General features: G+C 65.3%; 91 protein-coding genes and 2 pseudogenes. 57 read left to right on the top strand and 36 right to left on the bottom strand.

Annotated features, from left to right (window positions below; genetic code table 11):
* The 6 genes from EKH81_RS12835 to EKH81_RS12815 all read left to right on the top strand — a co-directional run.
* Positions 1-1055 (top strand): HAD-IC family P-type ATPase (locus EKH81_RS12835; RefSeq protein WP_162224624.1); only part of this gene is annotated, 1055 nt, incomplete at its 5' end.
* Between the two features lie 163 nt (positions 1056-1218).
* Entirely contained in the window at positions 1219-2304 is a 1086-nt protein-coding gene (locus tag EKH81_RS19600; RefSeq protein ID WP_238392182.1) for an HTTM domain-containing protein, read from the top strand.
* Positions 2289-2771, top strand: coding sequence for a hypothetical protein (locus tag EKH81_RS19595; RefSeq protein ID WP_132058625.1), 483 nt, complete (start codon positions 2289-2291; stop codon positions 2769-2771). The genes EKH81_RS19600 and EKH81_RS19595 overlap by 16 nt, the downstream gene beginning before the upstream one ends.
* 173 nt (positions 2772-2944) lie before the next feature.
* Positions 2945-5095, top strand: coding sequence for a DUF7827 domain-containing protein (locus tag EKH81_RS12825; protein WP_132058626.1), 2151 nt, complete (start codon positions 2945-2947; stop codon positions 5093-5095).
* Positions 5096-5241: 146 nt separating this feature from the next.
* Positions 5242-6624, top strand: coding sequence for an MmgE/PrpD family protein (locus tag EKH81_RS12820; protein ID WP_132058627.1), 1383 nt, complete (start codon positions 5242-5244; stop codon positions 6622-6624).
* 78 nt (positions 6625-6702) lie between these two features.
* Positions 6703-7029, top strand: coding sequence for a CGCGG family putative rSAM-modified RiPP protein (locus EKH81_RS12815; protein ID WP_132058628.1), 327 nt, complete (start codon positions 6703-6705; stop codon positions 7027-7029).
* Positions 7030-7042: 13 nt separating this feature from the next.
* Here the strand turns inward: EKH81_RS12815 and EKH81_RS19390 are convergent, their stop codons facing one another.
* Positions 7043-7186 carry a hypothetical protein gene (locus EKH81_RS19390; protein WP_202935135.1) on the bottom strand — a complete coding sequence of 48 codons (144 nt, stop codon included), beginning with the start codon at positions 7184-7186 and terminating at the stop codon, positions 7043-7045.
* A 486-nt stretch (positions 7187-7672) separates the two neighbouring features.
* On the opposite strand from EKH81_RS19390, the gene EKH81_RS12810 reads away from it, so the two are divergent.
* From EKH81_RS12810 to EKH81_RS12765, 10 genes are all read left to right on the top strand, one after another.
* Entirely contained in the window at positions 7673-8497 is an 825-nt protein-coding gene (locus EKH81_RS12810; protein WP_132058629.1) for a phosphosulfolactate synthase, read from the top strand.
* Between the two features lie 127 nt (positions 8498-8624).
* Complete coding sequence (locus tag EKH81_RS12805) at positions 8625-10361, top strand: MBL fold metallo-hydrolase (RefSeq protein ID WP_132058630.1); 1737 nt, start codon at positions 8625-8627, stop codon at positions 10359-10361.
* A 101-nt stretch (positions 10362-10462) separates the two neighbouring features.
* Positions 10463-10756, top strand: a complete 294-nt coding sequence (locus EKH81_RS12800; protein WP_132058631.1) for a helix-turn-helix transcriptional regulator — start codon at positions 10463-10465, stop codon at positions 10754-10756.
* Between the two features lie 378 nt (positions 10757-11134).
* Positions 11135-12295 (top strand): DUF354 domain-containing protein, encoded by a 1161-nt coding sequence (locus tag EKH81_RS12795; protein ID WP_132058632.1) that lies wholly within the window; start codon positions 11135-11137, stop codon positions 12293-12295.
* Complete coding sequence (locus EKH81_RS12790) at positions 12292-13218, top strand: glycosyltransferase family 4 protein (RefSeq protein WP_132058633.1); 927 nt, start codon at positions 12292-12294, stop codon at positions 13216-13218. The genes EKH81_RS12795 and EKH81_RS12790 overlap by 4 nt, the downstream gene beginning before the upstream one ends.
* A gap of 174 nt (positions 13219-13392) precedes the next feature.
* Positions 13393-14013, top strand: coding sequence for a hypothetical protein (locus EKH81_RS12785; protein ID WP_132058634.1), 621 nt, complete (start codon positions 13393-13395; stop codon positions 14011-14013).
* Entirely contained in the window at positions 14006-15556 is a 1551-nt protein-coding gene (locus EKH81_RS12780) for a response regulator (protein WP_132058635.1), read from the top strand. The genes EKH81_RS12785 and EKH81_RS12780 overlap by 8 nt, the downstream gene beginning before the upstream one ends.
* 222 nt (positions 15557-15778) lie before the next feature.
* On the top strand, positions 15779-16543 hold the full coding sequence (locus EKH81_RS12775) for a glycosyltransferase family 2 protein (RefSeq protein ID WP_132058636.1): 765 nt from the start codon (positions 15779-15781) through the stop codon (positions 16541-16543).
* A 1-nt stretch (position 16544) separates the two neighbouring features.
* Positions 16545-16772 carry a hypothetical protein gene (locus EKH81_RS12770; RefSeq protein ID WP_132058637.1) on the top strand — a complete coding sequence of 76 codons (228 nt, stop codon included), beginning with the start codon at positions 16545-16547 and terminating at the stop codon, positions 16770-16772.
* Positions 16769-18406 (top strand): alkaline phosphatase family protein, encoded by a 1638-nt coding sequence (locus tag EKH81_RS12765; protein WP_132058638.1) that lies wholly within the window; start codon positions 16769-16771, stop codon positions 18404-18406. The genes EKH81_RS12770 and EKH81_RS12765 overlap by 4 nt, the downstream gene beginning before the upstream one ends.
* Positions 18407-18621: 215 nt before the next feature.
* Here the strand turns inward: EKH81_RS12765 and EKH81_RS12760 are convergent, their stop codons facing one another.
* The 6 genes from EKH81_RS12760 to EKH81_RS12740 all read right to left on the bottom strand — a co-directional run bounded on the left by EKH81_RS12760 (position 18622) and on the right by EKH81_RS12740 (position 25226).
* Entirely contained in the window at positions 18622-18975 is a 354-nt protein-coding gene (locus EKH81_RS12760) for a hypothetical protein (RefSeq protein WP_132058639.1), read from the bottom strand.
* 119 nt (positions 18976-19094) lie between these two features.
* Positions 19095-19226 (bottom strand): hypothetical protein, encoded by a 132-nt coding sequence (locus EKH81_RS19770; RefSeq protein WP_274380507.1) that lies wholly within the window; start codon positions 19224-19226, stop codon positions 19095-19097.
* 50 nt (positions 19227-19276) lie between these two features.
* Positions 19277-20284, bottom strand: a complete 1008-nt coding sequence (locus tag EKH81_RS12755) for a Gfo/Idh/MocA family protein (RefSeq protein WP_132058640.1) — start codon at positions 20282-20284, stop codon at positions 19277-19279.
* A gap of 159 nt (positions 20285-20443) precedes the next feature.
* Positions 20444-21814 carry an arylsulfotransferase family protein gene (locus EKH81_RS12750; protein ID WP_132058641.1) on the bottom strand — a complete coding sequence of 457 codons (1371 nt, stop codon included), beginning with the start codon at positions 21812-21814 and terminating at the stop codon, positions 20444-20446.
* A gap of 78 nt (positions 21815-21892) precedes the next feature.
* Positions 21893-23896 (bottom strand): outer membrane protein assembly factor BamB family protein, encoded by a 2004-nt coding sequence (locus EKH81_RS12745; RefSeq protein WP_132058642.1) that lies wholly within the window; start codon positions 23894-23896, stop codon positions 21893-21895.
* 97 nt (positions 23897-23993) lie between these two features.
* Positions 23994-25226 (bottom strand): outer membrane protein assembly factor BamB family protein, encoded by a 1233-nt coding sequence (locus EKH81_RS12740; RefSeq protein WP_132058643.1) that lies wholly within the window; start codon positions 25224-25226, stop codon positions 23994-23996.
* Positions 25227-25610: 384 nt separating this feature from the next.
* Between EKH81_RS12740 and EKH81_RS12735 the strand changes: the two genes are divergently transcribed.
* The 4 genes from EKH81_RS12735 (at position 25611) to EKH81_RS12720 (ending at position 29127) form a co-directional block, all read left to right on the top strand.
* Complete coding sequence (locus EKH81_RS12735; RefSeq protein ID WP_132058644.1) at positions 25611-26156, top strand: Ntn hydrolase family protein; 546 nt, start codon at positions 25611-25613, stop codon at positions 26154-26156.
* A 298-nt stretch (positions 26157-26454) separates the two neighbouring features.
* A complete protein-coding gene (locus tag EKH81_RS12730) occupies positions 26455-26691 on the top strand; it encodes an Rdx family protein (RefSeq protein ID WP_132058645.1) in 237 nt (78 codons plus the stop codon).
* 131 nt (positions 26692-26822) lie between these two features.
* Complete coding sequence (locus EKH81_RS12725) at positions 26823-27728, top strand: pentapeptide repeat-containing protein (protein WP_162224616.1); 906 nt, start codon at positions 26823-26825, stop codon at positions 27726-27728.
* A 238-nt stretch (positions 27729-27966) separates the two neighbouring features.
* Positions 27967-29127: a tubulin/FtsZ family protein gene (locus EKH81_RS12720; protein ID WP_132058874.1), complete on the top strand. Its 1161-nt coding sequence runs from the start codon at positions 27967-27969 to the stop codon at positions 29125-29127.
* 15 nt (positions 29128-29142) lie between these two features.
* On the opposite strand, the gene EKH81_RS12715 is transcribed toward EKH81_RS12720, so the two are convergent.
* Positions 29143-30771 (bottom strand): glycosyltransferase family 39 protein, encoded by a 1629-nt coding sequence (locus EKH81_RS12715; RefSeq protein ID WP_132058647.1) that lies wholly within the window; start codon positions 30769-30771, stop codon positions 29143-29145.
* A 283-nt stretch (positions 30772-31054) separates the two neighbouring features.
* Positions 31055-32317: an ABC transporter permease gene (locus EKH81_RS12710; RefSeq protein ID WP_132058648.1), complete on the bottom strand. Its 1263-nt coding sequence runs from the start codon at positions 32315-32317 to the stop codon at positions 31055-31057.
* 291 nt (positions 32318-32608) lie between these two features.
* Between EKH81_RS12710 and EKH81_RS12705 the strand changes: the two genes are divergently transcribed.
* The 5 genes and pseudogenes from EKH81_RS12705 (at position 32609) to EKH81_RS12685 (ending at position 38157) form a co-directional block, all read left to right on the top strand.
* Positions 32609-34012 (top strand): NAD-dependent succinate-semialdehyde dehydrogenase, encoded by a 1404-nt coding sequence (locus tag EKH81_RS12705; RefSeq protein ID WP_132058649.1) that lies wholly within the window; start codon positions 32609-32611, stop codon positions 34010-34012.
* Positions 34012-34512, top strand: a pseudogene (locus EKH81_RS12700) (pyridoxamine 5'-phosphate oxidase family protein). Before EKH81_RS12705 ends, EKH81_RS12700 begins: the two are co-directional and overlap by 1 nt.
* A 74-nt stretch (positions 34513-34586) precedes the next feature.
* Entirely contained in the window at positions 34587-35159 is a 573-nt protein-coding gene (locus EKH81_RS12695) for a hypothetical protein (protein ID WP_132058651.1), read from the top strand.
* Positions 35160-35275: 116 nt separating this feature from the next.
* Positions 35276-36391: a gluconate 2-dehydrogenase subunit 3 family protein gene (locus tag EKH81_RS12690; protein WP_202935134.1), complete on the top strand. Its 1116-nt coding sequence runs from the start codon at positions 35276-35278 to the stop codon at positions 36389-36391.
* Complete coding sequence (locus tag EKH81_RS12685) at positions 36391-38157, top strand: GMC family oxidoreductase (protein WP_132058652.1); 1767 nt, start codon at positions 36391-36393, stop codon at positions 38155-38157. Before EKH81_RS12690 ends, EKH81_RS12685 begins: the two co-directional genes overlap by 1 nt.
* 140 nt (positions 38158-38297) lie before the next feature.
* Here EKH81_RS12685 and EKH81_RS12680 read toward each other — a convergent pair whose 3' ends face one another.
* From EKH81_RS12680 to EKH81_RS12670, 3 genes are all read right to left on the bottom strand, one after another.
* Complete coding sequence (locus EKH81_RS12680) at positions 38298-39839, bottom strand: ATP-binding response regulator (protein WP_132058653.1); 1542 nt, start codon at positions 39837-39839, stop codon at positions 38298-38300.
* 389 nt (positions 39840-40228) lie between these two features.
* On the bottom strand, positions 40229-41815 hold the full coding sequence (locus EKH81_RS12675; protein WP_132058654.1) for an acetolactate synthase large subunit: 1587 nt from the start codon (positions 41813-41815) through the stop codon (positions 40229-40231).
* 172 nt (positions 41816-41987) lie between these two features.
* Positions 41988-45680 (bottom strand): GAF domain-containing protein, encoded by a 3693-nt coding sequence (locus EKH81_RS12670; protein WP_132058655.1) that lies wholly within the window; start codon positions 45678-45680, stop codon positions 41988-41990.
* Positions 45681-45782: 102 nt separating this feature from the next.
* Between EKH81_RS12670 and EKH81_RS12665 the strand changes: the two genes are divergently transcribed.
* Positions 45783-47528, top strand: coding sequence for a MutS-related protein (locus tag EKH81_RS12665; RefSeq protein WP_132058656.1), 1746 nt, complete (start codon positions 45783-45785; stop codon positions 47526-47528).
* Between the two features lie 11 nt (positions 47529-47539).
* Complete coding sequence (locus tag EKH81_RS12660) at positions 47540-48892, top strand: glycosyltransferase family 87 protein (RefSeq protein WP_132058657.1); 1353 nt, start codon at positions 47540-47542, stop codon at positions 48890-48892.
* On the opposite strand, the gene EKH81_RS12655 is transcribed toward EKH81_RS12660, so the two are convergent.
* Entirely contained in the window at positions 48855-49067 is a 213-nt protein-coding gene (locus EKH81_RS12655; RefSeq protein ID WP_132058658.1) for a hypothetical protein, read from the bottom strand. The two genes, EKH81_RS12660 and EKH81_RS12655, sit on opposite strands and share 38 nt — an antisense overlap.
* Before the next feature lie 151 nt (positions 49068-49218).
* On the opposite strand from EKH81_RS12655, the gene EKH81_RS12650 reads away from it, so the two are divergent.
* Positions 49219-50904: an alpha-amylase family protein gene (locus tag EKH81_RS12650; protein WP_132058659.1), complete on the top strand. Its 1686-nt coding sequence runs from the start codon at positions 49219-49221 to the stop codon at positions 50902-50904.
* Here the strand turns inward: EKH81_RS12650 and EKH81_RS12645 are convergent.
* Positions 50897-51289 (bottom strand): DUF4112 domain-containing protein, encoded by a 393-nt coding sequence (locus EKH81_RS12645; protein ID WP_238392181.1) that lies wholly within the window; start codon positions 51287-51289, stop codon positions 50897-50899. The two genes, EKH81_RS12650 and EKH81_RS12645, sit on opposite strands and share 8 nt — an antisense overlap.
* Positions 51290-51518: 229 nt before the next feature.
* Here EKH81_RS12645 and EKH81_RS12640 point away from each other — a divergent pair, with 229 nt between their 5' ends.
* The 3 genes from EKH81_RS12640 to EKH81_RS19865 all read left to right on the top strand — a co-directional run bounded on the left by EKH81_RS12640 (position 51519) and on the right by EKH81_RS19865 (position 53517).
* Positions 51519-52493 (top strand): aldo/keto reductase, encoded by a 975-nt coding sequence (locus EKH81_RS12640; protein ID WP_132058660.1) that lies wholly within the window; start codon positions 51519-51521, stop codon positions 52491-52493.
* 71 nt (positions 52494-52564) lie between these two features.
* On the top strand, positions 52565-53083 hold the full coding sequence (locus EKH81_RS12635) for a DUF7342 family protein (RefSeq protein ID WP_132058661.1): 519 nt from the start codon (positions 52565-52567) through the stop codon (positions 53081-53083).
* An 89-nt stretch (positions 53084-53172) separates the two neighbouring features.
* Positions 53173-53517, top strand: a complete 345-nt coding sequence (locus EKH81_RS19865; RefSeq protein WP_368407714.1) for a toxin-antitoxin system TumE family protein — start codon at positions 53173-53175, stop codon at positions 53515-53517.
* A 116-nt stretch (positions 53518-53633) separates the two neighbouring features.
* On the opposite strand, the gene EKH81_RS12625 is transcribed toward EKH81_RS19865, so the two are convergent.
* Entirely contained in the window at positions 53634-54224 is a 591-nt protein-coding gene (locus EKH81_RS12625) for a DUF7282 domain-containing protein (RefSeq protein WP_162224615.1), read from the bottom strand.
* Between the two features lie 192 nt (positions 54225-54416).
* Between EKH81_RS12625 and radA the strand changes: the two genes are divergently transcribed.
* The 7 genes from radA to EKH81_RS12590 all read left to right on the top strand — a co-directional run bounded on the left by radA (position 54417) and on the right by EKH81_RS12590 (position 60418).
* Positions 54417-55430, top strand: a complete 1014-nt coding sequence (radA, locus tag EKH81_RS12620) for a DNA repair and recombination protein RadA (RefSeq protein ID WP_132058664.1) — start codon at positions 54417-54419, stop codon at positions 55428-55430.
* 247 nt (positions 55431-55677) lie between these two features.
* The gene (locus EKH81_RS12615; protein WP_132058665.1) at positions 55678-56538 is read left to right on the top strand and encodes a formyltransferase family protein; all 861 of its coding nucleotides are present in this window, start codon (positions 55678-55680) and stop codon (positions 56536-56538) included.
* A gap of 102 nt (positions 56539-56640) precedes the next feature.
* Positions 56641-57450: a helix-turn-helix transcriptional regulator gene (locus EKH81_RS12610; RefSeq protein WP_202935133.1), complete on the top strand. Its 810-nt coding sequence runs from the start codon at positions 56641-56643 to the stop codon at positions 57448-57450.
* Positions 57451-57717: 267 nt separating this feature from the next.
* Complete coding sequence (locus EKH81_RS12605; protein WP_132058666.1) at positions 57718-58323, top strand: OsmC family protein; 606 nt, start codon at positions 57718-57720, stop codon at positions 58321-58323.
* A 222-nt stretch (positions 58324-58545) separates the two neighbouring features.
* Positions 58546-59316, top strand: coding sequence for a pirin family protein (locus tag EKH81_RS12600; RefSeq protein WP_132058667.1), 771 nt, complete (start codon positions 58546-58548; stop codon positions 59314-59316).
* A 74-nt stretch (positions 59317-59390) separates the two neighbouring features.
* On the top strand, positions 59391-59744 hold the full coding sequence (locus EKH81_RS12595) for a DsrE family protein (protein WP_132058668.1): 354 nt from the start codon (positions 59391-59393) through the stop codon (positions 59742-59744).
* Positions 59745-60043: 299 nt separating this feature from the next.
* Positions 60044-60418: a winged helix-turn-helix transcriptional regulator gene (locus EKH81_RS12590; RefSeq protein WP_132058669.1), complete on the top strand. Its 375-nt coding sequence runs from the start codon at positions 60044-60046 to the stop codon at positions 60416-60418.
* Between the two features lie 5 nt (positions 60419-60423).
* Here the strand turns inward: EKH81_RS12590 and EKH81_RS12585 are convergent, their stop codons facing one another.
* Positions 60424-61131 (bottom strand): DUF7546 family protein, encoded by a 708-nt coding sequence (locus EKH81_RS12585; RefSeq protein WP_132058670.1) that lies wholly within the window; start codon positions 61129-61131, stop codon positions 60424-60426.
* Positions 61132-61406: 275 nt separating this feature from the next.
* Here EKH81_RS12585 and EKH81_RS12580 point away from each other — a divergent pair, with 275 nt between their 5' ends.
* The 3 genes from EKH81_RS12580 to EKH81_RS12570 all read left to right on the top strand — a co-directional run bounded on the left by EKH81_RS12580 (position 61407) and on the right by EKH81_RS12570 (position 64293).
* Entirely contained in the window at positions 61407-62525 is a 1119-nt protein-coding gene (locus EKH81_RS12580; protein WP_132058671.1) for a redoxin domain-containing protein, read from the top strand.
* A gap of 65 nt (positions 62526-62590) precedes the next feature.
* Positions 62591-63553, top strand: a complete 963-nt coding sequence (locus EKH81_RS12575; RefSeq protein ID WP_132058672.1) for a DUF3179 domain-containing protein — start codon at positions 62591-62593, stop codon at positions 63551-63553.
* A gap of 11 nt (positions 63554-63564) precedes the next feature.
* A complete protein-coding gene (locus tag EKH81_RS12570; RefSeq protein WP_238392180.1) occupies positions 63565-64293 on the top strand; it encodes an NAD(P)H-hydrate epimerase in 729 nt (242 codons plus the stop codon).
* Between the two features lie 86 nt (positions 64294-64379).
* Here the strand turns inward: EKH81_RS12570 and EKH81_RS12565 are convergent, their stop codons facing one another.
* On the bottom strand, positions 64380-65636 hold the full coding sequence (locus EKH81_RS12565) for a M20 family metallo-hydrolase (RefSeq protein ID WP_132058673.1): 1257 nt from the start codon (positions 65634-65636) through the stop codon (positions 64380-64382).
* Positions 65637-65760: 124 nt separating this feature from the next.
* On the opposite strand from EKH81_RS12565, the gene EKH81_RS12560 reads away from it, so the two are divergent.
* Positions 65761-67011: an arginine deiminase family protein gene (locus EKH81_RS12560; protein ID WP_132058674.1), complete on the top strand. Its 1251-nt coding sequence runs from the start codon at positions 65761-65763 to the stop codon at positions 67009-67011.
* A gap of 46 nt (positions 67012-67057) precedes the next feature.
* Here the strand turns inward: EKH81_RS12560 and EKH81_RS12555 are convergent, their stop codons facing one another.
* A complete protein-coding gene (locus EKH81_RS12555; RefSeq protein WP_132058675.1) occupies positions 67058-67504 on the bottom strand; it encodes a DUF7344 domain-containing protein in 447 nt (148 codons plus the stop codon).
* 311 nt (positions 67505-67815) lie between these two features.
* Here EKH81_RS12555 and EKH81_RS12550 point away from each other — a divergent pair, with 311 nt between their 5' ends.
* The 3 genes from EKH81_RS12550 to EKH81_RS12540 all read left to right on the top strand — a co-directional run bounded on the left by EKH81_RS12550 (position 67816) and on the right by EKH81_RS12540 (position 70792).
* Positions 67816-69168: a tryptophanase gene (locus tag EKH81_RS12550; protein ID WP_132058676.1), complete on the top strand. Its 1353-nt coding sequence runs from the start codon at positions 67816-67818 to the stop codon at positions 69166-69168.
* A gap of 409 nt (positions 69169-69577) precedes the next feature.
* Complete coding sequence (locus EKH81_RS12545; protein ID WP_132058677.1) at positions 69578-70171, top strand: DUF6663 family protein; 594 nt, start codon at positions 69578-69580, stop codon at positions 70169-70171.
* 45 nt (positions 70172-70216) lie between these two features.
* Positions 70217-70792 (top strand): GNAT family N-acetyltransferase, encoded by a 576-nt coding sequence (locus EKH81_RS12540; protein ID WP_132058678.1) that lies wholly within the window; start codon positions 70217-70219, stop codon positions 70790-70792.
* An 18-nt stretch (positions 70793-70810) separates the two neighbouring features.
* On the opposite strand, the gene EKH81_RS12535 is transcribed toward EKH81_RS12540, so the two are convergent.
* The gene (locus EKH81_RS12535; protein ID WP_132058679.1) at positions 70811-71092 is read right to left on the bottom strand and encodes a DUF7553 family protein; all 282 of its coding nucleotides are present in this window, start codon (positions 71090-71092) and stop codon (positions 70811-70813) included.
* 85 nt (positions 71093-71177) lie between these two features.
* Here EKH81_RS12535 and EKH81_RS12530 point away from each other — a divergent pair, with 85 nt between their 5' ends.
* Complete coding sequence (locus EKH81_RS12530) at positions 71178-71840, top strand: O-methyltransferase (RefSeq protein ID WP_132058680.1); 663 nt, start codon at positions 71178-71180, stop codon at positions 71838-71840.
* A gap of 1 nt (position 71841) precedes the next feature.
* Here the strand turns inward: EKH81_RS12530 and EKH81_RS12525 are convergent, their stop codons facing one another.
* The 5 genes from EKH81_RS12525 to EKH81_RS12505 form a co-directional block, all read right to left on the bottom strand.
* Positions 71842-73170 (bottom strand): cytochrome P450, encoded by a 1329-nt coding sequence (locus tag EKH81_RS12525; RefSeq protein ID WP_132058681.1) that lies wholly within the window; start codon positions 73168-73170, stop codon positions 71842-71844.
* 114 nt (positions 73171-73284) lie between these two features.
* Positions 73285-73548 (bottom strand): hypothetical protein, encoded by a 264-nt coding sequence (locus EKH81_RS19385; protein WP_202935132.1) that lies wholly within the window; start codon positions 73546-73548, stop codon positions 73285-73287.
* 71 nt (positions 73549-73619) lie between these two features.
* Positions 73620-73919 carry a DUF7967 family protein gene (locus tag EKH81_RS12515; protein ID WP_132058682.1) on the bottom strand — a complete coding sequence of 100 codons (300 nt, stop codon included), beginning with the start codon at positions 73917-73919 and terminating at the stop codon, positions 73620-73622.
* A gap of 55 nt (positions 73920-73974) precedes the next feature.
* Positions 73975-74769 (bottom strand): creatininase family protein, encoded by a 795-nt coding sequence (locus EKH81_RS12510; protein ID WP_132058683.1) that lies wholly within the window; start codon positions 74767-74769, stop codon positions 73975-73977.
* 367 nt (positions 74770-75136) lie between these two features.
* Positions 75137-77029: a CocE/NonD family hydrolase gene (locus EKH81_RS12505; RefSeq protein ID WP_132058684.1), complete on the bottom strand. Its 1893-nt coding sequence runs from the start codon at positions 77027-77029 to the stop codon at positions 75137-75139.
* Between the two features lie 193 nt (positions 77030-77222).
* Between EKH81_RS12505 and EKH81_RS12500 the strand changes: the two genes are divergently transcribed.
* From EKH81_RS12500 to EKH81_RS12485, 4 genes are all read left to right on the top strand, one after another.
* Positions 77223-78815 carry a uracil-xanthine permease family protein gene (locus EKH81_RS12500; protein WP_132058685.1) on the top strand — a complete coding sequence of 531 codons (1593 nt, stop codon included), beginning with the start codon at positions 77223-77225 and terminating at the stop codon, positions 78813-78815.
* 103 nt (positions 78816-78918) lie between these two features.
* Positions 78919-79329, top strand: coding sequence for a hypothetical protein (locus EKH81_RS12495; RefSeq protein ID WP_132058686.1), 411 nt, complete (start codon positions 78919-78921; stop codon positions 79327-79329).
* Between the two features lie 122 nt (positions 79330-79451).
* Positions 79452-80765, top strand: a complete 1314-nt coding sequence (locus tag EKH81_RS12490; protein ID WP_132058687.1) for a cation:proton antiporter — start codon at positions 79452-79454, stop codon at positions 80763-80765.
* Positions 80766-80805: 40 nt separating this feature from the next.
* Positions 80806-81018 carry a DUF7576 family protein gene (locus tag EKH81_RS12485; protein WP_132058688.1) on the top strand — a complete coding sequence of 71 codons (213 nt, stop codon included), beginning with the start codon at positions 80806-80808 and terminating at the stop codon, positions 81016-81018.
* An 18-nt stretch (positions 81019-81036) separates the two neighbouring features.
* On the opposite strand, the gene EKH81_RS12480 is transcribed toward EKH81_RS12485, so the two are convergent.
* Positions 81037-82455 carry an arylsulfotransferase family protein gene (locus EKH81_RS12480; protein ID WP_132058689.1) on the bottom strand — a complete coding sequence of 473 codons (1419 nt, stop codon included), beginning with the start codon at positions 82453-82455 and terminating at the stop codon, positions 81037-81039.
* A 125-nt stretch (positions 82456-82580) separates the two neighbouring features.
* Here EKH81_RS12480 and EKH81_RS12475 point away from each other — a divergent pair.
* Together EKH81_RS12475 and EKH81_RS12470 are read left to right on the top strand one after the other, a co-directional pair.
* A pseudogene (locus EKH81_RS12475) lies at positions 82581-82706 on the top strand (phosphoribosyltransferase); the annotation flags it as partial.
* A 322-nt stretch (positions 82707-83028) separates the two neighbouring features.
* On the top strand, positions 83029-84033 hold the full coding sequence (locus EKH81_RS12470; protein ID WP_132058690.1) for a transcription initiation factor IIB: 1005 nt from the start codon (positions 83029-83031) through the stop codon (positions 84031-84033).
* A 10-nt stretch (positions 84034-84043) separates the two neighbouring features.
* Here the strand turns inward: EKH81_RS12470 and EKH81_RS19765 are convergent, their stop codons facing one another.
* Entirely contained in the window at positions 84044-84169 is a 126-nt protein-coding gene (locus tag EKH81_RS19765; RefSeq protein ID WP_274380502.1) for a hypothetical protein, read from the bottom strand.
* 191 nt (positions 84170-84360) lie between these two features.
* Between EKH81_RS19765 and EKH81_RS12465 the strand changes: the two genes are divergently transcribed.
* Together EKH81_RS12465 and EKH81_RS12460 are read left to right on the top strand one after the other, a co-directional pair.
* Positions 84361-85848: a zinc metalloprotease gene (locus EKH81_RS12465; protein WP_449405107.1), complete on the top strand. Its 1488-nt coding sequence runs from the start codon at positions 84361-84363 to the stop codon at positions 85846-85848.
* 153 nt (positions 85849-86001) lie between these two features.
* The gene (locus EKH81_RS12460; protein WP_132058692.1) at positions 86002-86604 is read left to right on the top strand and encodes a DJ-1/PfpI family protein; all 603 of its coding nucleotides are present in this window, start codon (positions 86002-86004) and stop codon (positions 86602-86604) included.
* 39 nt (positions 86605-86643) lie between these two features.
* Here EKH81_RS12460 and EKH81_RS12455 read toward each other — a convergent pair whose 3' ends face one another.
* The 3 genes from EKH81_RS12455 to EKH81_RS19585 all read right to left on the bottom strand — a co-directional run bounded on the left by EKH81_RS12455 (position 86644) and on the right by EKH81_RS19585 (position 88127).
* The gene (locus EKH81_RS12455) at positions 86644-87084 is read right to left on the bottom strand and encodes a universal stress protein (RefSeq protein WP_132058693.1); all 441 of its coding nucleotides are present in this window, start codon (positions 87082-87084) and stop codon (positions 86644-86646) included.
* 89 nt (positions 87085-87173) lie between these two features.
* Entirely contained in the window at positions 87174-87617 is a 444-nt protein-coding gene (locus EKH81_RS19590) for a universal stress protein (protein ID WP_132058694.1), read from the bottom strand.
* Positions 87618-87689: 72 nt separating this feature from the next.
* Positions 87690-88127: a universal stress protein gene (locus tag EKH81_RS19585; RefSeq protein WP_132058695.1), complete on the bottom strand. Its 438-nt coding sequence runs from the start codon at positions 88125-88127 to the stop codon at positions 87690-87692.
* A gap of 147 nt (positions 88128-88274) precedes the next feature.
* On the opposite strand from EKH81_RS19585, the gene EKH81_RS12440 reads away from it, so the two are divergent.
* Positions 88275-88670 (top strand): DUF2267 domain-containing protein, encoded by a 396-nt coding sequence (locus EKH81_RS12440; protein ID WP_132058696.1) that lies wholly within the window; start codon positions 88275-88277, stop codon positions 88668-88670.
* Between the two features lie 48 nt (positions 88671-88718).
* Positions 88719-89150 (top strand): universal stress protein, encoded by a 432-nt coding sequence (locus tag EKH81_RS12435; RefSeq protein WP_132058697.1) that lies wholly within the window; start codon positions 88719-88721, stop codon positions 89148-89150.
* A 97-nt stretch (positions 89151-89247) separates the two neighbouring features.
* On the opposite strand, the gene EKH81_RS12430 is transcribed toward EKH81_RS12435, so the two are convergent.
* From EKH81_RS12430 to EKH81_RS12410, 5 genes are all read right to left on the bottom strand, one after another.
* Positions 89248-89694, bottom strand: a complete 447-nt coding sequence (locus EKH81_RS12430; protein ID WP_132058698.1) for a universal stress protein — start codon at positions 89692-89694, stop codon at positions 89248-89250.
* A gap of 70 nt (positions 89695-89764) precedes the next feature.
* The gene (locus EKH81_RS12425) at positions 89765-91096 is read right to left on the bottom strand and encodes an MFS transporter (RefSeq protein WP_132058699.1); all 1332 of its coding nucleotides are present in this window, start codon (positions 91094-91096) and stop codon (positions 89765-89767) included.
* A gap of 650 nt (positions 91097-91746) precedes the next feature.
* On the bottom strand, positions 91747-92826 hold the full coding sequence (locus EKH81_RS12420; protein WP_132058700.1) for an iron transporter: 1080 nt from the start codon (positions 92824-92826) through the stop codon (positions 91747-91749).
* An 85-nt stretch (positions 92827-92911) separates the two neighbouring features.
* Positions 92912-93973, bottom strand: coding sequence for an iron transporter (locus tag EKH81_RS12415; protein WP_132058701.1), 1062 nt, complete (start codon positions 93971-93973; stop codon positions 92912-92914).
* 77 nt (positions 93974-94050) lie between these two features.
* Positions 94051-95355 (bottom strand): DUF7405 family protein, encoded by a 1305-nt coding sequence (locus EKH81_RS12410; RefSeq protein WP_132058702.1) that lies wholly within the window; start codon positions 95353-95355, stop codon positions 94051-94053.
* Positions 95356-95762: 407 nt separating this feature from the next.
* Here EKH81_RS12410 and EKH81_RS12405 point away from each other — a divergent pair, with 407 nt between their 5' ends.
* Positions 95763-96356 (top strand): HdeD family acid-resistance protein, encoded by a 594-nt coding sequence (locus EKH81_RS12405; RefSeq protein WP_132058703.1) that lies wholly within the window; start codon positions 95763-95765, stop codon positions 96354-96356.
* Between the two features lie 17 nt (positions 96357-96373).
* Here the strand turns inward: EKH81_RS12405 and EKH81_RS12400 are convergent, their stop codons facing one another.
* Positions 96374-96886, bottom strand: a complete 513-nt coding sequence (locus EKH81_RS12400; protein ID WP_132058704.1) for a winged helix-turn-helix transcriptional regulator — start codon at positions 96884-96886, stop codon at positions 96374-96376.
* Positions 96883-97251 (bottom strand): DUF7471 family protein, encoded by a 369-nt coding sequence (locus EKH81_RS12395; protein WP_238392179.1) that lies wholly within the window; start codon positions 97249-97251, stop codon positions 96883-96885. The genes EKH81_RS12400 and EKH81_RS12395 overlap by 4 nt, the downstream gene beginning before the upstream one ends.
* Positions 97252-97377: the final 126 nt, after the last annotated feature.

Genomic DNA, 97377 nt, shown 5'->3' with positions numbered 1-97377 from the left:
CCGCCCCCTGCCCTGCCGGCTTGCGGCGCCGCCCGGCGGGGGGGGGGCCGGGCCCCGCGGGGGGGGGCCCCCCCCCCGCGACTGACGGGGGAAGCGAAACTCCGACTGACGGTGGGGACCCCGCCACGGACGGCGGCGCGGTCGAAGCTCCCACCGCCGAAATCGACGAAGAGTTGGTCCTCGCGGCGGCCGCGAGCGCCGAGAAAGGGAGCGAACACCCCCTCGCGGAAGCCATCGTGGAGGGCGCGCGAGAGCGCGGCATCGAAGTCGAAGACGCCGAGAGCTTCGAAAATGTCCCCGGTCACGGCGTCCGGGCGACCACCTCCCGCGGCGAGGTTCTCGTCGGCAACCGAAAACTGCTCGAAGACGAGGGCATCGACCCCTCGCCCGCCGAGGAGACCATGGAGCGCCTCGAACGCGAGGGGAAGACCGCGATGCTGGTCGCCGTGGACGGAGCGCTAGCGGGGGTCGTCGCCGACGCCGACACCGTCAAAGAGAGCGCGAAGAACGCCGTCTCGGACCTCCGCGAACGCGGCAAGGAAGTCATGCTCATCACGGGCGACAACGACCGGACGGCCCGCGCGGTCGCCGAACAGGTCGGCATCGACCCCGAAAACGTCCGGGCCGAGGTCCTGCCCGAGGACAAGGCCGACGCTGTCGAATCGATTCAGGACGAGGGCCGAAAGGCGATGATGGTCGGCGACGGCGTGAACGACGCGCCCGCGCTCGCGGCGGCCTACGTCGGCGCGGCAATCGGCTCCGGAACCGACGTGGCAATCGAAGCGGCCGACGTGACGCTGATGCGCGACGACCCGGCAGACGTGCTGAAAGCTATCCGGGTCTCGGAGGGGACCTTGGCGAAAATCAAACAGAACCTCTTCTGGGCGCTCGGCTACAACACCGCGATGATTCCGCTGGCATCGCTCGGCCTGCTCCAGCCGGTGCTGGCGGCCGCCGCGATGGCGTTCTCCAGCGTGAGCGTGTTGGCGAACAGTCTGCTGTTCCGGAAGTACACGCCCGACCACGACTATCGGCTGTTTGGCTTCCTGCGGTGAGCGTCGCCGTACAGCGCGTCGAAAAGACGCCGGAAATCCGCGAACGCGAACGAATGCCCCGTCCCGCTACCGAGTAACGTCGCTCTCCGCTCGCACTCTGCCGACCGAAACACAGCCTTTTTATCATTCCTGAACTGATATTTCTCACTCTCACTATCTACCTATGGACACACGCGAAATCGCACGAAGGCTCCACGAACGGAGCCGAAGCGCGGTCGCTCGTCGCCTCGGAATCGACGCGCGAGCGCTGGCCGCGTTTCGCGTGACGCTCGGCCTGCTCCTCTTCGTGGACCTCCTCCTCCGGTCTCGGGACCTCGTGGCGTTCTACACCGATGTCGGCGTCCTGCCGCGGACGGCGCTCCGAGAGGGCTTTCCGATTCTCGCGACGCTCTCGATTCACACGATTTCCGGGGCGGCGTGGGTACAGGTCGTGCTCTTTCTGCTCGCTGGCGTGTCCGCGCTCGCACTCGTCGTCGGCCACCGGACGACGCTCGCGGCGACGGTGTCGTGGCTCCTGCTGGTGTCGCTTCATGCCAGAAACCCCCTCGTCCTGAGCGCCGGGGACTCGCTCCTCCGGCGACTCCTGTTCTGGGGCCTGTTCCTTCCGCTCGGCGCGCGGTGGTCGGTGGATTCGCTCCGCGCCGAAGCCGCGTCTCGAAATCGCGTGGTGAGCGCCGCTACCGCCGCGCTCCTGCTTCAGGTGGTCGTCGTCTACGCCGTCAACGCTGCGTTCAAACTCCGGGGCGACCGCTGGATACAGGGTGACGCGGTACGCTACGTGTTCAGCCTTGACCAGTTCACCGTGCTATTCGGCGACTTCGTGGCACAGTTTCCCGCGCTGCTCGTCGCGTTCGACTGGGTCTGGCTCGCGATGCTCGCGTGTTCGCCCCTGCTGGTCGTCCTGACGGGACGCCGTCGAATCGCGTTCGCGTCGCTGTTCGCTGCGATGCACCTCGGGATGGCGCTGACGATGAATCTGGGGCTGTTTCCGTTCATCGCGCTCGTCGGCTTGATTCCGTTCCTCCCAGCCCGGGTCTGGGACGCTGTGGGGCCATTTTGGAACGTCACGGTCCGATTTCGGAATTCGTCGGAGCGATTTCGAAACGCGACGAGCCGATTTCGGAATGCGACGGACCGACTTTGGAACGCGACAATGTCGTTCCGCATCGCCGCGCGCTCCCGAGCATCCCGGCCGCAGTCCTGCGATGGAAACGCCGCGTCGCTCCCCCCGTCGTGGTCGGTCTGCTGACGCTCGCGCTCGTCTGGAACGCCGCGGCGCTCGGCTACGTCGCCGTCCCCGACTCGGGACCCGCGGCCGACGCATCTCCCGCCGACAACAGTTGGGACATGTTCGCGCCGGAACCGCTCGAAACCGACGGTTGGTACGTCGTGCCGGGCGAACTCGAATCCGGGGAGCGAATCGACGCCTTCCGCGGGTCGGCGGTCGAGTGGGACCGCCCGGAGAACGTGTCCCGAATCTACCCCGACTCACGGTGGCGCAAGTACCTCGTGGACCTCTGGCGCGCGGAGGACGCCGACCTGACCCGCGGCTTCGCGGAGTACCTCTGCTGGCGGTGGAACGCCGACAACGACGACGAACTGACTCGCGTCGAGGTCCACTACGTCGAACAGCCGACCCGACTCGACGGTCCCGAACCCACTCGGAGGGTCGAACTCGGGCGCTATTCGTGTTCGGTGGTCGATTCGGGTCGGTAGCGCGCGCCGACTCAAAATTCGCTGTCCCGTCGCTGGCTCGGTGTTACGGCCGGGCTAACCCGATTACTTCGGGCACAATCGTTCACTACCGTCAAAAGATACTTACGGAAATTCGGCGAACGTTTTCAGGAGACGCCGCGCGCGGTGCGTGGCGGGGGAAATTGGGGGAAATCATGACACGGACACGCACGAGTGTACTGCTGACGACACTTCTCGTCGTCGCATCGTTGACGGCGGGAGTGTCGGGCGTAGGAACCGCGTATCAGGCGCAGGACGACGGAGTCGAGGACGAGACCGTCGAATCCGGCGAAGTGTACTGGGAAGGCCAGTTTCTCGCGTTCTCCGCTGGCGCGGAGAACGCGAGCGAGGTCTGGGAGGTTCGGGAGGTGAGCGACGGCGACGTCGGCGGACTCGTCACGGAAGTCCTCCTCGACGGCTCAGGGTCGGCGACCGTCGGTACGTCCGGTCTCGACGGCGAGTACGTCATCTTGAACGAAGCGGGCGACCCCGTCGCGTTCGAGAACGGCACCGCCACGGGTCAGGTGGGCGTGAACCAAGCCGCGTGGGAGGTCGCCTCGCAGACGCTCGAAGCGTCGTTCTCCGACGTGGCGGTCAGCAACGACGACTCGGCCGACGCACAGACCCAACTCGAACTCGAATCCAACCGCGCGGGCTACGATTTCCAACTCTTCTCCGATAATCTGACGTCCGAACAGCTCGCGGACGTCTTCTCGGACGTCGAACTCCAGGACGGAGAGGCGGTCTCGACCCGGAACACGAGCGACTCGGCCGCGTTGGAGGCCAACTTCTCCGGCGTCGAACCCGGAACGTACACCGTCGCAGTCGCCTCGTCCGACGGGGCCGCCCGCGATTCGGCCACGATAACCGTCTCCGAACCGGTCGACGGGACGGTCTCGCTCGCCAACGCCACCGTCTCCGAACAGCGTGGCGACGTGGCCCGGTTCAATCTCACGTTCGAGGGAACCGACCGGACCACCGTCACGCTCGGTTCGGAGAACGTCGGCTACCTCGCGCGCTTCGACGTGGTGGACGAGGACGAGGACGGCGAAGCGACCGTCGAGGTCAACACGTATCAGGCCGGACTCTCGGCCGACGACTCCGGCATCTCCGCGGTCGGCGAGGACCGAGTCGAGGGCTACCAGCTTCAGACCGACCCGGTTCCGGACCGACTCGACGCCGCGACGTACCCGATTCGGACGTTCGCTGGCGGCGAGCAGACCACGACGGGGTCGCTGATTCTGAACGAACCCTCGATAGACGGCGTACAGGTGTGGACCGCACCCGGTGCCGAGAGTCCCGAAACCGCGTCCGAACTGGCCGACGTCGTCACGCAGGACGACGACATCGCGGCCGACGACTGGGCCGTCATCCAGATTCAGGCGTCAGGCGTGTACGGCTACGTCGAGAATATCTCCGACCTCAACGACAACGAGACGGGCCTCTCGATGACGCTCATGCGGGGTATGGAAATGAACATTGCCGAGACAGAGGTGCCGATTGACAACGCGACGATGCTCGCCGACGAGGAGAACGACCAGCTGTTCCTCGTCTTCGACGCCGCCGACTTCGACCGGGACACCTCCTACGGGGCGAACTTCACGGTGACGGAGGCGAACCCGTACGTCTCGGCCGACAACGCCTCGTCGTACACCGCGAACTTCTCCGTCGTGGAGCGCACCGCCTCCATCGACGAACCGCTCGAAGTGGCCGCGTCGAGTGACGCGACGGTCTCGGGCACGAGTTCGGTCGCGCCGGGTACCGACCTCGAAGTTCAGGTCGAGAGCACGGGCGCGAATCCGTTCTTCGAGCGCCAGACCGTCACCGTCGAAGAGGGCGGCACGTGGGAGGCTAGCTTCGACCTCTCGGGCGTGCCGAACGGCACCGAGTTCACCGCTTCGGTCGCCGACCCCGCCGCGAACGCGACCGGCGTCGTCGTGACCGACGACGGCGCTGAAGACGCGGAGGAGACGGAGACGACCGAAGCCGAGGAGACCGACGAGGAAGAGACGACCACCGAAGAAACGACGACTGAAGACGACGCAGACGACGAAGAAGAGACGACCGCCGAAGATGAAGCCGATGCAGAAGACGAAACGCAGGTCGAAGACGACGCGGAAGCGGAGACGACGACCGACGAGGACGCTGAAGACGAGGACGCCGCCGACGAAGGTGACGAAGCCGACGAGACCACGACCGAAGACGAAGTCGCGGTAGTCAGCGCACCCGGCTTCGGACCGGTCGCGCTCCTGCTTGCGGGCGTCCTCGCGCTCGCGGGTGCGGCGCTCGCGACGCGGCGGCGCTGAGCTACCAGGATGGCGCTGTGCGGCCGCGAGAATCGGCCGAACGGCCGATTCTCGCGGCGCGTAACACCGGCTTACTCACGCTCTCGCGACCGTTTCCGACTGAACGCACGACCCGTTTTTTGCGTGGAGTCGTCGCACGCCCGGCCATGACGACGACCGCCGAGATGGCCGACTTCGCGCTCGGTCTCGACTTCGAGGACCTGAGCGACGACACCGTAGACGAACTCAAAAAACGGATTCTCGATTCCATCGGCATCGGGGTCGCCGCGATGGACGAGGGCCCGGTCGGCATCGTTCGCGACACCGTGGGGGAGTTCGGCGCTGGCGGAGCGGCCGGGAGCGACGGGACGACCGGCGACGAAGCGGCGTGTTCGCTGTGGGGCGGCGGGTCGGCCTCGCCGCCAGACGCCGCGATGTACAACACGACGCTCACGCGGTATCTCGACTACATGGACTCGTTTCTCGCGCCGGGCGAGACGCCCCACCCGAGCGACAACGTCGCGGGCGTGATGGCCTGCGGCGAGTACGCCGACGCCTCCGGGAAAGACCTCGTTACCGCTGTCGGTGTCGCCTACGAGGTGCAGGGCGCGCTCGCGTGGGCCGCGCCGGTCCGCGACAGGGGGTGGGACCACGTGACTCACACCGTGATTTCCGCGGCCGCCGGAGCGAGCAAAATTCTGGACTTGGACCGCGAGGCGTTCCGGTCGGCGGTCGGCATCGCGGGCACCGCCCACAACGCGCTCCGGGTGACGCGGACAGGAGGCATCTCGGAGTGGAAGGGAATCGCGTCGGCGAACGCCGCCCGGAACGCGGTGTACTCGGCGTTCCTCGCGAAGAACGGACTGGAGGGACCGACGAATCTGTTCGAGGGCCAGAAGGGGTGGAAACAGGTCGTTTCGAAGGATTTCGAAGTCGAGTACACGCCCGCCGAGCGCGTCCACGACGTGATGACGAAGAAGTACGTCGCCGAGACGTACGCCCAGTCGGCGGTCGAGGGCATCATCGAACTCGCCGAGCGCGAGGACATCGACCCCGAGGCGGTCGAGAAGATTCGACTCGACACTTTCGCGGGCGCGAAACTCATCATCGGCGGCGGCGAGGGGAGTCGCTACGAAGTCGAGACGAAGGCCCAAGCCGACCACTCGCTCCCCTACATGCTCGCCGTCTCGCTCATCGACCGCGAGATGGGCAACGCCCAGTACGACCCCGAGCGAATCCAGCGCGACGACGTGCAGGAACTCCTCCGGAAAGTCGAAGTCTCGGAGGACGACGAACTCACCGACCGGTTCGAGGGCGGCGAGATGCCCGCGGTCGTGGCGGTCGAGACGACCGACGGGACGACCTACCTCGTGGAGAAAGACTGGTTCGCGGGCCACCCCAAGAATCCGATGTCGTGGGACCAAATCGAGACGAAGTTTCACGAAACCGCGGGAGAGCGCTATGACGAGGCCAAGCGCGAGGAGATTGTCGAGACGGTGTTGCAGTTGGAAGACCGCGACGTATCGGAGTTGGTGGACCTGCTGGACTGACCGAAGTCGCCCGCCTCGGCGACCCGACCGAACGTGTTCGGGAGTGTGCTTTCCGGGTGGCGCAACCAACGTCTCGGTATGGACGCCACCAGTCACCACCACGCCGACGACCGAGATGCAGAAATCGAACCGATTACCGACCGCGTCCACGACAATTCGTGGTCCGCGAACCTCGAACAACCTCGGCACGCCGAGAGCCGCGCCCTCGTGGTCGAACAGGCGGTTTCGGCGGTCGAACACACCACCGAGGGCCACCACGTCAATCTCGTGACCCACGGGGACCACGGCCGTCCGGAAACGTATTTGTTCGGCGCGCTCGACGCCGCTTTCGGCGACGACGCCGAGTGGGAGTACGTCGAACAGTGCGGGTGCGGCGGGCACGTCACCCGCGTTCACGTCGAGTGAGGTTCGATTTCCTCTACTGTCGGACGTAGAGGAGTACAATTCCCACGACGAGCAGGCCGAGACCCCACCAGAGCGAGTCGTAGGGGAGCACTTTGAGCAGGAGCGTGACGATACCCGAGGAGACGAGCGACCAGCCGAGAGTCGTCTGATATGCCATGGAAGTTGGACGGTTTCGAGGCAGTTAGGCTTCGGGGGCGATTTGGGTGGTGTTTTCGGGGTTCGCGGTGCGGATGCGGTTCTCAGTGGCTCAAGGAGTCGTTCGCTTCTCTCACTTCACGCCGTCGCTCGTTTCTGTACTTCACGACGAACTTCGTCGCGGTGTTGTAGAAAGCTCTTTTCAGCCACTACGACCACGCCAACCGATGAAATTTAGAACAGCCAGAAAGCCCCCGCCCGGTCGCGGTCGCTCAGCGACATATCCGCGCCTCCCGCAACGCACCGCGTCGGCGCGGATAGGGGTCGCTGAGACGACCATACCCTTCGGGCGCGACCGGGCGGCCCCTTTCATTCCCACCCCGTGTGGATTGGTCGGCGTGTCGTTTTTTTGTGGTTAGTGTCGCCGAGCGATGTCTCCCAAAACACCATCTCGTCGCACTGGCGAACAGTAAAGTGCGCGTTCGTCGTACCCCGTCCGGGGGTTCCGATGAGTAGAGCATTCGACTTTCTGCACGTCAACGAGCGCGAATCGAAGCCGAGAGACACGGGCATCACCGAGATTCGGGGACCGTACTACGACCCGATGGGGCCGCGCGAACTCCGGGATATCCTCGATACGATGGGCGAGTACGTCGATATCTACAAATTCTCGGGCGGGTCGTTCGCGCTGATGCCCGAGGAGGCCGTGACCGAACTCATCGAGATCTGTCACGACCACGACGTACAGGTCTCGACCGGGGGGTTCATCGAGAACGTCCTCGTCCGGGACCACGACAACGTCGAGCGATACGTCGAGGAGGCCGGAGCCTTGGGCTTCGACATCGTGGAAATCTCGTCGGGGTTCATCGCCATCGGCACCGACGACTTGGTGGCGCTGACGGAGTTGGTACAGGACCACGGCCTGAAGCCAAAGCCCGAAATCAACGTCCAGTTCGGCGCGGGCGGTGCGTCGAGCGTCGAGGACTTAGAGAGCGAGGAGGCCATCGACCCCGCGAGCGCGGTCCGGGAGGCCCAGCGCCACCTCGACGCGGGGGCCTACAAAATCATGGTCGAGTCCGAGGGAATCACCGAGCAGGTCCGCGAGTGGCGGACCGACGTGGCGTTCACCATCGCCAACGAAGTCGGCATCGAGAACTGCGTGTTCGAGGCGGCCGACCCCGACGTGTTCGAGTGGTACATCAAGAACTTCGGGCCGGAGGTGAATCTGTTCGTGGACAACTCCCAAATCGTCGAACTCGAATGCATGCGGTCGGGGCTGTGGGGCAAGAAGAGTTCGTGGGGACGAATCGCGTCGTTCGAATCCGAGGACTGACGCGCCGCCTCATCTCTCGGAACTGATAGTAGCTATTCGTTTGCGAAGAATTTACGTCTCCCCACCTCAATTACATAGGTATGGCTCGCGTTGAAATCAAAGAACGTAGAAGGATGTTCGGTCGCGGATGAACCTCAGCTATCAGCACGTCAACCCTACAAACGGTGGCGGGTCGTATCTCCTCCGACTTCGTGACGGCGTGAGTCGGAACACGGCGTGCGTCCTCGTGGACTCGGGGTCGGGCGTGGACCTCGACTCGGTTCTCGGTCCCGACGAGTACCTCGCGGCCGTGCTGCTCACGCACTCCCACCTCGACCACTACGGGACGCTCGCGGACTCGCTCCGCGACGGTGCGCCGGTCTACGCCTCCGAAGCGACCGCGAACGTCCTCGAAGACGTGCTGACCGAGGGCGGGAAGAACTACGACCTCGGCGCGACCGACGACGTTCTCGACGCGCTCGAACCGCTCTCGGACTGGGAGACCGTCTTCCCCGACGTGGAAGTTCGGCCGATTCCGGCGGGTCACGCGCCCGGCGCGGCCGGGTTCCTCGTCCGGTTTCACGACGGGAATCGAGCGAACCATCTCCTCTTTACGGGCGACTTCACGACGCGCCGGGTGGCTGGCTACCCCGGATTCCCGACCGACCTTCCGGTCGGTATCGACGCCCTCTTCGTCAACGTCTCGACCGCCCCGGAGTTCGAGGAGACGCTGTCGGACTCGCTTTTCACCATCGTCGAGCGCGCGCGGGCGGGGTCTTCGGTTCTGGCGACCGCGAGCGCGCTGACCGGCGTCCACTACGCGTACCTGCTCGGTCACCTCGGCGACCGACTGGGCGAGTCGCTCCCGGTCACGCTCGTCGGGCAGACCGCCAAACTCTACGACGACTTGGGCTACGACGTGCCGAACGTCGAGTCGGTTCCGACGTTCGCGGACACCGAAGACCTCCTGAAACGCGGCGCGGTCACGCTCGCGGGACCAGAAATCCCGTCCGAGGGGAGTGCCAGTCGTCTGTTTCGAACCATCGAAAACGACGCGACCGCGACCCTCATTCAACTCACGGGCGGCGCGACCGACCCGGTGACAACCGCGGCCTGCACCGTCTACGATTACGAGGTCGTGAACCACACCTCCCGCGAGGTCATCGACGACCTCGTGACCGGATTCAATCCGATTCACGTCGTCACGGGTCACGGCCCGAGTCGGGTCGTCCGGGAGTACCGCGGCCGGTACGATGAGCGGTTCGTGTGGGCCAGCACCGACGACCGGCCACAGACGCTCTACGCCGACGGTCGGTGGTCGTCGCCGCCGTGGCTGAGCGAGAGCGCGGTCCAAGCGATTCGCGCCCAAGATTGGCAGTCTTCGGGCGGGCGCTTCGGCGAACTCGTGGACGGGGACCTCGACGTACTGCCCGCGGTCGAGCGAATCGGCGACCCCGACCTCGAAGCCGAGGGCCTCGACGTCGAACGGTTCGAGCGCCGATTCGGCGGGCGCTCCGATGAGAGCGCGACCGACGCCCGGCCGACTTCCCCCCGAGCGTCGGCCGACGGGGGTGCCGTCGCGTCGGCGGACGGAGAGGCCGTACCGGCGGACGGGGAGGCTGTACCGGCGGACGACGGAACCGCCGCACTACCGGACGACGAAATCGCCGCGGCGTCCGCCGCGGCGATTTCGTCCGACGGCGAGGCGTTCCGACGCGAAGTTCTCGACCGCCTCGACGCGCTCGACGACGCGGTCGGCGGTCGGCAGGTCCGCGCCCGCGTCGTCGACGGCGGCGACGACGTGACTCTGCTTCGACTGCTCGGTGACACCGACCTCGAACACGGCGAGGAACTCACTGTCACGCTGTCTGCCGACGACGAGTAGTGATTCGGGGTGTTCGTCCCACTGGGTCGGTCGTCTTTTCGATTCTCCCTCACCGGCCACCAAGTTTATAATTATAGACTAGCTATCAAAAAACGCATATCATGCACGACCTGACAGGGTTCCAGCGCGACCTTCTGTACGTAATCGCCGGAAAGGACGAGCCACACGGGCTCGCAATCAAAGACGACCTCGAAAATTACTACGAAAAAGAAATTCACCACGGCCGACTCTACCCGAACCTCGACACGCTGGTCGAGAAGGGGCTGGTCGAGAAGGGCGAGCGCGACCGCCGGACGAACTACTACGCGCTGACCAGCCGTGGCAGTCGGGAAATCGACGCCCGGCGTGAGTGGGAAGCGGACCACCTCGGCGAGAAGCCCTCCCTCTCGGCCTGACCCGGCGAGGACGTTCGATTTCACAGCAGTCGCGCGCCCTCCCAATCGCACCGTCCCCGAACCATCTCGGGGCGTTCACCCGGAGAACGCCCCCGGACCTCCGCACACGCCTCTCGACGGCGACCGTCGGCGACGATGTCGCCTTCCGACTCCCTCGGACAGGCCTGTGCGGACGACCCTTCTGTCGAACGACACGCCTCCGAGACCCATCTTCGGGTCGCGCCCCCGTCGTTCGGTCCCGATTGCTCGTCACGCCGTTATTCGCGGCCCCACGCGGCGCCCGGAGCGATTTCAGGCTCCGTATAACAATACGCTGTCGGGGCGTTTCGGACGTACGGACTGCCGGGCCGCGCCCGGTGACCACACATCGAGTACACCATGAAGTACCTGTTCTTCACGAACACGCCAGCACAGGTCCACCAGTACAGACACGCCGTCGCGGAACTCGACGCTCGGGGCCACGATGTCCTCGTCCTCGCGCGCGACTACGGCTGTACCGAAGCCCTCCTCGACTATCACGACGTTCCCTACGGACTCTACGGTCGGTGTGACACCGAGAAGTTCTCGCTGTTCCGCGAACTCCCGAAGCACTACGCCCGAATCGCGGCCAAGGCGGTGCGATACCGCCCCGACTGCGTCTTCGGTCGCGGGTCGTACGCCGCGCTCGCGGGGGCCGTCGCGCGCGCGCCGGTCGTCCTCGTAGACGACTCGGAGACGACAGACCTCGACCACGCGCTCTCGAAGCCCTTCACCGACGCCTTCCTCACTCCTCACACCTTCGAGAAGGACCTCGGCGCGAACCACTACGAGTTTCGGGGGTTCAAGGAACTCGCGTATCTCCATCCCGACGTCTACGACCCGCCGACCGGCATCCGCGAGGAACTCGGTCTCGGCGCGGACGAGGCGTACGCAATCGTCCGCTTCAACGCGTTCGGCTCCCACCACGACGTGGGTCGCGAGGGGTTCACGCCCGAGAAGCGCCGCCGTCTCGTCGAGGCGCTCGCCGAGCGCGTCACCGTCTTCGTCTCGGACGAGGGCGGCGAGATGGACCTCTCGGAGACGCCTGCCCGCGCCTTCGACTGCCATCCCGCGCTCCTCCACGACGCGCTCGCGGAGGCCTCGCTGCTCGTCGCCGACACGCAGACGATGGTGACCGAGGCGGCCCTGCTCGGCACGCCCGCCATCCGGTCGAACTCCTTCGTCGGCGACGACGACATGGGAAACTTCGTGGCGCTCGAACGCCACGGTCTCGTCTACAATCTCAGGGCGTTCGACGCGGTCCTCGACGCCGCGACCGACCTGCTCGACGACGACCGGGCGACCGACCGCTGGGAGAACACGCGCGACGACTTCGTCGCCGACAAAGTGAACCTCACCGCGGTCGTCGTGGCGGTGGCCGAGCGCGCCCATGAACTCGATGCGAACGGACACGCCGAAGCCCTCTCGCGAATCGATGGAATCGCGCGCCGAAAGCCGGGTCGAACCGGGGGGCGAACGCTCGCGACCGAGACGGTTCGGAGCGACGGTGGCCGCCGATGAACGTGTTGAATCTGGTGTCGAACGAGGAGGCCCGATTCTTCCAACAGCAGACGAAGATTCTCGAACGTCGCGGCGTCACGTGCGACGTCGCGACCCCACCGGGAAACCACCTCGCTCAGGAGGAAGTCACCGCCCGGTCGCCGGGCGACTACCTCCGATTCGTTCCGAAAGCCGTCCGGGAGTCGCTCGGCGAGTACGACCTCGTTCACGCGAACTACGGTCTGACCGCGCCGATGGCGCTCGCTCAGATTCGGCTTCCCGTGGTCCTCTCGCTGTGGGGGTCGGACCTGATGGGCGAGTACGGGTGGCTCTCGAAGGCGTGTGCGCGGTTCTGCGACGCCGTCATCGTGATGTCCGACGAGATGGCGCGCGAACTCGGCGAATCCTGCTACGTCATCCCCCACGGTATCGACATGGAGCGGTTCGCGCCCCGTCCGACCGACGAGGCCCGCGCCGAAGTCGGGTGGGACCCCGACGCGCGCCACGTCCTGTTTCCGTATCCACCCTCCGACGAGGTGAAGAACCTCCCGCGCGCCGAGCGCGTGGTCGAGCGCGCCCGCGAGCGGGTCGATGCGCCGGTCGAGCTACAGGTCGTCTACGGCGTCCCCCACGCAGAGGTACCGACGTACATGAACGCCGCCGACGCGCTCCTGCTGACCTCCGAGCGCGAGGGGTCGCCGAACTCCGTGAAGGAGGCGATGAGCTGTAACCTCCCGGTCGTTTCGACCGACGTGGGCGACGTGCGAGAACAGCTCGCGGGCGTCTCGCCCTCGCGCGTCGGCGATTCGGACGCCGAACTCGCCGACGGACTCGCCGACGTTCTCGAATCGCCGCGGCGCTCGGACGGGCGGGACGCGGTCAGCGACATCAGCCTGGACCGAATGGCCGAGCGCATCGAGGGCGTCTACGAATCCGTAGTGTAGGTGGTCGCTTCAGTCGCCCGTACTCGCTTCGCGTTTCTCCGCGAGCGAGAAAAGCATATATCTACTGCTTGAGATAGAAAGCCCTAAAATACTTATGCTATAAGTGGTAGTGTCTTCGTAAGTAACGTCATTCGAAGCTCAACGAGTCTTTCTGAAATCCCTCTACACAAATAAATGAGTGACCAAACGCCCGAAGCGTGGAGTTCCGAGGAGAAGGCGAGCCACATGGCCGAACAGCTCTGCGTAGGATTTCGGGCCCACGACAGTCGGGACCGCGAGGAAGCAATCGAGGCTTTCTGGGCGGTCGATTCGCTCCAGTTCGCACATCTCGACCGCGACACCGCCCGGCGCGCGAGCCTCGCCTACGTGGACGCGCTCTGGAACAAAGACGACCTCGAAGTGTCCCACATGCCCGACGGGGAAATCGACTACGACTCGCTTTCGGACGCCGACTGGGAGCCGGTCAGGTCGAAGTTCCGAGAGCGGGCATCGATAGTCGGTATCGACCCGCGATACGCCGACGCGAGCACTCGCGCGTGGAAGAACCACAAGGTCGGGGGCGACTACTGGTCGCCGATTCAGCGGGCGCAGGTGTACGAACTCCGGGCCGCGATGCAGGACCCCGAGTATCCGTACAAGCCCAGATACGGCAAGTCCGGACACGGTCCGGAGGCCTCGCGGTACGCGCTCGCGGTGGAGTTACACGACATGCGCACGCAAAAACACTGGGAGCAGGCCAAACGGACGATGATTCCGTACTTCGAGCGGATACTCGACTCACACCACCATGTCTGAGTTCAGTCGGTTTCAGAACGCGCTCACCGATACCGGGCGATTTCAGAGCGACGACACCGCGGTTCCGGAGACGATTACCGTTCTCCACGTCGACGACGAACCCGACCTCGCCGACCTGACGGCGACGTATCTCGAACGCCAACACGACGACTTCGAAATCACGACTCAGACGACGATAGATAGCGCGCTCGAAACCCTCGAAACCGAGTCGGTAGACTGCATCGTCAGCGACTACGACATGCCCTCGATGAACGGACTGGAGTTCCTCGAAACGGTCCGCGCCCGAGACGGGGACCTCCCCTTCATCCTCTTTACGGGGAAGGGAAGCGAGGAAATCGCGTCGGAAGCCATCTCGTCGGGCGTCACCGACTACCTCCAGAAGGAGGTCGGGACGGGACAGTACCCGGTGTTGGCGAATCGTATCCGGAACGCGGTCGAACAACACCGCGCGAAACGAGCCGTCGAGCGCGCACAGAAGCGGTTCAGCAAGCTCATCGAGAACTCGACCGACGTAATCTCGGTCGTCGGCGACGACGCGCGGTTCCAGTACCTCTCGCCGTCCGCGAAGCACATCTTCGGCTACGAACCCGAGGAGATGGTCGGCGAGTACATCTTCGATTACGCTCATCCCGACGACCGACAAGGTGCGATGGAGAGCTTCTTCGAGGCGGTCAAGGAGTCCGACCAGCAGCCGGTGGTCAAGTTCCGATTCAAACACGAGGACGGGTCGTGGCCCGTCCTCGAATCGAGGGGCCGGAATCTCCTCGACGACCCCGACATCAGGGGGTTCGTGGTGAACAGCCGGGACGTGACCGAACTCGAAGACCACGAACGGACGTTGAAGCGCCAGAGCGACCAGCTAGAGGGAATCACGAACGCCATCTCGCACGACCTCAGAAACCCTCTCAACGTGGCGCAGGGGTCGGTCGAACTGGCCCGGGAGTCGTCGGAACCCGAGCATCTCGACCGAATCGAACGCTCGCTCAGCCGAATCGACGAAATCGTCGAGAGCACGCTCGTGCTGGCCGAACAGGGTCGAAGGGTGAGCGAGACCGGCGACGTGAGTCTGGAAGCGGTCGCCACCGCCGCGTGGGAGATGGTCGATACGGCAGGCGCGAATCTCCGAGTCGAGGGGTCGGCCACGCTCGTCGCCGACGAGAGCCGAACGAAGCAGTTGCTCGAAAATCTGGTGTCGAACGCGGTGGAACACGGTTCGCCGAGCCCTCGCACGTCGTGCGAGGACGCCGTGGAGCACGGGTCCGAATCCCACTCGGACGACGCGGCTTCCGACGAGGGCGTGGCGGTACGGGTCGGCGTGACCGACGACGGCTTCTACGTCGCCGACGACGGACGAGGGATTCCGGCCGACGAGCGCGAGCAGGTGTTCGAGTCGGGCTACTCCACGACCGAGACCGGAACCGGGTTCGGACTCGCAATCGTCAAACAGATTGCGCACGCACACGGCTGGTGCCTCTCGGTGGGCGACAGCGCCGACGGCGGGGCGCGGTTCGAAATCACGGGCGTCGAGTTCAGCGACCGGTGACTCGGACGGCGCTCGCCCGATAGCCCGACCTTACGTTTCGCGTACGGAGTCACAACTCCGTGCCTACAACGTCTCGTTTCCGGAAGGGGTGCTACGCTGTACCACGCGGTATTCGGTGTGGTCGGCGCACGCCGGGCCTATACTCGCGTAAAGACCGACTACGCGCCGTATAGGGAATGGAGAACAAAGGGGCCGGAAATGGTCGCATAATCCGACCGAATCATGAGTTTACAGGTCCCGAAGGACGGGTGCGCCGCGAACGACGCCCTCGCGAACGCGCACGTGGTCGTCGGTATCCCCGCGTACAACGAAGAGAGCGGTATCGGAAGCACCGTCCTCGGCGTCACGCGATACGCCGACGACGTGGTGGTAGTGGACGACGGCAGCACGGACCGCACCCCCGTGCTGGTCGAGCAGACCGACGCGACCGTGATTCGCCACGAGCGAAATCGCGGGAAGGGCGCCGCGGTCCGGACCCTGTTCGACCACGCCGCTGACCTCGACTGCGACGCGCTCGTCCTGCTCGACGCCGACGGCCAGCACGACCCGGCCGACATCCCGTCGCTCGCCGCCCCGGTCGTCGAGGGCGAGGCCGACATGGTCATCGGAAGCCGGTACCTCGCGGCCGAGGACTCCGACGAGACGCCCGTCTACCGGCGCGTCGGCCAGTTAGTCCTCGACTACTGCACCACGCAGGTCACGGGCGCGGACCTCACCGACACCCAGAGCGGCTTCCGGGCGTTCTCGCCGCGGGCGCTCTCGGACCTCTCGCTCACGACCGACGGGATGGGCGTCGAGTCCGAGATGATAGACTCGGCGACCACCGAGGGGCTGACCATCGCCGAGCGCGCAATCGACGCCCGATACGAAAATCTCGAAGGCCAGACGTACAACCCGGTCAAGCACGGTCTCACCGTGATGGTGTTTCTCGCCAGACTCGCCAGACGACGACAGCCCTTCACCCTCCGCTCCGAGCGGGGACGATAACATGACTGACTTCACACTCCCTCCGGACCTCAGCGACCGCTACGAATCACTCGCCGACCGACTCGACGGCTTCGACGACGCCGACGAACTCGCCCGCTACGTCCTCGACGGCGCGGCCGCCGAACTGGAGCGCGGCGGCGACGGCGGTGCCGTCGCCGCCGACGGCGACAGCGCGAACGACGACGTGGTCGAAGACCGCCTCGAACAACTGGGGTACCTCGAAAAGTGACGGGGTCAGTGTACGTCTTCGGACTCGACGGCGTCCCGCCGGAACTCGTGGACGCGGGTATCGACGCCGGACGCCTCCCCAACTTCGAGCGAATGCGCGCGGAGGGGACCGACGGGACCACGCGCTCGACGGTGCCGCCGCTCTCGATGATTGCGTGGAGTTCGTTCGCCACCGGACGGAACCCCGGCAATCACGGCGTCTACAACTTCATGCTCAAGGACGCGGGCGGGTACGACACCGAGTTCGTCACCGCCGACACGCTCCGCGAGCAGTCGGTCCCGGTGTGGGAGTACCTCGACGCCGAGGGGCTTCGCTCGGGCGTGATGAACGTGATGCCGGGCTACCCGCCGTCCCGGACCGCGGGGTTCCACATCTCGGACAACATCACCACGCCGCCGTCGGGGTCGTACGCCTACCCCGACGAACTCGAAGCCGACATCGAAGACCGGGTGGGCGAGTACGACGTGGACCCCTACGAGAGCTACGACGACGGCACCGACGAGGGGAACCTCGGCGACCTGCTCGACACCTTCTTCGAAATCGAGCGCAAGCGAATCGCGGTCGCGAAACTCCTCGTCGAGGAGTACCCCGCGGCGTTCTACTCGCTGGTGTTCTCCGGGCCGGACAACGTCCTCCACGTCCTCGGGCACGTCCTGAACGAAGACCACCCCAAGCACGACCCCGGAGTCGCGGCGCGCCACCGCGACAAGCCGCTCGAACTCCTCGAACTCTACGACGACTTCCTCGGGTGGGTGATGGACGAAATCGGCGACGACGACACCCTGATGGTGCTGTCTGACCACGGCCACGGTCCCATCTACCAGACCATCAACCTCAATTCGTGGCTCTACAGCGCGGGCTACCTCGACCTCGAATCCCGGCCGTGGACCCGTCTCAAGCAGTTCGGCTACAACCACATCTACGACGCGGTCGAGACGGTGATGAGCGAACTCAATCTGTTCTCGAAGCTCAAGATGGGCGTGGCCCGGACCAGCGGCGACGGGTCGGGTCCCGACCTCGCAGAACTGTTGACCATCTCCCGGAAGGACATCGACTGGAATCGGACCGCGGCGTTCACGGTCGCCAGCGGCGGCCAAATCTACCTCAACACCGACGACCACGACGAGGGCGCGATTTCGCCCGGGAACTACGACGAGATTCGGGACCGACTCCGCGACCAGCTCCTCGCCATCGAACACCCCGAGCGCGGCGACCGGGTCATCGACTCGGTGCTCTACGGCGAGGACGTGTACGGCGACGCATTCGCCGACACCCGCCCGGACCTCGTCTGTATGCCCGCGCCGGGCTACCAGATTCAGTACCCCCAGACGATGAAGACCAACCGCGTGTTCGGCGAACCGCCCAAGACCGGGTCGCACACCTCGATGAACGAGATGAACGGCATCTTCTACGCGTGGGGCGGCCCGGTGAAAAACGAGTCGGGGGTGACGGTGGACCTGACCGACTTCGCGCCGACCGCGTGTTCGTTGCTGGACGTGCCCGTGCCCGAGGAGATGGACGGCGACGTGAGAGGTGACGTGGTGGACGTAGAGAGTAGGCGTTCGAGGTACGACGGGAAGGTCGAAGCGAAGCGGGCGGTTAGGGAGGTGGTGGGTGGGCTTTCGGCGGAGTGAAATAGTTTTGTCTCGACTCCGTTAATTCGAAATCAGTATTATAACTGTATTTGTGTAGAACCCTGAATTTGGGTAGCGGTGGATTTTGGGCTAGGTTTAATATCTCGCCACTAAGCCGGTCAGGTTATATATGACTAGATTAAAGTATAGCAATCTCATTCTAACCTGAAGCTACCCACGCTCTGCACAGTGCTGACGTTCACTGTTATCAGTGGCTACAGAAACTCTCGCACTTCGCGCGACCCGAACACTTCTCCGTCCAGTTCCTCGTAGAAGTCTGCTTCCGAGTCGATGGCTGCGTATCGAGTTTGAAGCTGTCTCGCTCGTCGCTTCTCCACGCCCGCCCTCTCGTACTCGTGTTCTGACACGCTCAGTAGGATTACCAGATGGTCGAACTCCGAGAGATACGTCAGGTCTTCTAAAACCACTCCAAAGAGACGCATTTCATCGCCACATCGAAACACCTTGAGGTCGCCGTACTGCTTGTACACCAGTTTCGTTGGTGTGTATCCCGCTTCAGTAATTTCCAACAACTGGGTCTGGACGTGGTCGGATTGCGTTCGACTCAAACTGGCAATCCCGCCTAAAACTGAGGGTGGAATCGCAACCCGATTTTCTTCACCTAAACTGACAGGCACTGCCTGATTCTTTCGAACGAGGGAATTTAAAGAATTAGATTGAAGCCGAGTTAACTCCGAAACGCCTCTTTGACTTCCTGAAGTGACGCGAAGTCGAGGTCGAGGGCTTCGTCGATGGCCCGGTCGATGCTCTCTTGGGCCTCATCCTCCACCTCCTCGTCGCGCACTTCGGTCTTACTCATATCTACTCCAATGACCTCACACCTAATTAGTATTTTGCACAGAGCTCTCCTCACTCCAACTCCACGACTACTCGCTCCCCACTCCTAGCCGACTCGTAGGCCGCCTCGGTCAGCGCCGTCACCGCGAGCGCGTCCCGAGCGGTCGCAGGCGGCCGTTCGCCCGTCTCGATGCAATCGACGAACGCCTCGGCCTTGTCGCGCTGTTGCTCGCGGTCGATGTACGGAACGACCGTGGTGCTGTCGGCGTCGATGCGACTGATTTGGCGCTCCTCCCACTGGCGGCCTTCGAGGTACACCGCGCCCTCGCGGTCCCAGATGTGGATGTGTTCGCGCACGCACGGGGCGTCGCTGTGGACCGCGATGGTGCCGTGCGCGCCGTTCTTGAACTCCACCGTGAGGATGGCGCGCTGGTCCACCCGCCCCTCGTCGTCGGCGAACACCATCTCGGCGCTGACCTCCTCGGGGACGAGTCCGGTGGTCCAGAGCACGCCGTCGATGAGGTGGCTTCCGGTGTCGTAGAGGTTCCCGCCGCCCGAGAGGTCGGGGTCGGTCCGCCACGTCTCTCTGAATCGGGAAATCCAGTTCTGCGTGATTTCGGCGCTCACGTAGTCGGGTTCCAGGTCGCCCTGCCACCGCTCGCGCGCCGAGATGAACGCGGGGTTGAGGTGGCGCTGGTAGCCCACCATCAGTACGCGGTCGCTCGATTCGGCGCGGTCGGTGAGTTCGCGGGCCTGTCCGAGGTCGGTCGTCAGCGGCTTGTCGCAGAAGACGTGCATGTCGCGGTCGAGCGCCGCCGTCACCTGTTCGTAGTGGAGCGTGTGAGGCGTGCCGACGAGAATCGCGTCCAACGGCTCCGCGTCGAGCATCTCGACGTAGTCGTCGTACTGCGACCCCTCGCCCACATAGAGCGTCTCGCCAGCGGTTCGCCGCGTCTCGGGGTCGATGTCCGCGAGCGCGGTCACCGTCGAGCGCGGGTCGTTGTTGAACAGCCGTCCCACCGTGGTCCCGATGTAGCCGCCGCCGATGACGCCGACTCTGAGCTTATCCGTACTTGACATGTGTACTCCCCCTCGCGAAGAAAGTAGTACGTCGTTCGACGGGGGGCCCCTTAATTCGTCCGCCCGGACGGCCGCGAAGCGGGTCGAGGTGCGCCCTCGGCCGTTGCGCGGATATCGAGGATGGAGTCACCGCCGGGTATCGCGGCGGGGTCACCGTCGTCACGGGCGACGGCGGATAGAGCGGATACCGAAGCGAGACCACCGCAGTTCCAACAGTAGCAGGGCGCCGGCGCTGGCGGCCAACGCGCCCGCGACCGCCACGTCGGAGACGGTCATCCACGCCGGTGCGACGTATAGCACCCCGTTGACGGCCGGTCCGGTCAGGAAGGCGACGGCCCACGCGAGGCCCGTCTTCGACTCCATCTCGCCGTCACCGCCGCCAACGTACTCGCCACTCTCGCCCTCTATCGCGGCCTTGCTCCACCCGCCCGCGCTCTCGTCGCCGGTGCCGAGTCGTTCGGCCTCGTAGGGAGTGGGGACGCTCACCGTCCAGACGACCTCGTCGTCCTCGTCGAGTTCGAGGATGCGGTTGCCCTGCGAGTCGGTGACGAGCGTGTGGTCGTTCGGCAGGCGGTCGGCGTCGCGGGGCCACTGGAGGCGGTCGTCGGACCACTCCCAGCTTCGGCTCCACTCCGACTCGTCCCGCTGATACTCGACGACGCGGTTGTTCTCCGAATCGGCGACGATGACGGCCGGGCCGCCGCGCTTCTCGGGGATGTAGTCCGGGTTGTGTTGCTCGTAAAGGGTGTCGTAGGCGTCCTCCGCCCCGAGCGTCCAGTCGCGCTCGACGCCCTCGCCCGGTTCGACGAACGCCACGCGGTCGTGATTGCGGAGGCTCACCATCACGCGCCCGTCCTCTAGGGCCTCCACGTCGTTGATGTGCGTCCAGTCGCCGGGCGCGCCGCCGCTCTCGTCCTTGTCGTAGTCCTCGTCGGCGTTCCAGGTCCACTCTCGCTCGTCGGTCGTCAGGTTCAGCACGAACGCCCTGTCCTCGGCGATGTCGGCCACGAGCAGTTCGTCGTCGCCGACGCGGTCGACGTCGTGCCAGATGTCCCAGCCGGTCACCGCCGTGTGGAGCCGTTCGGTCTCGCCCGTGGTCAGGTTTGCCCGCTCGACGACCACCTTCGCACAGCCGTCCTCGAAGGACTCCTCGGCGCGGGCCGCAACGTCCGACGGACACGAGTCGTACCGGCTTCCGGCGACGTAGAGGACCGACCGGGAGTCCTCGGGGTCGGGGTCCACGTCGAAGTAGTTGCCGTACGTGTCGTTGTGGTACAGCGGCCGACCGTCGGGTGCGAACGCCACGATGGCCGCGGTTCCGTCGTTCGCGCCCGGCGGGTCGGTCGTCACCACGGTCGCACCCGCGCGGTCGCCCGCGACCGGGTCCCGTTCCTCGAACGGTCTGTCCATCTGCTCGGCGGCCGACGCGGTCGCGTCCTCGGGGGCCTGCAGCCAGCCGACCGCGAGCAGGCCTGCCGACAGCGCGATGACTGCGAGGAGCGTCCCGCGAAGTATCGTGCGACGCTTCATGACTGAGAGTCCCGTTCGTGTCGGTCTGCGTTCGTCGGGCGTTCCTGCTGTCTTCGCCCCGTTCCAGCGTCCGTCATCTCACTCCTCATCGTTTTCTCCGGCGGTCGATGCTCGCTCGGGGACGGTCCCGCTGATGACGTTGACGTACCCGTTCGCGGGCAGATACAGGCAATCGTACCCGAACTGACTGGTGATCTGGTGGCTCTCCCACTTCATCTCCTCGGGCAGTTCGACCGCCGGTCCGTCGACGGCGTCTAGGTTGCCCGTTCCCGACCCGCCTCTAACGCCGGGCGGGACCACGTAGAGGCCCTCGCGCGACCCGAAGTATCCGAGATCTGGGCGGGCGAGGGTGGGGCTCGTTCCGTGGTTCTCGTACGCATGTGGTATCTCCTCGCCCGAGTCGAGTCCGTACCCACGGCACCCGGCGGTCGATCCGACGTACACGACTTGCTCGTCCAGCCCAGCGGCCGGTTCGACGAGGATAGGTTGCGTGACCTCGGGCAGGATGTACGTGCCATAATCGCTCCCCTCTGCGGTGATCGCGTCGCCCGGAACGACTCTATTCTTGTCGTACTCGTCTTCGTGGATTGTCCCGCCGAGCGTCTTCGTCCAGCGCTCCTCGCCGCTCTCGCCGTCGAAACAGTGGAGCAGGAACCGCGTGTCCTCGTAGTCGCGAACGTGGCTCACGAGAACCAGCGCGTCTTCGGTCGCTATACCGTGGTTCGTGAAGCTGTGGGGGTGTCCGATCTCGACTTCCTCTTCGGTCGATTTCCGGTCGAGGTCGGCCGTCCACGCCGGTTCGTCGCTACCGGGCTCGTATCGGCGGGCCGTCCCCCCGTCCCACGTGTACACGCTGTCGCCTGCGAGGACGGGATACGCACCCGCTAGCAGGCGCTCGCGGTCACCGGTCTCCCTGTCGAACACCGCGACGCCATCGGGCACGCCGACGTAGAGTCGGTCCTCCGTCGGGACCATCATTGCGGCGGCGCCCTTGTACGGTTCGTCGCTGACGGTCCGTTGCCACCGTTCGTCTCCGTCCATCGACCGGGCGGTCAGCGTCCCGCCGTCGAGCAGGTACTCCGTGTCGTCGAAGACGACGAGGTCGGCAGGGTCCGCGGCCAGTTCCTGCCAGTGCTCCTCGCCGCTCCAGCGGTCGTACGCCGCCAGCGCCTCTTGTTGATTCCCCCACCGGAACCGCATGTATATCCGGTCCTCGGTGACGGCCATCGTCTCCATCTTCTCGAGGTCCACATCGACGCCATCGGGTTTCTCGACCGGGAAGCGCTCGACGATTTCGGGTTCGGAGCCGATTACGCCCCGCGGGACCGACGGGCCGCCCCGGTCGCTCTCGCCGTAGCGGGCGGCGAGCGGTTCGCGCTCGGTCGAGGCGGTCCCGATGGACTCGCCGTCGAGCGTGACCTCGTACGTGTCGCCGACCTCGACTTCGCGGTGGGCGACGAGTCTGGTGAACTCGTGAGTCTCGAGTTCGCCCTCGAACTTCCCGTCATTCCGTTGGGCGACCATCTCGTCGTAGTAGAACTCCTCGACGGGTTCGCCGTCTATCTCGACCGTCGGTTCGTACGAGAGCGGGAACTCCGCCTCAGATGCAACCGACACCCACACGGTGACGACTCCCCGGGTTCCGTCCGGCGAGGCGGCGAACGTGCCACCCGTCTCGCCCCTCACCTGCAAGTCGGCCTCTTCGGTTATCTCGACCCGTTTCTCCCGGTCACCGGCGGTCACGACGTACTCGCCGGTCTCCTCGAAGGTGTACTCGACGTAATGATAGTTTCGCCCGTCGCCGACCGTTTCGCTGAAGGTCTCGACCTCCTCGCCGTCGACCGAGACGGTCACGTCTCCCTCCGCCTCCTTGCCGCCGGGGTTGGCCAACGTCAGCACGATGTCGGACTCGGTACGGGCTATCAGTTCGGATTGGTCGTCGTGTGCCGGTTCGACCTCGATACGCTGGACTTCGACCGACCCCGTGAAGGGGTTCGAGATGCCGACGGAGGAACAGCCGGCGAGCGCCGAGATTCCCGTCCCGAGCGCCGCTAGGGCCTTCCGTCTCGAAAACCAGTCCATACGTAATCAATTTAGGCACCGTTAAAAAACGTATCGTTGCCGTGTGTATTTGCCTGTCGACCGGATTTCCCGTGGATTCGACCCTGCCACGAACACCTCACGCCGAGTAGTCGAGCGCCACGACCCTGCCGTCGCCGTACATCACGAGCGCCTCGTCGTCGCCGTCGCCGTCCAAGTCGGCGAGGACCGGGTACTTGTAGACGGGCACGTCGCGCTCGTAGGTCGCCAGCACGTCGCCCGAGTCGGGCGCGACGACCGAGACGGTGCCGTCGTTGCCCGGCGCGACCAGTTCGGGGTCGCCGTCGCCGTCCACGTCGCCGAGTTCGGGCGGGGGCATCATGTTCACGTCGTCGTTCGTGAGGCGGGTCGTCCACTCGACGTCGCCGGTCGCTGCGTCGATGGCCCGGAGTTGCCCGTCCTTGGCGACCGCGTAGACCTCGTCGTCGCCGTCGGCGTCCCCGTCGCCGACGGCGTGGACTGCGGCCTTGTCGCCGAGTTCGCGGCTCCACGCCCGGGTGCCGTCGGCTTCGTAGGCGACGACTTCGCCGCGCGTGGTCGCCGCGACGACTCGGGGTTCGCCATCGACTTCGCCGACTCCGAGCCAGCCGACTGCGGTCTCGGGGGTTCGTTCCCAGAGCGTCGTGCCGTCCGGTTCGAGGACCGTGACCGCGCCGCCCTCGGCGGGTGCGGAGCCGACGACCAGTTCGTCGGTGTCGTCGCCGTCGAAGTCGGCGAGTCGGGGGTTCGCCCACGTCGTGCCGAGTTCGCGCGACCACGCGTTCGTCCCGTTCTCGTGGACGACGAATAGTTCGCCCCGAACGTCGGCGACGATAATTTCGGTCCCCTCGCCAGGTGCGAAGTCCGCGACGATTGGCTTGGTGTAGCCGTAGGAGCTGAGTTCGTGGCGGAGTTCCGACTCGCCGGTGGTCGGGTGAGCCGCCGCGACGACGTTTTCGGTCGTCGCCGCCAACACCTCGGGAGTGTCGTCGGCGTCGAAGTCGGCGACTGCGGGGTCCGCGACGGCGTGGGTCGTGCAGTTCTCGGGCGGGATGGGGTAGGTCCACTGGGTCGCGCCGTCCGCGCCCGAGAGCGCGACGAGTCCGCACTCGTCGGTGCCGCCCGCGCCGCTGACCGGCGCGTACACCCACGTCTCGCCGTCGATTTCCGCGACCGCGGGCGCGTGGTGGTTCCCGGTCATCTCGCGGGCGGTGTCGCTCGCCCACTGTTCGGTGAGGTCGCCGCCGGAGTCGGCGAACACCACGCCGTAGGTGACGACGCTGCCGAGCGCGAGAACGACGGCGACGAGCGCGAGCAGGGTCCGGGTTCGCATTACTCGGAGATTGGCATCGGGGAGCCAAAAGCGCACTCATCGGCCTTGGGGAGTTTCGGGTCGGCAAGCGAACCTCAGTTAGCGCGAATCTTCACCGACCTCACGGCGCGCGCTGGCGTGACCCGCGGTTTGGGTCACGCCCAAAGCGCGCGAGGGAGGACCGGAGCGACTGAAAGGAGCGAAGGGAGTCGGTTGGGGAGGCGTGTGGCTGTCGCGGTTGCGGTGCGGTCTCATTTGTGACGTGCGAGCAGGACGCTCGATAGTAAAAACACCCGAAGATATTGCTCCGAGAAATCAGACACTGTCACTCCCAATTTCACTTCATCCCACTCTCATTCGTAGTCGGCAACAACGCACTTGCCCGACGCCGCCGTCCCACCGCACATGGCAACGATTCTCGGCATCGAAGCCGACGGCGGCGCGGTCCTCGCGGGCGACCGACAGCTAACCGAGGGCGACACCGTCAAGAGCCAGTCGAAGCGACACGTCTTCGACTTCGGTGATGTTGGCGCGGCCGCTGTCGGCGACTCGGGCGGCGTGGACGAGTTCGAGCGCCGTCTCGAATCCGAGGTCAGCGACCACGAGACCCGGCAAGGAGACCCGATGAGCGTCACGCGACTCGCCAACCTCGCTTCGGACCTCGCCGCAGAGCAAGGAGTCGAGGCAATCGTCGCGGCCCGCGATGACCGCGAGGTGGCCCGCGTCCGGGGTATCGGAGCCGACGGCGGCGTGGTGACCGACGCGACGGTGGCGCTTGGGAGCGGCGCGCAGGTGGCTATCGGCATCCTCGAAGGCTCGGACAGACACGTCAGCCTCGACGCCGCCGAGCAGTTGGCGCGCGACGTGCTCGACACCGTGGCCGAGCGCGATACGGGGACCGGTGACACTGTGGATACGTTTCGTTTAGAAAGTAACTCGGAGCGTCTCTGACTGCGACAGTACGGATAACTGAGAGGGTTACGCAACTGGGAATTTCTCGAAAGCCCCCGCCCGGTCGCGGTCGTTGCGCGACATATCTGGACCTCTCAACACCGCCCGGTCCAGATAGTGGCCGCGCAAGCGACCACGGGCCTACGGCCCGCGACCGGGCGGCCCCTTTCAGTCCCGCCCGTGGTGTTTGATTCACCGGTCGATTCCCGGCGGCTGATTTACCGAGCGCCCGCCTCCAATCCCGCTCGTTCCGCGGAACCGTCTTTTAAGTACCGCCGTCACGTATCACCGGACGTACATGACCACAATCGAAATCGAATACTGCGTTCCCTGCGGCATGCTCGACCGGGCACAGGACGTCCAGCACGCCCTTCTCAGCGAGTACGGCGAACAGTTGGATTCGGTCGCGCTCGTGACCGGCGATAGCGGCGTCTTCGAAGTTCGGGCCGACGGCGAGCAGGTGTTCGACAAGGACGAAGACGAGTTCGACGTGGACGCCATCGTGGCGTCGGTGGGCGAGGCGGCGTCGGCGTAATTTATCGAACGCCCGGATTGATTACGACTCGCTCTCGAACTGCCAGTATGCTATCTGAGAACGTACCCGAAAATCGCTGTGGGTACGTCGTACATCCCGAAGACGCGAGAGCTGAGAGTCTCTACGGGGATATGGAATCCGAGCGTTGGCACGAACGGAATCGGGCGGTTTGCTGCTGGCGAAACGAGTGGAACGGGACCGGACGCTGTATCTGGCACGCCGAAGGGTCGGAGAAATCCGCCGTCGCATTGCAGAACGCTCGGCGAGACGGCCCGGAGCGTCTCGACGGGATACGACTTTCGGGTGTCCGTGTCCCGGCCAGCGTCGGACTCTCGTTTGCGGGATGTGTCCTCCACGGGGGCGATTTCTCGGACGCGGACCTCCGCGGGACGAATTTCGCAGACGCGGACCTCACCGACGCCGACTTTCGAAACGCCGACCTTCGAAAGGCGAGGTTCGAGAATGCGGACCTCTACCACACAGACCTCGGGAACGCGAACTTCCGACACGCGAACCTCGACAACGCGGACCTCAGTCACGCCGCGGCCGAGAATGCGCGCTTTCTCCGTGCTACCCTGGAGCGCGCGGACTTGTTTCGGTCCGATTTCGAACGCGCGGACCTTCGAACTGCGTCGCTGGTCGATGTGGAACTCCACAACGCCGCTCTCGGTGGTGCGACGCTTCGTCGCGCCGACCTCCGACGAGCGAATCTCTACGACGCCGACCTTCGCGAAGCGGACCTTCGAGACGCGAACCTCGAAGACGGTTCGCTCGACAAGACTGACCTCCGAAACGTGGACCTTCGAAACGCTCGTCTGTACCGGGCCGACCTATCGGAGGCGCGAATCGACTCGGACACCGAATTCGGAACGACCGTCGCGTACGAGGAGAGAACCGACTTGGACGGATGGGACGTTTCACCGACCGACGCCGCGGTCTGGACGTATCTTCGCCTCCGAAACCTCCACGAAGCACACGGACTGACCGTGCGGGGACGCCAGTACCAGACCAAAGCGGACCAGATTCGCCACGAGTAGCGCGAGGCCGTACATCGACCGCCGTATTACGCACCGCCTGACGCCGACCGCGTATCGCCCGCAAAACAAAACCGTGCTGAGGATTTATACCGGTTCCCGTGGTGCCGTGCGTCGGGGGCTATCGAATGTACAGCAGACAGTACGGGGGAGACGTAGCGGCGACGGGTGCCGACCGAGCGCTCGACGGGCACCGATTCGGGCCGACGAACCGACCGACCGCGACGAGGGGGTGTCCGTCGTGAAACTCGCGATGATAGGCTTCGGGCAGGCGGGCGGGAAAATCGTCGATAAATTCATCGAGTACGACCAGCGCACCGGGAGCCAAGCGGTCCGGTCGGCCGTCGCGGTCAACACCGCGAAGGCCGACCTCGCGGGCTTGGAGTACGTCCCGCCCGAGAATCAGGTCCTCATCGGCCAGTCGCGGGTCAAGGGCCACGGCGTGGGCGCGGACAACGAACTCGGCGCGGAGTTGGCCGAGGAGGACATCGACGAGGTGCAGGGAGCCATCGACAACGTTCCGGTCCACGACATCGACGCGTTCCTCATCGTCGCCGGAATGGGCGGCGGGACCGGGAGCGGCGGCGCGCCCGTCCTCGCGAAGTACCTCAAGCGAATCTACACCGAACCGGTGTACGGTCTCGGCATCCTTCCGGGCCGCGACGAGGGCGGTATCTACACCCTCAACGCCGCCCGCTCCTTCCAGACGTTCACCCGCGAGGTGGACAATTTGATGGTGTTCGACAACGACGCGTGGCGGCAGTCGGGCGAGAGCATGGGCGGGGGCTACGACCGAATCAACGAGGAAATCGTCCGGCGGTTCGGCATCCTGTTCGGCGCGGGCGAAGTCGCGGGCGGTGACGCGGTGGGCGAGAGCGTGGTTGATTCGAGCGAAATCATCAACACGCTCGCCACCGGCGGGGTCTCGACCATCGGCTACGCCGCCGAGGAGGTCGAGAATCAGACCGGCCTGCTCTCACGGTTCACGAGCGAGAACGGCGTGGACCCGACCCACGCCACGAATCGGCTCACCAGCCTCGTCCGGAAGGCGGCGCTCGGTAGGCTCACGCTTCCCTGCGACATCGAGAGCGCCGACCGGTCGCTACTCGTGGCAAGTGGTCCCTCCCGATACCTGAACCGGAAGGGCATCGAGAAGGGCCGCAAGTGGCTCGAACACCAGACCGAGTCGATGGAGGTCCGGGGCGGCGACTACCCGGTGGACGAACCCCGGGTGGCGAGCGTCGTCCTCCTGTCGGGCGTCTCGGAGGTGCCCCGGGTCGAGGAACTCCAGCAGGTGGCGGTCGAAACGCAGGACAACATCAACGAGATTCAGTCCGAGAGCGAGCGCCAGACCACCGACCTCATCGAGGACGACGACGGTGAGTTGGACCCGCTGTTCTGAGTTCGGATTCCTTTATCACGTCGAGTCGCCGTCGTCACCCGCTGAATCCGCGCCGCCACCGTCGCCTTCGCCCATCGTTTCGAAGATGATGACGCCGTCGTTCTCGTAGACTGTCTCGTACCGCGGCGAGAGGTGCATCGACATCGCGAGCTTGCTCGTGCGCTGGTACTCCATCCCGCGGACGGTGAATCGGCCCTTCGGGAGGTAGACGTAGTCGGGTTCGACGTTCGCGTTCGAGAGGGTGGTCGTCATGCACTGGGCGCTGTTGCACGCCGACATGTCCCGATACAGGTCGAGCTGGTGGGCGTACTCCTCGGTCCCCTCCCATTCGACGCCCCACGGCCCGACCAGCATCGTCCTGCGAGTCCGTTCGGGGAACCACTCGGCGGCGTCGCCCTGCACGACGAAGGTGGCGTCGGCGGCGGTGTTCTCGGCGGTCCACGTCATCGCGTCGTCGTCGTGACGGTCGATGAACTGCGGGAGCGACGGGCTTCCCCCGTGTGCGTTCACGTCGCCCGAGGCGTACATCGCGCCAGCCGAGAGGCCCGCGATGGCGAGGAGCACGAGCGCGACCGTCACGACGCCCCGGCGACGCGTGCCAGCGTTCGACTCGTCTCTGAGCCACTCGCCGACGCCCTCGAACAGGAAGACTGCGGCGACGAGCGCGCCGACGAACACGGAAAACCTCGGTTTACCGAGGACGACGACGACCGCGGCGAACCACATCGGGAGGAAGAACCGCCGCTCTTTGAGGAGGTACGCCACGCCCGCGAGCGGCACGACCTGCCACACCGATTCGACTATCGACGTGCGAAGCCCGAGCGCGTCCGACGCCGACGGGAGACCGCCGCCGAGTCCGCCGTGGGTGCCCGCCGCTCCCGTAAACACGTCCACGCCGTGGTGGGCCATCACCTGCGTCCACCACGGCGACGCGAGCGCGATGCCGCCGAAGCCGACGACCATCCCGTGTTTGAGTCCCCAGACCGTCCGGTCGAACTTGAGATACATGAAGACGTACGACAGCGCGAAGAAGACCGTGTAGACGGGGTGGGTCAGCACCGTCAGCGCGAACAGTCCGAGCGAGGGGAGGACCCACCGGAGGTCGCGGTCGCGGTAGAGTCGAAGCCCGGCGTAGATGCCCGCGAGCGAAAAGAGGAACGCCGGAGCGCGGACGACACCGCCCGCCGAGATGTGCCACCGAAGCACGGGCGGACTGACCGCGACGACGAGACACGCCAGCGCGGCCTGCGGGCGGGACTTCAGCAGGTCGCGGGCCAGCAGGTAGAGCGGGACGAGGTACGCCACGCTGACGAGACCCGGCAGGAATCGGCTGATGGTGATGGGGTCGAGTCCGGTCACGTCCCGAATCACCGCGACGACGTAGAACATCAGCGGCGGGTACGCGAACGGGACGCCGCCCTCGGTGTAGAACGGAATCGTCTCGGGCAGGGCGTACCCGTTCGCGACGATGCGCTCGGAGATGAGCATGTACAGGCCCGCGCCGAACGAGGGGTAGGGATGTGACTCCCAGTAGACGTAGAGCAGACACACCGCCGCCAGGAGCGCGGGCGCGAGCCAGAGTAGCTCGCGCTTGAACCCCTGTTTGCGGACCGTCGCCTTCCCCGTGACGTTCTGTTCGGACATAGTGACGACTCCCCTTCGAACCGGACTCGCTCTCGTCTGACGGTTGCTCGCGGCCAACTTTGTTATCTAGTGGCTATTCCCGTCGCGGCCGCGTCACCCCCTCTCGACGGTGTCCTTACCGCACCGCTTCCGGATTCAAGCGAGCGTTTCGTAGAACGCACCACGAAACGAGCCAAAGGGTTTGCGGCCGAGATTTGCGGCCGAGGTTTGTGGCCGAGGTGTCGCACCTCGCGCCCCGACGCGCATTCGTAGACCGTCTCGTGTGCCAGCGCCCCTGACGCAGTCACTCGTACCGGAGCGCGTCGATGGGGTCGGTCTTCGAGGCGTCCCACGCGGGGTACAACCCCGCGAGAACGCCGACGACGACCCCGACGAGGACCGCCGCGCCGAACCATATCGGCTGGAACGCGAGCGGCAGGCCGATGGCTTCGGCCCCGAGATAGCCGCCCAGGAGTCCGACCGCCGCCCCGAGCGCGGACCCGAGGACGCCGAGCATCACCGCCTCCAGCAGGAACAACTGGAGCACGTCGCGGCTCTGCGCGCCGACGGCCTTCATGATGCCGATTTCGCGGGTGCGCTCGGTCACCGACACCAGCATGATGTTCGCGATGCCGATTGAGCCGACGATGAGCGAGATGACCGCGATACCCGTGATGTAGGCGGTGAACGTGCTGGTCAACTGCCGGACCTGCGTGATTATCTGCTCCTGCGTCGTGACCTGGAAGTTGTACTCTCGGGACTTGTGGCCGCGCGCGTCGGACTCCCCGCCGAGGTAGTTGTACACTCGGCCCTGCACCGCGTCCACCGACGCGGGACCGTCGGCCATGACGAGGATGCGCCCGAACACCTGCTGGCGCTCGCGCTCCGACGGACTGTACACTGTCCGACCGTAGTAGGGGTCGGTCGGCGCGTAGACTCGTGGCTGTGGCCCCTGCCCGAATCCGGCGATGCCCTCCTCGCCGGTCGCTTCCACTATCCCGACGACCGTCGCGTTGAGTTGCTCGCCGTTGGCCGCCCGCGTGAACGTGACGTTCTCGCCGACCGAGACGTTGCCGCCGCCGAACATCCGGGCGGCGGGCCGATTCAGAACGATTTCGCGCTCGCCGACGGTGTACGGTCTCCCTTCTATGAACGAAATACCTCGAACTTGGAAGTATTCGGGCGTCGAGACCGTAACCCACTGGCGCGCGACCGACGAATTGTTGTAACTCATCGACGACGCCGCGATGCCGCTCTCGGGGGCCGCCATTTCGACCCCCTCCAACTGTCGGATTTGCTCGACGTCGTGTTCGGTGAACACGGCCTGTCCGCCCCCGCCAATCGACGGCACTTGGCCCTCTCCCGGCGATTCGGCGGTCACGTACATCGTCGCGGCGTTACCGCCCGCGACGGTGCCGATGATGTCCTGCTGGAGACTCGCGCCCAGCGTGACGAAGGTGATGACGGCCGCGACGCCGATAATGACGCCGAGCGTGGTCAGCGTCGAGCGGAGTTTGTGCTCGCGGATGTTCCGCCAGCTAATCCGAACGCTCTCGGCGATGTTCATCGCATCCCCCTCGGCATCATGGTCCCCCGTACGCCGGATTACTGCGCGCACCGACAAAAACCCAGTAGCCGAAACGCGACGTTACCGTACCAATGGAGTCGGATTCGGGAACCGATTCCGAACGAGGGCCCTCTCACTGAGACCGTTTGCAAAGCCCCGACGCGCACTCGCGGTCTCGGACCGCGAGTGCGCGTCGGGGCTTTCGGTTCTATCACTGCTTCCGGTCCCGCCGCCGCTTCCGGTCCCGCCGCCCGAAGCTACATCCGACTACGCGAAGTACTGCCGTCGATTATGGACCGAACCAATCCCGCCACCGGCGAGTCGCTCGACCCGATTCCCGACGACTCCGAGGCGGAGGTCGAGGCCGCACTCGACCGCGCGGTCGAGACGTTCGCCGAGTGGAAGGACGTACCCATCCAGAAGCGCCAGCAGTTGCTCGCGGCGGCGGGCGACGTGCTCCGGGACAACGAGGAGGAGTACGCCGAACTCATGACCGAGGAGATGGGCAAGCCCATCGAATCGGCCCGCGCGGAGGTCGAGAAGTGCGCGTGGGTGTGCGACTACTACGCCGAGCGCGCGGCCGAACACCTCCAAGACGAACACATCGGCGGCGAGTCGTACGTCGAAGCGTACGTCTCGTACGAACCGCTCGGGCCGATTCTGGCGGTGATGCCGTGGAATTTCCCGTTCTGGCAGGTGTTCAGATTCGCCGCGCCACACCTCACCGCTGGCAACGTCGGCCTGCTCAAGCACGCCTCGAACGTGCCGGGGTGCGCCGAGGCGATTCAGGACGTGTTCGAGGAGGCCGGATTCCCCGAAGGCGCGTTCCAGTCGCTCATCGTCGGCTCAGACAAAGCCGAGGGCGTCATCGAGGACGACCGAGTCGCGGCCGTGACCCTGACCGGAAGCGAGCGGGCGGGGCGGGCGGTGGCGAAAACCGCGGGCGAGAACCTCAAGAAGTCGGTCCTCGAACTCGGCGGGTCGGACCCGTTCGTCGTCCTCGACGACGCCGACCTCGATTCGGCGGCCGAGACCGGCTCGCTCGCCCGGACCATCAACGGCGGCCAGTCGTGCATCGCGGCCAAGCGGTTCGTCGTCCACGCCGACGTGTACGACGAGTTCGTGGACAAATTCGTCTCGGAGATGGAGTCGCTCGAAGTCGGCGACCCGACCGACGAGGACACCGCCCTCGGCCCGCAGGCCCGCGAGGACCTCATGGAAGACGTTCACGAGCAGGTCGAAGCGACACTCGACGCGGGCGCGACCCTCGAACTCGGCGGCGAACCCCTCGACCACGACGGATTCTACTACCCGCCGACGGTGCTGACCGACGTGCCTCGCGACTCGCCCGCCGCGACCGAGGAGGTGTTCGGTCCCGCGGCCGCCGTCTTCGAGGTCGAGGACGAGGACGAAGCCGTCGAAGTCGCCAACGACCACCACCTCGGACTCGGTGCGTCGGTCTGGACCGACGACTTAGAACGCGGCAAGCGGGTCGCCCACCGCCTCGAAGCCGGTCTCACCTACGTCAACCAACTCACCAAATCCGACCCGCGACTCCCCTTCGGCGGCGTGAAGGACTCGGGCTACGGCCGGGAACTCTCCCGGCACGGTATCCGGGAGTTCGTGAACAGAAAGCTGGTCTGGGCACAGGAGGCCGACGCGAGCGAGGACGACGTGACCGTCGTGACCGAGTGATGGCGGGCGACGAGTCGCCGAAAAACGCAACTCGGAGCCGCCCCGAAACCGAATCGAGCTACGGCATTCCCGACGGCGACGACGGCGCACTCCCGTGGCCGTTCGTCGCCGAGAGACTGGCGGGCGACCGAAACTACTGGGTTTCGACCACGCGCCCGGACGGTCGCCCGCACGCCAGGCCCGTGTGGGGCGTTTGGGTCGATGGAACGCTCTACTGCGGCGGCGGCGAGCGCACTCGATGGGTCCGGAACCTCGCGCGAAACCCCGGCGTCGTCGTCCACCGCGAGGACGCCGAGGAGGTCGTCATCGTGGAAGGTCGCGCGGAGAAAATCACTGCCGAAACCGCCGACGCCGACCTCGTGGAGTCGGTCGATGCCGCCTACGAACAAAAGTACGACGTGCGCCACGGAACGCCGTTCTTCGCGGTCTGACCTGAGAAGGTGTTCGCGTGGAGCGACTACCCTCACGATGCGACCCGGTGGACGTTCGACGAGTCGTAACGAAAACTGAAGTCCAATCCTGTTTTACTTACCTGTTCGAAAACACTTTTGGCGCGAACGCGACGTTTCCGCGTATGGCAACTGCCGACAGACGCGGTATTCGCGGACTGGCCGACAGAGCGAACCCGGCGTTCGCGGCGGGAGCGGTCGTGATTCCGGTCGGCGCGCTCGCGTACGCGCTCGCGCTCGGCGACCTCCGAACGCTATTTTACGTCCACGTCATGGCTGGCGTGCTGTGGACCGGAATCGACGTGTTCATGGGCGCGATTCTCGGTCCCGTCATCGGCGGACTCGACCCCGAGGAGAAAGCGAGCGTGTTCACCAGATTCACCCCGAAAATGACGTTCTTCATGCCGGTCGTCGCGGCGGTCACGATAACCGCGGGCATCGAACTCGCGAGGGAGATGGGCTACTGGGCCGCTGGCGGCCACTGGCTGCTGGCCGCGCTCGGGGTCGCCGGACTCCTCTCAGTCATCGGATTCGGCATCATCCTCCCGAACGAGATTCGAATCTATCGGGAAATCGTTTCGTCGTCGCCCGACACCGACAAAATCTCGCGACTCGGGATGCGAAACGCGAAGTTGGGCGGGGTGCAGGGTCTCCTTCAGTTGCTCATCATCTTCGTGATGGTGAACCTCAGACTCTGATATTCACGAACTTCGGCCCTGAGGCTTCTGAACCTCCCGCGAACGAATCTCGCTCTCGCGACATCTATCATCTCGTGGCAAAAATAATTATGAACGCCGGTGTGTTGGTGAGTCCCATGCCGGAGGACAGCCGAGAGGGGGCGACCGACACCGATTTCGAAGACACGACCGGCGACGAGTCGGAAGACTCGACGCTCGACTTCACGCGCAGGGGGGTGATGCGCGCTGGCGGCGGCTTGGCGGCCGCCGGATTCATCGGCGACACGTGGTTCGAAGACGACGCGTTCGACCTGAGCGAGGCCCAAGAGGTCGAAGTGACCGCGCAGGGCTTGGAGTATTTCAGTATCGGGCAGGCCCGCGTGGTCCACGACCTCACGGGGCGAATCTACCCGTCCGACGAGAACGGCCCCGGCGCGCCCGAGGCCGGCGTCGTCTACTTCGTGGACGACCAGATGAACTCGGCGTGGGGTCGCGGCGACCGGTGGTACATGGACCCGCCGTTCGCGGGCAAGAATCCGACGCCGTCGTTCGAGGACGAACCGCAGACTCCAGAAGACCGGGAGACCGAGGTGTCGTTCGCTCAGGAGGACCCGAACGACACGCAGGGGTGGCAGTACTCGGTCACTCCCAGCACGGCGTGGGACCAGGGTATCGAGGCCGTCGAGGAGTACGCCCAGAACGAATACGGCGACCCGTTCGTGGACCTCGACGGCGACCAGCAGGACGAAATCGTGCAGGCGCTTCAGGACGGCGAGGTGAACACCTTCGAAGACAAGGGAATCGACGCGGCGGCCTTCTTCCTCTTGGCTCGCCAGAACACCCTCGAAGGAATGTTCGCCGACCCGATGTGGGGCGGGAACCGCGAGATGATAGGCTGGCGGCTCAAGAACTTCCCCGGCACGCCCGGCGCGCTCGGGAGCTACCGGGAACAAATCGCGGAGGACGAGTACATCGAAGTCGGGTCCGACGAGTTCCGAAAGATGGCCGACGACGTGGAATCGCTTGGCCTGAACGGCAACGGCGGCGAGGTGGATTTGGGCGGCGAGAACGAAACCGACACCGCCGGTAACGCGACCACCACCGGAAACAGCACCAACGCGAACGAGGGCCACGGCCACGTACACAACGCTGCCGAGGCGGAGTATCCGAAAATCGTGGACAGGGAGGCCGCCAGGGGGAACGCCGATAGGGACCCAGACAGCGATGACGACGACGAGGGGGGTGAGGACTGATGGCGCAAGAACTCGAACCGGTGGACCTCGTCACGGTCGGTGCGGGATGGACCGGCGGTATCGTCGCCAAGGAATTGGCTCAGGAGGGCTACGACGTCGTGAGCCTCGAACGCGGCGGCGAGGTCTCGACCGAGGACTTCCTCACGGTCCACGACGAACTGGGGTACGCGCTCCGGTACAAGCTGATGCAGGACCTCTCGAAGGAGACCATCACCTTCCGGAACAATCTCGACCAGCCAGCGCTCCCGATGCGCCGGTACGGCGCGTTCCTGCCCGGAACCGGAACGGGCGGCGCGGGCGTCCACTGGAACGGCGTGACGTGGCGGTTCCTACCGTACGACTTCCAGATTCGGTCCCGGACCATCGAACGCTACGGTGAGGACAAAATCCCCGAGGACATGCAGATTCAGGACTGGGGAATCTCCTACGAGGAACTCGAACCCTACTACGACCAGTTCGAGTACACCGCCGGAATCTCGGGGACCGGCGGAAACATCGAGGGCGAGGTACAGGACGCGGGCAATCCGTACGAGGGGCCGCGGTCGCGCGACTACCCGCTCCCGCCGATGCAGACCACGCCGCCGCTCAGGCGGTTCATGAACGCGGCCGACGAACTCGGCTACGAGCCGTTCATGCAACCGTCGGCGAATCTCACCGAGTCGTACACCAATCCCGACGGGGTCCAGATGGGCCGATGCGAGTACTGTGGCTACTGCGAACGGTTCGGGTGCGAGTGGGGCGCAAAGTCCTCGCCCATCGTCACCGTCCTGCCCGCCGCGCGCGAGACCGGCAACTTCGAACTCCGGAATCACGCCCAAGTGGTCGAACTGCTGTACAACCCCGAGCGCAGGCGCGTGCAGGGCGTCCGGTACGTCGATAGGCAGACCGACGAGGTGTACGTCCAGCCGGCCGAAACCGTCGCGCTGACCGCCTACGTCCTCAACAACGTCCGCCTGCTCCTGCTGTCGGACATCGGCGAACCGTACGACCCCGAGACCGGCGAGGGCGTCGTCGGAAAGAACTACTGCTACCAGAACTTCGGGGCCAGCGCGACCGGCTTCTTCGACGACGAGCAGTGGAACCTCTACATGGGCGCTGGTGCGCTCGGTGCGTCCCTCGACGACTTCAACGGCGACAACTTCGACCACTCGGACCTCGACTTCATTCACGGCGGCAACGTCTCGATAAGCCAGACCGGCCAGCGCCCCATCGCCAACAATCCGACGCCCCCCGACACGCCCGACTGGGGGTCGGAGTTCAAAGCCGAGAGCCTGGACAACTACCACAGCACGCTGTCCATCTCGGCGCAGGGGTCGGTGATGCCGTTCCAGCGAAACTACCTCGACCTCGACCCGACCTACACCGACCAGTACGGTCAACCCCTGCTCCGGATGACGTTCGACTGGCGCGAGCAGGACCGAAACCTCGTCGAACACATCGGCCCGCAACTCGAAGAGATAATGGAGGAGATGGGCGCGGACCAAGTCTCTGCGAACACGAGTCTCGAAGGCAGTTTCGACATCACGCCGTACCAATCGACGCACAACACCGGCGGGGCCATCATGGGGTCGGACCCCGACGAGTCGGTCGTCAACAGCTACCTGCAGGCGTGGGACGCCCACAATCTGTTCGTACCCGGCGCGTCGGCGTTCCCGCACAACAGCGGCTACAATCCGACCGGGACGGTCGGCGCGCTCGCGTTCCGCGCGGCCGAGGGCCTGCTGGAGTACCTCGACGACCCGCGACTGCTGGACGACCCGGCCTGAAGCGGTCGGTGAACCATCCGGCCTGAAGCGGTCGGTGAACCATCCGGCCTGAAGCGGTCGGTGGACCCCTCGGCTGACCGCGCTCCCGCGGCCCGAGAGACGGTCGCCCGCTCGCGCGACGGTTCCGTCGCGCGAGCGGGCTAGTCTCGGTCGAGTCGGTCGAGAAACACCGCGAACTTCGCGCCGCCGAGGTCCGAATCCGACACCTCGACCCGGCCGCCGTACGCTTCGGCGATTTCGCCGACCAAGTGAAGTCCGAGTCCGGCCCCGGCGCTCTCGCCGGTCTTGTATCGCGGTTCGAACACGCGCCCTTTTTGTTCGTCGGGAACCCCCGCGCCGTCGTCTTCGACCGCGACCACTGCACGGTCGTCCGTCTCTCGAATCGAAATCCGGACCGTGGTGGCGTTCGCGTGCCGGAGGGCGTTGCCGACGAGATTCCGGAACAGTTCTTCGAGGAGCGGCCCCGCGCGTACGGTCGGGCAGTCGCCGGTCACCGACACCGAGACGCCCCGTTCCGCCGCTCGGGGTTCGAACCCCTCGACGGCGGACTCGACGTGGGACCGCACTTCGACTTCCTCGGTCGGGTCCGTCGCGTGGCCGGTCCTGACGAGCGAACTCACTTTGTCGAGGATTTCGGTGCTCTCGTCGAGCGCGTCGAGCGACTGCTCGACGCGCTCGGCCGCGTCGTCGGGGAGGTCGTACTCTTGCAGTCGTTCGAGCGACCCCCGAACCACCTGCTCTCTGTTCCGAACGTCGTGGCGCATGAGCGAGTGGAGGAACGACTCGCGACGCTGGGCCGCCACGCGTTCGGTGACCTCCGTGACCGCGACGTACACCCGCGAGTAGTCGTCGGCGTACTCGTCGGGCACGTTCACCTCCATTATCTCGTGTTTGCGCTCGCCGTCGAGGGTCTCGACCACCGACTCGGTTCGGGAGTGGGTCTTCCCGCGCGCTATGTCGGCGATGAGCGACTTGTTGGCTTCGTGGGACTCCTCGGTGAACATCTCGCCCATGTTATCGAGGAGTTCGCGCTTCGATTCCGCGCCGTAGTAGTCGAGCGCGTTCTCGTTCACGTCGATGATTTCGAGCCTGTCGAAGTGGTCCCGAACCTCGTCGGGATTGTCGTCCAGATAGGATTCGACGTCCTCGACGTCGCTGATGACCTCGTCGATGTGGGCCTTGATGTCCGAGAAGTCCTCGACCCACAGCACCAGCGGATTGTTCTCGAACAGCGACCGGTACCGCTTTTCGGTCTCCCGGCGCGCGTCCTCCGCCCGCCGGTGGGCCACCTCTTGGCGTATCGTTCGGGCGAGGACGCCGTACTGGGAGTCGGCGTCCCCGCCCTTCTGGAGGTACCGATTCGCGCCCAAGTTCAGCGCCTCCATCGCGACCTCCTCGCGGCCCTGTCCGGTGAAAATTACGAACGGAATCTCGTCGCCGTAGCCGTCGCGCACCGCGTCGAGAAATTCGAGGCCGTCCATCTCCGGCATCCGGTAGTCCGAGACGATGGCGTCGTACTCGCGCTCTTCGAGGCGTTCCAGCGCCGGGCACGCGCCGTCCGCGGTCTCGACCGACAGCCCGTCGTCCTCGCGTTCGAGGAACGTCTTCGTCAACTCTAGAAGGTCCCGGTCGTCATCGACGTAGAGGACGCGCAGATTCGACGCCTCACTTTGGGAACCCATCTCAAACAAACTGTGGGAACATTGGTTTAAATAATCTTGTGCCGGTGTTCGGACAGGCGCGTTCACCTGTGACTGAATATCTGCGACGTGACGGTCACGGGATACCTCGGCGAACTTGACAATTCGGGAACACCCCCATCTATTTTAACAGAACGAACACTCCGAGTATCATCGCGAGCAAGAGCCAGCCAGCGGGACCCGCTTGGAGGCAAACGATAGGTAATACGATGAAGACACCGATACGAATGAGGATACCAAACATGTACGCTGTTATGTAGAGTCAATCTATAAGTATTACTCCCCGTCCGTTCGGCAAGCGAGTCCGGATAAAATAGACGTGTTCGCGCCGCACCGATTCTCCTCCTCGCGAGGGGCTTCTCCCAATGACCCTACCCCAGAACGACCTCCACCACCGCCATCTCGTCGCTCTCGACCGCCGCCTCCAAGTCGTCCCGGAGCTCGTCCCACCCGTCCGGGCGGTACGCTTCGATTCCGAAGCTCTCGGCGAACGTCTGAAAGTCGGGGTTCGAGAACTCCGTGCCGAAGTGCTCGCCGCGGTGGTCGGTCTGCTCGTCGGCGATGAGCCTGTACTCGTCGTCGCGAAACAGGAGAATCGTGTATCCACAGTCGAGCCTCGTCGCGGTCTCGATTTCAGCGGCGTTCATCATGAAGCCGCCGTCGCCGGTCGCGGCGACCACGTTCGAATCGACGGCGAGGTCGGCCGCGAGACCGCCCGGCACCGAGATGCCCATCGACGCGAGACCGTTCGAGACGATGCAGGTGTTGGGTTCGAACGTCCGGAAGTTCTGCGCGATGACCATCTTGTGGGTGCCAACGTCCGAGACGAGCACGTCGTCGTCGGCCATCGCGTCCCGGAGGACGGTCACGACGCCCCGGTGGGTGAACGGGTCGCCAGCATTGATTTCGGGGGTCACGTCCGCGACGATGTGGTCGCGCACGTCGTCGTACCAGTCGGTCTCGAACTCGGCGTCGAGGTCGGCACAGCAGGCGTTCAGCTCTCGGACCGCGGCCGCGATGTCGGCCACCACCTCGACGTCGGGGTTGTAATGTTCGTACACCTCGGCGGGGTCGCTATCGAGGTGGACGATGGTGGTCTCGCCCGAGGGGTTCCAGTCGGCGGGGTCGTGCTCGGCGATGTCGTAGCCCACCGTCACCACGAGGTCGGCCGACTGGATGGCGTCCGACGCCTCCTCGTGGTCGCCCGAGTCGAGGGTCAGCAGCGAGTGGTCGTCGGCGTCCGACACCGCGCCCTTCCCCATGTAGGTCGCGGCCACCGGGAGGTCGTAGTCCGACGCGAGCGCGCGGAGCGCCGCGCTCGCGTCGGTTCGGACCGCGCCGTTGCCCGCGATGCAAATCGGTCGGTCGGCGTCGGCGAGCAGTTCCCGAACCGCGTCGATGGACGGTTCGTCCGGGTCGGGCCGTCGAACTCTCTCGCGCCGGTCGAGCGGCCGCACGTCGCACTCCTCTGACGCCACGTCTTCGGGGAGTTCGACGTGGGTCGCGCCGGGCTTCTCGTACTCGGCGACCTTGAACGCCTTCCGGACCGACTCGTGGACGATGTCGGGGTCGGAAATCTGAGCGTTCCACTTCGTCACCGGTTCGAACATGTCCACCACGTCGAGCGCCTGATGGCTCTCCTTGTGGAGTCGCTCCAGTCCGCCCTGTCCCGTTATCGCCACGAGCGGGGCCTTGTCGAGGTTCGCGTCGGCTACCCCGGTCAGTAGATTCGTCGCGCCCGGGCCGAGCGTCGAGAGACACACCCCCGCAGTCCCGGTCAGCCGACCGTGTACGTCGGCCATGAACGCCGCGCCCTGCTCGTGGCGGGTCGGCACGAACGTCACCTCCGAATCCCGGAGCGCGAACAGCAACGCCTCGGTCTCCTCGCCCGGAATCCCGAAGACGCACTCGACTCCCTCTCGTTCCAAACTCTCCACGAGCACTTCGGCTGTGTTCATGCCACTCCGTAACGAGAGCGTCCCACATAGCTCCGGTTGCCGAACTGCGTCGAAACCGGCGTGACTCGTCCGACTCTCACGTGGCCGGTACTGTCATACTCCCCGAACAGTCTTGACGCCGGTCATGACGACGACTGAGTCGCTCGCCGGTCGGGAGATTCGCGACCGCTTTCTACTCGTCTAAGAACGATTTGAGCAGTTTTCGCTCGCCGACGCGGAGGTGCTGGTGGAACGTCGGCGGCGAGACGCCGAGCGACTCCGACACTTCCTCGCCCGTGCTCTCGCGGGGCCAGTCGAAGAACCCGGCGTAGAACGCGGCTTCGAGCGCCGACCGCTGGCGGTCGGTCAGGTCGTCCTCGACCGCGGTTTGGAACTCCTGGACGGTGCGGTCGGGGCGCTTTCGCTCACGCTGAGCCACCACCTCGGAGTTCGGCGCGCTGTCGGTAATCGACTCGATGACCGCCCGCACGTCGGTGTTCATCGGGAGTTCCACGAGGCTTCGGCCGCCGTCTTCGGTGAACGTCGATTCCCGAAGCTTCCCGCCGTGGTCGGCCAACGCCGGAAGCACCGACGGCCCGGTGTAGACGAACTCGAACAGGTGTTCGTCGCCGTGTTCGTTTATCAGTCGGGCGTTCACGATGTCGTCGGCGTCGTCCGCGCGCTCGCGCACTCGGTCGGGAGAGAGACCGTCCACGGTCACGAAGTGGACGAAAGACCCGTCGGACGTAATCGTCACGCCTTCGAGCGTGAGCGTGCAGGATTCCTCGCGGGCGGTCCGTGCGAAGAATCCGTCGCCGTCGTAGATGTCGAACTCGACTTCGACCACGTCGTCGGCGAGGAGCGCGCGCTTGTTCTCGACCGCGTTGATGGCGTGGCCGATGGTCTCCCCGAGTTCGGTTAGAACCGCGGTTTCGCGCTCGTTGAGCGCGTTCGCCCGGTCGGCGTAGACGCAGAGGACGCCGTACACCGTGTCGCGGTAGCGGAGCGGAATCGACGCCATCGACCGGAAGCCTCGCGTGAGCGCCTGCTCGCGCCACGGCGCGAGGAGGTCCGAATCGGGAATGCTCTCTATCACCGTGGGCTCGCCCGACTGGACCGCCTTTCCGGAGGGTCCGGTGCCGAGTTCGTCGTCGCCGACCGGAATCGTCACGTCGTCGAGATAGCCGTCCTCGACGCCCGCGGACGCGGTGGGAACGATTCGCTTGTCCACGATTTTCGACCCGCCGGTCCACGCGAATCGGTAGTGGTCGGAGTCGGCGAGTCGGTCGCAGACCGCCTGCTCTATCTCCTCGCGCGTCGAGGCCCGGACCAGCAGTTGGTCGATGTCGCGGATGACCTCGTTGATTCGGTTGAGTTCGGCCAACTGCTCGCGCTGGTCGGCGAGTTCGGCTTCCCGGCTCGCCCGGTTCAGCGCGACTTCGGTGTTGGCCGCCAGCACCCGCGCGAGGTCGAGTTCGTACTCGTCGAAGACACCGGGGGTCTCGGAGATGACGGTCATCACGCCCCAGTCGTCGAGCGGGATGATGTAGAATCCGCGAATCGCTTCGTTCCCGTTCTCGTGCTTGTGGACCTCCTCCTGGGCGTCTTCGTACATGCGCTCTTCGCCCGCCGCGAACGCCTCGCCGACGAGCCCTTCGCCGCGTTCGAAGTCGGGCGGGTTGCCGAACTCCCCGCTCGTATCGGACGGAATGCTGAACGATTCGAGAAGTTGGGTCTCGTCGTTCCACCGGAACACGGTCGCGTGGGGCAGGTCCAGCACCTGCCGGGCGGTCTCGACCGCGATGTCACAGATTTCGCCCTCGCGCTCGGTCGCCATCAGGTCGCGAGTCGCGCCGTGGAGCGCGTCGAGCATCCGCTCGCGCTGGACGCGTTCGGTCACGTCGTAGTACAGTTCCATCCGACCGCCCGCGTACAGTCCCGACTCGATGGGCTGACTGAGATGCTGGAGATATCGCTCCTCGCGACTGTGGTTCGCCGGGAGATGGACCGTAAACTCCTCGACGTAGCTGTTGTCGTCGTACGCGTCGACGACGGTTTCGGCGAACGCCTCGGGATTCTCGGTGAGGTGCTTGACGCGCTCGTGGACCAATGCCCGTTTGTCTTCCCCGACGACCGACTCGCGGTCGAGTCCGAAGTACTCCTCGATGGCGGAGTTTATCCACGCAACGTCGAACTCGTCGTCGAGGACGAAGATTCCGACGTCGGTGTTGTCGAGCACGTCTTCGGTCATCGACCGGTACCGCTCCTCGTTTCGCTTGCGCTCGGTGATGTCGGTGTAGATGGCGTAGCCGCCGGTGTGTTCGCCCGGTCCCTCGGCGTTCCGAAGCAGGAAGCTCCGGATACCGTCGACCGTCTCGCGCCGAACCTCGGCATCGACGCGCTCGCCTCGGCCAACCATCTCGTTGTACTGCGCCGCCGTGTCTCGATGGGCGTCCGGGACGATGAGGTCGTCTATCGTCTCGCCGACGGCGGTTTCGGCGTCGTGGCCGAATACGTTCTCGAACGCTTCGTTCACCGACTGGATTATCGGGTCCCCGTCGCAAATCCGGTAGTCTATCGTCGGCTCGGGGATGTTCTCGAACAGCGCGGCGAATCGGTCGCGCTCTGCCTCCAGGGCGCGCTCGGACCGAATCCGGCCGAGGGCCTGGGCGACGTGGGCCACCAGCAGTTCGGCGAGTTCGCGGTCGTTCGCCGCGAACGACCCGACATCCTTCGAGACGGCCTGAAACACGCCGAGTTCGCCTATCGGGACGGTCAGCGCCGACCGGTAGCCGCTCGCGGCCGGAGTGACTCCCTCGCCTTGGAGGTCGGCGGTTCGAATCGTCTCGCCCGCTCGGTAAGCGCGGGCCGCGAGTTTGTCGTCGGCTTCGAGCGCGGTCGTGGTGTAGTAGCCGTCCGACGGGACGCCCTTCGAGACGGCCTGTGGGACGAGTTCGCCGTCCTTCACGAGGTCGACCGCGGCCAAGTCGAATTCGAGGAGCTGTTCGGCGGTCTCGACCGCCAGCCGACACACCTCGTCGGGCGTCTCGCACTCCTCCAGCATGACCGCGACCTCGTGGAGGTCGTGAGTCTTGCGCTTCTCGGCGTTGAGTCGCTCTTCGAGTCGCTTGCGCTCGCTCACGTCGCGGACGATGCACGAAAAGTAGTGGCGGCCCGCGCGCTCGGTCTCCTTGAACGACACCGCGAGCGGAATCTCCCTGCCGTCGCGGTGCTTGCCGGGTAGCTCGACGTAATCGCGCTCGACGTACCCCGCGTCGTCCCGGAGCGTTCGGACCGTCTCGCGGACCGACTCGTGGACGCGCTCACAGAGGAGCGTCTCGACCGAATCGCCGACGAGCGAAGCCGAGTCGCGGCCGAACACCCGCTCGGTCGCGGGGTTGGCGAACACGATTTCGCACTCCTCGTCGATGGTAATCATCGCGTCGGGCGACCCCTCGACCAGCGTCTCGAATTTTTCGGCGAACAGGTCGCGGGTGCGCTCGACGCGCTGGCACTCGACCACCCGGTCGATTCGCTGGGCGAGTCGGGCCGAGAGGTCGTCACCGGGCCGGGTCGAGACGAACGCGACCCCTTCGGGTGCGGCCGCGACCGATTCGCCGACGAGAATCCGGGCGACCTCCGGAAACAGTTCGCCGACTGCGTCGAGCAGTTCGGCACCCTCCGCGTCCGGGAGGTCGGCGTCCGCGACCACGCAATCGACCGGTTCGACTTCGAGGCGGTCGAGCACCGCGGCGGCGGTGCGTTCGCTCGCGACGCGTGCGGTCGTGGCGTCTGCGACCGCCGCCTTTTCGGCCGGACCGCCGACGCACAGCACCCGTTGCAGTCCCCCCTGCCGTGACACCGGTCCCTCCGACTGCTGGAGCATCGTTAGTCGTGACAGACGCTCCGTGGTTGTAGTCGTTTCGCCTCGTTCGGAGGCGAAAACTGTTCGAGAACCATTAAGACCCGCGAGCGTCACGCCTCGGGTATGCGACTGGAGGAGTACTGGGGCGTCGGACCCAAGACGAGCGAGCGCCTCGAATCGGCGCTCGGAACCGAGCGCGCGGTCGAAGCCATCGAGTCGGGCGAGGTCCGGGCGCTGGTGTCGGCGGGCCTGCCCCGCGGCCGAGCGACCCGCATCCTCCGCCGGGCCAACGGCGGCGACGGGATGTCGGTGCTGGCGACCCGCGACACCCGGTCGGTGTACAAGCAACTGCTCGACGTGGCGAGCGACTACGCCGTCACGGAGGCCGCGGCCGACCGCATTCGAGTGTTGACCCCGCTCCTCTCGCGAGAGGCCGCCCGAGAGCGCCTCGACGCCGTGACCGACGCCGCCGACTCGTGGAGCGGCCTCGACACCGACACCCGGCGCGAAATTCTCGACGCCTTCGAGACCCACGCCGCGGACGACCGCATCGGCGACGACGAGGCCGCGGTCCGGACCGCGCTCGCGATTCAGGACGCCGACCTCGAAGCCGCGGCGTCGGCGCTCGCCGACTTGGACGGCGGCGACGTGGCTCGGGGCGTGGACGACGAACTCGATTCGGCTCGGGACGCGCTCGAATCCGCGGCGGCGCTGTCGGCCGACTCGATAGACGCGATGGCGGAAATCCGCGAAGAAGCCCGCGCCGGAGCCGAGTTCTCGGAGGTCGTCGTGGACTACGTGGCGACCGAGACCGACGCGGGGTTCCAGCGGGTCAGGGACGCCGTGCCCGACGACGCGGTGGACGCCACCGACTTCGTGACCGCGACCCTGCGCGACCTCGTGGCGGACCTCCGCGAGGAAGTCGAGGAGCGCGAGCGGTCGGTCGCCCGGCGACTCCGGGGCCGAATCGCCGACTCTCAAACCGCCATCGACGCCGCGAAGGCCGCGGTGGACGACCTCGCGTTCCACCTCTCGCTGGCGCGGTTCGCGGCCGAGTTCGACCTCGAACGCCCCGATTTCGTGGAGAACGGCTTCGCGGTCCGGGGCGCGCGAAACCTCGCGCTCGCCGCGACCGACGACGACGTTCAGCCCGTGAACTACGCGGTCGGCGGCCACGGTCTCTCTGCGGACGACCACGACGCGTCTGCCGACCCTTCCGACGGCGACGGGACCGCCGACCTCCCCAACGGCGACCGAGTCGCGGTCCTGACCGGCGCGAACTCCGGGGGGAAGACCACCCTGCTCGAAACGCTGTGTCAGGTCGCCCTGCTCGCCCAGATGGGCCTACCCGTGCCCGCCGAACGCGCCGAGGTTTCCATCTCGGAGGACATCGTGTTCCACCGCAGGCACGCGAGTTTCAACGCCGGCGTGCTCGAATCCACGCTCCGGAGCATCGTCCCGCCGCTGACCGAGGGCGAGGACACCCTGATGCTCGTCGACGAGTTCGAGGCAATCACCGAACCGGGAAGCGCTGCCGACCTGCTCCACGGTCTGGTCAGGCTGACGGTGGACCGCGGAGCCTTGGGCGTGTTCGTGACCCACCTCGCCGACGACCTGAAGCCCCTGCCCGAGAAGGCCCGGAAGGACGGCATCTTCGCCGAAGGGCTGGACGACGACCTCGGTCTCAAGGTGGACTACCAGCCCCGGTTCGGCACGGTCGGCAAGTCCACGCCCGAATTCATCGTCTCGCGCCTGCTCGCGGGCGCGGACGGCCGGGCCGAGCGCGCTGGCTTCGAGACGCTCGCTCGGGCGGTCGGCGAGGAGGCCGTCCAGCGAACCCTGGACGACTGGTCGCCCGAAGACGACTGATTTCGACACTCATGCCCACCTCAGACCCTGACTCGCCTCGTTCTCCACCGTCGCCGTGGCCCGCCAGACTCGTCCTCGTCGCGGGCATCCTGCTCGGCATCTTGGGCGCAGAGGCAACGCTCACCCGGCGCGCATCGCTCATCGGCGTGGATTTGAAGGTGTACTACCTCGCGGCCGAGACCGCGCTCGCTGGCGGCGACTTCTACGCCGCCTCGCCCGACGGCCACCCGTACAGCTACGTCTACCCGCCGATTACGCTCCCGCGGTTCTACCCCTACGCCCTGCTCGATAGCTGGCAGGCCGCGTTCGCGGTCCACACCGCGTTCAACGTCGTATGCGCGCTCGGCGTGGCGGTCCTGCTCGTGAAGTTCACGGAGCGATACCGCGAAGATTCCCTGCCGTGGCTCGACCGCGTCCTCGTCGCGGGGTTCGTCGTGCTCTCGCTCCACTCGATGCCCTCGATGCTGTACGGCGAGACCAACTTCTCGCTCCTGCTCTGCATCGTTGCGGGGTTCTGGTGGCTCGACGCCGACTCGGCGGAGTCGGCGTCGAGCGAAGCGCAGGGCGAAACTGGGAGTGAAGCACGAGACGAAACCGGGAGCGAGGCGCGCCGCGCCTCGCTCCCGGTTTCGCGCGAGACGCTGGCCGGAATCGCCTTCGCGATTCCCGCGGTCGTCAAACTGTTCCCCGCCGCGGTCGGTCTCTGGCTCCTCCGGGCGAAGGCGTGGCGGACAATCGCCGCCGCGACCGCGACCGGCGTCGGCGCGTTCGCGGTGGGGTTCGCGGCGTTCGGCGTCGAGACCCATCTGACGTACGTCCGGGCCGCCGTGGTCCCGCGACTCTCGGGCGAGGAGTTCGTCGGCGGACTCGACCCCGCGACCCAGATGGTGACGCTCCGGCGGCCGATTTCGGTGCTGTTCCCGTCGCTTCCCGAGAGCGCGTACGGCGTGCTGGCGTTCGCCCTGCTCGTGCCCGTTGTGGCCTACACCTTCCGGCGAATCGAGACGCCAATCGAGCGCCTCGTCGCCATCTTCGTCACGATGACCGCGATGGTCGTGGGGTTCCCGTCGCTGTTGCTCTACTTCGTGTTCGTCTTCTTCCCGATGATTCCGCTCCTCTACCTGCTCGATTCGGGTCCCGCCCGGAAACTGTTCGTCGCGGGCGCGTTCGTCGCGAATTTCGCGCTCACCGCGGCCAACGTCGAGACGCTCGTGACCGAGACGCCGGTTCCCCACGCTTCGCTCGCGGTGCTCGACCCCCTGCTCGCGCTGGCGACGCCGCCGCTCTACGGGACGATGTTGATGCTCGCGGGGTGCGTGCTGGCGGTCAGAAGAACAGCACCCACGCCAACAGCCCCATCGTGAGAATCGAGAGCAGCGCCGGAAACAGCGCCAGCGCGACATCTAGAATCCGACCCAACTGCCGTTCGTTGTCCACGGGCGTCAGCACGCTGTAGCCACACGACACGCACTGCTTGCGGTCGGTCCGGTGCTTTCGCCCGCAGTCCTTACACTTCCACGTGTTCGACCCGAGTCCCATCGGCGTTCGGCCGAACCCACGAACCGGGGGTTGTTATGCTTTACCCCCGAGCGAAAACAAGTCGTCGCGTCTCGTCGGTCCTCGTCCTCTGCCGTCCACCCCACCAGTTTTCCGACTCGGCGTCGAGACTCGCGAGAACGGGGAGTACCTTATGCGGACCAAGACCAGATGGTACCAGAACGCGACCATCTACGCCATCGACGTGAAAACGTTCGCTGACGGAACGGGCGACGGCGTGGGGGATTTCGCGGGGCTGACCGACCGCCTCGACTACCTCGCGGGTCTCGGCATCGACTGCGTCTGGCTCTTGCCGTTCTACCCGTCGCCGAACCGCGACAACGGGTACGACGTGACCGACTACTACGGCGTGGACTCCCGGTACGGTACGCTCGGCGACTTCGTGGAGTTCGTGCGCGAAGCCGACCGCCGGGGGATTCGGGTCCTCGTGGACCTCGTGGTGAACCACACTTCCGACCAACATCCGTGGTTTCGGGCGGCCCGGTCGGACCCCGATTCGAAGTACCGCGACTACTACGTCTGGGTGGACGATCCGCCCGAGTGGCCTGACCCCGACCGCGGCCCGGTGTTCCCCGGCGAGGAGGACGCGGTGTGGAGCTACGACGAGGAAGCCGAGGCGTTCTACTACCACCGGTTCTACCACTTTCAGCCCGACCTCAACGTTGCGAACCCAGACGTGCGCGAGGAGATTCGGAAAATCATGGGCTTCTGGCTCCAGTTGGGCGTCTCGGGGTTCAGGGTGGACGCCGCGACCCTGCTCATCGACAACAAGGGCGGTCTCGAATCGACGCGGCTCGACGACCCCCACGGTGTCCTCAGGGATATGCGCCGGTTCGTCGAGCGCCGGGGTGACGATGCCGTCCTGCTCGCGGAGGCCGACGACGACCCTCGAAACCTCGCCAGCTACTTCGGCGCGGGCGACGAGGTGAACGTCCTGCTGAACTTCCTGCTCGACGCCTACCTCGTCGCGGCGCTCGCCGAGGAGCGCGCCGCCCCGCTCCGGGAGGTGTTCGACCTTCTCCCCGAAATTCCAGAGGAGGGCCAGTGGGCCAACTTCCTCCGGAACTTCGACGAACTCAATGTCGGTCGCCTCCCGAAGTCCTACCAGAAAACCGTCTTCGAACGGTTCGCGCCCGACGACGAGATGCGCATCTACGGCCGGGGAATCAGACGCCGACTCGCCCCGATGCTCGCGGGCGTCTCCGGGAGCGAAGCGACCGGAGGCCCGCCGGACGAGTCCGGCGGCGACCGCGACCGCATCGAGCTCGCGTACAGCCTCCTCTTTTCGCTTCCGGGAACCCCGCTCGTGGTCTACGGCGACGAAATCGGGATGGGCGACGACCTCTCGCTTCCCGGCCGAAACGCGGTTCGGACCCCGATGCAGTGGTCGGCCGAAAAGAACGGCGGCTTCTCGACCGCCGAGTCCGAAGCCCTCGTCCGGCCCCCGATTTCGGGCGGGAGGTACGGCTACGAGACGGTCAACGTCGCGGACCAGCGCGGCGACCCGAATTCGCTCCTCCAGTGGTTCTCGCGGCTGATTCACGCCCGACGGGAGTGTCCGGAAATCGGTCGGGGCGACTGCGAACTTCTCGATACAGGCGACCCTGCGGTCTTCGCGCACCGGATGGTCGGCGAGGAAAACGCTGTCGTCGCTGTTCACAACCTCGGCGAATCTCCGACGAGCGTCACGCTATCGCTTGCTGGTGACCCGATACGCCTGTTCGGACGCGACGGGGGCGTGGAGTTCGAACGGGTCGAAACGGGCGAGTGGCGCTTCGAGTTGGGGCGGTACGGCTACTGTTGGGTGCGAATCAGGTAGCGCCGAACTCGGCCTCCAGAATCGCGACGTTGCGCTCGTTGGCCTTGAACACCGCGTCGAATATCGTCCCGATGACCGGAATCGACCCGAGGACGGTGTCGATGCCGATGTTGACGAGCATCTGGACGAGCGTCTCGCGCGACGCGCCCATCCGCGCGGCCTCGCCGACGGTGTAGAGCGAGACGGCGGCCGAGACGGTGTCGCCGCCGACCGGGAGGATACCGAGAATCGGGTCGAGACCGATTTTGTAGTTGATAACTGGAACCTCGAACGCCTCGTCCAAGAGCTTGCTGATGGCCCGAATGCGCTCCATTCCGGGCGGTTCGTCCTCGACGGACACCTCGATTCGCTCCCCGCCAGCGTCGGATTCGGAGTCGATTCCCATGCCGGATAGATGGTCGTGCACGGAGAAAAGTTCGCTGGCTCTTTCGGAGAACTGTGAAGACGACAGCGCCGCGAAGCGACCGACTCCCGGTGCCTATGAAACCGCATCGGCCCCCATCCGCCAGCATCCACCCGCAACCGCCCGCACAAGCGCTTCCGTCGGTGCTGACGCTCGGATTCCGCCCTGCCGCCGAACCCACCTTTATGGCCGTCGCACGTGAGGTCCGGGCATGGAGTACACAACGCTCGGACAGACGGGAATGGAGGTCAGCCGAATCTGCCTCGGCTGTATGAGCTTCGGGTCGAGCGACTGGCGGCCCTGGGTCCTCGACCCCGAGGAGGGCGAGGAGATAATCGAGCGCGCAATCGAGTTGGGAATCAACTTCTTCGACACCGCGAACATGTACTCGAACGGCGAGAGCGAGCGCGTCCTCGGGGACGCGCTCGACGGCCGCCGCGACGAGAGCGTGGTCGCCACGAAGGTCTACTTCCAGATGGACGAGGACGACCTCAACTCCGGCGGTCTCTCGCGGAAGGCCATCGAGCAGGAACTCGACGCCTCGCTCGACCGCCTCGGAATGGACACCGTGGACCTCCTACAGATTCACCGCTGGGACGACGACACGCCCATCGAGACGACCATGCGCGCGCTCGACGACGCCGTGCGTCGGGGGAAAGCCAGATACGTCGGCGCGAGTTCGATGTGGGCACACCAGTTCGCCGAGGCGCTCCACGCCAGCGAGTCGGCGGGCCTCGAACGCTTCGAGACGATGCAGAACCACTACAATCTCGCCTACCGCGAGGAGGAACGCGAGATGCTCCCGCTCTGTGAGAAGGAGGGAATCGGCGTGATGCCGTGGAGTCCGCTCGCTCGCGGCTACCTCACCCGACCGCACGAGGACATCGACGCGACGACGCGCGGCGACACCGAGGAGCACATGTACCGCCATCCCTACCGCGAAGGCGGCGGCGAGGAAGTCAACGAGCGCGTTCAGGAACTCGCGGCCGAGAAGGGCGTCACGATGGCTCAAATCGCGCTCTCGTGGCTCCTCCACAAGGACTGGGTGGACGCGCCAATCGTCGGCACCACCAGCGTCGAGCATCTGGAGGACGCAGTCGAAGCCCTCGAAATCGGCCTCACTTCGGGTGACATCGCGTATCTGGAAGAACCCTATCAGCCGGTTCGGGTGTCGGGCCACGACTGAGGCGCGACCGAGCTAGACAATATATTTTGGCCGAAGAAAGAAATATATGCTTCAATCTCGTTGTACCGAGTATGTCGGACGATGCTCACCGCGATGGCCCACCTCCGTTCGATAGACCTTTCGAGGGTGAGGATACGAAGCAACGCGTGTACGGCGCGGTTCTTCACGCCCGAGAGCCGATGACCGTCTCCGAGCTCGCTGAGCGAGCGGACTGCTCCGAGGAGTCGGCGCGAACGCACCTGTCTTTCTACGACGACCTCGGTATTGTCATTCGCCACGAAGGCAGGCCGGTCCGGTACGAGCGTAATACTGACTACTTCGAGTGGCGACGAGTGAACAGACTGGCACGGGAGAACACCGTCAACGAGTTGCAGGTCTACGTGTCAGAACTGACCGACCGGATTGAAGTATATCGTGACGAATACAACGCTGACTCACCTGCCGAAGTCAACGTCCTCGAATTCGACGCGACGCAGATTGACGACGTATACGTGGACCTCGGCGACTGGGCCACCGCTATCGAGGAGCGCCGCCTTCACGAACGCGCTCGGAGGAAAGCCGCTGGCTCCACGGCCCCATCACACGGCTAACGATGGTGCCGATGGACGACGGCGCGAGTCCCGCGCCGATAGACCGGTCGGTGTTGGAGCGAATGCAGTCCCGATTCGTCGGCAGTCGAATGGTCGAGTCCGCGGAATTAGTCGAAGAACGAAATCTGTATCTCCGTGTCGAGTTGTCCCGAGAGTACTACCCCGGTGAGGTGTCCGCTCGCTTCGAGATTCGCTGGTACCGCAACGATGATTTCAACGCCCACTACCAAGAAGAACGGCGGGAAACTTCGTGGAAGTGTCGGTGGGACCGACATCCGAACGCGCACAACTCACGGGACCACTTCCATCCTCCGCCGACCGCCAGCCGCACCGACGCGGAGGACGCTCAGTGGCCTCCGGACCATCGGGACGTGAGCCGCCTCGCCTTTGGCCGCATTGAGAAACGCATAGAGACACTGTGGGAACGGCGATAGGCAGGCGAACTCTTCAGTCGCTCATACCCGACACGCGTTGGTATATTTGCATCTCGCACTTACCGAAGCTCACGCTTTAGGTCGCTTCCGTCTCCGAATCAAGGAACCGATACCAACTACGACGAACTCTCAGTCTCGTTCTCGGCCTGCGTTTGCCCGACGCCGCCGTCGCCTTCGACCGTGACGAAGGCCACGGCGCTGACCGGCAGACCGTCCGCGACGTACGGCCTGTCGGTCAGGTCCACGTCGGAGACGTTGCCCTCTTGGGCGGTCGTCGCCGCGGCCTCGGCTTCGGTCACGTTGAAGTCGAACACTTCGTCGTCGTCGGTGTCCACGTGCGGCACCGCGACCAGCACCTGCGACCGGTCGATGCCGGGTTCGAGTTCGACCGTGAGGTCCTCGTGTTCGCCCGGTTCGAGGTACGTGGAGTTACCGAGCAAGGTCCCGTTTTGGGCGAACACCGCGACGAATCCGCCCTCCGAGAGGTTCGTCGCGTTCACGACGACCGCCGACCCGTTCGAGGACTGGTCCTCGAAGGTGACGGCCGCGTCACCGTCGGTCGAGTCGTTCGCGGGCGTCTCCTGTGCGAGGGTCGTATCCGCAGTTGGCGGGCCAACGAAGTCTGGACCCGCGTCGGGCGCGGCGACTATCAGTGCGACGACGACGGCCCCGAGTCTCGCGTTTCGTGTCGTTTTCGCTCGGACCATTCTCGCTCGGACTCTCGGCGGGACCGCGAATAAACGAGCGCGACCGTTCGGCGGTGTTCACTTCCGTAACACCGAGATACGCTGATTAGGCCCGACCTACGCCGAGGGCGCTCGACTCGGCCGACCGCGGCGATTTCACTTTCGCTCTCCTGTATACGCCTCCTTATGACCCCCCGACGCGAAGGACGGTCGATGGCAACTACAGAGAAACTGGACGTCCTCCCCGGGGTCGGCCCCGCCACCGAAGAGAAACTCCGAGAGGCGGGCTTCGACTCGTACGCCGCGCTCGCGGTCGCCAGCCCCGGCGAACTCTCGAACACCGCCGACGTCGGCGAGTCGGCCGCCTCGGACATCGTCCGGGCGGCCCGCGACGAGGCCGACGTGGGCGGCTTCGAGACCGGCTCGACGGTCCTCGAACGCCGCGGCGACATCGGAAAGCTCGGGTGGGGCGTCCCCGAGGTCGCCGACCTGCTCGGCGGCGGCGTCGAAACCCAGTCCATCACCGAAGTGTACGGCGAGTTCGGTGCCGGGAAGTCGCAGGTCACCCACCAACTCGCGGTCAACGTCCAGCTTCCGGAAGCCTACGGCGGCTTGGCGGGGAGCGCGCTGTTCGTGGACAGCGAGGACACCTTCCGACCCGAGCGCATCGACGACATGGTTCGCGGGCTGGAAGACGACGCCAAGCAGGCCGCGATGGACCTCCACGAAGTCGAGAGCGAGGACGACCTGATAGAGTCCGTCCTCGACAAGATTCACGTCGCGAAGGCGTTCAACTCCAATCACCAGATGTTGCTGGCGGAGAAGGCCAACGAGGTCGTCAAGGAGAACGCCGAAAGCGAGTGGCCGATTCGGCTGGTCTGCGTCGATTCACTCACGGCCCACTTCCGGGCTGAGTACGTGGGTCGCGGAAAACTGGCCGAGCGCCAACAGAAACTCAACAAGCACATCCACGACCTCGTGCAACTCGGGAGCCTCCACAACCTCGCGGTCCTCGTGACGAATCAGGTCCAGTCGAACCCCGACGCCTACTTCGGCGACCCCACGAAGCCAATCGGCGGCAACATCCTCGGCCACGCCTCGACGTTCCGCATCTACCTCCGGAAGTCGAAGGGCACCAAGCGCATCGTCCGACTCGTAGACGCGCCGAACCTCGCGGACGGTGAGGCCGTGATGCGCGTGGAAGGCGAGGGGCTGAAGCCGGAGTAGGGTTCGCTTTCGTCCAGTATCTGATGATTTCCTCTCCGATTCGGCTACCTTATAGAGAGCGATACGTGAACGGCACGGTGCCGGTGGCGACGGTCCGCTGTAGACGGCCACCAGTTTTTATTATGAATTACGTCGTCTCATATTTCGATGAAGACGAGGCCGTCCTCTCTTTCGAGACTTTGGCGTACACCACGGGATGCTGACTCGGATAACGCGTTCACAATCGAACGCTTGACGACGTAAGAACGTGTGTGGAGCATCCGATTCCAAACTCGAAATCGCTGTCCTCGTTAGCGACGAGTCTATCGAGAAGTGGCAACGGAACGCGTTAGCGACGCTCGTGGCGGAGCCTGATATCGACATCACACACGTCGTAATTAACAACGGGAATAACGTCTCCGATTACAGGAGAGAGTGGATGGCGTTCGCCCGGGACGCACTCGAACGAATCCGTGCGTATCCGCTCTGGTCGCTCGTCGGTGTTGCCCGACTTCTGACGCCGACCCCCGAATACGAGCGACACGTTCGAATCGACTCTATCGAGGGCGTCTCGAACGCTGAACGACTTTTTTGCTCGCCACAATCTGAAGGCGAGTTCTGGAACACATTTCCGGGCGAAATCGTTGACCGCATCGAAAACGTGGACGTGGTCGTCCGATTCGGCTTCGGGATGATAAAGGGCCGAATACTCGAAGCGCCGGAGTACGGCGTTCTCAGCTACCATCCCGGTGATATCCGCGCGTATCGCGGTCAGCCCGGTGGGTTCTGGGAGTTTCTCGACGGCGAGGACGAGATGGGGGTGACGGTACAGCGACTCAACGAAACGCTCGATGGCGGTGAAATCGCCGCGCTCGAAGTCATCGACATCAAGGAAGTGAACACGTGGCAGGAAATCAAAAAGAAAGCGTTCTCGACGGCGGAGGGAATGTTGCCTCCGGCCGTCCGGTCGCTCACAGACCCGGAGAAGGCGGTCGAACATCCCGACGAGATTGGAGCGTTATATTCGACTCCGACGGGATGGGCCGTGGTACGATACGTCTTCAAGAACACTCGCGGGCGGATTCGGAACTACATCTCCGATAGGGTCCCGCCACTAGGCCACGAGTAGTGTTGACCGAGGCTCACGGACCGATGCCCCACAGCGTCGAGCCGAATGACAACAACCGTTTTCACTTTCCGTGGCGTACCCCCACTATTGGAGTATGTTACCATGGAACACTATCGTGGAGACTCCCCAGTTGCCGACATCGCGTATCTCGCTCGGTCCGACCATCGCGTCCCGACGCTCGTCGCACTGACGGAGCGGCCCCGGAGTCGCTCCGAACTCTGCGAGCTGACCGGGGTTTCGTCCTCGACGATGCGCCGGACGCTGGACACGTTCGACGACCGGCTCTGGGTTCGCAAAGAGGGGTATCAGTACACGGCGACGCGACTGGGGGAGGTCGTCGCATCGGGGATGGAGGACCTTCTCGAACGAGTCGAAATCGAGCGAACGTTGCGTTCCGTCTGGCACTGGCTCCCCGACGCAATCAGCGAATTCCCGTTCGAGACGTGGTCGGAACTGACCGTAACCGTCGCCGAACCCGACGCTCCGTACCGTCCGGTGGGACGGTTCGAGTCGCTTCTCCGGGAGTCGACAACCGTACGGTTCCTTCGCCCCGAGGTCGCGCTTATGGACCTGTGTTTCGACGTGCTTCACCAGCTAATACAGGAGGGCGTAGACGTGACGCTAATCGACCGACCGGAGTGTCACGCGTACTTTCTCTCGACGTACCCGAATCGCAGTTCGGAGATGATGCGACGGGAAAATTTTACCGTTTTAGAGCACGACGACCTCCCGCAGTACGGACTCGGCCTGCTCGACGAACGCGTCACGATTAGCTGTTACGAGCGTGACAGCGGAACGGTACATGCAGTAATCGACACCGACGCGGCGCCGGTCCGTGAGTGGGCGGCGTCCGTCTACGAGACCTACAGGTCCGGTGCGCGCAGCGTCGAACAGCAAAACCGCGTCGAGTGAGGTTTGTAGCGGCGCAATTCCGGTTCTGCTCCAATCGCTTTTTCGAGGAGCGTGAGGCGGAGTGACTCTCGTGACGTGGTCGGACCCAACGACCGTCGGATTGCAGTCGGTGGTTCGGTTGCAGTGGCTGCAAGAGCGCCAGTAACCGCCGAATCTCCACGAAATAGCTACACGACTCTCGGCTTCGTACGTACTCCTGCGGGAGGAGACACGAGCGTCGCTCCGAACGCTGGGAGACAGACGTTTCCGACCGCGGAGACACGAACCATGACCGACGAACGACAACTGTCGCACGGTATCGACCTCGAAACGCTCGAAGGGTTCGCCGCTCACGCGGCGGCGAACCCCGAAGCCGTACAGTTCGGCCTCGGGGCGTCCGCGACCTACGAGGGGACGGCCGCACACAGCCTAGCGAAAGTCGATAGCTACGAACTCGGAGGCGAGACCATCGCTCGCGAAACGCGCGAGTACACGGTTCCCTACGGGGCTTGGAAGGAAGTGTTGGACGCTGGTGGGTGGGTCGGCGCGACGGACCGACTCGAACCGATAGAGGCGGCGCTATCGGCGCTGGCCGCCTGTATCAACGTCGGCATCACGATTAACGCCGCCGCCAACGGCGTGGCCATCGACCACCTCCGGACGCGCGTCCGAGCCGATTTCGACCCGGCGGTCCTCTTCGACCTCGCGGAACTCAGGGAGGCCGACTCGGTCTTCGAGAACCTCACCGCCGAAGTCGAAATCGACGGGGAGGACCTCGACCGGGACCTGATAGACGAGTGGGCGCGGCGGGCACCCGTCTACGCGTTCGTCTCACGCGCCCAGGACATCGAGATGACTATCGACGCGCCCGCCGAGGTGGCGGGCGACGACTAATCGGCCCGGCAGCGATTCGGTCTCGAATCAGACACGAGCGACAGCGACGGGTCAGTAGCCATCTCCATCCGTGCGCCCGCCGGTATCTACGTCGCGAGACTCTGTCGGGGCGGGACTCGCCACCGGCCCTCGGAGGTCGCTCGTAGGCGACGCTACTGAACGCCGATACGCGAACCGCGACGTGCAGAACGCCTTTAGCCCGAGGCGACCTACCGACGATTAATGGACGTTTCAGCGTCGGCGGGCGCACGGCCACAGATTCACACCGCCCCGCGAACGGACGTTTCGCAAAATCAGGGCGCGTTCAGGATTCATTTCAATTTCCCCGGGCGCGCCGTTCCGGGCCACGACGACCACGGCTACGGGCCGCTGGCGACGGTCGTCGAGTCGTTCATGGACCCGGGGACGCTCATCCGGATGCACCAGCACCGCAACGAGGAGATTATCTCGTGGGTGCCCGACGGCGTGATGCGTCACGACGACCGGCAGGGCAACGAACTGGTCACCGACCCCGACCACCTGATGGTGATGAACGCCGGTCGCGGTTTCTGGCACGCCGAGGAGACGCGCGCGGACGACCCGCCGTTGCGGATGCTCCAAATCTTCGTTCGCCCCCACAGCCTCGGCCTCGAACCCGGTATCCAGCACGAACCGATTCCCGACGCGGTTCCCAACGAGTGGCGACACCTGTTCGGTCCCGAAGACGGTGACGCCCCGCTGTACGTCCGTAACGACGTCCACTTTTACGACTGTCGGCTCGACGCCGGTGCGACCGTCACGCTCCCGTCTCGTCCCGGATGGGACACCTACGTCTACGTGTTCGACGGGGCCGTGACGGCGGGCCGCGACGAGACTACTATCGGCTACACCGAAAGCGGACTCGTGACCGATGAGGAGGACGTGTCCGTCACGGCCGACGAAGATTCGCTCGTCGTCGCCTTCTGTATCAATCTCGATGCCCCGGTCACTCGCCAAGGGATGATTGGCCGGTGAGAACGGCCTTCTCGAACGCGGCAGACGCCACCGCGATATATGGACCTTTGTTCGTAAAGCCCGCACTCGAACACGTGGTAAAAGCAGCTATCGTCGTTCTGGCTGGTACCGAATCGCACGCCGACCTCGGTCGGGTCGTGAACGCATTAGAGGCGGCGAAGGAGTTCAAAGACGAAGGCGACGACGTGACGGTGATATTCGACGGCGCGGGAACGCAGTGGGTCCCCGAACTCGAAGACGAGTCTCACGACGCCCATCCGCTCTACAAGACGCTCGAAGACCACGTTCAGGTCTGCGATTACTGTGCGGGCGCGTTCCACGTCGGCGACGAAGTCGACGAAAGCGGGGCCGAACGCATCGCAGAGTACGACGGCCACCCCAGTATTCGGAGTCTGGTCGCCGACGGCTACGAAGTCATCACGTTCTGAACCGAGGCGGAGCCTCTGAATCCGTATCGAACGCTCGCAGGACGGCCGCACTCCTGTTGAACTCATACTAGATACTGCCCTCGTACTACGTTACCTTTCGGTATCTTCTTCGAAAGCGATGCACATAAACCCGACCTAACTCGGTGGAAACCGGATTACTACGGCGTCACCGCCGGAATTTCCGACGGGCGAACGTCGGGACTCAGCGCCATGGCGCTGAGCCCCGACGAATTAAATAACCAAGAGTAACTACATTTCTCGTAGTTACTCTTATACCCCCTCGGATTGACGGTTCACGCATGACGCACGCGACCGACGAGACCGACGCAATCGGACAGCTCGAAATCTGGTGCGCCGGGGAGGACTGGTGCCCGGTCACGACCACGGCGTCGCTCATCAGCAAGAAGTGGCACCCCGTCATCATCCACCGCCTCATCGAACACGGACCGAGCGGTTTCAACGACCTCAAGGAGGCCGTCGATGGGATTTCGAGCAAGGTTCTCTCGGACAGCCTGAGCGACCTCGAAGAAAAACGGCTCGTGAACCGCGAGATTGTCAGCGAGAAGCCGGTCCGCGTCGAGTACTCGCTGACCGAACACGGCCAGTCGCTCCAGCCCGTCATCTTCGCGATGCGCGACTGGGGGATGGAACACCTGTCCGAACCGGACGAGTAGCGCGCTCACGACGACCGGCTAAACGGCCGCCAGTACAGCAGTCCGACCGTGAGGACGAACACGACCGTCGAGAGCGCGTACGACTGGGAGTACACCGCCGTCGCGAGTCCAGACGTTCCCCCGGCGACTCCGGTCGCGATTGCGGCGAGAACCGGGAACGTACAGCTCACGCACGAGAGCAACCCCAGAAGCCCCGAAATCGGCGTTCCGCTCGCGTCGAGGACCGTCGCGTAGACGAGGTACGCGAGCGCGGCGTAGCCGATTAGCTTGTACGGCATCAACACGACGTTGAGATACGCTCCGCCGTAGAGGAGCGCGGGACCCCACCCGGGCGGAAGCGACGTCACGGCGAATCGGAGTCCGGTCGAGTGGGTGTGACCGTGGGTGACGTGTCCGGGGCCGAAGACGCCGCCCGCGACGAGGAGGACGAGCAGATAACTGCCCGCAATCGCTCCCGCCACCCGAACTTGCGTCCGCGAGGCCGAGGCGGGAGTCGTCCCCAAGACGGCCCACGCTCCGACGTTAATCCAGACGAACGGGTACACCAACGTCGCGAGCGATTCCGGCGTGGTCCCGATGACGCCCGACGAGGCGAGCGCGAAGTAGCCTAAAATCAACAGCAGTTCGAAGTTGAGCACGACTCCCCATCGGAGAAGCGTCTCCTTGTTCGTCTGCAGATTCGTCACTCCGGCGAATCTATCAGTCGCTGTCATCGTTTCGGTCGGTGGTCATGGTTTCTGCCTGTCGTCGTTCCGGGTGGTCGTCGTCGTTCCGGGTGGTCGTCGTCGTTCCGGGTGCTCGTCGTCGTTCACGAGTGGTTCACCGGCCGGTGAACCACTTGTGAACCGTCTGGGTTTCTCGCATGGAATCGGGCAGGTAGTTCCGCGGATGTGTAGCGTGGTCGGTGTGCGGTAAAGAAGACTCGTGAAACGTCCGCTTCTGCCGGATTCGGGAGTGTATTTTGTGAACGTCCCCGAACTGGAGTCGAATGCCCCCCTCGCCTACCGGGCCATCTACGAATCCGACCGTCTTCGAGACTCTCGACCGCGTCCGCTCCCATCAGTTCCATCCGCTGAACGAGAAGACGTTCACCGCCGACCGAGACCTCGGCGTCGAAGGAATCGCGGACCTCGACGACGACGATTGGAGCGTGCGGTTGCTCGCGGTCCGCGACCTGATTCGAGCGGGAGGCGACGCCGTCTCCGAGATAGCTCGCGGACTCCGGGACGACGACGTTCAGGTCCGGTACGTCTGTGCGACCGCACTGGGCGTGCTCGGGGTGGACGACGCGGTGGACGACCTGCAGGAAGTCGCTCGAAACGACCCCAGTCCGCTCGCGCGCTCGCAGGCGGCGGTCGCGCTCGGCCACATCGGGGCAGAACGGTCGCTGGCGACCCTCCGGGACCGTCACGACGAGGACTCCTCGAAGGACGTACGCCACCAAATTGAGGTGGCAATCGACCGAATCGAAAAGGGGGAGAACGCAACTGACGAACTCCGGGCCGTCTACCGAAACCTCGACCCGGAGACGTTCGGCCGACTGAAGCCCGGTGACGCGGCACCCGATTTCAGCCTGCCTGACACCGAGGGCGAGACGTGGCAGTTGAGCGAGGCGCAGGCCGACGGCGAGTGGGTCGTGCTCATCTGGGTGTTCGCCGACTGGTGTCCGGTCTGCCACCGGGAGTTCGACGAGCTAATCGACCTCCGAGCGGAACTCGAAGCCGCGAACGTGACGGTCGCCACCGTCGAGTGCCACGACCGATACCGCGGTCGGGTGATGGTCGGCGAGGAGTTCGAACCCGACTACTGGTTCGCCGAGGAGTCGTTTCAGGAGGCGTACACCGACCGCATCTGGTGGCCCCACCTGCTCGACCGCGCGGGTGCCGTCGGCGCGACCTACGGCGTGGACCCGATGGCGTTCTCGGTCCACGCCGAGTACATCAACCGCCCCGCGACGGTCGTCATCGACCCCGAGGGGGAGGTTCGCTTCGCGTACTTCGGGACGTACTGGGGCGACCGCCCCTCCGTCGAGGAGACACTCGACATGGTCCGGACCGAGGACTTCGACTTCGAGCACCCCGAGCGGCGGCACCCGAACGACGACTAACGGCGTCCGATTCCGTGCGGACCGACACCCACGGAATTTACTCTCTCGAACGCGACCGTCCGACCATGAACGTAAGACAAGTCATCCCCCGAGATGCGATACCGGGCATCGACAGCCCGGAGTTCGACGAGGCGCATTTCGGCGACCCCGACGACCGAGTCATCGTCGTCGAGGCGTCTCCGCCCCGCGCGTACCCGCTCCGAATCCTCCACTACCACGAAATCGTCAACGACGACGTCGGCGCGGACGACCCGGAGCCGATTGCGGTCACGTGGTGTCCGCTATGCGGGAGCGCAATCGTGTACGACCGCCGAATCGACGGGCGGACGCTCACGTTCGGCGTCTCGGGAAAGCTCGCGGACGACGACCTCGTGATGTACGACCGCGAGACCGACTCGGAGTGGAAGCAATCGAGCGGTAAAGCAATCGCTGGCGAGTACGAGGGCAAACGTCTGCACGTCCGACCGGGAGCCATCGTATCTTGGACGACGTTTCGGGAACGGTATCCGAACGGCGTGGTTCTCCAGCCTGCAGACGCCGAGAGCGAAGCCGCCAGCGACAGCGACGACCCCGAACCCATCGACTACGACGAGAAACCGTACGACGACTACTTCCAGAGCGAGGGGTTCGGACTGGACGCCCACCGCGGTTCCGAGTCGAGACAGTGGGACCGCGACGACCTCGAACCGAAGACGGTCGTCTTGGGCATCGAAGTCGCCGACGAGGCGGTCGGCTTTCCGTTGCCGCGAATTCGAGAAAACGGGGGCGTCGTGACGGCTTCGGTCGGCGGAACCGACGCGGTCGTGTTCGCCACCGACGAGGGCGTCCACGCGTTCGAAAATCCCGGATACGACTTCGAACCCGACGACTCGGGGACGTTCGCGGCCGACGGAACGACGTGGAACGGCGCGACTGGTGACGCGACCGACGGGAGACGGCTCGAACGCCTCCCTGCGAGGCGACTGTTCGCGTTCGCGTGGCAGGACGACCACGGCCCGAACGCCTTCTACGCGCCCGAGCGACGGTGACGCCGAACAACATGACCGCCCCGGAATTTCGGACGCCGGACGGAACCCCGGTTCCCGCGGTGTCCGCCGACGAGATGCGCGAGATAGACCGCATCGCGGTCGAAGACCTCGGACTCGGACTGCTCCAGATGATGGAGAACGCCGGGCGCGACCTCGCGGGTCGCGTCCTCGAACGCGACCCCGACTCGGTGACGGTTCTCGCCGGAAACGGCGGAAACGGGGGCGGCGGACTGGCCTGCGGGCGGCATCTCGAAAATCGCGGCGTGTCGGTCACCGTCGTCCTCGACCGTCCGGCCGACGCTCTGGACGGTGCCGCGGCGACCCAGTATCGGATTCTCGACGAGGCGGGGGTCCGAGTAGCTGACGCAGACGCGTCGCTCGCGGACGACGAGACGGACGTCGTCGTGGATGCGCTCGTCGGCTACGGACTGACGGGTGCGCCTCGCGGCCGAGCGCGCGACCTCATCGAACGATGCGGGAACGTCGATACGACGCTCGTCTCGCTCGACGTCCCGTCGGGACTCGACGCGACGACCGGCGACCGCCCCGGTCCGGTGGTCGAACCCGACGAGACCGTCACGCTCGCACTCCCGAAGTCGGGACTCTCTGAGGTCGAGTGCGAACTCACGCTCGCGGATATTGCGATTCCCCGGACGGTGTACGACCGGGCCGGTATCGAGTACGACATCCCGTTCGAACGCTCTTACTGTGTGCCGTTGACTCCAGCGTCGAATTCGTAGACCGCGACTTTCGGGGCACCCCCGACCCATCCGTTCGCTTCGGCGGCCAGAACCTCTCGTCTCACGGATTGGAACGCTACTTCTGATTACCGCTCGGCACCCGCCAAGTCCGCGATTGCGCCGCCCATCACTCGCGCCGCGGCCGCACAATCGTCCCAGTCGGTCCACTCTTTGGGATTGTGCGAGATGCCGTCCTTCGAGGGCGCGAACAGGAGCGCGGCGTCGGTGACGCCCGCGATTCGCTGAGTGTCGTGGGCCGCGCCCGAGTGGAGGTCCATCGTCTCGATTCCGGCGCGCTCGCCCGCGTCGTGGGCCGCTTTTCTGGCGCGGTCGGTCATCGGCGAGGGTTCGAGGTCGAAGGGTCGCTTGAACTCGGTTTCGACCCCGCGCTCGCGTTCGAGGCGCGCGAGGCTTCGGCGAGCGCGCTGGACGAGTTCGTTCATCGAGTCGTAGTTCACGTCACGAATATCGACGCCCGTCTCGACCTGTCCGGGGACGACGTTGGTCGCGTTCGGTCGGACGTTCAGCTTCCCGACCGTCCCGACCGCGGTGTCGCTGAAGCCCGCGACCACCTCGTTCGCGGCGCGCTCCACGTCGAGGACGAACTCGCTCGCGGCCGCCAGCGCGTCGGTCCGGTCGTCCATCGGGGTCGCTCCCGCGTGGTCGGCCTCGCCGCGAATCACGGCGTCACAGTGGGTGATGCCTGTGATTGCGGTGACGACGCCGACCGGAACGTCGGCGTCCACGAGGCGCTCGCTCTGCTCGACGTGGAGTTCGAACCACGCGTCCCACTCGCTCGCGTCGAGGCGACCCTCGCCCCGGAAGCCCATCGATTCGAGCGCGGATTCGAGCGTGGTTCCGTCGTCGTCTTCGAGCGCGAGCGCCTCCTCGACCGTCCGGTCGCCGACGGCGACCGACGACCCGAGCAGGCCTCCGGCGAACTGCTGGCCCTCCTCCTCGGTGAACGAGACCACGTCGATGGGTCGGTCGGGTTCGAGGTCGGCGTCCTGCATCGCCCGGACGGATTCGAGCGCGGCGTACACCCCGAGCGGGCCGTCGAAGATGCCGCCCTCGGGCACCGAATCGAGGTGGCTCCCGGCCGCGACGGGCGCGGCGTCCGGGTCGGCGCTCTCGGGCGTCCACCGGCCCGCGACGTTCCCGACGGCGTCGATACGCACGTCGAGTCCGGCGTCTTTGAGTCGCTCCACGAAGTACTCGCGGGCCTGTCTGTTGGCGTCGGTGCCCGTCAGCACGGTCCGGCCGCGGCCCTCCGCGACGTCGATTTTCCCGAACTCGGCGTTCGCCTCGATGTCCGCCCGGAGTCGGTCGCTGTCCACGTTCATGCGAAAAAGGACGGAACCGGGGCTAATGAGTGTCGCGGGACCGGCAAGGGTCGAATCGTTGGGTCGAGTCCTCGACAGTGTCACAGTCCACAGCTATTAGTCGCCCGTCGGAGACGACTGAGTGATGACCGACAACTCCGTGCGCGCCGAGTGGGAACCCCTCGATGCGGTCAGGGTTCACACCCCCGGCATCGAACTCTGGAGCGGGAGCCTCGACCCCGGACCGAATCTCTTCGAAAACCACGTCCCGCCGGACCAAGCCCGCGCCGAACACGAGCGCATCGTCGCCGCGCTCGAAGACGCTGGCGTCGAGGTCCACCAGCTCGCCGACGACCTCGAGGCCGCCGGAACCCTCGACGAACTGGTCCGAGAATCCGTGTCGGTCCGGACCGACGACGGCGACGAACCCGCCGACGTGGACGGAATTCTCTCGAATTTCGACGCTCGCGAGAAGCTTCAGTTGGCACTCGCACGAGTCACGATGGACCGACACGCGGACGACCCGGCGTCCTCGGACGGCGTTCCGGGAACCGACGGAACCGGAACCCGGAGTCCGGCGACCTCGCTCCGAATCGACCGGCCCATCTCGAACGTCTACTTCCAGCGCGACACCACGATTCTCGGCGACCGCGGGCCGGTGCTCTGTGACATGTACGAACCGGTCCGCCAGCCCGAAATCCCCATCGTACGAGACGCGTGGGACGGAGTCGGCGCGGAGATTCACTACGAGATGTCGGGCGAGCCGATAGAGGGCGGCGAGTTCATGCCCGCGGGCGAGTTCGCTCTGCTCGGCGTCTCGGCCGAAATCGACGGCGAGGAGCGAGTCATCCGGACGAGCTACGCGGCCGGCGAGCGCCTGATGGACGACGGTGCGGTGGGATACGACGAGTTCGGACTGGTGCGGGCACCGCTCGAAGCCGACCGACGACTCAGGCGCGAACACGACGCTGGCTCTCGGGTCATGCATCTCCTCGGATGGTTCAACATCGCGGCCGAAGGACTCGCGGTTCTCGACGCCGACTTGGCTCGCGCCGCCGAAATCGACGTCTACGAAAAGCGCGGCGACACCTACGAGTTCGACCACTCGACCGACACGCTCGCCTACGTCCGCGACGAGAAGGGCTTCGACGTAATCGACATCTCGTGGGACGAGCGGTGGCCGACCAACTTCCTCGCGGTGGACGACGGCGTGGTGGTCCCGCTGTACGAACCCGACGAGACCGGCGCGTATCGCCCCGAGAACAACCCGACGATAGAGGCCCTGAAAGAGCGCGGCGTGACGGTGTTGCCCGACGGCGAGGGTCTCCCTCGGGCCGCGCTCACGAACGGTGCGGGCGGCATCCACTGCATGACGACGCCTATCCACCGGGGATAGACGCGGAGGGTGATTCCGGCGTCTCGGCCACGACCATCTATCGCGCTCATTCCTCTTCGTCGGACCGAATCCGTTCGAGATACGCCGCAACCCGGTCGTTGCCCCAGTATCGAACCGACTTCGAACGCGGGTCGTAATCGAGGATGGCGGCGTCAGACAGTCGCGGGAGGTGCTGGTGGTGGAGCGTCGCGGCGACCTGCTGGCGGTGCTGTTCGGGGTCCGTGTCGCCCCGTTTCTCCTCGGTTTCGTGCTCGGTCACGTACGCTACGATGTCGTCGAGTTCGACCGTTTTCCCCGACATATCTTCGAGGTACGCGAGCGTAAGCCGACACCGCGGTTTCGACAGCATCTCGAACAGCGTATCGAGCGAAAGGTGGGGGTCGTCGGGTGGTTTCGGTATCGTTTCTCGCGAGGGGTCCTCGTCGTCCTCGCTTCTGCTACCACTCCCGGCCTCGTAGTCGTCCCCGCGCCCCCGAGCGGTATCATCACACATGTTACTCTGTGTCAGTGGAACCATCGGTTTAGCTCTGTCGGGGATAACTGCGAATAGGAGGTTAAATTCAACTATTCGTTCGATTTATCGCTATAAATAAATATTGAAAGCGTGATGCCCCGGGAAATTCGATTTTCGAGCGTGAGGCGACCGTGAGCCGACACGAGACGTTTGCGTTTACGTAAACGCAAATATACTTCGGACAACTCCATTCGACGATACCCAGATTCGTCGGAAATCCACCGCAGGCGGCCATCGACACCCGGAATTGTCTCGGCAACGATATGTTCCGGGACGCCGATTGTCCGAACATGCGAGCGTACAAATCGAAAGTCGTCACGCCCATCCGTCTTCCCGACCGCGAGGAGCGCGAGACGAATCTCGACCGGGCGGGCTACAACGTCTTCAATCTCGATTCTTCCGACGTGTTCGTGGACCTGCTGACCGACAGCGGGACCGGAACGATGAGCGACGCCCAGTGGGCCGCTCTGATGCGCGGTGACGAGGCCTACGCCGGGTCCGAGAGCTTCGACCGATTGAAATCCGCAGTCTCGGACGTGATGGGATTCGAGCGAGTGATTCCGGCCCATCAGGGCCGGGGAGCCGAAAACGTCCTCTACGGCGCGTTGGTCGAGGACGGCGACTACGTGCCGAACAACACCCACTTCGACACGACGCGCGCCCACATCGCCAACGCGGGGGCCGAACCGGTGGACTGCCCGCTCGACGGTGCGCTGGCGGGCGACCGCGACTTCGCGGGGAACCTCGACGTGGCGAAAGTCCGGGACCTCGCCGACGAAGTCGGAGCCGAAAAGATTCCCGCAGTCCTCGTCACGATTACGAACAACTCGCTGGCTGGCCAGCCCGTGAGCGTCGAGAACGTCCGCGAGGCGCGCGCGGTCGCCGACGAACTCGACGCCGTGCTCGTCATCGACGCCTGCCGATTCGCCGAGAACGCCCACTTCGTCCGGGAACGAGAGGCCGAGTTCGAAGGCGCGTCGGTCGCCGAGGTCGCGCGCGAACAGCTATCCTACGCCGACGCAATCGTGATGAGCGGCAAGAAGGACGGCCTCGTCAACATCGGCGGCTTCGTGGGCCTGCGCGAGGACGCGGACGCGCTCTACGAGCGCGCCCACGAGCGAGCCATCCTGTTCGAGGGGTTCACGACCTACGGCGGGATGGCTGGCCGGGACGTGGCCGCGATGGCGGTCGGCCTCCGCGAAGCCGTCGAGGACTCGTACATCCGCGACCGAGTCGAGCAGGTCCGGCGACTCGGCGACCTGCTCGCCGACCGCGACGTGCCCGTGCATCGTCCCACTGGCGGCCACGCGGTGTACGTCGATGCCGCGGCGTTCCTGCCGGAGATTCCGCGTGCGGAGTTCCCGGGACAGGCGCTCGTCTGCGAACTCTATCGAGGGGGCGGGGTGCGCGCAGTCGAACTTGGAAGCTTCGCGTTCCCCGACTCGAATCGTCCGGAACTCGTCCGCCTCGCGCTCCCCCGTCGGACCTACGGCGCGGACCACCTCGAACACGTCGCCGAGACGTTCGAATCCGTGGCGGAGCGACGGGACGCGGGCGAAATCTCGGGCCTCGAAATTACGAAGGAGCCGGAGATGGCCGAACTCCGCCACTTCAGCGCGGAGTTGCGGCCGATGAACGAGTAGGCCTGCGGCCCGGCGCGACGAAAGCCGCAGCCCGCGAATCTTCGCTCGGTGACACAGCCGCCAGACAAGGACGGTGGCACATTCCACCGGACAAGGCCGGTGTCACAAATTTCAGGGTGGGACTGAAAGGGGCCGCCCGGTCACGCTTGTCTTGGTCGTCTGACCGGCCCCTATCCGCGCCGATGCGGTGCGTTGCGGCGAGGCGCGGATATGCCGCAGAGCGACCGTCTCGTGAGCGAAGCGAACGGGACCTCGGAAGTCGCAGCCCGCGCAGCGAAGCGAGCAGGAACGTCTTCCGGTGGCGACCGGGCGGGGGCTTTCTGGCTGTTAGTGTTCCATCGTCTGCGATTCGTAATGAGTCGATGCGCGATGCGAGGTGCTTTTCCGACCGCCGAACCCTACTGAACCCATGAACGACGACCGGAGCTATCGCGTGCTCGCCGCCCCCGAGTCGGGGCCGCTCCGCCTGCTCGACAGGGAGACGTACGAACCCATCGTCACCGCCGAATCGGGCCACGACGACGCGGTCGCAGACCTTCGCGCGGGCTACCTCGTGGACGCGGACCTCGACTGGTCGAGCGCCGAACCGACGGTTCGCTCGGCGTCGGTGCGCCGTCCGACGCTGTACGCCTTTGCCGACGGAATCGACCCGGTGTTCGAAGTGGCACAGGAGGCGTGGGCCGACGCGCGCGCCGTCGGCGACTCGATGAACAGCCGCGTGACTCGAAACACCGACAACGAGGTCAACGGCGTCCTCTACGTCTTCGCCGAGAGCGAGACGGGCGGCACGTTCGACGCGTTCCGCGACGGTTCGCGACCGCTCGAACCTCTCGTGGACAGGGTGAACGAACGCGAAGGGTCGGCTCCGCGGGAGGTGTTCGTCCTCCGACCCGCCGACGGGGAGTTCGTCGTCGTCACCATCGCGCTCCGGAAGGGGGGCCAGTTCGCCGACACGCTCCGGGAGACGTACGACTGCCCGCGGCCGTCGGAACCGCTGGCGTAGACGCGTACCCGAACGCTTATGAATATTATTTGAATTTTTGAGTACATGCCCGGCGCAATTATCGAACGCGGCGACCGAGTCACCCTCCGGACGGTCGAACGCGACGACGCACCCTTCGTCCAACGCGGCTACACCAACCCCGAAATTCGCTATCCCCTCGGCAATCTGCGACACAAGAACCTGAGCCAAATCGAGGCGCAGTTCGAGAACTTTATCGAAAATCCGAGTCACGCCCAGTTTCTCGTCTGTCTCGACGCCGAGGACGCCGGACCCGGCCACCCCGACGACGGCGACGTGACGCCTATCGGTGCGGTCGCCGCGACCGACACGGATCAGGTGCGTCCCGAACTCGCCTACTGGCTCGTTCCGGAGTATCACGGTGACGGTTACGGCTCGGAGGCGGTCGCGCTCGTCGTGAACCATGTGTTTCAGTCGTACGACACGCCCAGTATCAGCGCGGCGACTCTCGACTTCAACGAGGCGTCTCGCAGTCTACTGGAGTCGCTCGGCTTTACGGAGGAGGGCCGCCTCCGGAAGGCCCGTTTCATCGGCGGCGAGTACCGTGACTCCATCGAGTACGGACTCCTCCGCGAGGAGTGGCACGAGCGAGACGAATCGTAGGCAAAACGTCGGACTCTCTCAGACGCCTTCGACGGTCTCGCGGTAGGCCCGGACGTGCGCCAACGCCGACCCGACCGCCTCGGACTCCTCGCCCGAGAGGTCGGCCTCGACCTCCCGAAGCCCGTGCATCAGACGGTCGAGTCGGCCGTGGTCCGGTCCCCGCTTGGCGTCGGCCATCCTCCGCAGTTGCTCGGCGAACGTCCCGAGCCGGTCGGCTGTTTCGGCGTTCGAGACGGTTTCTCGGACGGCGTCGAGTCCCTCGGCGGCGTCTCGGAGGTCTTCTCGTGGATTCTCCGTCACAGGCGACCGTACGAAGAACGAAGGCAAAGGGTTTGTGCCGAGTCGGACACCAACAGTTACCTTTCGAACCCGCGAACCGTGGTCCATGAGCGAGATACTGCCCGAGACGACCGAGCGGTTCGTTCGCGCGATGGTCGCCGAACAGAACGACGTCCTCGCCGAGATGGAGGCCCACGGAGACGAAATCGGCTTTCCGACGGTCGGTCCCGGCGTCGGGTCGTTCCTCCGACTCGCGGCCCGGATGGTGAACGCGGAGCGAATCTTCGAGTTCGGGTCGGGATTCGGCTACTCGGCCTACTGGTTCGCCGAGGCGCTCCCCGAGGACGGCGAAATCGTGCTGACCGAACACGACGCCGACGAACTCGAACAGGCCCGCCAGTACCTCGCTCGCGGCGGCTACGCCGACCGCGCGGTCTTCGAGGAAGGTGACGCGCTCGAAACGATAGCGCGCTACGACGGTCCCTTCGACGTGGTGCTCGTGGACTGCCACAAGGACGGTTACCCCGACGCGCTCGACGCGGTGCGCGAGAAAGTTGCCGAGGGAGGCGTACTCATCGCCGACAACGCGATGGAGAGCGGGATTCAGGACTTCGGAAAAATCCTCAAAATTTTGGAGGGCGACGACCCCGACGCGGACGCCGAGACGCAGGGAATCGCGGACTACCTCGTGGAAGTCCGCGACAGCCCGGAGTTCGAAACGTCGGCGATTCCGCTGGGAGAGGGAATCGCGGTGAGCTACAAGCGGTAGCCTATCGCGTTCTGATTTCGAACTCCACCGGCGGCTCCGGATGGAGCGTCACCATCGGAATCAACTCCGGGTCGTCGCGTCCCGCGTAGTCCAGTTCGAACCGCCGTCCGATGGTCGCCAGAATCAGTTTCGCCTCCCGCATGGCGAACGCCTCGCCGATGCACCGCCGAGGGCCGCCGCCGAACGGGTAGTAGGCGTAGTCGGGCCGGTCCGTTTCCTCGGCCCACCGCTCCGGGCGGAACTCCTCGGGGTCGTCCCACCATCGCGGGTCGCGGTGGACGACCCACTGAGGCATCGCCACGATGGCCCCCTCAGGGAGCCGAAACCCCGCCACGCTGTCGTCGCCGGTCGCCTGCCGGTAGACGACGTAGACGGGCGGGTAGAGCCGAATCGCCTCCTTCACGACGCGCTCGGTGTACGCCAGCGCGTCGGCGTCGGCGGCGGTCGGGTCCTCGCCGTCGAGGACCGAATCGAGTTCAGCTTGAAACTCCCGCCGAACTTCGGGGTGTTCCGAGAGCAGATACCACGAGTACGTGAGCGTCAGCGCGGTCGTGTCGTGGCCCGCGAGCAGCATCGTCAGCACCTCGTCGCGGAGTTGGTCGTCGGTGATGTCGGTCGCGCCCGCCTCGCGCGCGGCGAACAGGAGCGCGAGCATGTTTCCGTCCTCCCGAGCGACACCGCGCTCGTGCTGTCGAATGATGTCGCGGACGATTCGTCGGAGTCGGCGCTCCCCGAGTCGGTACTTGACGTTTCGGGGCGTCGGCACTTCCTCGGGCACGAGCGTCCGCACGTCGTCCGACCTGAACTTCTGGCCGACGTTCTCCAGCGCGTCGGCGATTTCGCGCTCCATCCCGCCGAGTTCCGCGCCGAGGACGGTCTCGACGATGATGCGGAGCGTGAGCCGAGACATCGCTCGGTCGCCCTCGACGCGGTCGCCGTCGGCCCACGTCTCGGCGAGTTCGCGCGCGTCGGCTACCATCGTCTCGGCGTAGCGGTCGAGCATCGACCGATTGAACGACGGTTGGATTCGCTTGCGCTGGCGGAGCCACCGGTCGCCCTCGCTGGTCAGCAGGCCCTCGCCGAGCAGGCCGTCGAGGCCCTCGCCGCCGAGGTCGGGCTTTCGGTAGTTCGCGTTGTTCCTGGTCAGAATCCGCTCGATTTCCGCCGGGTCGGTCAGGAGATATATCTCGCCGTTGAGCGTCTCGACGCGAACGAAGTCGCCGTACTCCCGTGCGCTCCGCTCGAAGAATCCGAGCGGGTCGGCGGCGAACGACAGCGAACTCCCGAACAGCGGTACCCCTGTCGGCCCACGCGGCACTCTGTCGGCCATGCTTCGAGTTAGCGCGCCGAAGTGTTAAGGAAATCGTCCGGCCGGGCAAAGCGGCGGGGGGGGGGCCCGCGGGGGCCCGCCCCCCCCCGCCGCCCAGTCGGAAGTGTCGCCTCCTCACGTCACCCTGTTCAGCACCCACGCCGCGAGACCGACGAGGATGAGGAGGATTCCGATTCCCGACGTCGCTGGCTCCGGGAAGAAAAACAGGACGACGCCCGCGAGGATGACCAGTCCGATTGCGCCCTCGGATAGCCAGCTATCGTCGGATTCGTCGCCCTCGATGCCCGAGGCGGCCGGCGAGCGCCGCTCGCCGGCCGCCTCCTCGTCGAGGTGGTTGCCGTACTCGTCGCCGGTCGCGTCTCGCGGTCGGTCGCTCATGGCCCGAACGCCGACGCGGTCAGGGTTATGCGTTCGGGCCGACTCTGGGTTGGCGCGGCCGTCGAAGGCGGCTAAATCGCGTCTTCCGGGTCGTGTTCGTCCGCCATTCGCGCGGCTTCGGTGGCGTACTGCTCGCGCGTCTCGGCGTCGTCCACGCTCCCGAGGTTGTCGGGCGAAACGTCGATTGCGGCGGTCGTGTCGCGCACGTCGGTAAAGCTCGTGAGCGCGCGCTCCTTGCGGAAGTACCGCTCTCCGTCGGTCGTGGCGTAGACGAGGATGATGAGATTCTGCTCGTCGTCCGAATACGTGCGCTCGACCAGCCACACTCGAATCGTCTCGGTATCGGCTTCGGTTCCGGTTTCCTCGACCATAGCTTGACGAACGGGCGGTACGGTTTTAGTTCGCCCGACTCGCGCGATTTCGGCGCTACCGCCGACTTCCGGGTTGGGGGTCCACGTGTGGCTTCGCCATCAGGTCCCGGAACTCTTGGTCGTCTATCCACTCCAGCAGGTGGACCAACTGCTCGGCCGCGGCGTCGAAAATCTGCTCGCCCTTCTCGGGAGTCGCGTCGGTCTGGTCGCCGAACACGCCGTTGTCGGAGTTGTCGATGGAGTCGTAGAAGTTGCGCGCGCCGTGGACGTACGAGTCGTCGAGCGGGTAGTCCGGCACGCCGTCGTCGCGGGCGTCCGCCAGTTTCTCCTCGTGCACGAGGTCGGGGTCGATGTGCATCATCATCGCGGTCTCCTTCGGCCCGCCGTGGGGTCCGTTCACTTCGAAAATATCGTTCACGAGGTCGGGAATCGACTCGTCCCACATCCACTCGACCGCGTAGGCGACCTCGTCCTCGCGCAGGCGACGACCCACTTCGCGGAGGTGGGTCTGGTTCCCGCCGTGGGCGTTGACGTAGACGATGCGGTCGATGCCGTGGTACGCCAGATTCCGCGAGAAGCTCTCGACGTAGTCCCGAAACTCCGGCGGGTCGGCCCACATCGTGCCGTGGAACTGCTTGTGGTGGACGCTCATGCCGACGTTCACGGTGGGCGTACAGAGGTAGCCCGACCGGTCGGTCGCCTCGCGGGCGAGCGACTCGGCGATTCGGTGGTCGGTCGAGAGCGGCAAGTGAGGGCCGTGTTGCTCGGTCGAACCCAGCGGCACGACCGCGAGCGACTCCTCGGCGACGTAATCGCTTAGCTCCGGCCACGTCCGGTCTGCGAGGTACATGGTTCCGAGAGTGTGGCGGACCGAGTTAATTCTTCCGCGGTGAAAGTGGTGTTTGGAGGATTGTGGTGGGTGTCGGTAGCGAGACACCATGAATCGGTTACGACGCTCGTCGCGAATTGTAATTCCGAGAACCAACAACAGACAGAAAGCCCCGGCGCGCTCGCGGTCGCTCAGGTGACATATCCGCGCCTCACCGCGCCGTCGGACACATCCGACGAGCCTGCGGTCGCTTCGCTCCCGCAGACAACGCACCGCCTCGGCGCGGATAGGGGTCACTGAGGCGACCGATGCCCTCCGGGCGCGAGCGCGCCGCCCCTTTCATCCCCACCCTTTCGGTTGACCGACCGAGCGCTCGCTCGAACCGCCTCTACTCTCGCGGTCGAATGGGTAATTCGATGTGAGTCGGATGCTCCTTTTCGTGATACACCGTGTTAGTCGCCACCTCGTACTCCCTGTCTCCGTAAAGGGGGCCGCCCGTGTTGTGGTTCACGTCGTATCGCGGGAAGTTCGACGACGAGATGTCGAGTCGAATCCGGTGGCCCGCCTCGAAGACGTTCGCGGTCGGGTACGGTTCCATGTAGAAATCGTAGATTTCTCCGGGGTCCACGAAGTCCGGGTGGTCGCGATACCCCCGGTATCTGGCCCGGCAGATGGAGTCCGAGAGATTCAGCGCGAAGCCTTCGGGGAACTCCTCGCTCGCGGGGTACTCGTCGATTAGCTTCGCGGTGAAGTCGGTGTCGGCGGCGTCGGTCGAACCGTAGACTCGCACTCGAATCGGTCCGGCGATTTCGACCGCCTCTTCGAGCGGTGGCGTGCGGAACACCAGCACGTCGTCGCGCTGTTCGAGGGGCCGATGCGGTTCGTCGGCGAAGTACGTGTCCTCGCGCGTGCGCTGGTCGTACCCGCCACGACCGGTGATGTCGAGGAGTTTGCGCTCGGAGAGGGGGTACTCCAGAATCGACTCCTCGCGGGGTTCGTAGGAGATGTACGACGAGCAGTTGCCGCCGAGGGTCGGCACCGGGTCCTTGGGGTCGAACTCGTAGGTGGTCGCAGACTCCTCGGCGTCGGGACGCTCGCGAGCGAGCGTCCCGTCCGCGTGCGCGAAGAACTTCTCGTACTCGGTGCCGGGAAGCGGCCACTCGTCGGCCTCGCGCCACTCGCCGCCGTGGAAGATGCGCTCGCCCTGCACCCGGTGGCCGTCGCCGCCGCCCATCCGGAAGTACTGGACCGTCGGCTGGTCGCCCCACGTCTCCTCGCCCTTGAGGTAGTGGTCGAAGAATTGGAGGCGGACCTCCTGATAATCCCTGAGCGCGGCCTCTCCGAACTCGGTCTCGCCGGAGTACGACTTGTTCCACGACGGGAGGGGATAGGTGTCCCAGCCGTGAGTCCACGGTCCCATCAGGAGGAAGTGGTCGGCGTCTTTCTCCTCGGCGAGCGCCTCGAAGTTGTCGCAGGTCGCTTTGGTGTACGAGTCGTACCACGCGCCCGAGTAGACGGTCGGCACGTCCGCGCTCTCCTCGCGGAATCGCTCGAAGTTGACGCCGGGCGACTGCCAGAGTTCGTCGTCGGCGTCTCCCTGCTCCATGATGTCGAACGCCCACTCCTCGTAGTTCGGGATGTGGCGCAGGGGGGACTGGCCGCGCTGGACCGGGCCGTCGGCCAGCACCTCGCGGGTGTCAACGTTCGCGAGTCGGCGCTGTACGTCGGGGTCGGAGAGCGCGCGCTTGGCGAACCCGCCGCCGAGCGTGAGCGCCCAGCAGAGCCACCGGAGTTCGAACGCGCCGTTGTGCCGGAAGGTGGCCTCCCGACCGTTGGCCGCGCCCTGATTGACGAACATGGCTTCGAGGTGAGGCGGGTCCTGCGTGGCGAGCGCCGACTGGACCCACGCGCCGTAGGAGGTGCCGAAGGTGCCGACCTGTCCGTCGCAGTAGTCGCGCTCTGCGAGCCATTCGACGGTGTCGTAGCCGTCCTCGGCCTCGTTCACGAAGATGTAGTAGTCGCCCTCGCTCTCGAAGCGTCCGCGGCAGTCCTGTATCGCCACGACGTAGCCGCGCTCGGCGTACCACTCGCCGTGGCGCTCCATCCGACCGCGCTTGTTGTACGGCGTGCGGTCGAGGAGCGCGGGCTTCGGGTCGTCGATTGGGTCACCCGTCTCGGGGTCGGCGGGCCGATAAATGTCGGTCGCCAATCGCGTCCCGTCGCGCATCTCGACGGCGACGTCGAGTTCGGCGCGAACGTCGTAGGTGGGTTCGGAGGCCATACCCACTATCTTTCGGAGAGCCGTCAAATAGATTGTCCTCAAATTCATCGGTTCGAAGCGCCGTTCCGGAACAAATCACCGGAGGATTTAAATAAACTGTTTATCCAATGGTAGGTGTGCCAGCCATGATAACCGTTATCAATTTTCGTGATGCGCGCCGACAGTGTCCGCGAATCCGGAGGTTCGACCGCCCATGAGCGGTGACGACGGCTTCGACGAATCTGTCGAAGCTCACGGCCCGGCGACCAACCCCAGTTCCGACGATGCCGACGCCGCGAGCTTCGTGGAGTACGGCATCGAGGACAAGCCGCCGCTCGGCGAGTCGGCCCTCCTCGGCTTCCAGCATTACCTGACGATGATTGGTGCGACGGTCGCCATCCCGCTCGCGCTCGCCGGGACGATGGGGATGCCCGACGAGCAGGTCGGCCGACTCATCGGCACCTTCTTCCTCGTTTCGGGCATCGGCACGCTGGCCCAGACCACCATCGGGAACCGCTACCCAATCGTGCAGGGCGGGACGTTCTCGATGCTCGCGCCCGCCATCGCCATCATCGGCGTCATCGCGGCTCAGGGCGCTGGCTGGGAGATAATGATACGCGAACTCATGGGCGCGGTCATCGTGGCCGGTCTGGTCGAGGTGCTCATCGGCTACTTCGGCATCATGGGCGCGCTCAAGCGGTACATGAGCCCGGTCGTCATCGCGCCGACCATCGCGCTCATCGGTCTCGCGCTGTTCAACGCGCCCCAGATTAGCGCCGCCGAGGGCCAGAACTGGTGGCTGATGGGCCTGACGCTCGTCCTCATCGTGCTGTTCTCCCACTACCTCGATAAGTACCACCGGACGTTCCGGCTCTACCCGGTCCTGTTGGGCATCGGGACTGCGTGGATAATCGCGGCGGTGCTGTCCGTGACGGGCTTCTACGCCGAGGGGTCGGCGAGCTACGTGGACCTCGCGGCGGTCGCGAGCGCACCCGCGATTCAGCCCATCTACCCCTTCCAGTGGGGAATGCCGCTGTTCACTCCGGCGTTCATCATCGGGATGATTGCCGGGATGCTCGCGTCGGCCATCGAGAGCTTCGGCGACTACCACGCGGTCGCTCGCCTTGCAGGCAAGGCCGCGCCGAGCAAGAAGCGCATCGACCACGGTATCGGCATGGAGGGTCTCGGCAACACCTTCGCCGGAATCATGGGCACAGGTAACGGTTCGACCTCCTACACCGAGAACGTGGGCGCAATCGGTATCACGGGCGTCGCGAGCAGATACGTCGTCCAAATCGGCGCGTTCGTGATGATAGTCGCGGGCCTCATCGGCTACGTCGGCCAACTGTTCGCCACGATTCCGAACCCCATCGTGGGCGGTCTCTACATCGCCATGTTCGGCCAAATCGCGGCGGTCGGTCTCTCACAGCTCAAGTTCGTGGACCTCGACAGCAACCGGAACGTGTTCATCGTCGGCATCGCGCTGTTCGCCGGGCTCGCGATTCCGGGGTACATGGGCAACGTCGGCGACGCGGCGACCTTCCAGCAGGGTCTCGCCGCGGTTCCGGCGGTCGGCCCGCTTCTCGGCACCGAAGTCGTCGCGACCACGGTGTTCGTCATCGGTTCGACCGGGATGGCGGTCGGCGGCATCATCGCGTTCTTCCTCGACAACACCATCGAGGGCACGCCCGAGGAGCGCGGCGTGACCGAACTGGAGGAGATGTCCGAGGACGACGGCGACTTCGAATCGTTCTGGGACAGCGTCGGCGGACCGGACTCCGAGGAACGCACACCCAAGGCAGACTGATTCGAATCCCATCGATTCGCACGAATTCCGCCGATTCGCGCGAATCTCGCGTCGGCGCGCGAACCGACCCGCTTTTTTACGTGAACTGCCAACCACGCTCACGATGACTGACGTGGCAGACGCGCTCGAAGACGACGAGCGCGTCCTCGAACGCTTTCCGCTCCGCACCGGCGGGACGCTCGCGCTGACCGACACCAGCCTGCTCGTGGACGCCGCGGGGTCGGTGACGCGAATCGACCGCGAGGATATCGTCGAAATCACGGTCGAGCAGTTCGACTGGTTCGTGGGGCTGCTGAGTCTCGTCCTGTTCGGATGGGGGCTGATATCCACGCGGCGCGACGTGGCCGTGGGTCTCATCTTCGCGTCCATCGGCGGCGCAAGCGTCTACTGGACGTACCGAAAGCGCGGGAAGGTCCGCATCAAGGTCGAGGGACGCCCCCGACCGATGTCGGTGTTCCCCGAAGACACCGGGCAGTTCACCGATGCGATGGAGGCCGCGCTCGACGACGACTAAGCCGTCGGCGATTTTCGACTTCCGACCGAATCCGCGGGCGTCTCCGGGGCGGGTTCCCGCCCCGGAGACGCCCGGAAAGACGGCCGACGAAGCTTTACGCCGGACTCCGGTACGATGGTGCGATGGCGGTCTACGAAATCGTCCAGATACTCGTGGGGCTGGCGGTTCTCGGCGCGGTCGTCCTCCCGCGACTCGTCTCGGACAAGCCGCTCTCGTTTCCGATTATCTACGTCGCCGCGGGAATGATTCTGTTCTCGCTTCCGCTCGGCATCGAGCTTCCGGACCCCATCACTCACTCCGAAATCACCGAACGACTCACCGAACTCGTGGTCATCATCGCGCTCATGGGGTCGGGGCTGAAGCTCGACCGACCGTTCAGCGTGAGGGCGTGGTCGATAACGTGGCGGCTGTTGGGCGTCGTGATGCCGCTGACTATCGCCGTGGTCGCGCTGCTGGGATGGGGCGTCATGGGCACGCTCGGTGTGACTGCGGTGCTCCTCGGAGCGGTCCTCGCGCCGACCGACCCCGTACTGGCGTCCGACGTGGGGGCGAGTCCGCCGACCGTGGACACCGACGACACCATCGACCCCGACGAGCAGGAGGACGAAGTCCGGTTCGCGCTCACGTCCGAAGCGGGGCTGAACGACGGTCTCGCCTTCCCGTTCACGAACCTCGCCATCGCGATGGCGGGGGCCACCGGCGGGTCGCTCGCGTGGCTCGGCGAGTGGGCGCTGATGGACGTGGGGTACAAAATCATCGTCGGCGTGGTGTTCGGCTATCTCGGCGGACAGGCGGTCGCTCGGTTCATCTTCGGGTCGGCCTCCTCGACCGAACTCGCGGAGGTGATGGAGGGCGCGGAGGCGCTCGCGGCCACGCTCATCGTTTACGGCGTGACTGAAATCGCGGGCGGCTACGGCTTCATCGCGGTGTTCGTCGCCGCGCTCGAACTCCGCCACTACGAGTGGGAGCACGAGTACTACCGCGACCTCCACGACTTCGCGGTCATCGTGGAGCGACTCCTGATGGCGGCCGTGCTGGTGCTGTTCGGCGGGGCAGTCGTCGGCGGTCTGCTCGCGCCTCTGACCCCGGTGGAAATCGCGGTCGGTCTCGTAATCGTGCTGGTGGTTCGTCCTGTCGCCGGACTGGTCGGCCTGCTCGGCACGTCGGTGCCGTGGGGCGAGCGCGCGGTCGTCGCCGCGTTCGGTATCCGAGGTATCGGGTCGTTCTACTACCTCGCCCACGCGTTCAACGAGGCGACGTTCGCGGAAATCGAACTCCTCGTCGCGCAGGAACGACTCTGGGCAATCGTCGGCTTCGTCGTCCTCACCTCCATCGTAGTTCACGGCGTGGCGGCCAACCCCGCGATGGACCTCCTCGAACGCTACCAGTCGTCCCGAACCGCCCCCGACGAGAGCGCGGAGGTCACGACCGATTGACCGACGATACCGTTACCCGGACGGGCGGCGTAGGCGACGTATGTCCGAACGATACGGCGTGTACGAGGGGGAGGCCGACTCCCAGTACGTCGGGTGTGTCACCTGCGAGGAGTCCATCGACCTGTTCGAACCCCACCCGATGTTCCGCGACGACGCGGTCTCGGAGTTCGGCGACCTGATAGCCCGGACCTACCACTTCTGTAGCGACGACTGTCTGGAGGCGTGGAAGCGCGAGGAAGGGTATCTGAACTGAGAGCGACTCCCGACCGATTCAGGCGAGTCGCCGTCTGACGCCGTTCGAGATTCGCTTTCGGTTGTAGAGTAGTTCGCCGAGTCCCCACGACAGGAGGACGAGCGTGGCGATGACGACGCCCACGAAGTCCCACGGTCCCATCCAGACCGGACGAATCCACGGCGCTATCTTCGACCACCGGTTCGAGAACCAATCGACTTGGTCGGTGACCGCGGTTCCGGCGAACGCGCCGCTCAGCCACTGCGAGAAGGTGAGTCGCTCGCCGGTGCCGGGCGTGAGACCCGCGCTTCCGGTCACGTCGTAGGAGCCTTCGGCGTCCTGGTCGGCGATGGTCGGGCCGCTGGACTCCCCTTCGACGCTGACGCGCGCGGAGTCGTAGGGTGCCCACGGCGCGTAGAACTCCCAGACGACCTCGCCCTCGGGCGTCACTTCGATGACACGCTGATTGTTCGAGTCGGTGACGAGGGTGTTGCCGTTCGGCAGGCGGTCGGCGTCGCGCGGCCAGTTGAAGTCTTGATTCGAGCCGAGTTCCCACGTCTGCTTCCACTCGTCGCCGCGTTTGGCGTACTCCACGATGCGGTCGTTCTCGCTGTCGGCGACGGTTATCGTGGGCGTGCCGTTCTCGCTCATGTGGAAGTCGGGGTTGTGCTGCTCGTGCATGATGTCGTAGTTGTCGTCCTCCCCGAGTCGCATGTCGATTTCCTTGGTGGAGCGATTCACGACCAGCACTTGGTCCATGTTCCGGGGCGAGACCAGATACTGGCCGTCGGCAATCTTGTCCACGTCGTTGACGTGGGTCCAGTCGTTGCTCGGCGGTTCGGCCGCGTAGGTGCCGCCCTGGTCTTCGGTCCAGTTGGTGTGTTCGTCGAAGTGCCACTCCCACGTAATCTCCTCCTCCTCGCGGTCGTAGATGAAGATGCGGTCCTCGCTGTCGTCGGTCGAGGTGTTGTAGTTCCGCATGTTGGCGACGAGTATCTCCTCGCCGTCGTTGATGAGGTCGGCGTCGTGGGTGTCGAGGACACCGTCGAAGTACTCGTACCAGACGATTTCGTCGTTCTCGGGGTCGTACTCGTAGACGCTGCTCCCGCCGGACTCGGTGCCGGTCACGAGCAGGTTCCCGTTGTCGAGCGGGTCAACGTCGTAGAACCACGTCACGTCGTTGTTCGAGCCGTTGTGAACCCATTCGACGTTACCGCGCGGACTCACGCCCACGAGGCGAGCGGGCTTCTTCCCGCTCGACTGTCCCGCGAACTTGAATCCCTGAATCGAGATGACGGTGGTGCCGTTCGCTGGCTTCTCTATCGTGCCTTTCTGGAGGTTCGTCGGTTCGTACGTCAGCGCGGAGACCGCAGAGGGGGCGAGCAGCGACACGATGAGAACCATCACCATGCCGCGTACTAACCACGCCCGCGAGAGCCGCAACTGTTCGAGCGCCATGTACTCGTGTACAGGAAATTGGGACATATGGGTTTTGTCCTCTCACGTTGCACTTAACACGATTACACGTACACATCGGTGCGGGTTCGAACGACTCCGGACAGCTTTAAACGATTCGCGAGCGCCTCCGCGCGGAGGCCGACGAGGTGGTCTGCGTCGAGACGCCGCCGAACTTCCGCGCCGTGGGGCAGTTCTACCGGGATTTCGAGCAGGTGTCCGACGACGAGGCGATGTCGTATCTCGGTCGGTGACGGCGCTCGCACGAGCGCCGTCACCGACCGCGGACGAGGCGGCCGTGCGAATCGACTGCTCGGAGTATTGCCTATTCCGAGCATCACTACTAAAACAGACTGAGGGCGGTAGAAGCAATATTTGGTGGCTGAAGTAACGGAAATCGCGTAGCTATCGGAGCAGTCGTTCGGCTCTCATTGTCGTGGTACTGTGCGAACATAGCACACGCAAACGAAGCATTTAAATACTTGTCGGGCTTACTGTTGGTTAGGAACCGAGGCTCTCGGAGATTCTTCAGGCGCTCTCCACCCTCCCGGGAGACCCCTCCAATCCATCATCACCATGACGAGTACACGCATCCAGAGTTACAGCGAGCAGGCGAACGTACAGAACGACGAACGAACTGACGAGCCGACCGAGACCGAGCGGACTGCCGACGAGCGCGAGGAAATCTGTCCCGAGTGCGGCGGCCGACTCACCGCCGACGCCGAACACGGCGAGACGGTGTGTCAGGACTGCGGTCTCGTGGTCGAAGAGGACACCGTGGACCGCGGGCCGGAGTGGCGCGCGTTCGACGCCTCCGAGAAGGACGAGAAGAGCCGAGTCGGCGCACCCACCACGAAGATGATGCACGACAAGGGCCTCTCGACCAACATCGGCTGGCAGAACAAGGACGCATACGGCAACTCCCTCGGGTCGCGCCAGCGCGAGAAGATGCAGCGCCTCCGAAAATGGAACGAGCGCTTCCGCACCCGCGACAGCAAGGAACGCAACCTCAAGCAGGCGCTCGGCGAAATCGACCGGATGGCCTCGGCGCTCGGTCTCCCCGAGAACGTCCGTGAGACGGCGTCGGTCATCTACCGCCGTGCCTTGGACGAGGACCTCCTGCCCGGCCGGTCCATCGAGGGCGTCGCCACCAGCGCGCTCTACGCCGCCGCCCGACAGACCGGCACGCCCCGGTCCATCGACGAGGTGGCGAACGTCAGCCGAATCGACGAGATGGAGTTCAAGCGGACCTACCGCTACATCGTCCGCGAGCTGAACCTCCAGATTCAGCCCGCCGACCCCGAGGACTACGTCGCGCGATTCGCCAGCGAACTCGGTATCTCCGACGAATCGGAGCGCCGGGCGCGCGAACTCCTCCGGAACGCCAAGCGCAAGGGACTCCACAGCGGGAAGTCGCCGGTCGGACTCGCGGCGGCCGCGATTTACGCGGGGCCGCTCCTGACCAACGAGAAGGTCACGCAGGCCGAGGTCAGCGAGGTCGCGCAGGTCAGCGAGGTCACGATTCGGAACCGCTACCACGAACTCCTCGAAGCCGAGGACGACGCGTTCGCGGCGGCCTGAACGCAGACTTTTACCTCGTTCCACGTCTGCCGTCGAACAGCGAATAGTGAGCCGCTCGGTCGTCGTACTGCTTGGCATCGGTGCGTTCGCCCGCAGTTGTGTCGGTCGGTTGGTAGCCGACCAAGTAGGACTTCATGACTGTTCGCCACCAGACGGCCCGGAGGGAATCGAGACACCCGACGAGTGGAGAGAAGGCTGTCACGTGAACTAGGAGCCAGCGTCGGTTCACACGTGACAATCTCTGACATTTTTCGTATTTTCCACGCCGCACTCGTCGAATCACCCCAATTTCATAACTATTATGTGATAGTTGTTCGACCTGTGACTATGGTTTCAACTCGGTTAGTTGTAGGCCTCGTTCTTCTAGTATCTGCCGCCACGTCGGGTGTGGTCGGCGCGACGGCGGTCGTCGACCTCGACGGTGACGGCATACCGGCGTTCACCGAACTCCAGCAGGGGACCGATCCACTCGAACCGGACACGGACGACGACGGATTGTACGACGACCGCGAGCGGGACATCGGGACCGACCCGACGGCCGCCGACACTGACGACGACGGGCTCGACGACGGTCCGGAGGTCGATGAGTACGACACCGACCCGACGGCCGCCGACACCGACGACGACGGCCTCGAAGACCGCGAGGAACTCGACGAGTACGACACCGACCCGACGGCCGCCGACACCGACGACGACGGCCTCGAAGACCGCGAGGAACTCGACGAGTACGGCACTGACCCGACGGCCGCCGACACCGACGACGACGGCCTCGAGGACCGCGAGGAACTCGACGAATACGACACCGACCCGACGGCCGCTGACACCGACGACGACGGCCTCGACGACGGTGAGGAACTCGACGAGTACGACACCGACCCGACGGCCGCCGACACCGACGACGATGGGCTGGAAGACGGCGAGGAAGTGGACTTCGGTTCGGACCCCACGAAGGTCGATACCGACGACGACGGCCTGGACGACGACCGCGAGGAGGTCCGCGGACTGGAGCCGACCGACCCGGACACAGACGGCGACGGCATCGAAGACGGGGAAGAACTCGATGAGTACGGCACTGACCCGACGGCCGCCGACACCGACGACGACGGCCTCGACGACGGTGAGGAACTCGACGAGTACGACACCGACCCGACGGTCGCCGACACCGACGGCGACGGTCTCGATGACGGGATGGAGGTCGCCAGCGATTCACCGATCGCAGATGCCGATCCGCTCCGCAAAGACGTCTTCGTGGAGATCGACTACATGGAGGGCCAAGAGCCGGACGAGACCGCACTTGAGGAGGTCGTTGAGGAGTACGCGGACGCGCCTATCGAGAACCCCGACGGTTCGCAGGGAATCACCCTCCACCTCGTCGAAAATGACGAGATACCTGCCGAGGACGAGACAGATGTGGACGAAATCGACCAACTCATGTTGGACTACATGGACCACGAGGGCCATGGCTACCACTACGCCATCGTGGTGGAGAAACCCGTCCGAGACGGAGAGGAACTGGGCGGGTACTCGCTCATCGAGCACGGCAACGGGGCTTTCGTTTTTAAAGGGTATGGTAGCAACCCCGAGGCAGGGGTCTTCATGCACGAACTGGGCCACTCGATGGGAATCGAGTCGGAAGATTACGAGGGCGTCGATTCCGAGGACGTTCCGTACTCGGAGTACTCGAGTGTGATGAACTACAACCACCACAACTACGACGACCCGCTGGAATATTCCGACGGCGACCCATTCGACGACTGGGAGCACATCAACGAGACATTCTACACGCCGGGGACGTACGAACTCGAAGAGGAGTGAGTGACGCCGTCGGGAACCCCGAGCGCCGCCCCCGACTTCGACCGGTTCGTATCCGACTGGACCGTGTTCGTTCGCACGGCTTCACCGACGCGCGTTCCTGACCTATCGTCACCTATTTTTTCCGGGCGGTCGAACTTCTTTCGGGGAGATACCATGTCCAGCAAACAGCTACTCATGATAGTCGGCGACTTCGGCGAGGACTACGAAATTATGGTGCCGTTTCAGGCGCTCCAGGCGGTCGGTCACGAGGTGGACGCCGTCTGCCCCGAAAAAGACGAGGGCGACACCGTCAAGACCGCGGTCCACGATTTCCGGGGGGACCAGACGTACGTCGAATCTCGGGGCCACAACTTCGCGCTCACCGCGTCGATGGACGAGGTGGACCCCACCGGGTACGACGGTCTCGTCCTCCCCGGCGGGCGCGCGCCCGAGTACCTCCGGACTCACGACGAGGTGCTGGACGCAGTTCGGCACTTCTTCGAGGAAGACAAGCCGGTCGCGGCCATCTGTCACGCGGCCCAGATTCTCGCGGCGGCCGACGTCATCGGCGGTCGGACCTGTTCGGCGTACTCCGCGCTCGAATCCGACGTCGAGGGTGCGGGCGGCGAGTACTACGACGGCGTGACGACCGACGGCAACCTCGTGACCGGCCGCGACTGGAGCGACCACGTCGAGTGGATAGCCCAGTTCCTCGACGTGCTGGGAACCGAAATCGAACACGGCGCGGTCGCGACCGCCGAGGCCGCGGAGGACTGAGCGCCCGCGCTTGCCCGTCTCCGTCTGCGTCTCGCTTATTTACGCTTCGTCTTCCTCGCGCCCACCGCGAACCGTCAGAACGGGCGCATCACACAGTCGGACCACCTTCTCGGTGACGCTCCCGAGCAGGTAGCGGTCGATTCCGGTCCGTCCCCGCGTGCCCATCACCACGAGGTCGATGTCGTTGTCCTCGACGTACTCCAAGATGGCGCGGTGGGGCCGTCCGTTGACGACGTCGGTCGTCACGCGCTCGACGCCCGCATCGCGGGCCCGGTCGCCGAGCGACTCAGTCGTCTCGGTCCCGACGTTTTCGAGTTCCCGCTGGACTGTCGCCATGTCCACGTCGGCGGCGGGCGTCACGCTCACGGCGTAGACGACGTGGAGTTCCGAGTCGTACGTCTCTGCGAGGTCGAGGGCGTGTTCGAACGCTCTGTCGGCAACTTCGCTGCCGTCGGTCGGGACGAGTATGTGCTCGTACATATCAGCCACTTGGAACGGGAGGCACCAAAAGCTGTGGGTCGTTCTCGGCTCGTGAGAATCGACCGCAATCGAAGTTCACCTCCCGGCCGTCAGCTTTCGGCGTCGTCCGAATCGGGCTTTCGGACCGTTAGCACGGGCGCGTCGGCAGTTCGAACGGCCTTCTCGGTGACGCTTCCGAGCAGGTGGCGGTCGAGACCGGTTCGGCCGTGGGTGCCCATCACCACGAGGTCGATGTCGTTGTCGGCGGTGTAGTCCAGAATCGCGGTGTGAGGTTCGCCGTTCGTCACGTCGGCCGTCACCCGGTCGAGACCCTCGGATTCCGCGCGCTCTGTGACTGCGTCGGTGGCGTCGCGTCCGGCCTTCTCCAGTCGGTCCACGACGGTCGAGCCGTTCTCGAACGCCGCGGGTTCGAGGTTCACCGCGTTGAGGACGTGTAGCTCCGCGTCGTAGGTCTTCGCGAGGTCGATGGCGTGAGCGACCGCGGGACCGACTGCGTCACTCCCGTCGGTCGGAACGAGGATGCGTTCGTACATGTGTCTCGAACGTCAGCGCCGAGATAGAAAAACGGTGCTGTCTCGGCGGCGTCACTCGTCTTCTGAGGCCACTCACTCGTCGTCCTTCGCCATCCGAACCGTCAGCACGGGGACGTCGGACTTCCGGACGACCTTTTCCGTGACGCTCCCGAGCAGATACCGGTCCAGACCGGACCGGCCGTGGGTGCCCATCACCACGAGGTCGATATCGTGGTCCTCGACGTACTCCAGAATCGCGCCGTGGGGAATCCCGTGAACGACCGCGGTTTGTACGTCCCCGACGCCCGCGGTCTCGGCCCGTTCGACGACCGCCTCGGTCGCGTCCGCACCCTGTTCTTCGAGGCTCTCGATGATTCGCGCGGTGTTGACCTCGACCGAGAGGGTCGCGACGTTGACGACGTTCAGCGCGTGGAGTTCGGCGTCGTAGGTCTTCGCGAGGTCGATTGCGCGTTCGACCGCGGCCCCGGCCCCCTCACTCCCATCCGTTGGAACGAGTATGCGCTCGTACATGTACCGGACTTCGACGCCCAACCGGAAAACGTGAGTGGCGGTTCTCGGGGCGAGAACGGCGACCGGCCGCTCACGGACTCGGCTCGCTGTTACCTGCGGACGCGACCTGCCGTTACGTATTTTCGCGTGCCCGTGGTAGCCGCGGCCATGAAGTACAACGACTTCATGGGGGAAGTCCAGCACCGCCTCGAGCTACCGCAACTCGGGCGGGCGGTTCGGGCGACGCGCGCCGTGCTGACCACGTTGGGCGAGCGTTTACAGGAGGGCGAAGCCACCGACCTCGCGGGGCCCCTCCCGATGGAGGTCGATTACTACCTCCACGCCGCCGAATCGGGCCAGCGGTTCGACTACGACGAGTTCATGGAACGAGTCGCAGAACGCGCGAACGTCGATAAATCCGAGGCGGCCTATTACGGCCGGGTCGTGGTCGGGCTCGTGAGCGAACTCGTCGCGGGTAGCGAAATCGAGCAGGTCCGGGCGCAACTTCCCGACGACTACGACGACCTGTTCCAACTCATCGACGCCGAGGAAGTCGAGGAGTAATCGGGCACACCCGAAAAAGTAAGGGTGCTGTCAGTCGAAGCATCCCGCGTGTACGATACGATTCTCTTCCCGACCGACGGCAGCGACGGAACCGCGGCCGCGCTCGAAAACGCGCTTGACGTGGCGGAGTCGTACGACGCGACGGTTCACGCGCTGTACGTCGCCGACACCGGCCAGTACAGCACGGTCACGACCGACGAGGGCACGCAGGACGTGCTGATGAAGGAGGGCGAAGATATCGTCGGCCACGTGGCCGAACGAGGCCGAGACCGCGGCGTCGAGGTCGAGGATGTGGTGCTTCAGGGCGACCCCTACGAGACCATCCGCGACTATATCGAGGAGTACGACGTTGACCTCGTCGTCATGGGAACCCACGGACGCCGCGGCGTCGAGCGCGTTCTCATCGGAAGTCTGACCGAGAAGGTCGTTCGGACGGCCGACGTGCCCGTCCTCACGGTTCCGTTGGCGGACCCGGACTGATTCCTGCTGGTGGACTCCGACCGCTCCCTGCTGGCGGACCGCGAGCGATTCGCTCGCGGTCCGCGAGTGCCCTCGTTCACGGTGATGCCGGTCTCGCTCACGACGACTCGGCTTCCGGACTGCTTCCTCGAACCGTCAGTACCGGGACGTCCGAGCGCCGAACCACCTTTTCGGTGACGCTTCCGAACAGATACCTGTCCACGCCTCTCCGTCCGTGGGTGCCCATCACCACGAGGTCCACGTCGTGGTCGTCGGCGTAGTCCAGAATCACGCCGTGAATCGGGCCGAACTCCACGACGCCGGTCGCGTCGGAGACGCCCGCCTCGGTCGCCTGCGCGACGGTCTCCTCGACGATTTGTTCGCCCGCCCGTTCGAGTTTCCCGATGACGAACGTGGCGTCCACTTCCGCGCCGAACCGCGTGGTGTCCACGACGAACAGGACGTGGAGTTCGGCGTCGTAGGTCTTCGCGAGGTCCACTGCGCGCTCGACAGCTCGCCGGGCCTGCTGGCTCCCGTCGGTCGGGACGAGGATGCGCTCGTACATGGTTCGAACTTCGACGCCGAGGACTAAATGTGGTCGGCCCGAATCGGAAAGATGGTCGGCCCGAACCGGATTACTCCGTCCGACTCGTGCTTTGGGACCATCGAGACCACCGGACCAGTACTGCGAGCGTCCCCACCAACAGCACCGCGCCGACCGCGAACGGCGTCCAGAACGCTGCGACGTAGAGGGCGGCCATGACCGGCGGGCCGACCGTCCGGCCGAGACTCCCCGCGCCCTGCGTGATGCCGAACGCGCTCCCCTGCACATCGGCCCCCGCGGCCTTCGAGACCAGCGTCGTGAGCGACACCGACAGCAGGGCGTTACCGAGCGACAGGCCCGGCAGGACCGCGACGAGTGCGAGGAGTTCGGGCGTGAGGAACGCCGCCCCGTCAATCGGCGGCGACCCGCCGCCGATTGACGGCAAGAAGGCCCGACCGAGTTCGGGCGAGAACGGGAGCGCCGCGAGCGCGCCCGCGAGCAGGACCGCGCCCGCAATCGCGAGCAGGGAGTCGGGGTACCTGCGCGAGAGCCGTCCGACCAGCACGCCCTGAAACACCACTCCGAGGACGCCGATGTAGGTCAACAGGAGCGCGGTCTCGGTCGCGCCGTAGCCGTACTGGTCGGCCGCGAAGGGGATGAACATCACCTGCACGCCCGAGAACGCGACCGACAGCAGGAAGAACGCGACCACGAGGCCCCGGAGGCCCTCGTCGGCGAGCGCGTCCCGAAACGTCGCTACCCACGAGAGCCGTTTGGCGGCGAGTCGCTGGACGCCCGACTCTTCGAGGAACGCGAGCGCGAAGCCGAGGTTCACCAGACTCAGCCCCGCGGCCGCGAAACTCGGGAGCGAGAATCTGGTCGCGGGCACGAACGACGGGAGAACTCTGCGCGCGAACTCCACGACCGGGTCGCTTGCGAACACCCCGCCGAGCGCCGGGCCGAAGATGAACCCCAGTCCGAACGCCGCGCCGATGAGACCGAACGCGCTCGCCCGACGCTCCGGCGGCGTGATATCGGAGACGTAGGCTTGGGCCGCCGCGAGGTTGCCGCCCATCGCACCGGCGAGCATCCGCGACAGAAAGAGGACTGCGATACTCCCGGCGAGTCCGAACACCGTCCACGCCACCGCGCTCCCCGCGACCGAGATGAGCAGGACGGGCCGCCGTCCCCGGCGGTCCGACAGCGACCCCAACAGCGGCGCGAAGACGAACTGCATCAGCGAGTAGGAGGCCGCGAGCAGGCCGATGTACACGTCGCTCACGCCGAAGCTCCGGACGTAGAACGGCAAAATCGGGATGATGATGCCGAATCCGAGCAGGTCGATGAACACCACGGCGACGACCGTTGCGAGCGCGCGTCGGGGGCGTTTGAGCGTGGCGGTTCCTGCTCTCGGGTCGCTCATTCGTACCGAGAACGACGGTTCGCGTCTAATGGTTTGGGACGGTCTGCACGCTTTCGTCGGCTCTCGACTGTTGCGCCCTATATGTTTCTTAACTGACTTTTACGCCCGGCGCGCGCTGGCGAGGCTCGTGGTCACACGAGCGACGCGAGTGTGACCTCGGAAGACGCTATTTGTCTTCCGGCGGTTTGAGCCTCGCCCAAAGCGCGCGAGGTCTGCGGGAGCGAAGCGACCGCAGGCTCGGAAGACGCGGTTTGTCTTCCGGTGGATGAGGACCGCAAAGAGGGAGTGACCGGAGGGAACGACCGACTGAGGACCGCAGTCGGTTGGGGAGGGCGTGGTTGCGGTCTCTCATTTGTGGAGTGCGAGTAGAAAGCCCTGATGGACAGGGAAGGAAAGTGAATCCCGCTACATTTCGTTCTCGTAGCTTCCTGCTCGCACGTCACCTCTGAGACCCGCACCGCACCCGCAACGGCCACCATCCTCCCCAACCGATTCCTTCGCTCCCGCTGGTCGCTCAGTCATCCCTCGCACGCATGGGCGCTGGCCCAAACTACGGGCCAGCGCCAGCGCGCGCCGAGTGGGATGAGTCACCGGAAATCAGTAGGCTGAGTCCCGAAATTCGTGGTGCCAATCGTTCGAACACTCGCGACTTAAATCGTCAGCTTCATCGCCGACATGTCCAGGAAGGCGGTCTCGTACCCCTCGTGGCGCGAGACCTGTGGCGGCGCGTCCACCCGGAGCGAGAGAGCCGAATCAGCGCTCTCGACGCTCACGCCGTAGTGATAGCCGAAATCGGGCGAGACGGCGGCGTCGAGCGCGCCCTCGAAGACCGTCTCGCCGCTCTGCGAGAGAATTGCCGAGAGATTCATGAACGGGAGCGGGTAGCGATTGTACGGCGTCCGGGGCGAAACTGCGAGGTAGGTGCGGTCGTCGGCGACGAACTCGGGCGTCTCGTCCGGCAGGAACGCGACGAAATCGGCGTCGCCGCTGACGCCCGTACCGACGACCGACCCCGGAAGGTCGTCGCGGGCGGGCACCTGTGCGACGGGGATATCGGCGTCCATCGGGTCGAGCGCCGCGGCCTCACCCTGCTCGTCGGGGAACTCCTCGTAGGCCAGACCGCCGAGGGATTCGCGCTCGTGGTCGAACTCGACTTCGACGGTCGTGCGCTCGGCGAACGCGCCCGCCAAGTCGCCGAGTCCGCGGGCCTGCATCGCGCCCACGTCGAGAGTCGCGGTGTAGGTGCCGTCGCCGTCGAGACCGATGTTATCGCCGAAGTGATAGCCCATGTTTTGGGAAAGCATCGGCCAGAAGTCGCGCGAATCGACCGTCTCGCCGTCCTTCGAAATCTCGGCTGAGACGTTCGCCGTCGGGAGAACTGTCTCGGTGTCGGCGTCCCAGATGGTCGCCATCAGATGCGCGCTCGCGTCGTCCGGAATCTCGACCAGATTCGTCTCGCTCCCCGAAACCGTCCAGAATCCGTGTGGAACGCTGTACAGCAGGATGACCTCGTATCGGCCCTCGCCGCCCGTCCCGACCGTCGTCGCGCCCTCGCGGTGGGTCGGGTGGTACACCTCCTCTTCGCGGTCTTCGACCGTCGTGGCCCGCTCGCGCGAGCGCGCCGACTCGGTTTCGAACAGCCCGGCACACCCCGCGAGACCCGCGACTCCGACCGCGACACCCCCTCGAAGCACGTCGCGTCGATGCATCTGCTCGACGTACGCTGTCACGGCCGAAAAGCGAATCGGTGAGTCGAAAAAGCGAATCGGCGGGCAAAAAGGGAATCCGCGGGCCGAACCGTGATCGGGGGACCGACTACGCGGTCAGCGTCATCTCCTCGAACGACAGGAACGCGGTCTCGTAGCCCTCGTGGCGCGAGACCTGGGGCGGCGACCCGGGCGTAATCGCGAGTTCGTCGCCCGATTCGACGCCGTCGACCGCCGCGCCGTAGTGGTAGCCGAACTCCGGGGAAATCCCGGCGTCGAGCGAATCGTCGAAAACCGCCTCGCCGTCGCGCGAGAGGGTCGCGGAGACGCTCATGAACGGGAGCGGGTAGCTGTTGTGCGGCGTTCGCGGCGACACCACGAGGTAGGTCTCGTCATCCCCGACGAACTCCGGGGACTCGTTGGCGGTGGCGACGACGAATCTCGCGTCGCCGCTCGTCCCCTCGCCGATGACCGTTCCGGGGAGGTCCGAGGCGGCGGGGACGCTCGAAACCGGCATCATCTCCATCTCCATCGGCTCGACAGCGCCCTCCTGGCCCTGCTGGTCCGAGAGCTCCTCGTACATGATTTCGTTCTTGTCGGCCTCGCTGTACTCGAACTCGATTTCGATGGTCGTTCCGTCTTCGAACGCGCCCGCCAGGTCGCCGAGGCCGCGGGCCTGCATCGAGCCCACGTCGAGGCTCGCGGTGTAGGTGCCGTCGCCGTCGAGACCGACGTTGTCACCGAAGTGATAGCCCATGTTTTGGGAGAGCATCGGCCAGAAGTCGCGCGTATCGACCGTCTCGCCGTCCTTCGAAATCTCGGCCGAAACGTTCGCCGTCGGCAGGACAGTCATCGTCTCCGAATCCCAGATGGTTGCCATCAGGTGGGCGTCGTCCTCGGATTGGATGCTCACCTTGTTCGTGTCCGCCCCGGTGATGGTCCAGAATCGGTGCGGATAGCTGTACATCAGCGCGACTCGGAGGCGTCCGTCCTCGGCCATCGAAGGCTTCGCGTGGCCCTCGATATGCGTCGGATAGTACGCCGCGTCCGGTCGGTCCTCGACCACCGGCGGCGGCGAGTTCGCGGAGGTCGTCTCGAACAGACCGGTGCATCCGGCCAGTCCGGCGACGCCGAGAGTCGCGCCAGCGCGGAGGAAATTCCGTCGTTCCATCTCGATTCGACCTTGTCACCTCGGGGAAATACGGATTCTGGTACGCGCGTCGAAAACCCACCCTGCTCCGGAGACACTCACTCCGGATTCGGTTCCGGAAGCGTCCGCAGGTCGCGCGGTGGAACCAAGAAGTTCCCACGCCGGAGCACGTCCATGTACTGCAGAATCCCGTTGTTGTTCTTCTGACCGAGCGCCGCCGACTCCTCGGCCAAATCCTCGCCGTTCATCGCCTCGCGAGTCGCTACGAAGTCCGAAATCTCGCGCTGGAGCGCGACGAAGTGGAGGCCCGCCTCGCCGTCGTCGGTCGAATCGAAGTCTCGGCGGAGGATGATGGGACTGCCGTCCTCGCGGGCGCGGGCCGACTTCTGAGAGTGGCCGACCATCCCCTTCGTTCGGGCGTCGTCGCTCGCGTGGGCGGGACACCCCTTCTCGTCCATCAGCGCGGTGTCGCCGAGGTTGTCGCCCGCACCTTCCACCAGATTCTCGTCGGCGTGGACCGGGCAGAACATCTTGCCGACGCGCTGGCTTCGACTGTCCTGCTCGTACCACTGGCGGAGTTGCAGGCGGATTCGGGAGGCGTGGAGCGTCGTCCCGCCCGCGAACGGCCCGCCCTGAATCGTGACTCGCTCCTCGGTAGCTTGGGATTTCCGGAACCCCGACTTGAACCCCATGTAGAGCGGCGCGTCCTCGGAAATCGGCTCGGAGTCGGGCACGCCCCGAACGTCCTGATTTTCCGCGGGGAGGCCGTCGCCGACGAACCCCGTCCGACGCTCGGCGCGCTCGAAGATTCCCGAGAGGTCGGCGGCCATCTCGACGCCGTTCAGTTCCGACTGGTCGCCGAGCAGGGCTTCCTCGGCCGCCAGCACGACCTCCGGATAATCGCTGGCGAGGTGGACCACCGCGTCTTGAGCGTCGAGGTCGGGGTTCTCGAACGACGCGAGGGCCTTCGGTTCGGGGAGGTCCACTGACCCTGGCAAGTCGGCGTCGAACCGCTCGAAGTAGGCGGGCGAGTAGCCCACCGTGAATACCAGGCCGACGCGGGTCTCGCCGTCGCTGTCGTGGCTCCGCGGGTATGCGCGTTCGAGGCTTTCAAAGGCGGATTCGGCGGTTTCGCGGTCGTCGTCGGTCGGCGAACCCTCGCTCGCGTAGTCGAGAAACAGCAGGACGTGGTGACGGGGGGCCACGTCGTTGCCGTGGTCGTCGGTTGCCAGGAACTCGTTCCACGCGTGCTGGCGGTCGGGGAGCGCCGCGAGGTCGTCGGACCCCTGCGGCAGGTCCGGCCCGCCCGACCGGTCCAGACACGCCGACAGCGCCGACGCCCCGCCGATGGCGACGGCGGCCTTGGCGAACTGTCTTCGGGTGAGGCGTCCGGTGTCGTCCATTAGTCGTGGATTGGGACCGAAGGTGAAAGGGGGTTCTGGTTCGCGCGTCGAAAGCCGAATATCAATTAGTCGAAGATTTCCACGAAACGCGGCATATGCCCGCGCGTATCGAGCGAGTAATCCGTAATCGAGCGCTTCGTCGCACGGGGACCGACGATTCGAGGTGGGCGCTCTCAAGGTAACGGTTCGTGTTAGCGCTTCAAGCCCGTACGTCGGACCCTCGCTCGGGCGACTCGACCGTTTCCCTCGCGGAAATCGCGCCTTTTCCGGGGGTCTCAGCGCGGGTAAATACCCGAATAGGTCTCTCCCGAATCGCACGAGGAGACCGAACTTCCCGGCGTCTCCTTCGGGACCTGTCCGGCGATTACGGACAATACTTAACCGTAGTTCTACTGTCGAAGAAAACCATGAGCACGACTACTACAGACACCGTCAGTCCCGACGCCCGCATCGACCAGCGCTCGTTCAAAATCGGCGGGGCGCTGCTGGTCGTCCTCGGACTCCTCGCAATCGCGTTTCCGTTCGTGACTGGTCTCTCGCTGTCGATTCTGCTCGGGGCGCTACTGGTCGTCGGCGCGCTCGTCCACGTCGCGCACGCCTTCTCGGCCCGGAAGTGGACCGGGTCGATTTGGCAGATTCTGCTGGCCGTACTGTACGGTTTCGCGGGAATCAGTCTGCTGGCGAACCCAGTTCTCGGATTGCTGACTCTGAGCCTGCTCCTCGTTAGCTACTTCCTCGTGGACGGGGTGGTGGAGATTGCGATGGGCGTTCGGGTTCGCCCGGCGGACGGGTGGGTCTGGCTCGTCGGGAGCGGCGTCCTCTCGCTCCTGCTCGCGGTCCTGCTGTGGGTGGGCTGGCCCGCGACTGCGGCGTGGGCGCTCGGCCTGTTCTTCGGTCTGAATCTCCTGAGTACGGGTCTCGCGATGATTCTGTTCTCGTCGCGGGGCGAGGAAGTGCCCTCAGAGACCGCACCCACTGGAGAGCGACCGCAGCAGACGTGAAGCCGGACTCCTGAAACTCACCCGCCTTCCACGAAATCGTCCACCAACCGCGTGAATCTGTCCACCATGCGCTCGGGGAGCGAGGGCGTAATCTCGCCGAGCAGGTCGGCGGTCGCCTCGGGCCGAGCGAGTGCGAGTCTGACCCGATTGTTCTCGCGGCGTTTGTCCACGAGGTCGTGTGCCACCAGGGAATCGAGGTGCCACTCGACCGTACTCCGGGCGAGTTCGAGTTCGTCGGCGAGTTCGGCGGGCGCGGCCTCTCCAACGTCGAGCAGGTGGGCGAGCACGTCGCGCGCCGTCTCGCGCCGGAACGTCGCGAGCGCGGCGCGCTCCCAGTCGTCGTACTCCGGCGGGTAGTAGTGGGTCCGACCGCGGAGTTCCTCGGCGACGACTTCGCCCTCCTTGCCGAGTCGCCGGAGGTGATACTGGACCTGTCCGGGCGCGAGGTCGAGACCCCGGACGACGCCGCTGAAGTGGACGCCCGGATTCGCGCGAACGTGGGCCGCGATTGCCCGACGGGTCTCGCTCACGACTCCTCACCTCGCGAATCGTCGAGGGCGGCGTCTTTGCGAGCGGTCCGGGCGTCGTACACCGCGGCGATGACGAGTCCGGCCATCACCACGTCGAGACCGTGTTCGAGAACGTGGTGCGACTCCGCGCCGACCGTGCCGACCGCCGACAGCGCGGCGACCCCGGTCCGCGCGAGCAGCGTCGAGAGCGCGAGCGCGACCAGCAGGTACGACCGCGTTCGTCGCCTGAACAGCGCCGCGAGCGCGAGCGCCAGCACGAGCGCGGACCCGACGCCCGCGAGTCCGAGCAGGACGACTAATTCGGCCGACGGACCCGTCCCGGCGTGCGCCGGACCGACGAGCACCCGACCGTCCGGAAAGAGCATACGCGGAGGTACTCGTTTCTGACGTTTACAGATTCCGGGTCGGGGGGGGGGGGGGGGGGGGGGGGGCCCCCCGGGGGGGGGGGGGGGGGGGGGGGCGCCGGGGGGGGGGGGGGGGGGGGGGGGGGG

This window comes from Halorussus amylolyticus (genome assembly GCF_004143485.2).
GTDB classification, from domain to species: Archaea; Halobacteriota; Halobacteria; order Halobacteriales; family Haladaptataceae; genus Halorussus; species Halorussus amylolyticus.
This window is presented reverse-complemented; position numbering and strand designations above follow the sequence as displayed.

Bases quoted from the DNA above. Each gene is read 5' to 3' on its own strand.
- EKH81_RS19600 (WP_238392182.1), top strand. From the start codon at position 1,219: ATGGACACACGCGAAATCGCACGAAGGCTCCACGAACGGAGCCGAAGC.
- EKH81_RS12825 (WP_132058626.1), top strand. From the start codon at position 2,945: ATGACACGGACACGCACGAGTGTACTGCTGACGACACTTCTCGTCGTC.
- EKH81_RS12820 (WP_132058627.1), top strand. From the start codon at position 5,242: ATGACGACGACCGCCGAGATGGCCGACTTCGCGCTCGGTCTCGACTTC.
- EKH81_RS12815 (WP_132058628.1), top strand. From the start codon at position 6,703: ATGGACGCCACCAGTCACCACCACGCCGACGACCGAGATGCAGAAATC.
- EKH81_RS19390 (WP_202935135.1), bottom strand. From the start codon at position 7,186: ATGGCATATCAGACGACTCTCGGCTGGTCGCTCGTCTCCTCGGGTATC.
- EKH81_RS12810 (WP_132058629.1), top strand. From the start codon at position 7,673: ATGAGTAGAGCATTCGACTTTCTGCACGTCAACGAGCGCGAATCGAAG.
- EKH81_RS12805 (WP_132058630.1), top strand. From the start codon at position 8,625: ATGAACCTCAGCTATCAGCACGTCAACCCTACAAACGGTGGCGGGTCG.
- EKH81_RS12800 (WP_132058631.1), top strand. From the start codon at position 10,463: ATGCACGACCTGACAGGGTTCCAGCGCGACCTTCTGTACGTAATCGCC.
- EKH81_RS12795 (WP_132058632.1), top strand. From the start codon at position 11,135: ATGAAGTACCTGTTCTTCACGAACACGCCAGCACAGGTCCACCAGTAC.
- EKH81_RS12790 (WP_132058633.1), top strand. From the start codon at position 12,292: ATGAACGTGTTGAATCTGGTGTCGAACGAGGAGGCCCGATTCTTCCAA.
- EKH81_RS12785 (WP_132058634.1), top strand. From the start codon at position 13,393: ATGAGTGACCAAACGCCCGAAGCGTGGAGTTCCGAGGAGAAGGCGAGC.
- EKH81_RS12780 (WP_132058635.1), top strand. From the start codon at position 14,006: ATGTCTGAGTTCAGTCGGTTTCAGAACGCGCTCACCGATACCGGGCGA.
- EKH81_RS12775 (WP_132058636.1), top strand. From the start codon at position 15,779: ATGAGTTTACAGGTCCCGAAGGACGGGTGCGCCGCGAACGACGCCCTC.
- EKH81_RS12770 (WP_132058637.1), top strand. From the start codon at position 16,545: ATGACTGACTTCACACTCCCTCCGGACCTCAGCGACCGCTACGAATCA.
- EKH81_RS19770 (WP_274380507.1), bottom strand. From the start codon at position 19,226: ATGAGTAAGACCGAAGTGCGCGACGAGGAGGTGGAGGATGAGGCCCAA.
- EKH81_RS12755 (WP_132058640.1), bottom strand. From the start codon at position 20,284: ATGTCAAGTACGGATAAGCTCAGAGTCGGCGTCATCGGCGGCGGCTAC.
- EKH81_RS12750 (WP_132058641.1), bottom strand. From the start codon at position 21,814: ATGAAGCGTCGCACGATACTTCGCGGGACGCTCCTCGCAGTCATCGCG.
- EKH81_RS12745 (WP_132058642.1), bottom strand. From the start codon at position 23,896: ATGGACTGGTTTTCGAGACGGAAGGCCCTAGCGGCGCTCGGGACGGGA.
- EKH81_RS12740 (WP_132058643.1), bottom strand. From the start codon at position 25,226: ATGCGAACCCGGACCCTGCTCGCGCTCGTCGCCGTCGTTCTCGCGCTC.
- EKH81_RS12735 (WP_132058644.1), top strand. From the start codon at position 25,611: ATGGCAACGATTCTCGGCATCGAAGCCGACGGCGGCGCGGTCCTCGCG.
- EKH81_RS12730 (WP_132058645.1), top strand. From the start codon at position 26,455: ATGACCACAATCGAAATCGAATACTGCGTTCCCTGCGGCATGCTCGAC.
- EKH81_RS12725 (WP_162224616.1), top strand. From the start codon at position 26,823: ATGGAATCCGAGCGTTGGCACGAACGGAATCGGGCGGTTTGCTGCTGG.
- EKH81_RS12715 (WP_132058647.1), bottom strand. From the start codon at position 30,771: ATGTCCGAACAGAACGTCACGGGGAAGGCGACGGTCCGCAAACAGGGG.
- EKH81_RS12710 (WP_132058648.1), bottom strand. From the start codon at position 32,317: ATGAACATCGCCGAGAGCGTTCGGATTAGCTGGCGGAACATCCGCGAG.
- EKH81_RS12705 (WP_132058649.1), top strand. From the start codon at position 32,609: ATGGACCGAACCAATCCCGCCACCGGCGAGTCGCTCGACCCGATTCCC.
- EKH81_RS12695 (WP_132058651.1), top strand. From the start codon at position 34,587: ATGGCAACTGCCGACAGACGCGGTATTCGCGGACTGGCCGACAGAGCG.
- EKH81_RS12690 (WP_202935134.1), top strand. From the start codon at position 35,276: ATGCCGGAGGACAGCCGAGAGGGGGCGACCGACACCGATTTCGAAGAC.
- EKH81_RS12685 (WP_132058652.1), top strand. From the start codon at position 36,391: ATGGCGCAAGAACTCGAACCGGTGGACCTCGTCACGGTCGGTGCGGGA.
- EKH81_RS12680 (WP_132058653.1), bottom strand. From the start codon at position 39,839: ATGGGTTCCCAAAGTGAGGCGTCGAATCTGCGCGTCCTCTACGTCGAT.
- EKH81_RS12675 (WP_132058654.1), bottom strand. From the start codon at position 41,815: ATGAACACAGCCGAAGTGCTCGTGGAGAGTTTGGAACGAGAGGGAGTC.
- EKH81_RS12670 (WP_132058655.1), bottom strand. From the start codon at position 45,680: ATGCTCCAGCAGTCGGAGGGACCGGTGTCACGGCAGGGGGGACTGCAA.
- EKH81_RS12665 (WP_132058656.1), top strand. From the start codon at position 45,783: ATGCGACTGGAGGAGTACTGGGGCGTCGGACCCAAGACGAGCGAGCGC.
- EKH81_RS12660 (WP_132058657.1), top strand. From the start codon at position 47,540: ATGCCCACCTCAGACCCTGACTCGCCTCGTTCTCCACCGTCGCCGTGG.
- EKH81_RS12655 (WP_132058658.1), bottom strand. From the start codon at position 49,067: ATGGGACTCGGGTCGAACACGTGGAAGTGTAAGGACTGCGGGCGAAAG.
- EKH81_RS12650 (WP_132058659.1), top strand. From the start codon at position 49,219: ATGCGGACCAAGACCAGATGGTACCAGAACGCGACCATCTACGCCATC.
- EKH81_RS12645 (WP_238392181.1), bottom strand. From the start codon at position 51,289: ATGGGAATCGACTCCGAATCCGACGCTGGCGGGGAGCGAATCGAGGTG.
- EKH81_RS12640 (WP_132058660.1), top strand. From the start codon at position 51,519: ATGGAGTACACAACGCTCGGACAGACGGGAATGGAGGTCAGCCGAATC.
- EKH81_RS12635 (WP_132058661.1), top strand. From the start codon at position 52,565: ATGTCGGACGATGCTCACCGCGATGGCCCACCTCCGTTCGATAGACCT.
- EKH81_RS19865 (WP_368407714.1), top strand. From the start codon at position 53,173: ATGGTCGAGTCCGCGGAATTAGTCGAAGAACGAAATCTGTATCTCCGT.
- EKH81_RS12625 (WP_162224615.1), bottom strand. From the start codon at position 54,224: ATGGTCCGAGCGAAAACGACACGAAACGCGAGACTCGGGGCCGTCGTC.
- radA (WP_132058664.1), top strand. From the start codon at position 54,417: ATGGCAACTACAGAGAAACTGGACGTCCTCCCCGGGGTCGGCCCCGCC.
- EKH81_RS12610 (WP_202935133.1), top strand. From the start codon at position 56,641: ATGGAACACTATCGTGGAGACTCCCCAGTTGCCGACATCGCGTATCTC.
- EKH81_RS12605 (WP_132058666.1), top strand. From the start codon at position 57,718: ATGACCGACGAACGACAACTGTCGCACGGTATCGACCTCGAAACGCTC.
- EKH81_RS12600 (WP_132058667.1), top strand. From the start codon at position 58,546: ATGGACGTTTCAGCGTCGGCGGGCGCACGGCCACAGATTCACACCGCC.
- EKH81_RS12590 (WP_132058669.1), top strand. From the start codon at position 60,044: ATGACGCACGCGACCGACGAGACCGACGCAATCGGACAGCTCGAAATC.
- EKH81_RS12585 (WP_132058670.1), bottom strand. From the start codon at position 61,131: ATGACAGCGACTGATAGATTCGCCGGAGTGACGAATCTGCAGACGAAC.
- EKH81_RS12580 (WP_132058671.1), top strand. From the start codon at position 61,407: ATGCCCCCCTCGCCTACCGGGCCATCTACGAATCCGACCGTCTTCGAG.
- EKH81_RS12575 (WP_132058672.1), top strand. From the start codon at position 62,591: ATGAACGTAAGACAAGTCATCCCCCGAGATGCGATACCGGGCATCGAC.
- EKH81_RS12570 (WP_238392180.1), top strand. From the start codon at position 63,565: ATGACCGCCCCGGAATTTCGGACGCCGGACGGAACCCCGGTTCCCGCG.
- EKH81_RS12565 (WP_132058673.1), bottom strand. From the start codon at position 65,636: ATGAACGTGGACAGCGACCGACTCCGGGCGGACATCGAGGCGAACGCC.
- EKH81_RS12560 (WP_132058674.1), top strand. From the start codon at position 65,761: ATGACCGACAACTCCGTGCGCGCCGAGTGGGAACCCCTCGATGCGGTC.
- EKH81_RS12555 (WP_132058675.1), bottom strand. From the start codon at position 67,504: ATGTGTGATGATACCGCTCGGGGGCGCGGGGACGACTACGAGGCCGGG.
- EKH81_RS12550 (WP_132058676.1), top strand. From the start codon at position 67,816: ATGCGAGCGTACAAATCGAAAGTCGTCACGCCCATCCGTCTTCCCGAC.
- EKH81_RS12545 (WP_132058677.1), top strand. From the start codon at position 69,578: ATGAACGACGACCGGAGCTATCGCGTGCTCGCCGCCCCCGAGTCGGGG.
- EKH81_RS12540 (WP_132058678.1), top strand. From the start codon at position 70,217: ATGCCCGGCGCAATTATCGAACGCGGCGACCGAGTCACCCTCCGGACG.
- EKH81_RS12530 (WP_132058680.1), top strand. From the start codon at position 71,178: ATGAGCGAGATACTGCCCGAGACGACCGAGCGGTTCGTTCGCGCGATG.
- EKH81_RS12525 (WP_132058681.1), bottom strand. From the start codon at position 73,170: ATGGCCGACAGAGTGCCGCGTGGGCCGACAGGGGTACCGCTGTTCGGG.
- EKH81_RS19385 (WP_202935132.1), bottom strand. From the start codon at position 73,548: ATGAGCGACCGACCGCGAGACGCGACCGGCGACGAGTACGGCAACCAC.
- EKH81_RS12515 (WP_132058682.1), bottom strand. From the start codon at position 73,919: ATGGTCGAGGAAACCGGAACCGAAGCCGATACCGAGACGATTCGAGTG.
- EKH81_RS12510 (WP_132058683.1), bottom strand. From the start codon at position 74,769: ATGTACCTCGCAGACCGGACGTGGCCGGAGCTAAGCGATTACGTCGCC.
- EKH81_RS12505 (WP_132058684.1), bottom strand. From the start codon at position 77,029: ATGGCCTCCGAACCCACCTACGACGTTCGCGCCGAACTCGACGTCGCC.
- EKH81_RS12500 (WP_132058685.1), top strand. From the start codon at position 77,223: ATGAGCGGTGACGACGGCTTCGACGAATCTGTCGAAGCTCACGGCCCG.
- EKH81_RS12495 (WP_132058686.1), top strand. From the start codon at position 78,919: ATGACTGACGTGGCAGACGCGCTCGAAGACGACGAGCGCGTCCTCGAA.
- EKH81_RS12490 (WP_132058687.1), top strand. From the start codon at position 79,452: ATGGCGGTCTACGAAATCGTCCAGATACTCGTGGGGCTGGCGGTTCTC.
- EKH81_RS12485 (WP_132058688.1), top strand. From the start codon at position 80,806: ATGTCCGAACGATACGGCGTGTACGAGGGGGAGGCCGACTCCCAGTAC.
- EKH81_RS12480 (WP_132058689.1), bottom strand. From the start codon at position 82,455: ATGGCGCTCGAACAGTTGCGGCTCTCGCGGGCGTGGTTAGTACGCGGC.
- EKH81_RS12470 (WP_132058690.1), top strand. From the start codon at position 83,029: ATGACGAGTACACGCATCCAGAGTTACAGCGAGCAGGCGAACGTACAG.
- EKH81_RS19765 (WP_274380502.1), bottom strand. From the start codon at position 84,169: ATGAAGTCCTACTTGGTCGGCTACCAACCGACCGACACAACTGCGGGC.
- EKH81_RS12465 (WP_449405107.1), top strand. From the start codon at position 84,361: ATGGTTTCAACTCGGTTAGTTGTAGGCCTCGTTCTTCTAGTATCTGCC.
- EKH81_RS12460 (WP_132058692.1), top strand. From the start codon at position 86,002: ATGTCCAGCAAACAGCTACTCATGATAGTCGGCGACTTCGGCGAGGAC.
- EKH81_RS12455 (WP_132058693.1), bottom strand. From the start codon at position 87,084: ATGTACGAGCACATACTCGTCCCGACCGACGGCAGCGAAGTTGCCGAC.
- EKH81_RS19590 (WP_132058694.1), bottom strand. From the start codon at position 87,617: ATGTACGAACGCATCCTCGTTCCGACCGACGGGAGTGACGCAGTCGGT.
- EKH81_RS19585 (WP_132058695.1), bottom strand. From the start codon at position 88,127: ATGTACGAGCGCATACTCGTTCCAACGGATGGGAGTGAGGGGGCCGGG.
- EKH81_RS12440 (WP_132058696.1), top strand. From the start codon at position 88,275: ATGAAGTACAACGACTTCATGGGGGAAGTCCAGCACCGCCTCGAGCTA.
- EKH81_RS12430 (WP_132058698.1), bottom strand. From the start codon at position 89,694: ATGTACGAGCGCATCCTCGTCCCGACCGACGGGAGCCAGCAGGCCCGG.
- EKH81_RS12425 (WP_132058699.1), bottom strand. From the start codon at position 91,096: ATGAGCGACCCGAGAGCAGGAACCGCCACGCTCAAACGCCCCCGACGC.
- EKH81_RS12415 (WP_132058701.1), bottom strand. From the start codon at position 93,973: ATGGAACGACGGAATTTCCTCCGCGCTGGCGCGACTCTCGGCGTCGCC.
- EKH81_RS12410 (WP_132058702.1), bottom strand. From the start codon at position 95,355: ATGGACGACACCGGACGCCTCACCCGAAGACAGTTCGCCAAGGCCGCC.
- EKH81_RS12405 (WP_132058703.1), top strand. From the start codon at position 95,763: ATGAGCACGACTACTACAGACACCGTCAGTCCCGACGCCCGCATCGAC.
- EKH81_RS12395 (WP_238392179.1), bottom strand. From the start codon at position 97,251: ATGCTCTTTCCGGACGGTCGGGTGCTCGTCGGTCCGGCGCACGCCGGG.